Below are 112,734 nucleotides of genomic sequence, written 5' to 3'. Positions count from 1 at the left end.
CCTCGACGCGGGGTGCCGTACCAAGCGACACACCCCGAAAGGCGCGAATAGGGTGAAACATTCCTACGCTGTAGTACAGGGTGTGCTCACGGTAACGGAATGTGAGGATCCGGTGACGGGCGAGGCCGACGGTGATGCGAGGCTGCGGGCAGTGGTGGAGCTGGCGCAGGCGATGGCGGCCGCGCACTCACCGCGCGAGTCGGCGCGCGCCGCCGCCCTGGGGGCGCGTCAGGCCCTGGGCGGTTCCTTTGCGGCGATCTCCAAGTGGGAGCGCGAGCTGGGCAAGCTGCGCGTCCTGGTCAATGTCGGCGAACTCGCCGAAGGGGAGCGGGAGTTCCCCGAGGACGAGTCGTACCCGGTGCACGAGTTCCCGGAGATCGTCGGCTTTCTGCACGAGCGGTGGGCCGGCGGCGGCGAGCCCGACGCCTGGGTCGAGACCGCCGACGGGCCGTACGGCGAGGGCCGGCGCGGGCCGGGCACCGTCCGGGGCCGCTACAACCATCAGCGCGTGGCCGCGCTGCGAAGGCGCGGACGCGGCTGCTGCGTGGTCGCGCCGATCGTGCTGCACGGGCGGGCGTGGGGCGAGCTCTATGTCGCGCGGCGGATCGGGGAGCCGGTCTTCGCCCGCCCGGACGCCGACTTCGCGACCGTGCTCGCGGCCGTGGCGGCCGCCGGGATCGCCCAGACCGAGCGCCTGGCCGAGGCCCGCCGGCTCGCCTTCACCGATGCGCTGACCGGCCTGGCCAACCGCCGCGCCGTGGACATGCGCCTCGACGAGGCGCTGGAGCTGCACCGCCGGGACGGCGCGGTCGTCAGCCTGGTGGTGTGTGACCTCAACGGGCTCAAGGAGGTGAACGACTCCCGCGGCCACGCGGTCGGCGACCGGCTGCTGGAACGCTTCGGCTCGGTGCTCTCCCTCTGCGGCGCGATACTGCCCGGCGCCCTCGTGGCCCGGCTCGGCGGCGATGAGTTCTGCCTGCTCTCGGTCGGCCCGTCGGCCGAGGAAGTGGCCAAGGTGGCGGGCGAACTGTGCGTGCGCGCCGGGGAGTTGGAGCTGGGCGACGGGGTCGCGGTCGGCGTCGCCTCGACCGGCGACCCGATCGGTCCGGTACGCACCGCCCGCCGCCTCTTCCGGCTCGCGGACGCCGCGCAGTACCGCGCCAAGGCGGAGCGGTCGGGGGAGCCGGTGGTCGCCGGGCGGCACGGCGGCCCCGACGATCCGGTCGTACGGCTCGCGGACACCCCCGAGCCGCGGCAGGGTCCGGAGCGCCGCCGGTTCCGCAGATGAGGCACGACCGGGCGCGCACGCTGTGTAAGGGGTGATCCGTAAATCCACTCGTGACATCCGGCGATTCAGTCTCTAGGGTGCCTGAATATGGATATGCACACTGTGGTGCTGGGGACGGCCGGCACGACCGCACAGGACGTCATCGCGGTGGCCCGCGGCGCGGCCCGGATCGAGCTGCCCGAGGAGACGCTCGCGGCCGTCGCGGCCTCCCGCGCCTTCATCGACGACCTCGCCGCCAAGCCCGAGCCCGTCTACGGCGTCTCGACCGGCTTCGGCGCCCTCGCCGTCCGCCACATCAGCCCCGAACTGCGCGCCCAGCTCCAGCGCAACATCGTCCGCTCGCACGCGGCCGGCATGGGCCCGCGGGTCGAGCGCGAGGTCGTCCGCGCGCTGATGTTCCTGCGCCTGAAGACCCTGGCCACGGGCCGGACCGGCGTACGCCCGGTCGTCGTCGAGACGATGGCCGCGATACTCAACGCCGGCATCACCCCCGTCGTCCACGAATACGGCTCCCTCGGCTGCTCCGGCGACCTCGCCCCGCTCTCGCACTGCGCGCTGACGCTGCTGGGCGAGGGCGACGCCGAGGGCCCCGACGGCGTCGTACGGCCCGCCGGCGAGCTGCTCGCCGCGCACGGCATCGCCCCCGTCGAACTGCGCGAGAAGGAGGGCCTGGCGCTCCTCAACGGCACCGACGGCATGCTCGGCATGCTCGTGATGGCCTGCGCCGACCTCGCCCGCCTCTACACCTCCGCGGACATCACCGCCGCCCTCTCCCTGGAGGCGCTGCTCGGCACGGACAAGGTCCTCGCCCCCGAGCTGCACGCCATCCGCCCGCACCCCGGCCAGGCCGCCTCGGCCGCCAACATGCTCAAGGTGCTGGCCGGTTCGGGCTTCACCGGCCACCACCAGGACGACGCGCCGCGCGTCCAGGACGCCTACTCCATCCGCTGCGCCCCGCAGGTCGCCGGCGCCGGCCGGGACACCCTCGACCACGCCCGCCTGGTCGCCGACCGCGAGCTGGCCGCCGCCGTCGACAACCCCGTCGTCCTCCCGGACGGCCGGGTTGAGTCCAACGGCAACTTCCACGGCGCGCCCGTCGCCTACGTCCTGGACTTCCTCGCCATCGCCGCGGCCGACCTCGGCTCGATCGCGGAGCGCCGTACCGACCGCCTCCTGGACAAGAACCGCTCGCACGGCCTGCCCGCCTTCCTGGCCGGCGACCCGGGCGTCGACTCGGGCCTGATGATCGCCCAGTACACCCAGGCCGCGCTGGTCAGCGAGCTGAAGCGGCTGGCCGCGCCCGCCTCCGTGGACTCCATCCCGTCCTCCGCCATGCAGGAGGACCATGTCTCGATGGGCTGGTCGGCGGCGCGCAAGCTGCGGACCGCCATCGACAACCTGACCCGGATCGTCGCCGTCGAGATGTACGCCGCGACCCGCGCCATCGAGATGCGCGACGGGCTGACGGCGGCCCCCGCCACCCTCGCGGTGCTGGACGCCGTACGGGCGGCGGGCATCCAGGGGCCGGGCGAGGACCGTTTCCTGGCGCCCGACCTGGAGGCCGCATACGCCTTCGTGCGGTCGGGGAAGCTGGTCGGGGCCGCGGAGTCGGTCACCGGCGAGCTGGCCTGACGGAGCGTCGGGCGCCGGGCGGCGCCGCCCGGTGCCCGGACGGTGCCCGGGTCCCCGCTCAGGCGGCCGCGTCGTGTCTGCGGCGGACGGAGTAGCCGACCAGCCCCGCGCCGAGCGCGAGACAGGCGGCCCCGCCGATGGCGTACGGAGCGGTCTCGGGGCTGCCGGTGTCGGCGAGGAGGGGCGGGGCAGCGGCGGCGTCCCGGGTGACGGCGGTCGCGGCGCCGCCGTCGGCCGCCGCGCCGGGGTGGGCCGCCGAGGCCGCCCGCGGGCCGGCTCCGCCCGCCTCGCCGTTGCCCACGCCGGCCTGCGCGGACGGTACGAACCACAGGGCGAACAGCACCGAGCCCGCGGCACTGGCGGTCAGTAGCGATCGTCGTGCGGTCACCGAACGATCCTCCTTGTGGGTCCGGCGAATTGGCCGTCGCGCGTCCCGCGGCCGCCGGCCGTTGACCGCAGATGTTAGTGACCGCCGCGGGTCGCGGGGAAGTCGGGACGCGTACGTGCTTACCCTCCGTCTCATGAGCAATGGTGAGACATCACGTTTTGTGCGACTTCATGTCGAACTGGTCATGGAGGTCACCGACGCCGGCCGGCTGACCGGTGCGGCCGCCGACCACATCGGCGGCGACCCGTCGCTCCCGGACGACCAGCGCCAGCAGGCCCTGGACACGGTCCGTGAGGACCCGGCGGAGGCGCTGGCCCATCTCGTCGACCCGTTCGACCTGGTCACGGCCGTGCCGGGGACCGAGCTCGCGCACGCCTCCTGGAGCAGCGAGGAGATGACCGACTACGACCCGGACGCCGAATGGGACGCGGCGGAGTGGGATCTCGCGGACGACAGGGCCGCGGAGGCCTGACCCGCCGCCGCGGCCCCACCGACCGCAACCGACCCCCCACCGGGCGCAACCGTCCCCCAACGACCCGTCCGCCACCGATCCCTCCCCTGCCACCCCGGCCCCCGTATGACGTGATTCATACGGGGGCCTCCTCTCTGCGTGGATCCATAGCCTTTACGTCCGTTTTGAGTGGCATCCCCCACATTCCCCTTTTCTTTTCCGCGGTCGTGGAAGACGGTCGATAGGCACGGACGTACAACCGCTCGACTCATCGGATCGGGAGTTCTGCCAGGAGACCTTTCGGGAGTTCTGGATTCGGTAGCAATGGAGATGCGCGTGATAACGGACAGTAATCGTGGCAAGGGCCTGATAACCGGCGCCGCACTGCTCGGGGGTGCACTCACCCTCGCGGCGTGCGGCGCGGCGAACGGCGACGCCGGCAGCCATGCCGCGCCCAGCCCCAAGCCCAAGCACGAGAACTCCCAGCAGGTCGACGCCGCGGCTGCCCAAGAGGCCTCGCAGGCGGAGATCGAGATCGCGCCCAAGGACGGTACGGCCGACGCCGGCCTCAACAACGACGCCAAGGTCACGGTCAACGGCGGCAAGCTCACCGACGTCACGATGACCTCCGTGGCCGCCCACAAGACCGTCGCCGGCACCACGTCCGCCGACGGCTCCTCCTGGAAGCCCGACACGGCGCTGGCCGGCTCCACGACCTACAAGGTCACCGCGCATGCCGTGGACTCCAAGGGCCGCAAGGCCGTGGAGAACTCCACCTTCACCACCGTCGCCCCCACCAGCAGCTTCATCGGCACCTTCACCCCCGAGGACGGCTCGACCGTCGGCGTCGGCATGCCGGTGTCGATCAACTTCGACAAGCCGGTGGTGAACAAGGCCCGCGTGGAGTCCGCGATCAAGGTCGCCTCCAGCAGCAACCAGCAGGTCGTCGGCCACTGGTTCGGCAACAAGCGCCTGGACTTCCGCCCCCGGACGTACTGGCAGCCGAACTCCCAGGTCACCATGAAGCTCGGCCTCGACGGCGTCGAGGCCTCGCCGGGCGTCAAGGGCATCCAGAACAAGACCGTCGGCTTCACCGTCGGCCGCTCGCAGATCAGCACCGTCGACGCCAAGACCCACGAGATGACCGTGGTCCGCGACGGCCGGCCGATCGCGACCGTCCCCATCTCGGCGGGCAGCAAGGACCACCCGACCTACAACGGCAAGATGGTCATCTCCGAGAGGTTCCAGCAGACCCGGATGAACGGCTCCACCGTCGGCTTCGCCAAGAAGGACGGCAAGGGCGAGTACGACATCCCCGACGTCCCGCACGCCATGCGCCTGTCGACGTCCGGCACCTTCATCCACGGCAACTACTGGGGCAAGGGCATATTCGGCCACGCCAACACCAGCCACGGCTGCATCGGCCTGGAGGACGTCCGCGGCGCCGGCGACCCGGACACCGACGCCGCATGGTTCTTCGACAACTCGCAGCTCGGCGACGTCGTCGAGATGACGAACTCCGGCGACAAGGTCATCCAGCCGGACAACGGCCTCAACGGCTGGAACATGGACTGGTCGCAGTGGGTCGCGGGCAGCGCCCTGTCCTGACGCCCGCACCGCCACCGCGGTGACCGACCACACCGCACGCACCACCGCACGGGAGATGACCACCGCCCGGCGCCGCCGTGAACGAGGCGCGCCGGGCGGTGGTCGTGCGTACGGTGCGCGCCACGGGAATCGACACCGAGGCGTGGTGCGCCCGCCCGGCCCTCGGGGAGCGGCAGCGGGACCGCCGTCCGTACCCTGACCAGGTGACGGAGCACGGCAGAAGCGGCAGAAGCGAAAGAAACGCAGACAGGGGCCCCTCCCCGGAGGCCGATGAGCTGGTCGGCGGCGTGCTCGGCCGCGTCCGTTACGCGGCCGACGGGGCGGCGGCCGAGGACGCCATCGAGGCGGGCGCCTCGACGCTCGCCGCGGCGGCCGTCGGCTGGGACGCGGTGAGCGCGGCGGTGGTCGCGGCCGCCGCAACAGGGGCGGCGCAGTGCTGGGCGGGCGGCTGGCAGCCCGCGGACCTGGAACGTTACGTACGGCGCGAGGCGGCCGACGCGCAGTGGGCGGCGCTCGTCGTGGACGCGATAGCGGCCGAGGCGGCCCGCAACCCGGCGGCCCGGACCCCGCGCGGCACCCGCTGGGCCGACCAGCTGCGGCGGCTCGGCGCCGACGTCTGGTGGGAGTCCGACCGCGGCTACCTCGACGCCCTGGCCGGGCGCCGCCGCACCACCCGCTTCGAGACCGCCTACGACATCCTCGCGGCCCTGCGCGCCCTCGCCCGGGTCCCCCGCATCACCCCGCTGCCGACCCCCTCCGCACCGCCCGCCACGAAGGCCCGCAGCGCCGCCGCCTCCCGCGCCCTCGGACGCATCAGGGGCCTGCTGGCCAAGGCCGAGGCGACGAACTTCGCTCAGGAGGCGGAGGCGCTGTCCGCCAAGGCGCAGGAGCTGATGGCCCGGCACAGCATCGACGAGGCGCTCCTGGACGGCCCGGCCGGCACCCGGGACGGCCTGCCGGGCGGCCCGTCGGCGGTCCGGATCGGCATCGAGGGACCGTACGAACAGGCCAAGGCACTCCTCCTGGACGCCGTGGCGACCGCCAACCGCTGCCAGGCCGTCTGGGCCGCCGACATCGGCTTCTCCACCCTCGTCGGCTTCGAAGGCGACCTGGAGGCCGCCGAGTTGCTCTACACCTCCCTGCTCCTCCAGGCCACCGCCGCCATGAACCGCGCGGCCGACACCCTCCCCCGGGCGCACAAGGACCGGGGCGCCGCCCGCGGCCGCTCCCGCCGCACCCGCGACTTCCGCCAGACCTTCCTCGTCGCCTACGCGGACCGCATCCGGGGCCGCCTGACCGAGGCCACCGCCACCGCCACGGCCGCCGCCGCCGAGTCCTCCGACACCGCCCCCGACCTCCTGCCGGTCCTCGCCGCCCGCGAACTCGCGGTGGAGGAGACCACCGGCGCCCTCTTCCCGGACACCGCCCCGGTCCGGCTGCGCGGTGTACGGGACGCGGACGGCTGGCACGCCGGGCGGGCGGCCGCCGATCGGGCACGGCTGGGCGACGGCGCCTGAGGGACGTGCGTCGGGCGGCAGGCCGCCACCCGACGGCGAGCAGCGCCGGCGGGCCGCACATGCGGAGGCGGCGGGGAACCGGCCGAGGCCGGTCAGCTCTGGGCAGCAGGACGGACGACGATCTCGTTCACATCAACGGCCGCGGGCTGTTCGATGGCGAACGCGATGGCGCGGGCGATCGCCTCGGGCGGAATGGCGAGGCGGTCCCGCATCGCCGTGATCTCCGCTCTGACCCGGCTGTTCGTGGACGCCTCGGCGAAGTCGGTGGCCGTCGCACCGGGCGAGACCGCGGTCACCCGCACGGAATCGCCGGCCTCCTGACGCAGCCCCTCGCAGATGGCCCGGACCGCGAACTTCGTACCGGCGTAGACCGCCATGGTGGGGACGATGCGAAAGGCCGCCGTGGAGGCGGTGGTGACGAAGTGTCCGCCGCCCTGTGCGCGGAAGACCGGAAGAGCCGCGGCGATGCCGTGCAACACACCTTTCACATTGACGTCGACCATGTGGTCCCACTCCTCGACGCGCAGATCGTCGAGAGGCGAGATCGTGCCGACCCCGGCGTTGCCGACCAGGACGTCGAGCCGCCCGAAGCGCTCACCGGCCAGCGCGACCAGGGCGAGCAGATCGTCCCGCCGGGTCACATCGGTGCGGATCTGCACGGCCGCGCCACCCGCCTTCTCGATCCGGGCCACCAGCTCCGCCAGCCGCTGGGACCGGCGCGCGCCGAGGACGAGCCGCGCCCCGCGTTCGGCGAGCAGCAGCGCGGTCGCCTCGCCGATGCCGCTGCTGGCTCCCGTGATCGCCACCACTTTGCCCTCGATTCCGGACATGAGGACTTCCCTTCCTTGCAGTACCAGGGTCCGAGGCCCGGGGCAGCGGCTCCCGAACGAGCGCCGGGGCCGCTGTCCACCGGACGGCCGGGTGCCGACGTGACCGTATGAGGCCGTCGGCACGGTCACGACCTGCGCTCGCGTCCGAGTCTGAGGGAGCCTTAGCCTGGTATCCAGAATCTCCTTATTCTGGAACCAGAGGTGCTGCCATGGCACTACAGCCGGACCAACGCCGTCAGTTGGGTGCGTTCCTGCGCAGCCGGCGGGAGCGCCTCACCCCCGACGAGGTCGGCCTGCCGGGGACCGCCCGCCGTCGGACTCCCGGGCTCCGCCGGGAGGAACTGGCACTGCTGGCCGGGATCAGCGCCACGTGGTACACGTACCTGGAGCAGGGGCGGGAGATCCGCGCCTCCGCACAGGTGCTGACCGCCCTGGCCGAGGCGCTGCGGCTCGACCGGCACGAACGCGCTCATCTTCACCAGCTCGCCGGTCACGCCGCCACGGTCGAACCCGAGGAACGCGAGCCGCTCAAGGCCGAGGCGGCGGCCGTGCCGTTGCTGCTCCAGCCGAACCCGGCGTACATCATCGGCGGCAACTACGACGTGCTCAGTCACAACCGGGCGGCCGACGAACTGTTCCCGCGGCTCATCGACAACGAGGCGCAGCGCCCGGCCAACTTCGTCCGCTGGATGTTTCTCGAACCGGTGGCCCGGGACGTCGTGATCGACTGGGAACCCGAGGCACGCGGCCTGCTCGCCCGACTCCGCACACAGGCCGGACGCCACCCCACCGACCCGCGCTACACCCGGCTGATCGACGAGTTGAACGACGGCAGCCCGCAGGCGCGGACCTGGTGGCGCCAGTACGAGGTACAGGCTCGGCACAGCGGAAGAAAACGACTACGGCACCCGGCACGCGGACCGGTCGCCTACGCCTACACCGCATTCCACCTGGCCGAACAGCGGGAACAGACGCTGGTGGTCTATGTCGAAGGCGGTGAACGGGCCGACGCCGACCCGGCCGTGCCCGGCGGCTGAAGCCGAAGCCCGGAGACAGGACCGGACGGCGGCGGCGTCGTCGGACGGACCGGACGGCGACTTGCGACCTCCGAACGCGACCCGTCAGCGACGCAGGCGGGCGTTGAGCCGGGCGGCCTGGCGCGTCAGGTGATCGCGCTCGGCGAGGTTGGGCGCCTGGTGGGCCGCCTCGGCGTACAGCCGTGCCGCCGTCGCCGGATCGCCGTCGCGCTCGTGGAGGTACGCCGCCACCGCGGCGTGGCGGGGAACGCGTCGGCCCCCGCCCGAAGAGCCCGGGGAAGCGTCGTCCAGCTCCGCGAGCGCCGCCAGCCCGGCGCGCGGCCCGTCGGCCTCACCGACGGCCACCGCGCGGTTGAGCCGGACGACCGGACTGTCGGTCAGGCCCACGAGCTCGTCGTACCACTCCACGATCTGCACCCAGTCGGTCTCCTCGGCGGTGGGGGCGTCGGCGTGGAGCGCCGCGATGGCGGCCTGGGCCTGGAACTCGCCCAGCCGGTCGCGCGCCAGGGCCGCCTGCAGGATCGCGACGCCCTCGGCGATCGACGCGGTGTCCCACCGGCCGCGGTCCTGCTCCGCGAGCGGCACCAGGCCCCCGTCCGGCGCCGTCCGGCCGGCCCGCCGGGCGTGGTGGAGCAGCATGAGGGCGAGCAGCCCCGCCACCTCGGGATGGTCGATCGCGGCCGAGAGCTGCCGGGTGAGCCGGATGGCCTCGGCGGCGAGATCGACGTCGCCGGAGTAGCCCTCGTTGAAGACCAGATAGAGGACGCGCAGCACGGTGGCGACGTCGCCGGGCCGGTCGAACTTTCCCCGAGCTCTCGGCTTCGCTCGAGCAGGGGAGGCCCCATCTCCGGAGACGGTGCGCTTGGCCCGGCTGATGCGCTGCGCCATGGTCGCCTCGGGCACCAGGTAGGCCTGCGCGATCTGACGGGTGGTCAGCCCGCCGACGGCGCGCAGCGTGAGCGCGACCGCCGACGACGGCGTCAGCGACGGGTGGGCGCACAGGAAGTAGAGCTGGAGCGTGTCGTCCGTGGAGGGTGCGGGCCCGGGGGCCGGTTCCTCCTCCACGAGGTCCTCGCGTCGGCGGCGGGCGGTGTCCGCCCGGGTCGCGTCGAGGAACTTGCGCCAGGCCACGGTGACCAGCCAGCCCTTCGCATCCCGCGGAGGATCGGCAGGCCAGACACGGATCGCCTCGACCAGCGCGTCCTGCACCGCATCCTCGGCCGCCGCGAAGTCGGCCCCGCGGCGGACGAGGATGCCGAGCACGCTCGGCGTCAGGCTCCGGAGCAGGAGCTCGTTCACCTCGGACGTCACTCGCTCACTCCGTGATGGTGGGCTGCACGCCATAGAACGGACGCAGCTCCAGCCACTCGTGGATCGGCTTCCCGCCCGCCCCGGGGGCGGCCGACAGCTCCCCGGCCAGCTCGACGGCGCGCTCGTAGCTGTCGACGTCGATCACCATCCAGCCGGCGATCAGGTCCTTGGTCTCGGCGAACGGGCCGTCGGTGACCGGCGGCCGCCCCTCACCGTCGTACCGGACGAACGTCCCCTCGGGGGCCAGCGCCTGACCGTCGACGAACTCGCCGGTCCCCTCGAGCCGCGCCGCGAAGTCCTGCATGTACTGCACATGCGCCGAGATCTCCTCCGGCGTCCACTGGTCCATCGGCACGTCGTTGACCGCAGCCGGAGCACCGCGGTAGTGCTTGAGCAGCAGGTACTTGGCCATGGTGTTCTCCTCGGTGCTGGTGCGACCCATTGTGGTCGCCTTCACCTCGGGGACGGAGCAGGTCGCCGGTTCTCGACATCCTCGGCCGCATTATTTCCGGCTCCGGTGGACGAGCCTGCACGAGCCTCGCTGCGCCCGGGTGAGCCGCCTCGTGGTGCCCGGGCCCACGACGTGACGCGAGGGCGGGACGGCACGCGGCCGCCCCGGCCGGTCAGGCGCTGAAGGACGAGGGTAAGAGCTACGGCGCCATCGCCAAGGTCCTGGGAGTAGGCCAGGCGACTGTCTACCGGGCGCTTACCGGCCCGGCAGGTTGAGACTTCACGGCGGAGGACAGAGCGGCTGAGGCGGGCGCACAGGCGTCCATCCAGACGCCCGGTTGTACAGGTCGGTCATCTGGTCCTCCTTGATTCAGATGGGAAGGGCACCGCTGTCCCGCTCGCCGTGTGTCCGAGTGTTGCGCAGCGCCTCCGCGATCTGCTCGACGTGTGCGGCGGGGATCGAACCCAGGTGCACGAGCGGCTGACCTCTCGGCGTCACCTGCGGCCGTATCGCCGCGTAGGAGCTCTCCGGCAGGCCCAGGGCCGCGAGCGCCTCGCGCATGGCCTCGGAGGCGTTCAGGGCCGCTGTGCGACCGTCTCTCCACGTCTGTATGTCCACTACCGCACCCCGGGGTGCTTCTTGGGGTGCGCGGCCAACTCGACGTTGCAGTCCGAGACCGCGGACAGGTCCCCGTCGCCGTGCGCCGCTGTGCGTTGCTTCGCGAGCGCAGCACACACACCACAACCCGGCGCAGGTCCAAGGGGTGTACGGGGGAGGGACAGTTGAACCGGCGGGTCCGTCGTTGTGCGGGGGCTGCTCACTGGGATTTCCTCCTTTGGGTGTCGGCACCACCGATGCTTCACCCGCTGAGCAACTCGTTCTAGGACCTTTCCGGTTGGGGCAAGAATCCATCCCGGATGCCCTCGATCAGGGTTCTCATGGCATCGCCGAAGGCCGCCACCGCGGCAAACCGTTCGAAGGTGTCGAGGTAGAGCTGTACGTCCTTCGGGTCGCGGGTTGTGACCTCGGAGTGGAACGTTTCCACGATGACGAGCCGGTCGTCGTGGAGGCTGAAGCAGGTCATGGGGAAGTCGGGCATCCGGCGGTCGGACGGCACGACACCCAGCGAGACGTTGGGCAGACGGGACACGGACACGAGCCGGTCAAGCTGAAGCGCCATGACCACGGGCTCGCTGATGCGCCACCGGAGTACGTGCTCGCAGATCAGGAAGTGGAAGGACCTGCCTGGCTCGTACAGGACGGATTGCCGTTCGAGGCGGGCCGCCACGGTCTTGGCCCTGGACTCCTCCGGGAGGGCCGGAGGCAGGGAGAAGACGGAAGAGGCGTACTCGGGGGTCTGGAGGAGCCCAGGGATGAGCTGGCCCTGGAAGAGCCTGAGCGTGGTCGTGCCAGCCTCGATGGCCCGGATTGTCTTCTGGTGCTTCCACGGGCCCATGCGGCGCAGCAGGCGCCATGCGGTGGCCTCGGTGGCTTCAGCGCGGGCTGCCGCCAGGAACTCTTCTTTGACCTCCCTGCTCACACCCATGGCGGTGAGGACCAGGTCCACGTCCTGGACGGTCGGTCGCACCCTGCCGGTCTCGATCTTCGACAGCTTTCCGGCAGACATAGAAGCCCTGCGGGCCACCGCATCACCCGTGAGACCGGATGCGTCGCGGAGTGCCCGCAGGGCTCTGCCGATTGAGTCCGTGGTCAGCGGTGCCGCTCCCAGTACTGCGAGAAAGGCACAGCTGCGGCCAGCGCCTGGTCCCGGTAGCCCTGGTACTTGGCGATCTCGTCCGAGGAGACCAGCTCACCACCGATGAACGCGCCCTCAGGCGTGTAGTGCATCTGGTACACGGCTCGGTCGTCGAACAGCCAGAAGTCGTGATCCGGCAGGCCGCTCACGTCATGCTCGGCCAGATCGATGATGCCAATGGATTCGCCGGCCGCGATGTTGCCTGGATAGGCGGCCAGTTCGTACCGGAGGTAGTGGGTCAGCGGGGACCGGAGGACGTGGACACGCGAGACTTCCTTGCCCTTGTTGGTCATCGACCGCACCCAAGGATTGTCATCCCAGTCGGGGCCCATATCCCCACCCGCGAGGAATCGTTCGAGCTCCTCGCGCTCCTCTTCGACGTCGTAGACGGCGAGCGTCTCCAGTCGAAAGGCGGTCCGCTCGAACGTCTCGAAGAGTCGGCCGAACTCCTCACCGCTGAGCACGGAAGTACTCCTCCAGGACCGAGGCCGGTACCAAGACGGCCGTCTCACCTTCAGGCAGATCGAGTTGAGCCAGTCTCTCAGGGTCGGTGACGACGTACCCCTGGACCACGTAGTCCGTGCCCTCCTCGGTGCCCCACAGCGTCGGGCACGTTCCGTTCTTGCACTCCGGGTCACCGGACAGCTTCCGCAGCATCCTCGCCCCCACATGTCGGTGTACGCCTGTTAGGTTCGATGCTCCCGAGGTGGTGATGGAAGGGTCAAGAGGGTGATCTTTCCAAAACAGGAAAGGCGCGGAACTCGCTGATCCCCGGTACCTGTCAGGATTCGGCATCCCCTGAGGACGTGCCGATGCGCCTGTACGCGGAAGCGCTGCCGCGCTTCCCTGGAACACGTTCGATTTGCCCAGCGTCGATTAGGCGCAGAAAGATAGTCTTTACCTTGTTCTCCGACCCGATCCCGGTAAGGGTCCTGACCGTCCGGTTGTTGATTTCCGGGTGAGTCTCCAGGTACTGCATGATGATTTCTTCTGGTGATCCGAGACGCTCGTGGCGAATATTTACTCGAACAGAGTTATCTCGCTCCTCGATCACGGGGTCTTTCAATTTCAGCTTTTTCATCGCAGCGAACGCAGTCGCCAGACCCTCGCCAACGTCTTTGTTTGGAGGGTCGGGGAATTTATTGATCAGTCGAACGATCGCGCCGTTTCGCGAGAAGCGTTCCTTGAGGATGTTGGCCGTCGTCATGTGCGCCGGCAACCTACCTGGGCTCTCAACCTCAACGCGATTGTCGAAAATTCGCACATGTACATCGTCTGCTGTTCCGTAGTCTCGGTGGATTACAGCGTTAGTGATGATTTCGTGCAGCGTCTCGAACGGGTATGTGATCGAGGTGAGACCCTCAGGCCCGAGGACTTTGACTCCTTCGATGAGCTCGGAGGTCTTCGCTACGGCCTGCTTGATTTGCTCGTACAGCGAGCCCTCGATCGTGAGAGGATCGAACGCGAGGTTCTCGCGAGACCCTTCAGGGTCGGTGGTCTTGTAGCGATAGACCTTGATAGCGCACCTCTTCGGCAGCACCGCCTGCGGTTCGTCCGAGTACAGGAGCACGCCAGCCACTGTGGGCTTGTCGGTGACGATCATCATCTGCTTTCGAAGCCAGACCTCCGGCTCCCCTGTGGGAATGCTACTCAGCATGAAGTCGATGATCGTCAGCGAATTTGAGATAAGATCGACGGGTGCCGCGACAGTCTCCGACTCGAAGGATGTTATCCCTTTGTTGCGCCGCAGCCGCTCCATTCCGTCGGGCCCGACTGGAATGCTCTGACTGCCGCGTCGGATGTAGGCCTTGCTGTCGCTAGCGTACTTGATGTCCTTCGTTTTCTGAATGATTACATGAAGGACGAGACCGAGTTCCCCATCGCAGGTGAGGAATTCGTAGAGGAAGCCGCCACCCAGGGGGAATAGTTCATCGAAAACCTGCAGGTGGCCGTTTGCTGCCTCCATGTTCGCGAACCCGCGCCACCTGTGGTTCTTGCCCTCGGGGCCTTCGTCGATGCCGACGTATAGCTCCCCGCCATCTGCATTCGCGAAGGCTGCGATGGCCTTCGTGAGTTTCGCGGGTGCGATCTCGATAGCCTTTAGGTCGGTAAAGTGACCTTCTTCGAGCTTAAGAACCTTGAAGACCTGACTCTTGGGAATCGAGACCTTGTGGATCACTCCGGTTTCCGCCCCCTCGCTTGCCCGACCGATCTCCTCGGATGGTAGCCAGACTTACGGCTCTCGTCCTGGAGTTTGGGCAAGCGCGCGGGGCGGGCCGGCGAGCTGGCACGTGGGACCACGGCGTAGCGAACGCCGGTATGTGTACCGGCTCCCTACCTGTCTGAAGCCGGCGCCTCGGCGATGCCGATCGGGCAGGCCACGCCCGTCCCGCCGATGCCGCAGTAGCCGTTAATGTTGCGGTCCAGATACTGCTGGTGATACCCCTCGGCCGGATAGAACGGCCGGCCGTCGGCGGGGAGGATTTCGGTGGTGATGTCGCCGTAACCGGACTTCTGGAGGACGGCACGGTAGGCGTCGCGGGAGGCCTCGGCGGCCGCCTGCTGGGCGGGGGAGTGGGTGTAGACGGCGGAGCGGTACTGGGTGCCGGTGTCGTTGCCCTGGCGGAAGCCCTGGGTCGGGTCGTGCGATTCCCAGAAGAGCTTCAGGAGGTCCGTGTACGGGACGACCTCGGGGTCGTAGACGACGCGGACGGCCTCGGTGTGGCCGGTGTGGCCGCTGCAGACCTCTTCGTAGGTGGGGTTGGGGGTGTGCCCGCCCTGGTAGCCGACGAGGGTGGTCCAGACGCCTTCGGCCTGCCAGAACTTGCGCTCGGCGCCCCAGAAGCAGCCCAGGCCGAAGTCGGCGGTCTCCAGGCCCTCGGGGTACGGGCCGAGCAACGGGTTGCCGAGGACGGTGTGCCGGTCGGGGACGGTGAACTCCCGCTCCGGGCGGCCCTTGAGCGCTTCCTCGGGGGTGGGGAGGTGGTTCTTGAAGCGGGAGAACAGCATCAGGATCAGGCTCCAGAGGGCGAGGAGGGGGACGAGGAGGGGAGAGGGGACGCGGTCAATGGGGCAACGTTCGGCAACCGGCCCGCATTCCGTACGGCCGTCAGCGGCCCTCCGGCGGGAAGCCCGCCGATGTGCCGCCCAGCTGCTCCCAGCCGGCGATGGCCAGGGCGCGGTAGGCGGCGTACTCGGCTGCGGGGCTGCGGCCGTAGGACCAGGGAACGGCGCCCACATGGCCGTCGACCAGGCGAAGCTGCTCCATCGCCTCGGCGTAGCGCTCGGCGCGGACCAGGAACCAGACCAGCAGATGGCGGACGTGCGGGGCCATCGGGTGATCGGCAGGCGCCTGGCCCAGGGCGAAGTGGGCGCCCTCGATGGCCCGCTCGACCACCGCGCTCTGATAGAGGCTGCGGACCATATTGGCCTCGGGGAGGTGCTCGTACACCGCGAAGAGGGGCAGGGCCGGGAGGAGGCTGTTCGCCGGCGCCCCGGCCGCCGCGCGCTCGGCGAACGCCTCGGCGTCCTTGCGGGTGCCGTGCCACTTCTCCGACCAGTACGGGAGCGCGGCCAGATGCGCGCCCATGTGATGCGGGGCGCGCTGGGCGACCTTGGACCACAGCTCTTCGTAGTCGGCGCGGCGCTCGCCCAGGCCGCGGGCGACGGCCAGCTCCGTGATGTACGGGACGGGGCTGCCGGGCGCCAGCAGTGCCGCCTCGCGGCAGACCGTACGGGCCTCCTCCAGGATCATGCGGAAGTCCTGGGAGCCGGGGTCGCGCAGCGCCTGGAGGACCAGGAACTGGGCGTGCGTCTGCGCGCCGCCGGGGTCCTTGGGGGACTCCAGCCGCCAGGTGCGCAGCCAGATGCCGCCGGCCCGCTGCCCGCCGTCGCGCGAGGCGTCCTCGGCCCCATCCTGCGCCAGCTCGAACGCCGCCGAGCCCGCCAGCGTCTGGACCCGCTGCCACCGCAGCTCCCAGTTGTCCCCGGTGGACTTCAGCAGCTCCGCCGCCGGGCGCCAGTCGCGGGTATGCCGTATCCGGGCGAGCGCGTCGTCCAGCTCCTGATCGGGGCCGGGCAGCCGTACGTCGAGTTCGTCGAGCGGCACGAAGCCATAGCCCGCCATCGGGTCGGTGGCCACCACCAGCCCCTGCCGGGTCTGCTGTACGGCCCGCCGTCGCCGCATCCAGGGCAGGAAGACGAAACCGCCGAGGGCGGTCGCGGCGAGGAGCACGAGCAGAGCATCCATGTGGTGTGTCCCGGTCGGTGGAGGGGCTGAGAGGGGAGGGGGTGGAGCCTGGTGACGGATCGGAGTAGGCGGATCGGAGTGACGAGATCGTAGTGAGCGGGAACTGTCGTATGTATTCACTCTCCAGCGAAGCAGAAAGTTCCGGAAAGTTCCCTTGCGCGGCCGACTACGCTCGGCAGGCATGAGCGATCAGCGCGACCAGCGCCACCAGCATTTCGAAACCCTTGCCATCCACGCAGGTCAGGAGCCTGACCAGGCCACCGGCGCGGTGGTACCGCCCATCTACCAGGTCTCTACTTACAAGCAGGACGGTGTGGGCGGACTGCGCGGCGGCTACGAGTACAGCCGCAGCGCCAATCCGACCCGTACCGCCCTGGAGGAGAATCTCGCGGCCCTCGACGGCGGCCGCCGCGGCCTCGCCTTCGCCTCCGGCCTCGCCGCCGAGGACTGCCTGCTGCGCACCCTGCTGACCCCCGGCGACCATGTCGTCATCCCCAACGACGCCTACGGCGGCACCTTCCGTCTGTTCGCGAAGGTCGTCGAGCGCTGGGGCGTGGAGTGGTCGGTGGCCGACACCTCCGACCCGCAGGCCGTACGCGACGCACTGCGGCCCCGTACGAAGGCGATCTGGGTCGAGACGCCCAGCAACCCGCTGCTCGGCATCAGCGACATCGCGGCGCTGGCCGGCATCGCCCGGGAGGCGGGCGCCAAGCTCGTCGTCGACAACACCTTCGCCAGCCCCTACCTCCAGCAGCCGCTCGCCCTGGGCGCGGACGTGGTGGTCTACTCGACGACCAAGTACATGGGCGGGCACTCGGACGTCGTGGGCGGCGCGCTGGTCGTCAACGACGAGGCGCTGGGCGAGGAACTCGCCTACCACCAGAACGCGATGGGCGCGATCGCCGGGCCGTTCGACGCCTGGCTGGTGATGCGCGGCATCAAGACCCTGGCCGTACGGATGGACCGGCACAGCGCCAACGCGGCCCGCGTCGCCGAGCTGCTGGCCTCCCACAAGAAGGTCACCCGCGTCTACTACCCGGGCCTGTCCGAGCACCCCGGCCACGAGGTCGCCGCCAAGCAGATGCGGTCCTTCGGCGGGATGGTGTCCTTCCAGGTGGCGGGCGGCGAGCAGGAGGCCGTGGAGGTCTGCAACCGCGCGAAGCTGTTCACCCTGGGGGAGTCGCTGGGCGGCGTGGAGTCGCTGATCGAGCACCCGGGGCGGATGACGCACGCCTCGACGGCCGGGTCCGCGCTGGAGGTGCCGGGCGACCTCGTACGGCTGTCGGTGGGCATCGAGTCCGTCGACGATCTGCTGGCGGACCTCACGCAGGCCCTCGGCTGACCGGAGCCCGTCGGCCTTCCGGTCCTCGGACCCGTGGCGCCCGCGAACCGCTTCACGGCCGGTGAAGCGGTTCACCACCCCTCCACCGGAGGGGTGATGCGGACCGGCGGCGGCAGCCAGGGCTGATGCATGGCCCAGACCAGCAGCGCCGCCAGCGCGAGGAGCGCGAGCAGCCGGCCGGTGCGGCGCAGCAGGCGCCGCCGCGCAAGCAGCCGGCGGCCGCGGGCGGTGGCCCGTACGGCCAGATCGGGCGGTACGGGCGGATGCGGCCCGGCCAGCATCCGCCGTACCTCCGTCTCCTCGCGGTCCCGCGGACTCATGGCGCCGCCGGAACGGAGGACGGATGCGGCCGACGGCTGCACATCCGGGCGACGGCCCGCAGGCACAGGGCATGCACCCGTTCGGCGGGCAGGCCCAGTTGGGCCGCGGTCTGCTCCTCGGCCACGTCCTCGTAGAGCCGTAGCACGAGGACCAGCCGCTCCTGGGGCGAGAGCCGGTCCAGGAGGCCGCCGCGCGGCCTGCGATGCCGCCAGGCGGTGTGCGCGAAGCGGGCGGCGAGTTCCTGGCGGGCGCGGTCGTAGGGGTCCTCGCCGCGCAGCCCGTCCCAGGCCGCGTACGTCCGCGACAGCGCGCAGACCAGCAACTTCTCGGCGGCCGGAGCCGGTCGGTCGTCGGGCTCGCCGGTCAGCAGGGTGGCGGCATGCAGCAGCCGGCCCGCCGCGCCCGCCACGAACAACTCGAACTCCCGGGCGCGGCAGCGCTCCCGCGCCCACCGCCGCTCTCGCACCGCCCCTCCCGGCTGACGGACCCGCTGACCGCAGGGCCGCCTGCTGCACCGGCCGCTGCACCGGCCGTCCACCGCACGCGCCGCCTACCACAGCGGCCACCCACGGCAGCGGCCACCTACGCCGACGGCCACCTACGGCACTGGCCTCCTATGGCACGGCAGGGCGGGCGGCCGGTCAAGAGGCGCGGCAGGGGACGTCACGGCGCGGGCGCCCCGGCGTGCGTCAGGACGCGGGTCCGGCCGGCGCCAGCGACGCGGTGAGCGTGGCGAGGGAGGCGTTGAAGCGGGTGAGGAGCGCGCAGAACGCGTCCCGGTCCTCCGGCGACCAGTCCTCCGTCACCAGGGCCATCAGCGCACGGCGCGAGGCGCGCACCTCCTCCAGGCGGGCCCGGCCGCGCTCGGACAGCTGGAGCACCACGGCCCGGCCGTCCTCGGGGTGGGTGGCGCGGCTGACCAGCCCGGCGTCCACCAGGGGCGCCACCTGGCGGGTGACCGTCGACGAGTCGATGCCCATCCCGGCGGCCAGGGCCTTGACGCCCATCGGCCCCTCCTGGTCGAGGCGGTTGAGCAGCAGATAGGCGGCGCGGTCCATGGAGTTGCGCGCCTGCCCGACGCCACCCAGTCGGCTCTGTTCGGCGCGGCGGGCGAAGACGGCCACTTGGTGCTGCAGCGCGTCGAGGAGAGCGGTGTCGGGGTGGGTCGTCATGTCCGAAGAGGTGGGCATGGCCGGGAGCTCGCTTCATGGAGGTGCGTATGGATGGGAGGACAGCGTACGCGGATGCTGCCGGGACGGTACCGACCCCGTCGTTCCGATAACACCCCGTGAGGTGGCCGAGACCGTTCCGCGCCGTACGGCGGATCTCGCCATCCGGTCGAAAAGGCCCGGGACGGGCCGAACTGTAAGACTGGCGGCATGGCCGATCACACGCCTCGCACGCCCCAGGAGCCTCCCGTCGCCACGCTCCCGGACGCCGCCGCGATCGCCGGCAGCCCGGACGCCGAGGACCCGATCGCCGCGATCACCGTCGACGACGTACGCGAGGCGCACAAACTGCTCTCCGGCGTCTCCCGCGCCACTCCCCTGGAGGGCAGCCGCTATCTCTCCGGGCTGGTGGGCTCCCCCGTGCACCTCAAGTGCGAGAACCTCCAGCGCACCGGCTCCTTCAAGATCCGCGGCGCCTACGTACGGATCGCCGGGCTCTCCCCGCAGGAGCGGGCGGCCGGTGTGGTGGCGGCCAGCGCCGGCAACCACGCGCAGGGCGTGGCGCTGGCGGCGTCCCTGCTGGGGGTGCGCTCGACGGTGTTCATGCCGGCCGGGGCGCCGCTGCCGAAGGTCGCCGCGACCCGCGAGTACGGCGCCGAGGTCCGGCTGCACGGGCAGGTGGTCGACGAGACGCTGGCCGCCGCCGAGGAGTACGCGAAGGAGACCGGCGCGGTCTTCATCCACCCCTTCGACCACCGGGACATCATCGCGGGCCAGGGCACGCTCGGCCTGGAGATCCTCGAGCAGTGCCCGGAGGTGCGCACCATCGTCGTCGGGATCGGCGGCGGCGGGCTGGCCGCCGGGGTCGCGGTGGCGGTCAAGGCGCTGCGCCCGGATGTGAAGGTCATCGGCGTACAGGCGGCGGGCGCGGCCTGCTACCCGCCGTCGCTGGAGGCCGGGCACCCGGTGGCCATCGAGGCGCTGACCACGATGGCCGACGGGATCAAGGTCGGACGGCCGGGCGATGTGCCGTTCCGGATCGTCCATGAGCTGGTGGACGAGGTCCGTACGGTCTCCGAGGACGAGCTCTCCAGCGCGCTGCTGCTGTGCCTGGAGCGGGCGAAGCAGGTGGTGGAACCGGCCGGGGCGAGCCCGGTGGCGGCGCTGCTGTCCCACCCGGAGACGTTCGAGGGGCCGGTCGTCGCGGTGCTGTCCGGCGGCAACGTCGACCCGCTGCTGATGCAGCGGGTCCTGCGGCACGGCATGGCCGCCGCCGGACGCTACCTCTCGCTGCGGCTGCGGCTGACGGACCGGCCGGGCGCGCTGGCGACGCTGCTGGGTGTGCTGACGGTGGTCGACGCCAACGTCCTGGACGTGGGCCACGTACGGCTCGACCCCCGGCTCGGACTGACGGAGGTGGAGGTCGAGATCCAGCTGGAGACCAAGGGCCCGGAGCACTGCGCCGAGGTGGGCGCGGCGCTGCGCGAGGCGGGGTACTTCGTCATCGCGTAGCGGGGCCGGTCCCCGCCGGGTGAGGTGCGGCGCCGCGGAGGAACCGCGGCGCCGCAGGCATGTTCCCTCGCGTCCGACCCCTCCCGTGCGGCCTCCCGCGCGCCTACTCTCGTACGTCCATTCGCGTACGCCGCCTCCCGTACATCGGACGTACGGAACCCGAAACCCGTATCGAACCTCCACTCAACCTGTATCGCGATGTATCGCGTTTGAAGTAGCATCCCGCTGTCGGTTCGTCGGGACGTCGGTGCGCCGTGGCGACTCGCTGCGGACAAATGAGCACGGAGTAGCTGTCCGTGTGGGTAACTGCCCGCAGGGCGTACAAAGTCCGGCAACCGTAATATTCGACCTGGAACTAACCCAAGCCATGGGAGTACCCACATGCCAGGCGCCATTTACGCCGAAGGTCTGGTGAAATCATTCGGTGACGTACGGGCTCTGGACGGCGTCGATCTCGACGTACCCGAAGGAACCGTCCTGGGAATGCTCGGCCCCAACGGAGCCGGCAAAACCACCGCCGTACGGGTCCTGACGACCCTCCTCCGACCCGACCACGGCAGGGCCGAGGTCGCCGGGATCGACGTCCTCGCACACCCCGACCAGGTGCGCCGCGCCATCGGACTGTCCGGCCAGTTCGCCGCCGTGGACGAGTATCTGACCGGCCGCGAGAACCTCATGATGGTCGGGCAGCTCTACCAGATGAGCGGCCGGGACGCGAAGCGGCGGGCCGGCGAACTGCTGGAGCGCTTCAACCTCTCCGACGCCGCCGACCGCACCGCCAAGACCTACTCCGGCGGAATGCGCCGCCGCCTCGACCTCGCCGCCGCACTGGTCGTCAGCCCGCCCGTGATGTTCATGGACGAGCCGACCACCGGCCTGGACCCGCGCAACCGCCAGCAGCTGTGGGACGTCATCCAGGAGCTCGTCGCGGGCGGCACGACCCTGCTGCTCACCACGCAGTACCTGGAGGAGGCCGACCGCCTCGCGCACGACATCTGCGTCGTCGACCACGGCAAGGTCATCGCCCGTGGCACCTCCGACCAGCTCAAGGCCCGCACCGGCGGCGAACGCGTCGAGGTCGTGGTGCACGCCGCCGAGCACATCTCCGTCGCCGAGGAGGTCCTGCGCGGCTTCGGCAAGGGCGAGAGCACCGTCGAACCGCACACCCGCAAGATCACGGTTCCGGTGACCGGCGGCGCCAAGCTGCTCGCCGAGATCATCCGCGAACTGGACACCCGCGGCGTGGAGATCGACGACATCGGGCTGCGCCGCCCGACCCTCGACGATGTCTTCATCTCGCTGACCGGGCATGCCGCCGAGGCGGCGGACGGGGGCGCGGAAGGCGGCGGGGGCGGCGTCGGCGGCCGTCAGAAGAAGGGCCAGAAGAAGGGCCGCAAGGGCGCCCCGGCGGGCGAGCCGGCCGCCATAGGGGACACGGCCCGCGAGGCGGCCGACAAGGAGGGCGTGAAGTGACGACGGCGACCGAAACGGCCCCGGCCCGCGCCCCCCGCCCACGCGGCGGCGTCGGCCGGTCCGTACGCGACTCCCTGGTCGTGGCCAAGCGCAATCTCATCCGGATGATGCGCATCCCCGAGATGGTGATCTTCGGACTGATCCAGCCGATCATGTTCGTGGTGCTGTTCACCTACGTCTTCGGCGGCTCCATCAACATCCCCGGCGCCCCGGTGGGCAACGCCCAGGCATACCGTGAATTCCTGATGGCCGGCATCTTCGCGCAGACCGTCACCTTCGCCACGGCCGGCGCGGGCGCGGGCATCGCCGACGACATGCACAAGGGGCTGATCGACCGGTTCCGCTCGCTGCCGATGTCCCGTGGCGCGGTGCTCACCGGCCGCACTCTGGCCGACCTCGTGCAGACCGCGCTGACGCTCGTGGTGCTGGCGGTCGTCGCGCTGCTGATCGGCTGGCGCACACACGAGAACATCCTCTCGGTGCTGGCCGGCTTCTGCCTGCTGCTGCTCCTCGGCTACGCCTTCTCCTGGATCGGCGCGCTGATCGGCCTTTCGGTCCGTACCCCCGAGGCGGCCACCTCCGGCGGGCTGATCTGGCTCTTCCCGCTCACCTTCATCTCCAACGCCTTCGTGCCGGTCGACGGCATGCCGGCCTTCCTCCAGCACGTCGCGGAGTGGAACCCGTTCAGCGCCACCGTGGCCGCGGCCCGCGACCTGTTCGGCAACACCATCCCCGACGTCCCCACATCGGTGACCGGAGCCTGGCCGATGGAGCACCCGGTGGTGGCCTCGGTGATCTGGTCGCTGCTGATCATCGCGCTCTTCCGGACCCTGGCGGTGCGCAAGTACCGGTCGGCGACGGCCTGAGCCGGGCGGCCGGCCCTCCCGACTTCCTTTTACGGCAACGATTACGGAGAGTGATTCGTTCCCACGCTCCGTGCGGGGTGTGGAAGGTTGTGTACACACAGCGAAGCGGCCCGGAGCGCTCCTCAGGCTCCGGGCCGCTTCTTGCCCTGTGTGATGCCGGGGCTCAGCCGGAGTACGGCTTGGCCTCGAGGATCTTCACGGTTGCCTTCTTGCCGTTCGGGAGCTCGTACTCCGCGGTGTCGCCGATCTTCTTGCCGTTCACGCCCGTGCCCAGCGGGGACTGCGGGGAGTAGGTCTCGATGTCCGAGCTCGCGTACTCCCGCGAGGCCAGCAGGAACTCGAGCGTGTCGTCCGGGTCTCCGTCGAACGCGATGGTGACGACCGTGCCGGGAGCGACGACGCCGGTGGCGGCGGGAGCCTCGCCGACCTTCGCCGTCTGCAGCAGCTGGGTCAGCTGGCGGACACGAAGCTCCTGCTTGCCCTGCTCTTCCTTGGCGGCGTGATACCCGGCGTTCTCCTTGAGGTCGCCCTCCTCGCGGGCCGCCGCGATCTTTTCGGTGATCTCGGCGCGGGCGGGACCAGACAGGTGCTCCAGCTCGGCCTTGAGCTGGTCATACGCCTCCTGGGTAAGCCAGGTGACGTTTTCGCTGGTCTGGGTCACAGGTGCTCCTCGTCGGTACTGGGGATAAATCAAACGCCCTACCAGGAAGGTTTGCGCCTTCACGGGTGGGCGAAACCACGAGCCTAACAATTCCGGCACAAAACGGGGAGGGGGAAATCCACAGCGAACGCACAGCGGCGCATCGTCGCTGCTCAGAGGCGGTTACCCCGCGCGGCGCCCGGCCCCGTGCGCCGGGCATGCCGGAGGCGCGACGCGGCGGTGCGACATGCCCCTGTCAGTTGCCGCCGGCCGCCTGACAGCCGACCAGTACGGCATTGGTCGCCCGCTTGGTGGTGCGCAACGTGACCTCGGTGTTCACCTGGTCCGTGCGCTGGTCGATGGTGACGTCCTTGCGCCCCACCTCGGAGCCGTCCTCGGCCTGCGAGCGGAGCGTGCACACGCCCTTGTCGTCCTTGTCCTTGATGACCTCGAGATGCACCTTGACGGCGCTGTCGGACACCGCGTCCCAGGTGATGATCCGGCCGCTGAGGTCCTGCCCGGCGATGTACGAGGCGCCGGTCCAGCCGATCACCCCGAGCAGCGCGACGCCCAGCACCGCGCCGATGATCTTGAGCCGGCGGTCCGCGCGCTGGTCCGCGGAGCGGCCGTAGCGTCCGTCCGGGAGCCCGTCACGCACCGCCGTCATGGTCATTCCTCCTGGTACGGGGACCTGTGCGGGGCCCTTGAGTGGTGGAGCCCCGGCGGGCCTCCGGCCCGGGAGCGGGTCCAGGGAATACAGCGCCCCCCGCTTCGGTCACTATAGGAGGCATCTTCTCCAGCCTTTCACCCAGCCTTTCAATGAGGATCGAGTCTTGACTGAGCAGCTGCGATTGATGGCGGTCCATGCCCACCCCGACGACGAGTCGAGCAAGGGTGCGGCCACCATGGCCAAGTACGTGTCCGAGGGGGTGGACGTGCTGGTCGCCACCTGCACCGGTGGTGAGCGAGGCTCCATCCTCAACCCCAAGCTCCAGGGGGACCCGTACATCGAGGAGCACATCCACGAGGTGCGGAAGCAGGAAATGGACGAGGCCCGGGAGATCCTGGGCGTCAAGCAGGAGTGGCTGGGCTTCGTCGACTCCGGCCTGCCCGAGGGCGACCCCCTGCCGCCGCTGCCCGAGGGCTGCTTCGCGCTGCAGGACGTCGAGGAGGCGGCGGCGCCCCTGGTGAAGCTGATCCGCGAGTTCAAGCCGCAGGTCATCACGACCTACGACGAGAACGGCGGCTATCCGCACCCGGACCACATCATGACCCACAAGATCACGATGGTGGCCTTCGAGGCGGCCGGCGACCCGGAGAAGTACCCGGAGGCCGGTGAGCCCTGGCAGCCCCAGAAGCTCTACTACAACCAGGGCTTCAACAAGCCGCGCACCATCGCGCTCCACGAGGCACTGCTGGAGCGCGGCATGGACTCGCCGTACGGCGAGTGGCTGGAGCGCTGGAAGCAGTTCGAGCAGCGCGAGCGCACCCTGACCACCTACATCCCGTGCGCCGATTTCTTCGAGATCCGCGACAAGGCACTGATCGCGCACGCCACCCAGATCGACCCGGACGGCGGCTGGTTCCGGGTCCCGATGGACATCCAGCGCGAGGTCTGGCCGACGGAGGAGTACGAGCTCGCGAAGTCGCTCGTGGACACTTCCCTCCCCGAGGACGACCTCTTCGCAGGCATCCGCAACAATTGACCCCATGATGAGCGCGACCAGCACCCTCGCCATGACGCACTTCGTCACCCTTGCCGACAGCTTCGACAAGGACAAGGTGACCCCCGGCGTCCTCGGCTTCATCGTCTTCGCGATCATCGGCGGCGCCGTGTGGCTGCTGATGAAGTCCATGAACAAGCAGATGAAGAAGGTGGACTTCGAGGAGGCACCGGAGGAGGGCCAGGCGGCCGCCTCCGCCGCTCCGGCGGTGCCGAAGCCGAAGACCAGCTGAGGAACCTTCGGGCACACCCCGGACCGGGTGCGGTCGACGGCCGGCCGATGGGTTACGGCCGGCCGACCGGCCCGGCGGCTCGCTGATCCAAGCGGTCAGCGAGCCGTACCCAGGCGGTCGGCGAGCCGTACCTGTGCGGTCGCCGCGCCGAATCCGGGCGCGGGCTCCGCGTCGGCCGGCGGGCCGGGACCCGGAGACCGGTGCCCCGGCGTCAGTCCGCCGCGGCCGGCGTGACGGCTGTGCCCATGACCTCACGCGCGTGGCGGGGCGGGCGCCGGGCCCGCCCCCCCCCCCCCCCCCCCCCGGGCCCCCCCCCCCCCCCCCCCCCCCCCCCCCCCCCCCCCCCACGCCTGCCACCCCGTTTCCGGCTCCACGCCGCGCTCCAGCATCAGCGCGAATGCCTCGGCGCACTCCGTCAGCTTCCCGTCGCGGGCCGGGTGCCCGTCCCGTACGAGCTGCGCCAGCTCCTCCTGCGCCACGGCCGTGCCCACCACGGAGCCGCCCGGCGAGGCGAACGGCAGCAGCGTGCAGCGCAGAAAACGGGCCCAGTCCTCGCCGCGCCGGTCGCCGTAGCCGGCGAAGATCCGCGCCGCCTCGTCGGCCAGCTCCAGGGCCTGCGACGCCCGGCCGTTGCCGGCGTCGATGATCACCAGCTCCAGGCACGACCAGGCCTCGCCGTGCGGCACCGCGATCCGCTGGAAGTCCTTGCGTGCGTCCTGGAGCAGCTGCCGGGCGAAGCCGCTGTTGCGCAGCGAACCCGTCTGCGCGGCCCGAAGGTCCCGGGTGACCCGCCCCGAATGGTGCCGGGCGCACGCCAGGCCGTAGCCGTCCTGCATCCGGCTGAACATCGTGCGCGACCGCTCCAGCTGCCGCAGCGCCGCGTCCTGCTCGCCCTGCTCCTCCAGTGCCTGGCCCAGGTAGTACATCGTCCAGGCCTCGCCGCGGGCGTCCTCGTGCCGCTGGTGCAGCGACAGCGCCTGCCGCAGCTGGTCGCCGGCCGGATCCGGGTCACCGTCCACCAGCCGGGCGCGCGCCAGCTGGGTCATCGCCCAGGCCTCGCCGCGCTCGTCCTGCGTCCGCCCGTAGAGCTCCATCGCGGCGCCCAGCGCCTCCTCCGCCCGCGGCACCTCGCCCATCCGCAGATACACCTGGCCGAGCTGGAAGTGCGCCCACGCCTGGCCGTGCACGCTCTCGCTCTCCTCGTGCAGTTCCAGCGCCTCGCGGAGCATGGCGAGCGCCTCGGCGATCTGGGCCCTGTCCCGCTCCACCGCCGCCAGTGCATGCAGGGTCCAGGCCCGGTCGCCGTGCATATCGGGGGCGGACTGCATCTCCAGCGCCTCCCGCAGCTTGGCCGCGGCCTCGGTCAGATTGCCCTGCTGCTGGAGGGTGATGCCCAGGTCCCGCAGCGCACGGGCGGCGCCCGCCGGATGCTGCGCCTCGAAGTACAGGTCGACGACCGACGACAGGGTGGTGCGCGCCCTGTCCAGCTCGCCCAGCTGCCGGGCCGCGACGCCCGTACGCCACTGCACCGAACGCATCAGCAGGCCCTGGCCGACCGCCCGGGTCAGTTCGTTCAGCTCCCCCAGGCGGTAGAGGTCGCCGCGCAGCAGGCAGTAGTCGGCCAGCGCGCCCAGCAGATGCGAGACCGTCGCCTGGTCCACGTCCGGGTCGGCGTGCGCCAGCGCTGCCGTGATGAAGCTGGACTCGTCGTCCAGCCACTGCAGGGCGGCGTCCAGGGAGGTGAAGCCGTGTGATCCGAAGCGGTCGGCGCGCGTCGACGTACGGCCGTCGACCAAGCGGATGACCGAGTCGGCCAGCTCCGCATAGCCGCGGATCAGTCGCTCCTGGGCCGCGACCCGCTCCTCCGGCGCCTCCTCGGTGGCCAGCCGGTCGTACGCGAAGCGGTGCACCAGGGTGTGCAGGCGGTAGCGCTTGCCGCGTACGTGCTCTATCAGCCCGGCCTCCGCCAGCGTCGTCAACTGCCGCTCCGCCTCCGGGTTTTCCACCCCCAGCAGCGCCGCCGCGGCCGCCGCGCCCAAGGACGCCCGGCCCACCAGCGCCAGCCGGCGCAGCAGCCGCCGGGCCGTCTCCGACTGGTCGGCGTAGCGCAGCGACAGGGCCCGCTCCACCGGCGTCGCCGCGTCGTACGACGCCAGATCCGCGGCCAGCGCGGCCGGGGTGCGCGCGCCCACCGAGGAGCCCGCCACCCGCAGGGCCAGCGGCAGACCCGCGCACCGTTCCAGGATCTGCTCGATCGCCTGCGCGTCGTAGGGGCCCGCCTCGTCGGCCGTCCCGTCCGCCGCGGCCATCGCCCGCAGCAGTTCTTCGGTGCCCGCCGCGTCCAGCGGCCCCACCGGCAGCTGGTGCACCCAGGCCTGGAGGTCATCGGGAAGTTCCAGCGGCTCGCGGGAGGTGACCAGCACCAGGCTGTCGGAGCGGTCCGGCACCAGCGTGCGCACCTGCTCGGGATCCGAGGCGTCGTCCAGCAGGACCGTCACCGGAAGTCCCGCCACATGCTGGTGATAGAGCTCGGTCAGCCGCTTGACGTGCTGTTCCTGGGACGCCCGCTCGCGGAACAGCAGCTGCTCGCGGGGCGCGCCGAGCCGGTTCAGCAGATGCAGCAGGGCGTTCCGGGTCGGCAGCGGCATCTCGCCGGACGTGTCGCCGCGCAGGTCGACCACGCACGCGCCACGGAACTGATCGCGCAGCTGGTGGGTCGCCCGCACCGCCAGCGCCGTCCGCCCCGCACCCGGCTCGCCGTGCAGCACCACCACCGTCGGCTTGGTCTCCGTACTGGCGCGGGCCGCGTGCACCCACTGCGCGATCTGCGTCAGCTCGGCCCGGCGGCCCGCGAACGGCCCGTCGGGACGCGGCAGTTGGGAGAACGAATGCTCCAGTACGGAGCGCTGCCGGGCCGCTGCGCTGCGGTCCCCGCCGCGCAGCTGCGGGCCCCGGGAGGCCTGGCCGGCGGCCGTCTTGGACCGCGTGCCGCTGCCGCGGGTCGCCGCCAGCATGCGCTGCTGGTCCAGAAACGGCCGGATGCCCCGCACCTCCAGCGCCGTCAGCCACTGGAGCCGCAACTGCTCCTGGCCGCCGGGCTGTCCCCGCTTCCCCGCCTGCGCGTGCGCCGCCGGCAGATGACCCGTGGTCAGCTTCACCACCGTGGCCGCGGCGCCCGCCACCACCACGGCGGCGCCGACACCCAGCGCCGCGCCCGCGCCCGTGCCGTACGCCAGATCCGTACCGAAGGCCGCCACCGCGGCCACGGCCGTCGCCACCGCCGGAGTGCCCAGCTCCTTGCGCGACAGCCGCGTGGCCAGCGGGCGCTGCCCGGCCCCCGCCTCGTCCAGCGCCCGCACGTATGTGGTGTATTCCTCGGCCGCGGCGCCCGCGATCTCGGCCAGCGCGGCGCGCGCTCTGCCGAGCAGCGCGCTCCCGTCGAGCCGTCCGCCCGAGCGCCGCGTCTCTTCTTTCACGGCCCGCGACAAGAGCTCTTCCGCCTCCGCACGGTGCTCCTCACGCAGCACGGCCAGTGAGCCAGGCATGCGAATCCCCCTCCAGCAGTTGCAGCAGTTGCAGTGGTTCCGGTCGTTGCAGGTGGTTCGGGTTGTTCCAGTGGTCAGGGTCGTTCGGGTGGTCCGGGCCGTTCCGGTCGTTCGGCTGTCCCGAACGGTCGTTCCGGACGGCGCCGGGTCCGGCGGTGATCGTCGCCGTACGCACAGTGTTCCGCGTCCGCGCCCATTCCGGCAGGGCTGTGGATAACCGGCCTGTGGACAACTCCGGACGACAACGCGCTCCGCTCCCGGCACTCCACATCGCAGTGGGAGAGGATGGACCCATGCCGAACCGCCTGGCTCATGAGACTTCCCCGTATCTGCTCCAGCACGCCGACAACCCGGTCGACTGGTGGCCGTGGTCCCCCGACGCGTTCGAGGAAGCGAGACGGCGCGGCGTCCCGGTGCTGCTCAGCGTCGGCTACAGCTCCTGCCATTGGTGCCATGTGATGGCCCACGAGAGTTTCGAGGACGAGGCCACCGCCGCCCTGCTCAACGACCACTTCGTCGCGGTCAAGGTCGACCGCGAGGAGCGGCCGGACGTCGACGCGGTCTACATGGAGGCCGTTCAGGCCGCGACCGGCCAGGGCGGCTGGCCGATGACCGTCTTCCTCACCCCCGATGCCCAGCCCTTCTACTTCGGCACCTACTTCCCGCCCGCGCCCCGCCACGGCATGCCGTCGTTCGGGCAGGTCCTGGAGGGCGTACGCAGCGCCTGGGCCGACCGCCGCGACGAGGTCGACGAGGTCGCCGGCCGGATCGTCGCCGACCTGGCGGGCCGCTCGCTCACCGACTCGCTGCCCGCGGACCGCCGCCCGCCGCGCCCCGAGGAACTGCACGCCGCCCTGATGGGCCTGACGCGCGAATTCGACGCGGTGCACGGGGGATTCGGCGGCGCGCCCAAGTTCCCGCCGTCCATGACGCTGGAATTCCTCCTGCGCCACCACGCCCGTACGGGCTCCGCCGCCGCCCTGGAAATGGTCCAGGCGACCGGTGCGGCGATGGCCCGCGGCGGCATCTACGACCAGTTGGGCGGCGGGTTCGCCCGGTACGCGGTGGACGCCACCTGGACCGTGCCGCACTTCGAGAAGATGCTCTACGACAACGCCCTCCTCTGCCGCACCTACGCGCACCTGTGGCGCGCCACGGCCCGCGGCGGAGCCGCTGACGGAATCGGCGACCTGGCCCGCCGGATCGCCGTGGAGACCGCCGACTTCATGGTCCGCGAACTCCGCACCGACCAGGGCGGATTCGCCTCCGCGCTGGACGCGGACAGCGACGACGGCACCGGGTCCGGCAAGCACGTCGAGGGCGCCTACTACGTCTGGACGCCGGATCAGCTGCGTTCCGTACTGGGCGAGAAGGACGCGGAGTTCGCCGCCAGGTACTTCGGTGTCACGCTGGAGGGCACCTTCGAGGAGGGCGCCTCCGTCCTTCAGCTCCCCGATACCGCCGAGGGCCCGGTGGACGCCGAGCGGCTGGTCTCCGTCAAGGAGCGGCTGCTCGCGGCGCGCGCGGAGCGGCCGCGCCCCGGCCGGGACGACAAGGTCGTCGCCTCCTGGAACGGCCTGGCCATCGCCGCCCTCGCCGAGACCGGCGCCTACTTCGACCGCCCCGACCTGATCCAGGCCGCCACCGACGCCGCCGACCTCCTGGTCCGCGTCCACATGGACTGGCAGGCCCGGCTGCACCGCACCTCCAAGGACGGCACCGCGGGCGCCAACTCCGGCGTCCTGGAGGACTACGCGAACGTCGCCGAGGGGTTCCTGACGCTGGCCTCCGTCACCGGGGAGGGCGTCTGGGTGGAGTTCGCCGGCTTCTTCCTGGACACCGTCCTCGTCCAGTTCACCACCCCGGACGGCGCCCTCTACGACACCGCCGCCGACGCCGAGACGCTCATCCGCCGCCCCCAGGACCCCACCGACAACGCCACCCCGTCCGGCTGGACCGCCGCCGCCGGGGCGCTTCTCTCGTACGCGGCCCTGACCGGCAGCGCCCTGCACCGGGACGCCGCCGAACGCGCCCTGGGCATCGTCACCGCCCTCGGCGGCCGCGCCCCCCGCTTCATCGGCTGGGGCCTCGCGGTCGCCGAGGCGGCCCTGGCCGGCCCCCGCGAGGTCGCGGTCGTGGGCCCCCAGGGCGATCCCGCCACCGCAGCCCTCCACCGCGCCGCCCTGCTCGGTACGGCCCCCGGCACGGTGGTCGCGCTGGGCGCACCCGGTTCGGACGACGCCGGGGAGGTCCCGCTGCTCATGGACCGCCCCCTGGTCGACGGCCGCCCGGCGGCGTACGTCTGCCACCACTTCGCCTGCGAGCGGCCGACGACCGACCCGGACGAACTGGGGGCGCGGCTGCGGGCGTGAGGCCCCCGCCGTCCGTGCCCGGCCCGCCGCGCCCCTCCGCGCGACGCCTCCCGAGCCGCCGGGATCCACCACCCGAGGCGACTGCGAGGGCGGGTCCTAGGACCAATGACCGGTTTGACCCTGACGCGCGCGTCAAGTTCTAGCCTCGGGGCATGACGAAGCGCACATACCGTGAAGTCCGCCTGGCCGCCCGCCCCCGAGGGCCGGTCACCGATGACCTCTTCGAGATCGTGGAGGTGCCGGTGCCCGAACCCGGGCCCGGCCAGGTGCTCGTACGCAACACCCACATGGGCGTCGCCGCCGTGATGCGCACCCTGATGGACGAGTCCAGCGCCGTACCGATGCCGTCGTTCGAGATCGGGGCGCCGTTGCACGGGCCCGCGGTCGGGGAGGTGGTGGCCGCGCCCGGGAGCGAGCTCAGCCCCGGTGATCTGGTGGAACACCGTCTCGGCTGGCGCGAGTACACCCTGCTCGACGCGGCGGAGGTGCATCGCCTCGACCCGGGCTTCATGCCCGACCCGGCCGCCTACCTCTCCCAGGGGCCCACCGCCCTGATGGGCATCGCCCGCGGCGCCGAAGTGCGCCCGGGAGACACGGTGTTCGTCACCGGGGCGGCGGGCGGCGTGGGTTCGCTGGCGGGGCAGATCGCCCGGCAGTACGGTGCCGCCCGGGTCATCGGCAGTACGGGTTCGCAGGAGAAGGCCGACCGGCTGATCAAGGAGTTCGGCTACGACGCGGTGGTGATCCGCGGCGCGGGCCCCATCGAGGAGCAGCTGCGCGCGGCGGCCCCGGAGGGCATCGACGCGCTCTTCGACAACGTGGGCGGCGAACAGCTCCAGGCCGCGCTCGCGCTCGCCAACAGGGGCGCCCGGCTGGCGATCGTGGGCGCGCTGGCCACTCAGCTCTCCGCGCAGCCCCCGGTTCCGACGCCGATCGACACCTTGTCGCTGCTCGCCCGCAGCATCACCCTGCGCGGCGTCGCCCTGCACGACCACCTCGACCTGATCCCGGAGTGGAACCGGCGGTTCGCCGAGGGGCTGCGCGACGGCAGCCTCACCTTCCCGCACGCCCGTCTGCACGGTATCGAGCAGGCGCCGCGGGCGCTTCGCGAACTGACCGAGGGGCGCCATCTGGGCGCCGTCGTCGTGGAGTTGTGAGTCCGGCGGGCCGAGCGGGGCGGCGGCGGACGTCCGCCGCCGGACTGTCGGTGGGCGGCGGTAGCCTGCGAGTGTGGAGACCTTGCTGAGGTACCGATCCCTTCCGCGGGAGGCCGCGGCGCTGCGGTCCGGCGCGGACGACCCCGTCGCCGCCGCGGCGCGCACCTGCGACCGTATCGACGCCGTGGAGGCGCAGGTCCTGGCCTTTGTGCCCGAGCCGGAGCGGCGTGCCCGGCTCCTCGAGGCGGCGCGGCGGGCGGCGGCCGGTCCGCAGGACGCCGGCGGCCGGCCGCCGCTGTACGGCATACCGGTCGGCGTCAAGGACATCGTGCACGTCGACGGGCTGCCCACCCGCGCGGGGTCCGCGCTGCCGCCCGAGGCGCTGGGCGGCGTCCAGGCCACCGTCGTCGACCGGCTGCTGGCCGCCGGCGCCCTGATAGCGGGCAAGACGGTGACCGCCGAATTCGCCGTCACGGCGCCCGGCCCCACCCGCAATCCCCACAACCCGGCGCATACGCCCGGGGGTTCGAGCAGCGGCTCGGCGGCCGCGGTGGCCAGTGGGATGGTGCCGCTGGCCATCGGTACGCAGACCGTCGGCTCGATGATCCGCCCCGCCGCGTACTGCGGGGTGGTGGGCTTCAAGCCGAGTTACGGCCGGATCCCCACCGCCGGGGTGATCCCCAACGCCGTCAGCTTCGACACCCTCGGGTGCTATGCCGCCGATGTGGCGGGCGTGGCGCTCGCGGCCTCGGTGCTGTGCGACGGATGGCGGGAGGAGGGAGCGGCGCAGCGGGCCCCGGCGGGCGGGCGGCCGGTGCTCGGCATACCGGTCGGGCCCTATCTGGAGCGCGCCGACGACGAGGCCCTGCGCGCCTTCGCCGGGCAGCGGGAGGTGCTGCAGGCGGCCGGGTACGCGGTCCGCGAGGTGCCGGTGATGGACGACTTCGAGCGGATCGTCGAGCAGCTCTTCACCATGAACCGCTACGAGGTCGCCCGTGCCCACGCCGAGTGGTTCGCGCGTTTCGGGGACCGCTACCGGCCGGAGACCGTGACGGCCGTCCGGCAGGGCCAGGCCATCGGGGACGCCGACTACGAAGCGGCCCGGACCCGGCGCGCGGCGTTCCGCGATCGTCTCGCGGCGGATGCGGACGCGGCCGGAATCGACCTCTGGATCGCCCCCGCGGCCACCGGCCCCGCGCCCGCGGACCTCACCTCCACCGGAAAGTCGATCATGTGCCTCCCGTGGAGCAACGCCGGGCTGCCGTCCCTCGGCCTGCCCGCCGGGCGCGCCGCCAACGGACTCCCGCTCGGCCTTCAGCTCATCGGCGCGGCGGGCGCGGACGAGGAGCTGCTGAGGGCGGCCCCGGGCATCGAGAGCGCGCTGGCCGAGCCGGCGGGCGGCCCGGACCGGGCCCCGGCCGGGCGGCGGGAGGGGGACACCCGTGCGCATCGGTGACGCCGCGGCCGCCGCCGGGCTGACGCCGCGGGCGTTGCGGTACTACGAGCAGCAGGGGCTGGTGACGGCCCGTAGGACGCCGTCGGGCCATCGGGAGTACGACGCGGAGGACATCCGCCGGCTGCGGGCGGTACGCGAGCTGCGCGAGGCGGGGCTGACGGTCGGCGATGTGCGGGCCTTTGCGCATCTGCTGGCCACCATGCCCGCCGGTGGAGTGCCCGAGCTGATACCCAAGGACGCCGGAGCGGGGCGGTGCGCGGTCGCGGAGGTGGTGGCCCGGCGTCGGCTCGCCGATCTGGACGCCCGTATCGCGCGGCTGTCGCAGCTGCGCGGGCGGCTCGCGGCCCGGCTGGGGGAGCCGGGGCCGGACGGGGGAGAGGCCGCGCCGGGCGCCGGGGGACGGGCCGGGGCAGACAGTGGGCCGGTCTTCCGGCTCGATGCCGCCCCGGCCACCGGGGCCCGGCGCCTCAGAGCGTGAGGCCGCGCGCCAGGACGTCCATCGTCCGGTGGATCAGCGCTTCCAGATCGGCGTCCGGGCCGGCCTCGACCCAGTGCAGCAGCGCCTCCTGAAGGGCCGCCAGGATCGCCGCGCTGATGACGCGCACCTCCAGGTCGTCGACCGCGCGGCCGGAACGCTCGGCGAGCACGGCGCAGATCATCTCGGCGTCCCGTGCGGTGTTCTCCGCCGTACGGCCCCTGATGGCGGGCACTTCGCGGACCAGCCGCATGCGCTGGGCGAGCTCCGTACGGTCCGCCGCGGTGATCCCGGTCAGCGCCTCGACGGTGACCCGACGCATCGACTCGACCATCGGTTCGTCCGCCGGACGGGCCCGCAGCCCCGTCTCCAGCAGGGCGTCGAACTCGTCGGTCAGCACGATGTCTTCCTTGGTGGGGAAGTAGCGGAAGACCGTGCTGGGCGAGACGTCCGCGGCCTCGGCGATCCGGTCGACGGGGGTCGCGTCGTAGCCCTGCTCCTCGAAGAGCCGGTAGGCGGCACGGCGGATCGCCTGCCGGGTCTGCAACTTCTTCCGCTCCCGCAGTCCGGGCCTGGGCGTTCCGGGTGTCGTGGTGGCGGATGCGGAGCTACGTGCGGTGGCCATGGCCCTCATTGTCGGGCATCGGGAGTCCCGGTGGCCACGGCCGTATCCGTACCGGTGTCGTCCCCGGACGCCGGTTGCCGCCCCGGACGCCGACGGCACCCCCTGCCACCGGCCCGCTCCGCCCGCGGGTTCGGCAGGAACGTCGCCGTCAGCATCGCCGCCACCAGGGCCGCGCTACCGCACACCAGCAGGATCAGCCCCATGCCGTGCAGATAGGCGCGGTCCGCGGAGGCGGCCAGCTGGGGTGCGCCGACCCGGTCGGCGATCAGGTGGGCGGCGACGACCGAGTCCCCGGCGGCGTCGGCGGCCCGGGCGGGGAGCCCGGCGGTGTCGATCCGGTCGCCGTACGCCCCCGCGAGCAGGCTGCCGAGCAGGGCGACCCCGAGCGCACCGCCGAACTGCCGGACCGTCATCAGGAGTCCGGAGCCGCTGCCGGCACGGTCGCGCGGCAGGGCGCCCAGCGCCGCGTCCATGGCCGGGACCATGGCGAACCCGAAGCCGACGCCCGCGACGGACAGCCACAGGGCGGTGGTGCCGTAGCCGTCGTGGACGTCGGTGGTGGAGCCGAGGAAGGCGGCGCAGGCCAGCACGAGCAGGCCGCCGGTGACGACCGGGCGTGGCCCGATGCGCGCGGCGAGGGCGCCGCTGCCCTTGGCCGCGATCATCAGCCCGGCCATCATCGGCAGCATCCGCAGGCCGGTGCCGAAGGCATCGCGCCCCAGTACGGCCTGGAGGTACGGCGGCAGGATGAACATCAGGCCCGACAGCACCAGGGTGCCGAGCGCCGCGGCGACGGTGTTCCAGAGGAAGCCGCGGCCGCGCAGCAGCCCCAGATCGAGCATCGGCCGCGCCTGGCCGCGGCCGCGCAGCACCAGCCCGGTGATCAGGGCGACGGATGCGGCCAGCGCGGTCAGGACGAGCGGGTCGCCCCAGCCCCGGGCCGGGCCCTCGATGATGCCGAAGACCAGGGCGCCGAGGCCGGTGACGGTCAGGCCCGCGGAGAGGGCATCGACCTCGGGGGCGGCGGCGTCGCGGGTTTCCGGGAGCAGGAAGACGCAGGCGGCGGCGCCGATCAGGGCCAGCGGGACGTTGACGAGGAAGATCGAACCCCACCAGAAGTGGTCCAGCAGCCAGCCGCCGACCAGCGGGCCGAGGGGGAGGCCGAGGGCCGAGGCGGCGGAGATCGCGCCGACGGCGGTGGAGCGTTCGTCGGGCCCGAAGAGCGAGGGCAGTACGGACATCGCCAGCGGCATGATCAGCGCGGCGCCGATGCCCATCACGGCGCGGGCTGCGACGAGCAGTTGGGCGCTGTCGACGAGCGTGCCGAGCAGCGAGCCGGCGAGGAAGACGCCGAGGCCGCAGAGCAGCATCCGGCGGCGTCCGAAGCGGTCGCCGAGGAGTCCGGCGGGGAGCATCAGGGCGGCGAAGACGACGGTGTAGGAGTCGGCGATCCACTGCTGCTGGCCGGTGCCGGCGTCCAGTTGGGCGGTCATGGTCGGCAGCGCGACGTTGAGGATCGTCGAGTCGAAGCCGAGGACGAGCATCGCGGCGACCAACGCGCCGAGCGCCCACCAGCGACGGGGATCGGGTGGTGCGGACGGGGACGGCTCGGGCGGTACATCGGTCGGTGAGGTCATGGCACACCCCTGAAGTTGAGAGTTAGACTCAAATGAAAGTAACTCTCAAAAGGTCATCACTGTCAATAAATTCCGGTGCGGCGGTCGGGCGCGGCGGCCCGGACATGAGAAATGGCCGCGACCCGAAGGTCACGGCCATCTGCCGGGCGTCGCCTCGCGGGCGCTCGCGGTCCGCTCACGGGTGGCTGTAGGCCACCAGCGAGATCCCGACGTAGTGCACGATGAACGCCGCCAGCGTCAGCGAGTGGAAGACCTCGTGGAAGCCGAACCACCGCGGGGAGGGGTTGGGGCGCTTGATCCCGTAGATCACGCCGCCCGCGCTGTAGAGGAGGCCGCCGACGATGACCAGCACCAGCACCGCGATCCCGCCCGTACGCAGGAAGTCGGGGAGGAAGAAGACGGCGGCCCAGCCCATGGCGATGTAGCAGGGGGTGTAGAGCCAGCGCGGCGCGCCGACCCAGAAGACGCGGAAGGCGATGCCGGCCAGGGCGGCCGCCCAGACGGCCCACAGGAGCACCTGGCCGCGGGTGCCCGGGACGAGCAGCATCGTCAGTGGTGTGTACGTGCCCGCGATGATCAGGAAGATGTTGGCGTGATCGAGCCGCCGCAGGATGCCGTCCATCCGGGGGCTCCAGTTGCCGCGGTGGTACAGCGCGCTGATCCCGAAGAGCAGGCAGGCGGAGAGCGTGTAGATGGCGCAGGCCAGACGGCCGCGGGGGCTGTCGGCGAGCGCGGTGAGCAGGACGCCGGACAGGAGAACGGCGGGGAACATTCCGGCGTGCAGCCAGCCCCGGAGTCTTGGCTTGAGTGGTGCGGCCGCCGCGGAGACGGCGCCGGCCGCGGAGTTCGCGGGGGAGGCGGGGCTCTCGGCTGCGTCGTGCGCGGATGTCATGACCGCATGCTACCTACGCAACCGTAGGTTACCCCTGTGTTGAGAAGTGGTGACGGTCACGAAAGTGCCCTCTGGACAGAACTCTATCGGGGTCGGATGATCAAATGAGTGCGGTCGGCACCGGATGAGCGGTCACGAAGCATCCGGGTCGCGGCCCCCAAGGGGCAGACAAACAACAGAGAAGCGGATTTTCCCGGCAACCCCGTCGGAAATTCGTCCCCACCCTCATCTAGGAGCGATCGTGGCGCGCGACAACGCGGCTCCCACCCCCGTCCTCACCCGTCACCAGGACCTGATCTCCTGGGTCGACGAGATCGCAGCGATCACCCAGCCCGACCGGGTCGTCTGGTGCGACGGCTCGGAGGCGGAGTACGAGCGGCTGTGCGAGGAGCTCGTCGACAAGGGCACGTTCAAGAAGCTCGACCCGATCAAGCGGCCCAACTCCTACTACGCCGCCTCCGACCCCTCGGACGTGGCCCGGGTCGAGGACCGCACCTTCATCTGCTCCGAGAAGGAGGAGGACGCAGGGCCGACGAACCACTGGAAGGCCCCCGGCGAGATGCGCGAGATCTTCGCGGGTGAGAAGGGCATCTTCCGCGGCGCGATGAAGGGCCGGACGATGTACGTCGTCCCGTTCTGCATGGGCCCGCTCGGCTCCCCCCTCTCCGCGATCGGCGTGGAGATCACCGACTCCGCCTACGTCGCGGTCTCGATGCGCACCATGACGCGCATGGGGCAGCCGGTCCTCGACGAGCTCGGCGAGGACGGCTTCTTCGTCAAGGCCGTGCACACCCTCGGCGCCCCGCTGGCCGAGGGCGAGGCGGACGTCCCCTGGCCGTGCAACTCCACCAAGTACATCTCGCACTTCCCCGAGGACCGCGAGATCTGGTCGTTCGGCTCCGGCTACGGCGGCAACGCCCTGCTCGGCAAGAAGTGCTACGCGCTGCGCATCGCCTCCGTCATGGCCCGTGACGAGGGCTGGCTCGCCGAGCACATGCTCGTCCTCAAGCTGACCCCGCCGCAGGGCGAGGCCAAGTACGTCGCCGCCGCCTTCCCGAGCGCCTGCGGCAAGACCAACCTGGCCATGCTGGAGCCGACGATCCCGGGCTGGACCGTGGAGACCATCGGCGACGACATCGCCTGGATGCGGTTCGGCGAGGACGGCCGCCTCTACGCGATCAACCCCGAGGCCGGCTTCTTCGGCGTCGCGCCCGGCACCGGCGAGCACACCAACGCCAACGCCATGAAGACCCTGTGGGGCAACTCCGTCTTCACCAACGTCGCGCTCACCGACGACGGCGACGTGTGGTGGGAGGGCATGACCGAGGAGACCCCGGCGCACCTGACGGACTGGAAGGGCAACGACTGGACCCCCGAGTCCGGCGTCCCGGCCGCCCACCCCAACGCCCGCTTCACCGTCCCGGCCGCCCAGTGCCCGACCATCGCGCCCGAGTGGGAGGACCCCAAGGGCGTGCCGATCTCGGCGATCCTCTTCGGCGGCCGCCGCGCCAGCGCCGTACCGCTGGTGACGGAGTCCCGCGACTGGAACCACGGGGTCTTCCTCGGCGCGAACGTGGCGTCCGAGAAGACCGCCGCGGCCGAGGGCAAGGTCGGCGAGCTGCGCCGCGACCCGTTCGCCATGCTGCCGTTCTGCGGCTACAACATGGGCGACTACATGGGCCACTGGGTCAAGGTCGGTGCCGACAAGGACCAGGCCAAGCTGCCGAAGATCTACTACGTCAACTGGTTCCGCAAGGACGACAAGGGCCGCTTCGTGTGGCCGGGCTTCGGCGAGAACAGCCGGGTGCTCAAGTGGATCGTCGAGCGCCTGGAGGGCAAGGCCGAGGGCGTCGAGACCCCCATCGGCGTGCTGCCCACCAAGAACGCCCTGGACACCGAGGGCCTGGAGCTCGCCGACGCCGACCTCGACTTCCTGCTCACCGTCGACAAGGGCGTGTGGCGCGAGGAGGCGGCGCTGATCCCCGAGCACCTCAACACCTTCGGTGACCACACGCCGAAGGAGCTGTGGGACGAGTACCGGGCGCTGGTGCAGCGCCTCGGCTAACCGTCTATTTGAACGCCCGTCCGGGGTCCCGCACTTGGTGCGGGACCCCGGACGTTCGACGTCAGGCCGTGGCCAGGTCCCGTACCTCGGCCGCATCGTGCGCCGCCATCCGCTCCGCCGCCAGCGTCATCGCCGTGGCGTCGTCGCGGGAGGTGGCCACCGCCAGGGCGTTCCCGGCGAGGGTGTGGGCGCGCCGGTGCAGGACCGGGACACGGGAGGGCTCGCCGTCGTCGCTGGGCTCGGCGCGCAGCGGACGGCGGCCGCCGCTCAGCCGCGCCACCTGCTCGGCGATCCGGTCGGCGGCGGCCGCCAGCGCGGCACTCTCCGCGGCGTCGCCGGCCCCCACCGCCAGGGCGTGCAGCTCATCGGTGACGGTGAGCAGCGCCGTGAGCTGTCCGGCGAGCCGGATCTCCAGCTCCTCCTCGCGGGAGCGGTGCGGATAGTCCGCGGCGGCGGCCATGGTGTGGACCGACTTGGTGCGGATCGGTTCGTACATGGGGGCCTCCTGCAAGCACCTGGGACGAGCAGCCGCACATGGGCAGCCGAAATACTCCTAGGAGGCCATCCTAGCTTAGACCTTGTCTAAAGTTGTGAGTCGTACAGAAGTCGCGTCGGTTCAGTACTGCCCGTAACCGTCCAGGAAGGTTCCGATCCGGGTGACGGCGTCCGTCAGATCGTCCGCGCTGGGCAGCGTGACCAGCCGGAAGTGGTCCGGCTCCGGCCAGTTGAAGCCCGTGCCGTGCACGATCATGATCTTCTCGGCGCGCAGCAGGTCCAGCACCATCTTCCGGTCGTCCTTGACCTTGTAGACCTTCGGATCCAGCCGCGGGAAGGCGTACAGCGCGCCCTTCGGCTTGACGCAGCTGACGCCCGGGATCTGGGTGAGCAGCTCGTAGGCCGTGTCGCGCTGCTCGCGCAGCCGGCCGCCGGGCAGCACCAGATCGTTGATCGACTGGCGGCCGCCGAGGGCGGTGGCGACCGCGTGCTGGGCCGGCATATTGGCGCACAGCCGCATGTTGGCCAGGATCGTCAGGCCCTCTATGTACGAGGAGGCGTGCTCCTTGGGGCCGCAGACCGCCATCCAGCCGCTGCGGTAGCCCGCCACGCGGTAGGACTTGGACAGGCCGTTGAAGGTCAGGGTCAGCAGGTCCGGCGCGAGCGAGGCGAACGGGGTGTGGGTGGCGTCGTCGTAGAGGATCTTGTCGTAGATCTCGTCGGCGCAGACGATCAGATTGTGGCGGCGGGCGATCTCCGCTATGCCGCGCAGCAGCTCGTCGTCGTACACCGCGCCCGTGGGGTTGTTGGGGTTGATGACGACGATGGCCTTGGTGCGGTCGCTGACCTTGCGCTCGATATCGGCCAGGTCCGGCATCCAGTCCGCCTGCTCGTCGCAGCGGTAGTGCACGGCGGTGCCGCCGGAGAGCGAGACCGACGCCGTCCAGAGGGGATAGTCCGGAGCCGGTACGAGCACCTCGTCGCCGTCGTCCAGCAGCGCCTGCATCGACATCTGGATCAGCTCGGAGACGCCGTTGCCCAGATAGATGTCGTCGACCGACAGCTCGACGCCCTTGGTCTGGTAGTGCTGCATCACCGCGCGGCGGGCGGAGAGCAGGCCCTTGGCGTCGCCGTAGCCGTGCGCCGTGCCGACCGAGCGGAGGATGTCCTCCAGGATCTCGGGCGGGCACTCGAAGCCGAACGCCGCCGGGTTGCCCGTGTTGAGCTTGAGGATGCGGTGCCCCGCCGCCTCCAGCCGCATGGCCTCCTCGAGCACCGGGCCACGGATTTCGTAGCAGACGCCTGAGAGCTTGGTTGACTGGATCACCTGCATGTCCGCCACTTTACGGCCGTGTATCGGCGATCGCCGGGTGTTTTTCCCCACCTCGGTGAGCGCATGGTGTGGGGTTGCTCACCTGGGGTGAGCGACGGGCGGGCCGGCCGCCGGGCGCGGGTACCGATTTCGTCGGGCGGCGGGGTGGCGGGAGCCGCCGCGCGGCGGACGGCGCGCCGCGTTCCCCGCGCCGGGTTCACCTCCGGACGCGCCCGGGTGTCCGCCGCACCGCCCGGCCCGCCAGCACATCCGTCCGGCGTCCGTCCTCGATCACGAACCGGCCGTCGATCAGGACGTGGGGGATGCCCGTCGGCAGCGTGCGCGGGGCCTCGTACGTGGAGCCGGCCGCGACCGTGTCCGGGTCGAAGAGGACCAGGTCGGCGCGGTAGCCCTCGCGGACCAGGCCGCGGTCGGGCAGCCGGAGGCGGGCGGCGGGGCGGGAGGTCAGATGGGCGATGCACTCCTCCAGGGAGAGGACGCCCAGGTCGCGGACGTACGTGCCGAGGTACTGGGGGAAGGTGCCGTACGCGCGCGGATGCGGCTTGGCGCCCTGGAGGATGCCGTCGCTGCCGCCGGTGTGGACGCGGTGGCGCATGATCCGGCGGACGTTGTCCTCGTGGCCGACGTGCTGGAGGATCGTCGGGCCGAGGCGGTCGTCGATCAGGAGGCGGCGGGCGGTGACCCAGGGTTCCTCGCCGCGTTCGGCGGCGCTGCGGGCGAGGGTCTTGCCGACGCAGCCCGCCAGGCCCGGGTCCGAGACGCCGGAGATCTCGATGGTGTCCCACTCGATCGGCACGCCGTGGCAGCCGTCGGCGCCCTCGACCTCCATGACCTGCCGGATGCGCTCGGCCGTCGCGTCGTCCCGCAGCCGGGCCAGGATCGCTTCCGGGCCGCCCTCGCTCGCCCAGCTCGGCAGCATCGCCACGAGGGTGGTGCAGCCGGGGGTGTAGGGGTAGGTGTCGAGGGAGATGTCGGCGCCCGCGTCGAGGGCCCGGTCCAGGAGGGCCAGCAGCTCGGGGGCGCGCCCCTTGTTGACGCCGAAGTTCATGGTGGCGTGCGCCAGATGCAGCGCGCAGCCGGCCTCGCGGGTGAGGGCGACCATCTCCTCGTACGCCTGGAGGGCGCCCGCCCCGTACGAGCGGTGGTGCGGGCAGTAGTAGCCGTCGTAGCGGGCCACCACCCGGCACAGTTCGGTCAGTTCGGCGTCCGAGGCGTACATGCCGGGGGTGTAGGTCAGGCCGGAGGAGAGGCCGACGGCGCCCTGTTCCAGGCCCTCGGCGACCAGCTGCTTCATCCGGGCGAGCTCGGCGGGGCCGGCCGCGCGGTCCTCCCAGCCGAGGGCGAGCATCCGGACGGTGCCCTGCGGGATCAGGTAGGCGGCGTTGACGGCGATGCCCCGGCCGTCGAAGCCGTGGTCGAGGCGGTCGAGATAGTCGCCGACGGTGCGCCAGCTGAAGTCGATGTCCGCGCTTCCGGGCGCCCCGCCGTTCCAGCCGGTGATCTGGGCGCGGACCTCGGCGAGGGTGCGGTCGTCGACCGGCGCGTACGACAGGCCGTCCTGGCCGAGGACTTCGAGCGTGACGCCCTGGGCGGCCTTGGCCTCGTGCGCGGGGTCGCGGAGCAGCGCGAGGTCGCTGTGGGCGTGCATGTCGATGAAGCCGGGGCTGAGGGCGAGCCCGTCGGCCGCCACGACGCGGGCGGCGTCCGGGCGCGGCCCGCCGTCCGTCTCGCGGTGGATCGCGGCGATCCGGCCGCCGTCCAGGGCGACGTCGGCGCGGTAGGCCGGGCCGCCGGAACCGTCGAGGACGCGCACGTCGCGGAGGACGGTGTCCATGGCTGGGCTGCCTTTCGTGCGGTGTGCCGGGGCCGACGGCGCACGCCGCGGGGGACCGGCGCGCGCCGTCGGGGTCGGGGGGCCGCGGGTCCGTGCGGCCCGGCCGGGTCAGAAGAAGGTGCGGATGAAGTCCGTGACCGTGCCGTCCGCCTCGACCAGCGGGATCAGCTGCCATTTGTCGAAGGACGTACACGGGTGGGACAGGCCCAGGCCGACCCAGTCGCCGACCTCCAGGTCGCCGGCGTGCTCGGTCGCCACCCAGGCGTGCTGGTCGGACAGGCCGGTGACGGTGACGCCGTCGGCGCGGCGCTCGGTGCCGTCCCGGCCGGACCGTACGACCTGGGCCTGCGGCAGATCGAGGTCGTACGCCGCGTCCCGCTTGCCCGCGTTGAGGAACGCCTGCTGCGGGGTGGGGCGGGAGACGACCTGTGCCCAGAGGCGGAAGGCGGGCTGGAGGGCGCCCTCCTGCGGGATGCGGTTGAAGGGGGTGAGGCGGCGGTAGTGCGCGTCGTCGTGCGAGACATAGGCGCCCGAGCGGAGCAGTTTGAGGACCGGGGCGGACAGCGCGGGGATCTCCGCGAAGACCTCGGCGACCGCGTCGAACCAGGCGCTGCCGCCCGCGCTGACCACGATCTGGTCGAGGTCGGCGAACCGGCCCGCCTTGTCGAACTCCACGGCCAGCGCGACCAGCCGGCGCAGCCAGGCGGTCACCCGCGCGGAGTCGGCGTCCGGCACCTCGCCCTCGTAACCGGCGACGCCGACCAGGCGGAGGGTGTCCACGCCCGCGATGGCATCGGCGAGTTCCAGGCATTCGGCCTCGGTGCGGACGCCGGTACGGGCGCCCTCGCCGGCGCCCAGCTCGATGACGACGTCCACCGGGCGGGTCGCCCCGGCCTCGCGCAGCGCGATGTCCATCAGCTCGATGCCGCGCAGCGAGTCGACGTAGCAGAGGAAGCGGAAGTCGGGGTCGGCGGCCAGCTCGGCGGCGAGCCAGCGCAGCGCGGGCGCGTCCACGACCTCGTTGGCGAGGAAGATCCGCTGGATGCCGTAACTGCGGTAGACGCGGGCCTGGTGGGGGACGGCGGCGGTGATGCCCCAGGCGCCGTGCTCGAGCTGGCGGGCGAAGAGCTGCGGGGCCATGGAGGTCTTGCCGTGCGGGGCGAAGGCCAGGCCGTGCCGGGTGGCGTAGGTCTCCATCAGGGCGAGGTTGTGCTCGACCGATTCGGCGGACAGGGCGAGCACGGGGGTGGTGAAGCCGTCGGTGAAGAGGTTGCGGCGTTCGGCGGCCAGCTCCCCGACGGTGCGGCCCTCGGCGTCCGGGGGGAGCGCCTTGAAGCGGTGATCGATGCGTTCGTCGGCGAGTCCCTTGAGTCCCTGCGCGAGCCGCTCGACGGCCATGGGGCCTCCTCGAAGATCGTGTGGCATTAAGCGTTGCACTCTTTGCAACAGTCATTGCGTATATCGCTTGCAGCTGTCTAACATCCGGGCCATCACCCGGTCAATGGCGAGAAACACGGTCCGGAACACGGCGCGGACCCCGGCGGGAAACCGCCGGAACACCGGGCCGCGCAGCCACCCCCGCGAAGGAGCACAGCCGATCGTGACCAGGCCCTCGAACGCCGGCGCCACCACCGCCCCGGACGGCGCCCCCGTCCCGGACGTCGATGTCGTCTGCCTCGGCGAGTCCATGGTCACCTTCCTGCCCACCACAGCGGGACGGCTCGCCGATGTCCCCGCCTTCGAGCGCGCCATCGGCGGCGCGGAGTCCAACGTGGCGTGCGGGCTGGCCGCCGCCGGACACCGCGCGAAATGGGTCGGCCGGGTGGGCGCCGACGGATTCGGCGATCACCTCGTGGCCGCCATCGCCGCGTACGGGGTCGACACCGGCGCCGTACGACGCGACCCCGCCCGGCCCACCGGCATCTACTTCCGCACGGCGGGCGACCGCGCCACCGACGCCCACGAGGTCGCCTACTACCGGGCCGGCTCCGCCGCCTCCGCGATGGCCGTCGCGAACATGGACCTGGACGCCGTCCGCTCGGGCCGGGTACTGCATCTGTCGGGCATCACGGCGGCGCTCTCCGGTGACTGCCTCGCCCTGACGCGCGAACTGACCGTCCGGCGCACCGCCGGCCGCCCGCTCGTCTCCTTCGACGTCAACCACCGGCCCGGCCTGTGGCGCGACGCCGCCGACGTCGGCCCCGAAGTACTGCTCGACTTCGCCCGCGGCGCCGACCTCGTCTTCGTCGGCGAGGACGAGGCACGGGACGCCTGGGGCATCACCGGCGGCCCGGACGCCGTCCGCGCGGCGCTCCCCGAGCCCGCCCTGCTGATCGTCAAGCGCGGGGCCGCGGGCGCCGTCGCCTACGACCGGCACGGCACCCGGCACGCCGAACCCGCCCCGCGCGTCGAGGTCGTCGCCGCCGTCGGTGCGGGCGACGCCTTCGCCGCCGGCTTCCTCTCCGCCACCCTCCGCGGCCTGCCCGTCCGCACCCGCCTCCGCCACGGTCACCTGTGGGCCGCCGCCGCCCTCACCGTCCCCGGCGACCTCGCCGCGCCCCCCGGGCGCGCCCTCGCCGACCGCCTCGCCGGACTCGACGACACGGCCTGGGGGACACTGCACCTCGGCCCCGGCTGGACGACAGCGACGGCGGCCGTGGACCAGGAGGGTACGTACGCAGTGAACGAGCGCAGCGAGGGACAAGAAGGCACGGCACAGCGAAGCGAGGCACGCGCATGAGCCAGACCGTCGACCGAGCACTGAGCATCCTGCCGCTGCTCGCGGAGGGCCCCGCCGACCTGGGACAGGTCGCCGACCGCCTCGGCGTCCACAAGTCCACCGCCCTGCGGCTGCTGCGCACCCTCCACGAACACGGCCTCGTCCACCGCCAGCCCGACCAGCGCTACCGCCTCGGCGCCCGCCTCTTCGCGCTCGCCCAGCAGGCCGTCGAGAACCTCGACGTACGCGATATCGCCCACCCCCACCTCGTCGAACTCAACGCGAAATGCGGACACACCGTCCACCTCGCGGTCCACGAGGAGAACGAGGTCCTCTACATCGACAAGGTCGAGAGCCGCTACCCCGTCCGGATGTACTCCCGGATCGGCAAGCCCGTCGCGATCACCGTCGCCGCGGTCGCCAAGCTGCTCCTCGCCGACCTGCCCGAACCCGAGCGCCGCGCCCTCGCGGAAAGGCTCGACTACCCCCCCTACACGTCCCGTTCGACCCCCGATGCCACGGCCTTCCTCGCCGAACTGGCCAAGGTCCGCGAACAGGGATGGGCCACCGACCTCGGTGGCCACGAGGAGTCCATCAACTGCATCGGCGCCCCCATCCGCGGCGCGGACGGACGCCTGGTCGCCGCCATGTCGGTCTCCGCGCCGAACGTCGTCGTCAGCGCAGAGGAACTCCTCAAGCTGCTCCCGCTGGTGCGCCGCACGGCCGACGCCATCAGCCGGGAGTACTCCGGCACACCTCCCTCCTAGGAAGCATGAGCATGAGCGAGAAGACCGCCCTCACCCCGGCCACCCACACCACCCCGCCCGCGAAGTTCTCCCATGGCGTCAAGAAGGGCAACATCCTCCAGGTCGCCGGCCAGGTCGGCTTCCTGCCCGCCGTCGAGGGCCAGGCCCCCACGCCCGCCGGCCCCACCCTGCGCGAGCAGACCCTGCAGACCCTGGCCAACGTCCGGGCCATCCTCGAAGAGGGCGGCGCCACCTGGGACGACGCGATGATGATCCGCGTCTACCTCACCGACGTGGACCACTTCGCCGAGATGAACGCGATCTACAACGCCTACTTCGAGGAGCAGGGCCTCAAGGAGGCCCCCGCCGCCCGCACGACCGTCTACGTCGGTCTCCCCAAGGGCCTGCTCATCGAGATCGACGCCCTCGCGGTCCTGAGCTGAACCACCGCCTGTGCCCTTAGAACCCCCGCACCACCACCAGCCGCACGGCGCGGCGCCCCGTACCGACGGGTCGCCGTGCCGCGGTCCGCCCTACCTGGAAGCATCCTGCTGCCTGACATCGGAGCCCGCCCATGTTCCTCGCCGCCACGCCCGCCGCCCCGCCGTCGCCACCACCCCACACGGGCGGCCTGCTCGCCGTCATACCGGGTACCGCGGGCCTGCTGACGGTCGCCGCCCTCGGCATCGCCCTGCTCCTCGTCCTGATCATCAAGGTCCGCCTGCAGCCCTTCGTCGCGCTGCTGTCGGTCTCCATCGTCGTCGGCCTGGCCGCCGGCCTCTCCGTCACCGAACTCTTCGGCACGGTCCAGAAGTCCGACGCCGTCTCGATGCTCGAGACCGGCATGGGCGGCATCCTCGGGCATGTCGCCATCATCATCGGCCTGGGCACCATGCTCGGCGCGATTCTCGAAGTCTCCGGCGGTGCCGAGGTGTTGAGCGTCCGCCTGCTCCGCCTCTTCGGCGAGAAGCGCGCCCCGCTGGCCATGGGGATGACGGGCCTGATCTTCGGTATCCCCGTCTTCTTCGACGTCGGCATCTTCGTCCTGGCCCCGATCGTCTACGCGGCCGCCAAGCGCAGCGGCAAGTCGATCCTCCTGTACTGCATGCCGCTGCTGGCCGGTCTGTCCATGACCCATGCCTTCCTGCCGCCGCACCCCGGTCCGGTCGCCGCCGCCGGCCTGTTCAAGGTGGACCTCGGCTGGGTCATCCTCATGGGCATCATCTGCGGTGTCCCCGCCGTGCTGGCCGCCTGGGGCTACGCCGCCTGGATCGGCAAGCGCCTCTTCGTCCCCGTACCGCAGGACATGGTCGAGGCCGCCGAGGAGGCCAAGGCCGCCGTCGCCGCCGAACGGGCCGCCGGTGCCACGCCCCACGAGAAGCCGGTCCCCGTCGCCACCGTCCTCGTCATCATCGGCACCCCCCTCGTCCTCATCCTCCTGGCGACCTTCTCCTCCCTCGCCCTGGCCCCTTCCACGGGCCGCTCGGTCATCGAGTTCTTCGGCCACCCCTTCGTCGCCCTGACGATCGCCCTGCTGCTCTCGTACTACCTGCTGGGCATCCGCCGCGGCTGGTCCCGCACGTCCCTGGAGGCTGTCTCCACGGCGTCGTTGAAGCCGGTGGGCAATATTCTGCTGGTGGTCGGCGCCGGTGGCATCTTCGGCGCCGTCCTCAAGGGCAGCGGCGTCGCGACGGCGCTGTCCGAGACCTTCCACAACGTCGGCCTGCCGGTCATCGTCCTGGCCTATCTGCTGTCGCTGGTGCTGCGGGTGGCCCAGGGCTCGGCGACCGTCGCCATAGTGACGACGGCCGGCATCGTGCTGCCGCTGGTGGAGGGACAGGGGCTGTCCCAGGCCGCGCTGGCGCTGATCATCATGGCGATCTCGGCGGGGTCGATCTTCGCCTCGCACGTGAACGACGGGGGCTTCTGGATGGTCAGCCGCTACTTCGGGATCTCCGAGACGGACACCCTGAAGTCCTGGACCGTGCTGGAATCGGTGCTCTCGGTCGCCGGGTTCGCGGTGGCGGCGCTGGTGAGCCTGCTGGTCTAGGTGGTGTCCCGCCACGGAGGGCGCCCCGCCGCTGCGGGGCGCCCTCGGGTGCGGCCGGAGGGTCAGCCCTTGGCCTTGCAGTACTGGTCTTCCTTGCCGATCGCGCGATACGGGCAGTCCGCCGTCTCCAGCAGCTGGAGCACGGCGTCCTTGTTACGGGCGGTCTCCTTCGGGATCACCGAGTCCTTCGGGTAGAAGCCGCCGCCGCCCGATGAGGGATACATCTCGAAGGTGTAGGCGAAGACCTTCTGGTCGCCCCACAGCCAGTCGTCGATCGCCCCGTCGGTGATGTAGAGCTCGCTGGACTGCTCGGGCGTGTAGCCGTTGCTGGCGGCCATCTTCTTTCCGATGGCGGCGAAGGTGTCGTGGTCGTCCTGGGTCATGCCGGGGCCGGTCTCGTCGTTGGTGAAGCCGAAGGGCCACAGCACGAGTTCGCTGTAGGTGTGGAAGTCGATGGCGGCCTTGATCTGCTGCTTGCCGCCGACGATGCGGCTGTGGACGAATTTCGAGACGACCTGGACCTCGGGGGCGGAGGCGGCCGAGGGGCCGCGGTAGGTCTCGTCGGCCGGGTCGTCGGAGGAGCCGTTGCAGCAGCCCCATTTGAAGTCCCAGTTGCGGTTGAGGTCGGTGCCGACCTCGTCGCTCCCGGCGTTGGGCTGGCGGTTCTTGCGCCAGCTTTGGAACTCGCCGGTGGCGATGTCGTATTCGCCGCCGTCCGGGTTGAGATCGGGGACGATCCAGATCTCGCGGGAGTCGAGCATCTTGGTGATGCGGTCGTCCGAGCCGTACTTCCCGGTGAATTCGTTGAGGAGGTAGAGGGCCATCTCGACGGTGAGGTGTTCCCGGGCGTGCTGGTGGGCGGTGAAGAGGACCTCTGGCTCGTTCTCGTCCTTGGTGACGTTCTTGCTGAGTTTGAGGGCGAGGATGTCGCGGCCCTCGTGGGACGTGCCGATGACCTGCTTGCTGAGGATGGCCGGGTACTTGGCGACGAGGGCGTCGATCTCCTTCGTGGCCTCGGCGTAGTTGTGGTAGTTCGTGTAGCCGGTGGGGAAGTCCTTGATCCGGCCGGCGGCGGTGGGGGGAGCCGGCGGGTCGGGCAGCTTCCGCAGGGAGTAGCCGAGGCGGCGTACGAGGGCGGCCTGGGCGCGGTCCGCGGTGATGACGACGGCGCGGGCGTGGACCTCGTCGACGGAGGCGCCGGTCGCGGTCAGGGCGGTGCGCTCGGCGGGGGTGGCGGGGCCCGTCACCTCGTACTGGTGGGGGCGTTCGGCGTCCCGGGCGGTGCGGGCCGTGGGGGCGGTGGTCGGGGCGTCCTGGGCCTGCGCGGCGATCGGTGCGGCGAGCGCGAGGGAGAGGACGGCGGCGAGGACGGTGGTCCGTCCGCCGCGTATGCGTCGAAGTCGCATGCGGTCTCCTGTGGGGTGTGAGGCGAAGCGACGCCGTCAGTTTTGAGGGTTGGCATGGGCGGGTCAAGGCGTAGGACGGCCGGATGTGAGAGGCGGTGCGAAGGCGTCGAATCCGGCAACTTGCCATCGGTTTACGGAATTTCATTGCCTGGAAGCGTTCCGCGGCCAACAATGCGCACGACAAAACCGAAGGGCCGCGACGGCGACGTGACGGGCCTTCGGTACCGAAAGCTGAGAGGACCCCCACATGAATCGACCTCTCGTCGGCGCCCTGGCCACGGCCGTTCTGGGCGCCGCAGCCCTGGTCGGGAGTGCCGGCAGCGCCGGTGCCGCCACCGGCGGAACGCATCACAAGCCCAAGCCGAGGACCCACGCCGTCGACTTCGCCGGCACGGTCGCGCTGAGCAACTGCTCCGGTTCGGTCGTCAAGATGCCGACCTCGCAGGAGAACGACCCGGCCCTGGTGATGTCCAACGGACACTGCCTGGAGGGCGGAATGCCGGGCGCGGGCGAGGTCATCGTCGACCAGCCGTCCAGCCGCAGCTTCACCCTGCTCGACAAGTCGGCCGGTGATCTGGGCACGATCAAGGCCACCAAGGTGGCGTACGCGACGATGACCGACACGGACGTGTCGCTCTACGAGACGGGCTCGACGTACGCCGAGATCGAGCAGAAGTACGGCATCAAGCCGCTGGAGCTGGCCACCGAGCACCCGGCCAAGGGCGCGGGGATCAGCGTGGTCTCCGGGTACTGGAAGAAGATCTACTCCTGCAGCGTCGACGGGTTCGTGCCCCAGCTCAAGGAGGGCGACTGGACCTGGAAGGACTCGGTCCGCTACACGCCGGAGTGCAAGACCATCGGCGGGACGTCCGGGTCGCCGGTGATCGACACCACCAGCGGCAAGGTCGCGGCGATCAACAACACGGGTAACGAGGACGGCGAGAAGTGCACCGTCAACAACCCGTGCGAGGTCGACGAGAACGGCAATGTCACGGTGCACAAGGGCATCAACTACGCGCAGGAGACGTACGGGATACCGAAGTGCTTCGGGGCCGGCAACAAGCTGGACCTGAGTGCGGCGGGATGCGAGCTGCCCAAGCCGTCGGGCGCGCGCAGGTGAGGTAGCACCAGCAGGACGCCAGGTCCCGTGCATGCGGTGCACGGGACCTGGCTGTGGGGGGTGGCGCCCGGAGGCCGGCGAACCGGGCCGGTTACGGAAGCCCGTGGACGTGCCCGCCCACCTGGGTCGCGAAGGCGTTGCCGTTCGCGGCGTCCCAGTTCGTCGACCAGGTCATCGCGCCGCGCAGGCCCGGATAGGTCTTCGACGGCTTGAAGGAGCCGCAGTTGCTGCCCCGGGTGAGGCAGTCCAGGGCGGCGTTGACGACGTCCGGGGACACATATCCGCTGCCGGCCGCGCCGGCGGAGGCCGGTACGCCGATGCCGACCTGGGACGGGTCGAGGCCGCCCTCCAGCTGGATGCAGGCGAGCGAGGTCAGGAAGTCCACCGAGCCCTGGGCATAGACCTTGCCGTCGCAGCCGTTCATCGAACCGCTGTTGTAGTACTGCATGTTGACGACGGTCAGGAAGTCCTTGATGCCGAGGGCCGTCTTGAAGTACTCGTTCCCCGTTGACTGCATATCGATGGTCTGCGGGGCCATGGTCACCACGACGTCGCCGTGCGCGGCGTGCACGGCCTTGAGCGCCTGGGTCATGTACGTCGAATTGAGGCCGTTTTCGAGGTCGATGTCGACGCCGTCGAAGCCGTACTCGTCCATCAGCTTGTTGACGGAGTCGGCGAAGTTCTTGGCGGAGGCGTCGTCGTTGACGGAGACCGAGCCTTTTTCGCCGCCGACGGAGAGGACGACCGACGTGCCGGCCGCCTGCTTGGCCTTGATGTCGGCCTTGAAGTCGTCGACGGAGCCGTAGCCGACGGCCGGGTCGAGGTTGAAGGTGACGGCGCCGGGCTGCCCGGTCGCGTCGGCGAAGGAGACGGCGATGATGTCGTAGGCGTCGTCGACGTCCTTCAGTTTCTGGACGGTGGCGCCGTTGTTGAAGTTCTGCCAGTAACCGGTGACGGCGTGCCGGGGTACGGCGCCGGCGTCCGCGGCGGGGGCGGCCGCGGCGGTGCCCGCCGATATCAGGACGGCCGCGGCCAGCCCCGCCAGCAGCCTTCTCGCCAGTGTTCTCCTCGGTGTTCCTGAAGGTGCGCGAACCACGACTGCCTCCGTGTGGGGGGAGTTGAGGGGGTGGTGCCGGAACGCGCTCAGGGGCCCCTGGGCTTGCCGTACAACGTGGTCCAGACCATTGAACCTGTCAAGAGGTTTTCAAGGGTTCGCACGGAAGCGGAAGTTCCCCCCTCGGCCGTCCGGACGGTATGTGCCGTTTCCCTACGGGACCGCCGTCGCGACGAGTAGCCCAGAACGTGTTCTCTGGGGCGTATCTCGTGGATAAAGTGCTGAGCGTATGGCGCCGATGGCGCAGAGCTGTGCCGATCCGCGGTCCCGGACCCCCGGCGGCCGCTAGGAGTGGGGGAGCGACGTGCCGACCGCGATTGCAGTCACCAGCCCTGACCTCGCGCTGCCCGCCGACCCGCAGACCCCCGCCGCGGTCGTCCTCAAGGCCCCGCACCTCCAGCCGCTGGACGACGCCCTGACGGAGGCCGCCGCCGTACTGGAGCACCACGGCCATCTCGTCGTGCTCTACTCCTCCGCCTGTCCGCCCGAACACATCCGCCGGCTGCACACCCTGCGCGCCGTCCTCGAGAGCGACCGGATCGCCATCCTGCCGCTGTCCCTGCCGCCGCTGGGGGTGGCGGTGCTCGCCCGTCAGTTGCGACAGCTGTCGCGATACGACTTCAGTCCGGGCGTGCTGGCCTGCGCGGCGCGGCTGCTGGCCCACTACGTCCATGCCGGCGCCCTGCTGGGCAGCGTCAGCGGCCTGGACCGGGTCGAGGTGGATCTGCGCTCCCATATGAAGTCCTGGCTGCCCGGCGCGCATTTCGCGGTGCTGGCCAACCCGGAGCCGCGGCTGCAGCACCTGGACCGCCACAGCACCGAGGCCGGACTGCCGGCGCCCGGGTTCGCCACTCAGCTCGCGGTCGCGCGCGGACAGCTCACCGGCGAGTGGGTCACCCGGTCGCTCGCCCCGGCCTGGCAGGTGCAGGGCGCGTACGAGGAGCGGCTGCCGGCCGAGTCCGCCCGGTGGTGGGGCACCCAGAAGCTGATCGAGTTCGCGGCGTCCATCGCGGACCCCTCGGTGCTCCACCAACTGGTGTCGTCCGTACGGCGCGAGGAGTGCCGCTGGTGCGCGCTGGAACTCATCGGCGACCGCTGCGCGTTCTGCGCGACACCGGTGGCGCGCGACCGGGCCGCCGGCGGCGCGGGCCGGGAACCCGCGGCGATACCGGGGCCGCAGGGCGCCGGACGCGGCACGACGGACGCCTCCGCCGAGGCGCCGCGCCCGGCCGCGCCCCCTGCGGCCCCCGCCGTCCCGGCGCACGCCCCGGCCCCCGCGCACGCCCCCGCCGCCCCCGCCGTCCCGCCCGCCGCCCCCGCCCCTCCTCCGGCGGCCCCCCCGCCGCCCCCGTCCCCGCTGAGCCGACGCGGCCTCTCCCCGGTGGCCCCGTCCGGTGTCCCCGGCGTACGGGGCACCACCCCCGGCCAGTTGGACGTCCGCGGGCCCGGCGCGCCGAACGGCCCGGCCCCCGGCGCCCCCTGCGGCTGGGACCTCCCCGGCCATCCCGACTTCCCCGGCACCGCCCGGACGGTGGCCCACGTGCGCTGATCCGACCGCGGCCGATGCCCCGCCCCCGCCGACCGACCGTCTTCCCCGTCCCCCGATCGAGGTCCCGCCCCCATGAACTCTCGCCAGCGCCGCGGAGTGCTCCTGCTGCTCGTGTCGGCCCTCTGCGCGGTCGGCGCATTCATCGGCGTCCTGTCGGTGATCAAGAACGTCGAGTCCAAGGTCGGGCCGGAGCGGACGGCGTACCGCCTCAAGGCGGACGTCGCCGCCTATAAACCGCTGGATCCGGGGCAGTTCGAAAAGGTGAAGATGCCTCGGCGGTGGCTGCCGCCCACCGCCGTGACCGACCTCGACCGGGTCAGCGGCAAGATCGCGGTGACCCCGCTGAAGAAGGGGTCGCTGCTCCAGGACGACATGGTCGTCGACCGGCCGGCGCTGAAGGCCGGGCAGCAGGAGATCGCCATCATGATCGACGCCGCCACCGGTGTCGCCGGAAAGATCAACCCCGGTTCCCGGGTGAACATCTACGCCACCTTCGAGGGCAAGCGTCCCGAGGACGAACCGGTCTCCAAGGTCATCGTCTCCGGCGCCCAGGTCATCGACGTCGGCAAGCTCACGCCCCTGGAGCCCAAGGACCCGGGCGACACCACGGGGAGCACGACGCGCCAGGCCGGCGAGGCCGTCCCGATCACCTTCGCGCTGAACACCCAGGACGCCCAGCGGGTGGCGTACGCCGAATCCTTCGCCTCCCACGTACGGCTCGCCCTGCTCGCCCCCGGCAGCGACGCGACCGTCCCGCCCCGCGAGCGCACCTACACCCTCGACGGCGACAAGTGACCCGGAGGCACAGGTGACCATCCGCATCCTCCCCGCAGTCGGCGACCCGGACGCCGCCCGCATCGTGTCCTCGCTGCTCAGCCAGCTGCCGGACGCCGAACCCGCGCCGGTGGTCGCCGACTCCGGCGCGCTGCTCGACGCCCTGACCGCCGCCTCCGGAGGCGGCGGCCGGCCCGCCGGCCCCACCGGCGGCCGGGGACCGGCGCCCGCCGTCGAGGGGCTGCCCGAGGTCGTCCTCGTCCACGAGCGGATCGGCCCGGCCCCGGCGCTGGAGCTGATCCGCGAGGTGGCGCTGCGCTTCCCGGCCGTCGGCGTCGTCCTGATCACGACGGACGCGGGCCCTGCCCTGTTCTCCGCGGCGATGGATGCCGGCGCCCGCGGAATCGTCGGACTGCCGCTCGGCTACGAGGAGCTGGCGGCCCGGGTGCAGGCCGCGGCCCAGTGGTCGGCGGGCGTACGGGTCCACCTGGGGGGAAGCCCGGATGCGGCCCCCGGGCCGGCCGGGACGCTGGTGACGGTGACCGGCGCCAAGGGCGGCGTCGGCACGACCGTCACGGCTGTTCAACTGGCGCTGGCCGCGCGCGCCGCGGGCCGCAGCGTCGCCCTGGTGGACATGGACCTCCAGTCCGGCGACGTCGCCTCCTACCTGGACGTCCAGTTCCGCCGCTCCCTCGTCGACCTCGCCGGGATCGAGGACATCTCCGTACGGGTCCTCCAGGACGCGGTGCACGACCACCACACCGGGCTGGGCCTGCTGCTGGCCCCGGAGGAGGGCGAGCGCGGCGAGGAGGTCGACGACCGGGCCGCCCGGCAGATCGTCGCCGCGCTGCGCTCCCGCTACGAGGTGGTGGTCGTCGACTGCGGCTCGCAGATGCAGTCCGCGAACGCCGCGGCCGTCGAACTCGCCGATGTGGCGCTGCTGGTGACCACCCCGGACGTGGTCGCCGTACGGGCCGCCAAACGGCAGGTGCGGCTGTGGGACCGCCTCCAGATCCGCAAGGCGGCGGACACCACCACGCTGGTCAACCGCCTCACCCGCAGCACCGAGATCCAGCCGCCGCTGGTCGCCAAGGCCACCGGCACCCAGATGGCCCGGACGGCCGTCCCGGCCGCCTTCAAGGAGCTCCAGCCCTGCGTCGACGCGGGCCGGATGCAGGACCTGGACGCCCGCTCGACCATCAAGCAGGCGCTGTGGGCGCTGGCCGCCGAGCTGGGCCTGGTCGAATCGCCGGCCGCCCGCCACCAGGGCCGGGGCGGCCAGCGGGGGCGTACGGCGCTGACGGGGCGCAAACGCAAGGCGCTCACCACGGGGGCGGCTCCCGGACCGGGGACGGGTCCGGGTCCCGCATCGGGGTTCGCAGCCGGGGCACGGTTCGGGGCGCGGCACGGCTCCACGACGGCGGCCGGCGGGGCGGGGCCGTTCGACCCGGCCGGTCCCTACGAGGAGGGCTGAGCCGTGCGGCGCCCGCTGGGCGGCAGCGACCGTGGCCAGGTCTCCGTCGAATTCCTCGGCCTGCTCCCGCTGATCGGGCTGGTCCTCGTCCTGCTGTGGCAGTTCGTGCTGATCGGCTACACCTTCTCGCTGGCCGCCAACTCCGCCGACCGGGGCGCGCGGGCCGCCGCCGCCCTCGAGAACGGCGGCACGGGCGCCTGCCGGGCCGCCGCCGAACGCGATCTGCCCGCCTCCTGGCGCGGCGGCGCGACGACCGAGTGCCACCCCGGGGGCGGACTGTGGAAGGCGACGGTCCGGCTCGAGGTCCCGGTGCTGTTCCCCGGCGCGGCCGCCTTCCCCTGGACGGTGACCGGTTCGGCCGGCGCCGTGAAGGAGGCCCGAGGATGACGGCCGCACTCCGTACCCCCGCCCGGCCGCGCGGCCGCGACCGCGGCCAGGTGTCCATCGAATTCCTCGGCTTTCTGCCCGTGCTGCTGGCCGTCGCGCTGGCCGTGGTCCAGCTGGGCCTGGGCGCGTACGCCGTCCAGCAGGCCGGCACCGGCGCCCGCGCCGCGGCCCGTACGGCGTCCCTGGACGAAGCCGACCGCGAGGCCGACCCGGGCGCCGCGGGCCGGGCCGCGATGAGCGGCTGGATCGGCAAGGGCGCCACGATCTCGGTGGACGGCGGCCCGAGCGCGGTGCGCGCCACCGCGACCGTGCACATCCCGTCCATCATCCCCGGCGTCGACTTCGGCTCCGCCCGCCGCAGCGCCACCATGCCCACCCCCGCCCACGACACCCCGGACGCCGCGGCGGGCACGCACGAAGGAGCCGTCCCGCGATGAGCCTGAAAGCCCGGATCGTCGCCCCCGAGCCGCCCGCCGAGGCAGGCCACGACAGCCATCTGGTCGCCGTCTACCGCGCCAAGCTGCTCGAAGAGATCGACCTCGCCGAGATGTCCTCGCTGAGCGCCGCCGAGCGCCGCTCCCGCCTGGAACGCGTCCTGGGCCACATCATCAGCCGCGAGGGCCCGGTGCTGTCCACCGCCGAGCGCTCCCAGCTCATCCGCCGGGTGGTCGACGAGGCGCTCGGCCTGGGCGTCCTGGAGCCGCTCCTCGAGGACGCCTCCATCACCGAGATCATGGTCAACGGCCCGGACCAGGTGTACGTCGAGCGGTCGGGCCGGGTCGAGCTGCTGCCCGTCCGCTTCGCCTCGCACGAACAGCTGATGCAGACCATCGAGCGGATCGTCTCCACCGTCAACCGCCGCGTGGACGAGTCGAATCCGATGGTCGACGCCCGCCTGCCGTCCGGCGAGCGCGTCAACGTCATCATCCCGCCGCTCGCCCTCAACGGCGCCACCCTCACCATCCGCCGCTTCCCGCGCGCCTACACCCTCGCCGAACTCATCGGCATCGGCACCCTCGACGAGCAGATGCTGATGCTGCTGGCGGGGCTGGTGCGCGCCAAGTTCAACGTGGTGGTCTCCGGCGCCACGGGTGCGGGCAAGACCACCCTCCTCAACGCGCTCTCCGGCCTGATCCCCGACGGCGAACGCATCATCACCGTCGAGGACGCCGCCGAACTCCAGCTCCAGCAGTCCCACGTCATCCGCCTGGAATCCCGCCCCCCGAACGTCGAGGGCAAGGGCCGCATCACCATCCGCGACCTCGTACGCAACTCCCTGCGCATGCGCCCCGACCGCATCATCGTCGGCGAGGTCCGCGGCGGCGAGACCCTCGACATGCTCCAGGCGATGTCCACCGGCCACGACGGCTCGCTCGCCACCGTCCACGCCAACAGCGCCGAGGACGCCCTGATGCGGCTCCAGACCCTGGCCTCCATGTCCGACGTCAAGATCCCCTTCGAGGCCCTGCGGGACCAGATCAACAGCGCCGTCGACTGCATCGTCCAGCTCACCCGGCACGCCGACGGCTCCCGCCGGATCAGCGAGATCGCCATCCTCGACTCGCGCGGCCACGAGGACTACCGGATCGCGACCGTCTGCCGCTTCGACGCCGAGCCGATGGGCGCCGACCGCGTCGTACACGGCCGCTTCCGCTACTTCCCGCTGCCCCGCCGCGTCGCCGAACGCCTCTACATGGCCGGCGAACCCACTCTGCCCGCCTTCGGCGTGGCGGCCACCGACGACCAGCTCGCCACCCGGAAGGCCACCTCATGACCGGCGGCAACGCCCTGCCCCTGCTCACCCTCGGGGCCACCGTGCTGTGCGGAGTGCTGGCGGTCATCGGCGTCCGCGTCTACGCCGGCGGGCGCGCCCAGCGCCAGGCCATCGTCGACCGCCTCGCCGACGAGGGCGGGCTGCCCGCGGGCCGGCGCCGCCGCCGCTTCCCGTCCGTCGACCGCACCCTGCGCGCCACCCGCATCGGCCGCGGCCTCGAACTGCGGCTGGCCGCCACCGGCCTGGACCTGACCCCCGGCGAGTTCTCCGTCTACCTCCTCGCCGCGGTCATCGCGCTCTGGCTGATCGCGCAGGCCACCCTCGCCCCCTTCTTCGGCCCGATCGCCGCGCTGGTCGCCGTCTGGGCCGCCGCCGCCTTCCTCAACTGGCAACGGCAGAAGCGCATCGAGAAGTTCATCAACCAGCTCCCCGAACTCTCCCGCATCCTCGCCAACGCCACCCAGGCAGGCCTCGCCCTGCGCACGGCACTGGGCATGGCCGCCGAAGAACTGGAGGCCCCCGCGGGCGAGGAGCTGGCCAAGGTCTCCGACAAGCTCGCCGTCGGCCACTCCATCGAAGAGGCCCTCGGCGAGCTCACCGAACGCCTCCCCTCCCGCGAACTCGTCGTCCTGGTCACCACCCTGGTCCTCGCCAACCGCGCCGGCGGCACCGTCGTCGGATCCCTCCGCAACCTCACCAAGACCCTGGAGGAGCGCAAGGAGACGCGCCGCGAGGTCCGCACCCAGCTCTCCCAAGTGGTCGTCACCGCCTACGTCGTACCGCTCCTGGGCATCGGCACCCTCCTGCTGATGAACCGCATCGCCCCGGGCGCCATAGACCGCATGACCTCCACCTTCCTCGGCCAGCTGGCGGTCGTCGTCGCTTTCGTCCTCTACGCCCTCGGCTTCTTCTTCATCCGCCGCTTCGCCAAAATCGACGTCTAGAAACGGGTCTCGGGTACACCTATGGGAACGGGCATCGGAATCCTGCTGGCCCTCGCCTTCGCCCTCGCGGTCGTCGGCATCTGCTGCGGCATCGCGCTCTACCGTCGCGAGGCCAGACTGCCGCCCGACCTCGCGCTGTCCCTGGAGGTCGGCTCGACCCGTACGACGGTCGTCGGCTCGGCCGTGGACCGCATGGGCATGCGCTACGCGCCCCTCGTCCTGCGCCTGATGGGCGGCGCGCGCGTCGCGAAGGTCCGCCGCCGCATCGACCAGGCCGGCAACCCGGGCGGCCTCACCGTCGACCGCTACGCCGCCCGCCGCGCCGTCTACGGCGCCCTCGGCCTCCTCGCCGCCGCGGTGATGTTCCTCCGCGCCCAGCCCGTCCTCGGCGTCCTCATGGTCCTCTTCGCCCTCTTCTGGAACGAGGTCGGCATCTGGGCCGCGATCCGCCAGCGCAAGGACACCATCGAGCGCACCCTTCCGGACTTCCTGGACGTCCTCGCCGTCGTCGTCAGCGCGGGGCTCGGCTTCCGTCAGGCACTGGACCGGGTCGCGGAGAAGTACGAAGGCCCCTGGGCCGATGAACTGCGCATCACGCTCCGCCAGATGGACATGGGCGTCAGCCGCCGCGTGGCCTTCGACGAACTGCGCAAACGCAACGACTCCGAGCAGGTCGCCCAGTTCGTCACCGCCCTTCAGCAGGGCGAGGAGCTGGGCTCGCCCATCGTCGACACCCTCATCCAGATCGCCAACGACATGCGCCGCACCGACGCCCAGAACGCCCGCCGCCGCGCCACCCGCGCGGTCCCCAAGGCCACCATGGTGATCACCACCTTCATGGTCCCCGCCACGATGATCCTGCTGGTCGCCGGCTTCTTCCTGGGATCGGGCACCAACTTCGGCTCCTTCATGGGCGACTGAACCGTGCCACCGTCCCCGCCCGCACCCTCTCTCGCCCGGCGCCGCTGCACCGGCCTCGGCGTCCCCGCCCTCGTCCTCCTCGGCGCCGGCCTCTTCGCCCTCCTCACCACCGCCTTCGCCCACGACACCTTCCACGACTGCCACTATTTCGGCCCGTCCTTGCGGATGCACATCACCGCCTGGGCCTCCCTCGCCTGCGGCCTCGCGGCCCCCGTCCGGTACGTCGCACTGCGCGTCCGGGCCGCCCGCCACGGCCGGCCCGCGGCGTCGGCGGCAGCCTCCGCCGTGGCCCTTGCGTTCCTGCTCCTGGGCTTGCTGCCACTGCTCTTCGAGGCGGTCGCGGTGTGGTCGCTGTACGCCCCCGACCCGTCCGGCGGCCACGACTGCTCGGGCCTGTCGGGGCCCCTCGCCCGGGCGGCACCGTACGCGGCCGGATGATGACGCTACGGCTCCCGCTTTCCGTCAACGCCTTCGCAGGAGCAACGATTTATGCCACAGTGGTTGCCCCAGGCGGCCCCCTCGCACCCCGGTACGAGCGGACCGGCCGGTCCACATGGTGTCGGAGTGCCGGATGAGCCCGGAGGGGGAGCGGGGGTGGCCGAGGTGCGGTTGACTGTCCGAAACGCGCCGTTGCACCGCCCGTTCATCTTCCTCACACAGGAAGTGGTTCGGATTCCCTGTTCCGGGAACGCTGTTCCGGCGTACTTTTCACGTGTCCTGAGCGCGCACCGGCGCGCCGGCACCACGGGGGCAGACCAGCCGGACCAGAGCGGGCCGGCCGCCCATGGAGGGGAAGACGATGGCGAAGCGGTTTTTGGGGAACGACCGGGGGCAGACCTCGATCGAATACCTGGGCATCATCGCGGTGGTCGTGGCGATCGTCATCGCGATCGCCGGTACGGACATCGGCCAGTCCATCTACGACGCCATCACCTCGAAGATCTCGCAACTCACCGGCTGATTGCCACAGTGCGGCGCGGCGTACGGCGAGACGCAGGGCAGGCCTTCCCCCTCTACATCGTGGCCGTGGCGGGCCTGCTTTTCCTTGCCCTCGCCCTCTTCGCCGTGGGCCAGGCCGCCGCCACCCGCAACAGCGCGCAGACCGCCGCCGATGCCGCGGCGCTCGGCGCCGCCCAGAGCTACCGCGACGATCTGTATCGCGCGCTGCACAAGGCCGTCGAGAGCGGCGACGGCTGGGACGACCTGCTGAGGGCCCTGGGCGTCCCCACGGGCACCGCCTGCCGCAACGCCATGTGGTTCGCCGGGAAGAACGACGCCCGCGTCACCGTCTGCACCCCCGACTCCTGGCCGACATCCTTCGCGGTCCGGGTCACGACGCGGGGCACGGTCGGCGATTCGATCGTCCCGGGTACGGAGCGGACCCATGCATCGGCCGGCGCCAAGTCCGTCGTCACCCCGCGCTGCACCGTACGGCCTGCGAAGAGCGGGCAACAGCCCGGTGGCGGCGACGGCGGCAAGGCCGGTAAGAAGGAGCCCGGCAAGGGGAAGATCGAGCTGATCTGCGACGGAAAGCCCTGGACCCTCGACCCGAAGCATCTCGACCCCTTCCCCGAGCCCTCCGACTTCTTCGCCGTCCGGCTGGCCCGATGAACGGCCTCCCCGCACGACCCCGCGGAACGACCTCGCGGAACGCCCTCCCGCCGAATGAGCACCGATGAGCAGCAAAGGAATCTCGCCCATGAGCATGCGACGCACCGCGAAGCGCCATAAGGCGGCGGCCGCGATCGTGATTGCCGCCGGCTTGGCCTTCGGCGCGGTCGGCTGCGGCAGCGACGGCGGACCGACGAACGAGGCGGACAAGCCCAAGCCGCCGAAGCGTTCCCACAGTTCACCGGCGACCTCGCCGGCTGCGGACTCCACCAAGGTGATCGCGGTGCTCAAGGGCAAGAAAGGCATGGTCCTCACCCTCAACTCCGCGGTGCGCGACGCCGGCGGCTTCGTGACGGTGCAGGGCGTCCTGAAGAACACCAGCTCCGAGCCGTTCAGCGAGTCGTCGGCCTGGCGGGGCGACGAGACGGAGATGCAGCAGCACGGCAACCACCTGGGCGGGGCGACGCTGATCGACGCCAAGGAACGCAAGCGCTACTACGTCCTGCGGGACACCGAGGGGCGCCCGCTGGCGACGACCGGCATCCGGATCATCAAGCCGGCGGAGACCCTGCCGGTCTTCATGCAGTTCCCCTCGCCGCCGGCCAGCACGACCGATGTGGAATTCCAGCTGCCGACCTTCCCCTCCGCCGCCATCGAGATCACCGGGTGAGTGACCCCATGCCCACAGGTCGCACCGTCCCCAGGGCCGTAACGGCCGCCGCCTGCGCCATACTCGCCGCCGCGCTGCTGACGCCGACGGCCATGGCGGACGACCCGCCCGGCACCCACGAGGACTCCAGCCCCCCGGTCCGCATCGACCCCTCCGACCCCGACCTCCGCATGGTCCAGGGCGCCAAGCTCGCCCCCTCCAAGGTCCTCAACATCAAGTCCATCGTGGAGAGCGACGACGGGTCCGAGCGCCGCCAGGACACCAACGACAACGTGACCTTCTCGCTCCAGGCGGAGGTCCTCTTCGGCAAGGACAGCGCCAAGCTCTCGCCGGACGCGCTGTCACGGATCGACACCATCGCCGCCGAGGTCAAGAAGCAGAACGCCGCCCGCCTACGCGTCTTCGGCTTCACCGACAACCTCGGCTCGGCGGCCCACGGCCTGACCCTGTCCAAGAACCGCGCCAACGCCGTCCAGCGGGAACTGGCCGACACCCTTGGCTCGTCGGTCACGTTCGAAATCCGCGGCTACGGCGAGCAGTACCCGATCGCCGACAACGCCACCGAAACGGGCCGCCGGAAGAACCGCCGGGTCGAGGTGAGTTTTCCGCGGGCCGAGGGGTGACCGGGGCCGGGGCTCCCGGGTGGGCAACGCCCGTACCTTCGCCGAAACGCCGTCGCCGCGGGCGCCCGATGCGGCGACGAGGGGCCACACGGCCGTGGCCCGCACGAACATCGGGCCCAGTCATCCAGCGGCAACGGTGACCGGGCCGGTCAGCGCGCGGGACCGGTCGGCTCCACCGTGAGGCGAAGGCCCGCCCGTACCCCCCACTTCTCCATCGCCCCCGCCTCCGCCTCCAGGATGTGGCGGGCGCGCAGGCGCGGGCGGCCCAGTCGGCCGGGGGGCATGGTGCGGACGGCCAGCACGGTCAAGTCCCGGCTCAGATAGGCGACATCGATCGCGAACCGCATCCGGAAGGTGTGGACCCCGCTCGCCGGGGTCAGCAGCAGCGCCCCCTCGATGCCGTCGCGGCCCAACAGGCCGCGGGCGCGGGCCCGGTAGGACGCCGCGATCTCCAACGGGAGGCCGCCGCCGAGGTCGGTGCCGGTGCCCGCGGCGTGGAGCGATCCGGTGCCGTTCTGCCAACGTGCCATGCCCGTCGTTCTATCAGCCGTCGTGCGGGACGGGTAAGGGCGAGCATTGTGCGCAGCGCCGTCTAGGGTCGACGCATGTCGGTGCTGCTGATGGTTCTCGCCGCCGCCTACGGGGCCGCGGCCGGGTTGCTGATACCGCGGCCCGTCCACCGGATGGCCGTCGAGCCCGAGGAGGAGTGGCGGGCGGTCTGCCCCGGTGGGCATGCGATCGGCGGGCCGGCGCGGGGCTGGCTGGGGCGGGGGCGCTGCGCGGAGCCGGGGTGCGGGGCCTACGGGCCGGGAGCGGTGCGGACGGCGACGGTCACCGCGCTGGTCTGTACGGCACTCGCGGCGGCCACCGGGGCGCGGCCCGAGCTCGCCGTCTGGCTGGTGATGGCGCCGGTCGGCGTCGTGCTCGCGGCCGTCGACTGGCGGGTGCTGCGCCTCCCGGACGTGCTGACGCTGCCGCTCGCCGGGGCGGCGGCCGCGGCGCTGGGACTCGTCGGCGGGCTGACGGGGGAGTCCGGGGCCTGGCCGCGGGCGCTGCTGGGCGGGCTGGCGCTGGGCGGGTTCTATCTCCTGCTGTTCGCCGTCAACCGCGCGGGGATCGGCCTGGGTGACGTCAAGCTGGCGATCGGGCTGGGGATCGCCCTTGGGTGGTACGGCTGGCGCACGCTGGTCACCGGCGGCGCGGCCGGTCTGCTGGCCGGTGCCCTGTACGGAGTCGGGCTGATGTTCGCCCGGCGGGGCGGGTCGAAGGTCATGCCATTGGGGCCATTCATGATCATTGGGGCGTTCGGCGGCCTCCTCCTGGGGGCCGTCGCGGCGGCCTGAGGGGCGCCCGGCCCGACCGGGGCCGCCGGCCGGCCCGCCCGCCGCCGGGCCGAGCCACGCCGGGATACGCCGCGGTGCGCACATCACCCCCCGGTCGGGGTTATGGTGGAAACCCCCCCTCGGGCCGGTCCGTATCCCCCCCCACGGACCGGCCCGCTTTTTTGTGCCGCCGGTCGGACCCTGGCGGCACTCCGGCTTCCCGGCCCCTCACCGACGCAGTCCACGGCTCCTGCCCCGGTCCCTCACTGCAGACGGTGCTAGCCCCGCCTGGCCCAGATGTTCACGCCCTCCGTCGACGTCGCGAACCGGTCGATCTCGGCCAGTTCCGCATCCGTGAGCCCGGGGCCGTCGAGGGCCGCGACATTGGCCTCCAACTGGGTCACGCTGCTGGCGCCGATCAGCGCGGAGGTCATCCGCTCGTCGCGCAGCACCCAGCGCAGGGCGAGCTGCGCCAGCGACTGGCCGCGCCGGGCGGCGATGTCGTTGAGGCCGCGCAGGCGCCCCACGACGTCCTCGGACAGCAGATCCGGGTCCAGGGACTTGCCCTGGGAGGCGCGCGAGCCCTCGGGAATGCCGTGCAGGTACTTGTCGGTGAGCATGCCCTGCGCCAGCGGCGCGAAGGAGATGCAGCCCATGCCCTCGGCCTCGAGGGCGTCCAGCAGGCCGTCGTCCTCGGTCCAGCGGTTGATCATCGAGTACGAGGGCTGGTGGATCAGCGCCGGGACACCCATCTGGCGCAAGATGCCGGCCGCCTCGCGGGTCTGCTCGGCGCTGTAGGACGACACGCCGGCGTACAGCGCCTTGCCCTGGTGGACCGCGGACGCCAGCGCGCCCATGGTCTCCTCGAGCGGGGTGTGGGGATCGAAACGGTGCGAGTAGAAGATATCGACGTAATCGACACCCATCCGCTTCAGTGACGCATCCAACGACGAGAGGAGATATTTCCGTGAACCCCATTCGCCGTAGGGGCCGGGGTGCATGAGATATCCGGCCTTCGTGGAGAGAATCATCTCGTCGCGGTAGGGCCGGAAGTCCTGCGCGAAGATCTTCCCGAAGTTCAGCTCGGCGGACCCGGGTGGCGGGCCGTAGTTGTTGGCCAGGTCGAAGTGGGTGATGCCCAGGTCGAAGGCGCGGCGCAGGATCGCCCGCTGCGAGGTCAGGGTGCGGTCGTCCCCGAAGTTGTGCCACAGTCCGAGGGAGATGGCGGGGAGTTTCAGACCGCTGCGGCCGGTGCGCCGGTACTCCATGGAGTCGTAGCGCGAATCCACGGCGCGGTAGTCAGTTGTGCCAGTCATGCTCATCTCCCTATCACGTACTTGTGACACACCTGATTGGGCCTTCGACACACCCGAGAAGTAAAGTTGCCCACTTGAGGCGACGGGGCGAGGGCCATTTCGGCACGGAGGGGCTGGACCACATATGACGCGATCTTCCGGGGTGCGCATCCCTTATCCGCCCGCACTGCGCAATCTGGTCTACCGGCTGTACGCGCGCCGGGTGGAGGGCCGCCTCGACCACGCCCAGGTGCCCAAGCACATCGGCGTCATCCTGGACGGCAACCGACGCTGGGCGCGGGCCGACGGGCGGACCACCGAGCAGGGCCACCAGGCGGGCGCGGCCAAGATCAGCGAGCTGCTGGGATGGTGCGCGGAGACCGATGTGGAGGTCGTCACACTCTGGCTGCTGTCGACGGACAACCTCGACCGGCCCGAGTCCGAGCTGACCCCGCTGCTGGGCATCATCGAGAACACCGTGCGCGATCTGGCCGCGGACGGTCGCTGGCGGGTGCACCACGTCGGCAATCGCGATCTCCTGCCGGAGGGCACGCAGGCGGTGCTCAAGGAGGCCGAACAGGCCACCCTCGAGAACAAGGGCATCCTGGTGAATGTCGCGGTCGGCTACGGCGGCCGCCAGGAGATCGCCGACGCGGTGCGCTCGCTGCTGCTGGACCACGCCGAGCGCGGCACGTCCTTCCAGGAGCTCGCCGAGACCGTCGACATCGACCTGATCTCCGAGCACCTCTACACCCGCGGCCAGCCCGACCCGGACCTGGTGATCCGTACCAGCGGCGAGCAGCGGCTGTCGGGCTTCATGCTCTGGCAGAGCGCCCATTCGGAGTACTACTTCTGCGAGGTCTTCTGGCCGGCCTTCCGCAAGGTCGACTTCCTGCGTGCGCTGCGCGACTACGCGGCCCGCCATCGCCGTTACGGCTTCTGACGGCTCCTAGGGGACGGCCGAACAGATCCCGTAGGGGACGCACGGCCCCCCTGCGGGGCCACAACGCAGCGGGTCGGTGGGGCATTCCCGGGTGGGTTTCCCGGGTTCTCGGGGTCCCGGGTTCCCAGCGTTCCCCGATTCCCGCGTTCCCCGGTTCCGGCGTTCCCCGGTTCCGGCGTTCCCCGGTTCCGGCGTTCCCTGGTACCCGCGTCCCCGGGTTCCCCGCGTTCGCCGGGCCCCAAGTCCCGGCCCCACCCGGGCCCCAAGCCCTGCCGCCCGGGCCCGCGCCGCCCAGGCCCCCCCCGGGCCCCAGGCCCCCCCCCGGGCCCCAGGCCCCCCCCGGGCCCCAGGCCCCCCCCGGGCCCCAGGCCCCCCCCGGGCCCCAGGCCCCCTGGGCCCTCGGCCCCGGGCCCCCAGCCCTCCGCCCCCAGCCCTCCGCCCGATAGGCGAGGCGAGGCGCAGCGCGGCGTGCCGCACCGTCGCGTGTGCCCGGAGGCCGCAACCCGGCGCGTGTGCCCGGAGGCGGCAACCCGTCGCGTGTGCCCGGAGGCCGTAACCAAAGGTTCATCAACCGTGTGTCATATGCCGTGGCATGGGGGCGGGGCTTCGAGGGAATATCCCTTGCAGGTCGGCGTCCGGAACAAGACATCGGGCGCCGCATCTCAGCGGACGGCATGGGGTCGTCCGCCCGGGAGGCCCTTTGCACATCACGGACGATCGTGCGTACCGCACGGACGACGCGGAGGGCCGGAGTTCGGCCCGTGCATCGTGGCCTGAACCCGGTCCCGTCCCCCGCGACGCCGTCGCACCCCGACCTCATCCGAGGGGGTTCGTCCACCCGTGGTGAACAGCAACAAGCGCCGTGAGAACGGCCGGCGCACCTACGTCCTCGACACCAGTGTCCTTTTGGCGGATCCGGGCGCCATGTCCCGCTTCGAGGAGCACGAAGTCGTCCTTCCGGTCGTCGTCGTCACGGAGCTGGAGGCCAAGAGGCACCATCCCGAACTCGGCTACTTCGCCCGGCAGGCGCTCCGGCTGCTGGACGAGTACCGGGTCCAGTACGGAAGGCTGGACGCCCCCATCCCCATCGGCGGGCTCGGCGGCAGCCTCCGGGTCGAGCTGAACCACTCCGACCCCGGCATCCTGCCCGCCGGTTTCCGCCTCGGCGACAACGACTCCCGGATCCTCGCGGTGGCCCGCAATCTGCAGGCCGAGGGGTACGACGTCACGGTCGTCTCGAAGGACCTCCCGCTGCGTATCAAGGCGTCGTCGGTGGGTCTGCTGGCCGAGGAGTACCGCGCCGAGCTGGCGATCACCGAATCCGGCTGGACGGGCATGGCCGAACTGGCCGTCTCCGCGGACCAGGTGGACGACCTGTTCGCCGCCGAGTCCGCCGACGTACCGGGCGCCGAGGAATTTCCGGTGCATACCGGACTGGTCCTGCAGTCCGAACGCGGCCGGGCGCTCGGCCGGGTCACGGCGGACGGCGGGGTCCGACTGGTGCGCGGCGACCGGGAGGCGTTCGGGATCCACGGCCGCAGCGCCGAGCAGCGGATCGCCCTGGACCTGCTGCTGGACCCCGACGTCGGGATCGTCTCGATGGGCGGCCGGGCTGGTACGGGCAAGTCGGCGCTGGCGCTGTGCGCGGGCCTGGAGGCCGTGCTGGAGCGCCAGCAGCACCGCAAGGTGATGGTCTTCCGGCCGCTGTACGCGGTCGGCGGGCAGGAGCTGGGCTATCTGCCGGGCAGCGAGGCCGAGAAGATGAGCCCCTGGGCGCAGGCCGTCTTCGACACCCTCTCCGCGGTGACCAGCAAGGAGGTCATCGAAGAGGTGGTGGGGCGCGGCATGTTGGAGGTGCTGCCGCTCACGCACATCCGCGGACGGTCGCTGCACGACGCGTTCGTCATCGTCGACGAGGCCCAGTCCCTGGAGCGAAACGTCCTTTTGACGGTTCTGTCCCGTATCGGCGCCAACTCCCGCGTCGTCCTGACGCATGACGTCGCACAACGGGACAATCTGCGGGTCGGGCGGTACGACGGGGTGGTCGCCGTCGTCGAGAAGCTGAAGGGGCATCCGCTCTTCGCCCACATCACCCTCAACCGCTCCGAGCGGTCGCCGATCGCCGCACTGGTGACCGAAATGCTGGAGGACGGCAGGATCTGACCCGATGTGAACCACCGCGCCGCCCGGGAGAAGCGAAGGAGCTTAGCCGGGCGGCGTGCGTGTGCGCGGGGATATCCGAAAATACTGGGGCGTAAACGAGGTGTGAGCTTTCACACCCGGCCGGGAATTGATTCGCGGCGCCCCGTTCGGGCAGAGTCTGGGTCCTGTCAGGCCCCGCATACGGCACCACCAGCATCCTCAGAGGTGCGGAACAACCGAACTTCATAGCGAGTCGCCGTATGCCGCCCGAGCACCACGCGGACCCCCGAGGGGGACGTACCGGGCCAGTGCCTCCCGTGACCAGCCGGTCCCGCCCGCTCAACTGGGTCCGGAACAAGGGGAGACCAGCGCCAGGGGCACGATTGCGTCCGCGAGGTCACCTATGCGGGCGATGCTGGAAGGAAAACGTGTGAGCCGGATCTCGGTCCGGGGATTCGCCGTGGCATCCGCCACCGCGGTCACCACCGTCGGCGCCGTCGTCGGCGTCGCCGCAGGGCAGCCCGCCTCGGTCAACGCCGAAGCAACCGCCGCCGATGCGACGATCGCAGACATCCCCGCGGGCGCACAGGCCCAGGTGCAGACGGCTTCCCTGACGCAGCAGGCGGACGACGCATCCACCCAGGCGGACGCGGCAGCCCTGAAGTCGGCGCAGGAGGCCGCCCGTAAGGCAGCCGCGGAGACCGCGCAGTCCAAGAAGGACGCGGCGGACGAGGCAAAGGCGAAGAAGGACGCCGAGGCGCGCAAGAAGAAGGAGCTGGCAGCGTCCCGCTCCGCGGAGCGCGACGTCAGCGACCTGCTCGGCAAGAGCTCGTACACCGTCGCCGAGACGCAGTCGCTCGCACGCAGCATGATGGCCAGCGACCAGTTCCAGTGCTTCAGCAACATAGTGGACCACGAGTCCGGCTGGAACTATCGCGCCACCAACGCCTCCTCCGGTGCATACGGACTGGTCCAGGCCCTGCCGGGCTCGAAGATGTCGTCGGCCGGTTCCGACTGGCAGACCAACCCGGCGACCCAGATCAAGTGGGGCCTGAACTACATGAACGACCGCTACGGCAGCCCCTGCGGTGCCTGGTCGTTCTGGCAGGCCAACAGCTGGTACTAGGCCGTACCGGCAGCCACCGGTCATCCCGGCGGCGCTCAGTACTCACGAAACCCCCGACTGCGTCCGCGTCGGGGGTTTCGCTTATCCGCGTCGACCGGCCTTCCTGTCCCCTCGACGCCGGCGCGCCCCGGCACAGGTAACGTCGTGCCGTCAGATGTGGCGTAGGGGAGGGGAAGAGGAAGCGACATGTCCAGATTGCCTCAGTGGGTCGGCGGCCTCGGCGCCGGTCTGACACGGCTCGCCCAGCGGCTCGAGGAGCAGCGCCGCCGGGCGGAGGCCGCGGCGGCGGAGGGCGACCCGGAAGAGCTGAGGCGTGCCGAGTACACGCCCGACGGCGTCCCCGCACGGCCCTCCTACGCACCGGACGCCGAGCCGGTGATGGTCGGCGTCGGCTCGGCCGGACCGCTCGGCGCCACCCGTACCGCCGCCCCCGACGTCCCGGGCGCGGTCGACGGCGTGCCGAGGGCGGACGGCGCGTCCGCCGGCCTCCCGCCCGACTCCGTCCCCGCGCCGCCCTCCTACGCGCCCGCCGTCGCGGCCCGTCCGGATCCCGTCGCGGCGGTGCCGTGGGGCGTCCGCGTCGCGGCCGAGGTCGGCTGGCGGCTGCTCGTCCTGGCCGGGACGCTGTGGGTGCTGGCGCAGATCATCACCTCCATCGAACTGGTCGTGCTGTCCTTCACCGCGGCCCTGCTGATCACCGCGCTCCTCCAGCCCACCGTGGCGTGGCTGCGCAACCGCGGGCTGGCGCGCGGGCTGGCCACGGCGCTCACCTTCATCGGCGGCTTCGTCGTCATGGGCCTGGTCGGCTGGTTCGTGGTCTGGCAGGTCCAGGACAACATCGACTCGGTGTCCAGCCGCATCCAGGAGGGCATCACCGAGCTCAAGGGCTGGCTGCTGAAGAGCCCGTTCCATGTGACCGAGAGTCAGATCAACCACATCGCCAAGAATCTGCAGGACGCGATCGGCGCCAACACCGAGGCGATCACCTCGGCCGGCCTGGAGGGCGTCACCGTCATCCTCGAGGTGTTCACCGGCATCCTGCTGGCGATGTTCACCACGCTGTTCCTGCTCTACGACGGCCGCCGTATCTGGACCTGGGTGCTCAAGCTCGTACCGGGCGCGGCCCGCGAGGGCGTGGCGGGTGCCGGGCCGCGGGCCTGGCGGACGCTGACGGCCTACGTCCGCGGCACGGTGATAGTCGCCCTGATCGACGCGATATTCATCGGCACCGGCCTGTGGATCCTGGACGTCCCGCTGGCCGTCCCGCTCGCCGTCTTCATCTTCCTGTTCGCCTTCATCCCGCTGGTCGGCGCGGTGATCTCCGGCGCGCTGGCCTGCCTGATCGCGCTGGTCACGCAGAGCGTGTTCACGGCCCTGATCGTGCTGGCGATCGTCCTGGCCGTCAATCAGCTCGAGGGCCATGTCCTGCAGCCGTTCATCCTGGGCCGCGCGGTACGGGTCCACCCGCTCGCCGTGATCCTCTCGGTGGCCTGCGGCAGCCTGGTCGCGGGCATCGGCGGCGCGGTGGTCGCCGTCCCCCTGGTGGCCGTCACCAACGCGGTCGTCGGCTACCTCCGCGCGTACTCCAAGGAGCAGGCGCTACGGATGATGCCGGCGCCGCACGGGGCGACCGCGCTCGGGGCGGCGCCCGCGAAGAGCCGCGCGGGGGCCGACGAGTAGGGCGGCACCCCGACGCACGGAGCCCCGCAACAACGCACGGAACCCCGCAGAGGAATCTGCGGGGTTCCGACGTTGTGGGGGGTGCCGGGGGATTACTCCGCCAGCGCCTCCTCGGCGTCCAGCGTGGCGCCCACGGCCTGCAGGACGGAGGCGATCTTGACGGCCTCCTGGATCGTCTCGCGGTCCACGCCGGCCTTGCGGAGCACCTGCTCGTGCGAGTCCAGGCACATGCCGCAGCCGTTGATGGCCGAGACGGCCAGCGACCACAGCTCGAAGTCGACCTTCTCCACGCCCGGGTTGCCGATGACGTTCATCCGCAGACCGGCACGGAGGTTGCCGTACTCCGGGTCCGACAGCAGGTGCCGGGTGCGGTAGAAGACGTTGTTCATCGCCATGACGGCGGCGGCGGACTTGGCCGCCGTGTACGCCTCGGCGGAGAGCTTCGCCTTCGCCTCGGGCTCCAGCTCGCGCAGCACCTTCGGCGACCGCGAGGCGATCGCGCAGGCCAGCACCGTGCCCCACAGCTGCTGCTGCGGCAGGTCGCTGTTGCCGATGACCGAACCGAGGTTCAGCTTCAGGTCCTTGGCGTAGTCCGGTACGGCGGACTTGAGCTCATCGAGAGCCATGTCGGATCAGCCTTCCGTTCAGAGGTCAGTTCACTCGCCGGAGAGGAGCGCGACCGGGTCGAGGGTGTCCTCGCCCTTCGACCAGTTGCAGGGGCACAGCTCGTCGGTCTGCAGGGCGTCCAGGACCCGCAGGACCTCCTTGGGGTTACGGCCGACGGAGCCGGCGGTCACCATCGTGAACTGGATCTCGTTGTTCTGGTCGACGATGAAGACGGCGCGCTGCGCGAAGCCGTCCTCGCCCTCGATGCCCAGGTCGCGCATGAGCTCGTGCTTGGAGTCGGCGAGCATCGGGAAGGGCAGGTCGGTCAGGTCCGGGTGGTCCTTGCGCCAGGCGTGGTGCACGAACTCGGAGTCACCGGAGAAGCCGAGGATCTGCGCGTCGCGGTCGGCGAACTCCTCGTTCAGCTTGCCGAAGGCGGCGATCTCGGTGGGGCACACGAAGGTGAAGTCCTTGGGCCACGCGAAGACGATCTTCCACTTGCCCTCGTAGGTCTTGTGGTTGATCTGCTCGAACTCCTTGCCGGACTCGAGCGAGACGCAGGCGGTCAGGTCGAACTCGGGGAACTTGTCACCAACAGTGAGCACGCGCTCTCCTTGCAGCGGGGGAAAAGCCAACGCCAACTGCCCCTTTTGGGGGTCTGGGCGGCTTTCCTTGGGGCTTGGACGGGTCACACAGTGCCACAGGAGCCATTGATCAGGGAAATAGCTAGACTGGTTGATGTTGATCGGAGGTGGTTATCAGTGGCTTCACCGGCGAGCGGCGGCGGCCGGCCCCGCCAGCCCAGCCTGGCCCAGCTGCGGGCGTTCGCGGCGGTGGCCGAGCATCTGCATTTCCGCGAGGCGGCCGCCGAGATCGGCATGAGCCAGCCCGCCCTGTCCGGCGCGGTCTCCGCGCTGGAGGAGGCGCTCGGCGTGCAGCTTCTGGAGCGTACGACGCGCAGGGTGCTGCTCTCGCCCGCGGGGGAGCGGGTCGCGGCCCGCGCCCGGACGGTCCTGGAGGCCGTCGGCGACCTGATGGAGGAGGCCGAGGCGGCCCGCGCCCCCTTCACCGGCGTCCTGCGCCTGGGCGTCATCCCCACCGTCGCCCCCTACCTCCTGCCGACGGTCCTGCGGCTCACCCACGGCTCGTACCCGGACCTCGACCTCCAGGTGCACGAGGAACAGACCGCCTCGCTGCTCGAAGGCCTCACCCAGGGCCGCCTCGACCTGCTTCTCCTCGCCGTCCCCCTGGGCGTCCCCAACGTCACCGAACTCCCCCTCTTCGACGAGGACTTCGTCCTGGTCGCCCCCAAGGAGCACTGGCTGGGCGGGCGCGCCGACATACCGCGGGGCGCGCTGAAGGAACTCGATCTGCTGCTGCTGGACGAGGGGCACTGCCTGCGCGACCAGGCGCTGGACATCTGCCGCGAGGCGGGCCGCGAGGAGGGCGCCCCGGTGACCACGAGCGCGGCCGGGCTGTCGACGCTGGTCCAGCTGGTGGCCGGCGGACTCGGGGTGACGCTGCTGCCGCGTACGGCGCTACGGGTGGAGACGGCCCGCAACGACCTGCTGACGACCGGCTATTTCGCGGACCCGCAGCCGTCGCGGCGGATCGCCCTCGTCATGCGGACGGGCACGGCCCGCCAGGCGGAATTCGAGGAGTTCGCGGGGGCGTTGCGGGAGGCGATGCGGTTGTTGCCGGTGCGCGTTGTGGAGGGGTGAGGGGTGGTCGGCCCTGCCTCCATGAGGAGACGCACGAGGTCGGTGAGTACGCACGCATGAGCCCCATCCGCCAACGGCGTCACGCAGATCTCCCCCGCCACCACCTCGCACCGCGCCCCCGGCACCCGTTCCCTCGGCCGACCGACGTCGTCCGGCAGGGTCGGGGTGGTGCGGGGGCGCATCCGAGTCCTTTGCGCTATGCGGCGGCCGGGCGGTCATAGGTCAGGAACGCCGCGCCGCTCTTGAGGACACTGTGGGCGGTCAGCTCCCAGCTGCGGGGGTCGAATGCGGTGGTGGGGGAGAAGAGGGGGATGCCGCTTCCTATGGTCAACGGGCCCTGCTTGATGAGGAGTTGGTCGATCTCCTGGTAGAGGGCGCCGGCCAGGGTGCTGCCGCCCAGGAGCCAGATGTCCTTGCCGGGCTCCTGCTTCAGTTCCCGCACCCGCGCGGCCGGGTCGGTGGCGACGAGTTCCACGGCCGGGTCCGGGCTTTCCGTCAGGGTGCGGGAGAAGACCAGGTGGCGCAGGTGGGGGTAGCAGTCGGTGAAGCCGGCCCGGAGGCCGATGTCGTAGGACTTGCGGCCTTCGAGGACGGTGTCGAAGCGGGTGCCTTCGGCGGTGATGCCGAGAGCCGCGCGGGCCTGGGCGGGGAGGATTTCGGGGAGTTCGGTGGTGAGGTGCTCGAGGTAGTCCCCGGGGATCGGCCAGAAGCCGTCGGGGCCGGTGGGGTCCGCGCCGTCGGGGCCGGCGATGAAGCCGTCGAGGGTGGCGGCGATGCAGTAGACGAGCTTGCGCACGGGGCTGCTCCTAGAGGAGGGAAAGGCCTGGCGCACCATGATCGCCCAGGCGCCGCTCGCTCCGGCACCGCGCCCGCTACTCCGTCCGCAGGCCCTCCGGCCGCATCAGCCGCCAAAGGAGCGGCAGGGAAAGGGCCGTGACGCCCAGGATGACGGTGGCGGCGGTGCCCGTGAGGGTGAGGACGGCGAGCCAGTCCGGTTGCAGGGGGCGGCCGGCCATGTGGAGGAGAAGGGCGCCCAGGGAGAGGCCGCAGGTGAGGGCCAGGGCGAGGCCGAGGACGACGGGGAGGGCGGTCCCCCACAGGACGGAGCGGCCGAGGACGGCGCGGGGGGTGCCGAGGGCGTCGAGGTGGGACAGGAGGCGGGCGCGGTCGTGGAGTTGTTCCAGGGTGGTGAGCAGCAGGCCGCAGCCGATCAGGAGGAGGACGGCGACGGCGCCGGCGGTCAGGCCGCGGCCGGTCAGGCCCAGGATGTCGTCGCCGGCGTCCCCGGCGTCGTCGTAGTCGGCGGGCAGCACGCCGATGCGGGGATCGATGCGGGCGGCGGCGTTGCGTACGTGGTCGAGGGCGTCGGGGCGGGCCGGGTCGAGGAACAGCAGCGCGCTGACGGTGGGACGGCGCAGCAGGGTGGCGTCCAGGGCACCGGGCGTGGCGAACAGGCCGGCTTCGGTGAACCAGGGCGGGGCGGAGTGGCGGGCGGCGACGTGCCGGGCGGTGGCCGGGACCGTCCAGGCGGCGGGGCGGCGGTGTTCGGTGCGGCTGCCGACCGGATCGAGGAGCAGCCGTTGCCCCGGGCGCGGGACCAAGCGGTTCTCGTCCTCGACGAGGAAGGCGTCGCCGTCGGAGCAGGAGGCGATGCGGGCCAGTTCGCGGAGGGTGGCGCAGTCGGCGACGGTCAGCGGGTACGGCTCGGGGTCGGGGTCCTGGGCGGCGGGGCCGTGCGGGTCGTCGCGCACCGGCTCGGCCGGGCCCGCGTACGACGTGATCAGGCCATGGGTGGTGCGGACGCCGTCGGCCGCGGACAGCCTGGCGTACATCCTGGGGGCGCGGTCGGCGGGCACCGCGCCGTCGCCGGCCGCGGCGACCGTCCACCGGGTGTGGACGAGTTGCGCCGGGTCCTGGATGCCGACGCCGTTCAGCAGCAGCTGTACGGCGAGGGCGCCGGCCACCGCGACGGTGATCCCGCTGACCGAGCGGGCGGCGGTGGTCCCGGTCAACTCCAGTCGGCGTACGGCCAAATGCCAGGACTGGCTGCCGCGTCCGGAGCGGCCCAGCCGGGCCACCGCGGCGTCCAGCAGCCAGGGCAGCAGCGCCGCGACGCCCAGGAGGAGGAGCGAGGTGCCGAGGATCGTCTGGATGGTGGCGGCGTCGCCGGAGGAGAGCCCGCCGATCGCCTGCGGCAGCAGGAGCGCCACCCCGGCGGCCGGCAGCAGCGGCCGCCACCACAGCCGGCGGCGCAGCGGCGGCGCCGTGCGGGTCACGCCCAGCGGTTCGACGGTGACCCGGCGCATGGTGAAGAGCGTGACGCCGACCGCGCAGGCGGGGACGGCCAGGGCGATGAAGGCCGTCAGCGCGGCGTCCGGTGTCACGTCGGAGGGGAAGACGCCACGGCCGGAGAGGGTGAGGGCGGAGAGCGGGTGGCGGGCGGCGAGGAAGAACACGGCGCCGGTGAGCAGGCCGAGCAGGGCGCCGGCCAGCGCCTCGCCCGCGGCGATCCGGCGGGTGGTGGCCCGGTCGGCGCCGACCAGGCGGAGCGCGGCCAGCCGCCGGTCGCGGCGCTCCCCGCCGAACCGCACCGCGGTCGCGATGAAGACGGCGACCGGCGCGAGCAGGGCGACGCAGCCCACGACGATGGCCAGGACGACCAGGGGACTGGCCCGGAACGCGCCGCCCCGCTGTCCGAAGCCGGTGATCCGGTCGGTGTCCTGGCCGGGCCCGCGCAGCGCGTCGCTGCCCTCGTAGAAGAGGAGTTCGCCGGGGTGGGTCAGGCCCGCGTCGGCGATCCGGTCGGTGATCCGCAGATGCGGGAAGCGCTCCTTGAGGAGCGCGCCGTCGGGGGAGGCCAGCAGGTCGGCGAGGGCGGGGGAGACGGCCATCTCGCCGGGGCCGGGTATCCGGGACAGGCCCGGCGGTACGGGGGCGTGCGGGCCCTCCGCCCGGACGGCCATGCCGTGGACCGGCGCATCGCGGTAGGCGCTGTTCATCCCGGAGATCAGCAGGGTGCGGTCCGTGGGGCCGGACCCTTCGGCCGCGGGCACCACGGAGCGTGCCCAGTCGCGGGCGAGGGCGGCGTTCATGGCGTCGGGAATGGCGGCCGCGAGCAGCAGGACGGCCACGCCCAGGCCGACGCCGAGCGCCGTCAGGGCCGTACGGAGGAAGCCCTTGCGGCCGCCGGTGACGGCGAACCGGGCGCCCATCGCCAGGTCGCGGCACCAGCGGACGGCCGCCGGCCCCCGGGCCCGGTTCGGCGTCGGTCCCTGGGTCGGCATGGGTGTCGGCACGTTCACTCCGTCCGCAGCCCGTCGGGCCGCATCATCCGCCACAGCGGCGGCAGGCTGAGCAGCGTAACGAAAAGGATCACCGCGCCGCCGATGCCGGCCATCCCCGCGACCACCAGCCAGTCCACGACCACCCTGCTGTCGATCATCGTGAGCAGCAGCGCCCCCAGCGCCAGGCCGCAGCCGAGCGCCAGGCCCAGCCCCAGGACGACCGGGATGGCCGTCGCCCACAGGACCGACCAGCCCAGGGTGGTGCGGCGGGTGCCGTAGGCGTCGAGGGTGGACAGCAGCCGGCGGCGCTCGTGGAGCTGCTCGACGGTGGAGATGACCAGGCCCGCGCCGATCAGCAGCAGGGTGAGGACGGAGCCGATGAAGATGCCGGTGCGGACGCTGGAGAGCTGCTGGTCATGGGGGTTGTGGAGGAAGGAGACCTCGCGCAGGGTCGGGTCGGTGCGAGCCGCGGTGTTGCGGAGGTGCTCGAGGGCGTCCGGGGTGGCGCGGTCGAAGTCGACGGTGAGCTCCGAGGTGGGGTCCTGGAGCCGGGTGGCGCCGAGCGCGGCGGGCGTGATCAGCACGTCGTACCGGATCGCGGCGGGGCCGGGGCCGTCCGTGGTGGCGGCGAGGCGGGCGGGGCGGGCCGTCGTGGGGATCTTCCAGGGGCGCGGGGCCGGTGCCGGGGCTTCGCCGGCGATCGGCGGGTCGAGGTCGAGGTGCGCCCCGGGGGCCAGGGGCGGCCTGCCCGCTCCCTTGCCCTGGGCGCCCACCACGAAGACATCGCCGTCGCGGCAGGAGGGCAGGTGGGCCAGCCGCCGAAGCTCGGGGCAGCTCGCGACGCCCAGGGTCGCGCCCCCGGAGGCGTCGTCGCCGTGCCGGGGCAGCCGGCCGACCCACGCGTGGAGGGCGCCGCGCACGGCGGTCGCCCCGGGCGTGGCCCGCAGCGCGCCGAGCGCCCGCCGGGTGCCCGGCCAGTCCTGCCCGACGGTCCAGTAGCCGACCTTCGGGAGCCGGCTGGACTTCGCGTACGCATCGGCGTAACCGGCCTGCATCCCGGTCATGAGCATATGGACCGCGATGGCACCGGCCACCGCGACGGTGATGCCGCTGACCGCGCGGGTGGCCGGGCCGCTGCTCAGCTGGAGGCGGCGGACGGCCAGCTGCCAGGGCACCGGCCCGCCGCGCAGCCGCCCGACGACCGTGTCGACCAGCCAGGGCAGCAGCGCCGTCACCCCGAACAGCAGCAGCATCGAACCGGTCGCGAGGAGCGCCGTGTTGAGCGTGGATTCGGTCCAGCGCCCCGACCACGACAGCGGCAGCAGCAGCACGGCGCCGAGGGCGGGCAGCGCCAGCCGCCACGGCAGCCGGCGGCGCAGCGGCGGGCGGTTACGGACGACGCCGAGCGGTTCGACGGTGATGCCGCGCTGCGCGATCAGCGCCACCAGGACCGAGGCCATCGGGACGAGCACGGCGATCGCCGCAGCGGCGGGCGCGCCGGGCGCCACGTCCGCGGGGAAGACATTGACGTCCCACAGGGTGATCGGCGACGCGAACCGGCGGCCGCCCAGGAACAGCGCGGCGCCCCCGGCCAGTCCCAGCAGCGCGCCGAACAGCGCCTCGCCGGAGGCGATCCGGCGGGTGGTGCGGACATCGGCGCCGACCAGGCGGAGCGCGGCCAGCCGCTGCTCGCGGCGCTCGTTGCCGAACCGCAGGGACGTACCGATGAGGACCATCACCGGCGTCATCAGCGCCACACACGTCATGATCACGAGCAGGACGACGGGCGCCCGCATCGGCGGCGACTCCCAGGCCTTGCCGAAGTGGTCGATGCGGTAGCCGGCGCCCTCGCGCAGGGCGACGGGCCGGGCGACATAGGTGAGTTCCTGCGGGCCGAGCAGGCCCGTGTCGCCGATGACACCGGCCACGCGGTAGTCCAGCCGCTCGCGCAGCAGCTTCCCCTCGGGGGAGTCCAGCAGCTCCTTGAGGGCGGGCGAGACCAGCATCCGGCCGGGGCCGGGCAGCCGGCGGACGCCCGGCGGTACGGGCGGATGCGCGCCGTCGGGCAGGACCAGGCGCCCGCGGATCTGCGCGCCGTGGAAGACGGTGTCCGCGGAGGCGTAGCGGAGGGTGTGGTCGGAGGCCTTCGGCGGGTGCTCCTGGCCGAGGTTCTCGCGGGCCTTCTCGCGGCCGTGCCAGGCGCCGGTCAGGGACGGTACGGACGCGCCGAGCAGCAGCACGGCCACGCCCAGGGCGACGCCGAGCGCCGTCAGGGCCGTACGGATCCAGCCCTCGCGTCCGCCGCCGGCCGCGAACCGCATCCCCATCGCCAGGTCACGGGCCCATGTGCCGACGGCCGGGCCCCGAGCCCGGACAGCGGGGCCGGTACGGGCCCCGCTCATCTGCACGGACGGTTCATCTCAGGCCCGCCAGCATGTCCTTCACCTTGCCGTCGCGGACGACGATCTCGCGGTCGGAGTAGGCGGCGACCCGGGACTCGTGGGTGACCAGCACGACCGCGGCGCTGGTGTCGCGGGCGGCATCGGTCAGCAGGGTCAGCACGCGTTCGCCGTTGAGGGAGTCCAGGGCGCCGGTCGGCTCGTCGGCGAAGACGACCCGCGGGCGGGTGGCGAGCGCGCGGGCGACCGCGATCCGCTGCCCCTGGCCGCCGGATATCTCACCGGGCCGCTTGCCGCGTACGGCCTCCACCTCCAGCCGCTCCAGCCATGCGAGGGCCTGCCGTTCGGCCTCCTTGCGTTTGGTGCCGTTCAGCCGCAGCGGCAGCGCGACATTCTCCAGGGCGGTCAACTCCGGTACCAGCTGGCCGAATTGGAAGACGAAGCCGAAGTCGGAGCGGCGCAGGGCGCTGCGCTGGGCGTCGCTGAGGCGGGTCAGGTCGTGCGGGCCGTAGCGGACGGTGCCGGAGTCCGGGGCGACGATCCCGGCGAGGCAGTGCAGCAGCGTGGACTTGCCGGAGCCGGAGGGGCCCATGACGGCGACCACCTCGCCCGGGTGGATGGAGAACTCCACGCCGTCCAGCGCGGGCGTCGCCCCGTACGCCTTGTGCAGCGCCGTGGCCGAGAGCAGGGATCCCTCCGGCGTCATGCCCGGACCGCCTCGGCCAGCCGGTCCAGCCGGGCGGCGGTCAGCTCCAGCCAGCGCAGATCGGCTTCGAGGTGGAACAGGGCATGGTCGCAGATCAGCTGGTCGGCGAGGTCGCCGCCGCGCTTGCGCTCGGTCAGTCCGCGCATCAGCCGCAGATGCTCGGCGCGCTGGGTGTCCAGCAGCTCGGCGGCGTTGCGTTCGGTCAGCAGCGCCAGGACGACCTTGGTGTAGAGCGTGGACTGGAGGTAGGGCTCGGGCTTCTCGGGGCGGGCCAGCCACTGGACGACATCCGTGACACCGGCGTCGGTGATCGCGTACCGCTTGCGCTCGGGACCCGCGCCGGCCTCCACGGCGTCCACCTCGACCAGGCCGTTCTTCAGCAGCCGGGACATCGTGGAGTAGACCTGGCCGTAGTGCAGCGGCCGGTCGTGCCCGAAGTGTTCGTCGAAGGCCCGCTTGAGGTCGTAGCCATGGCGGGGACCGGACTCCAGCAGGCCCAGCAGCGTATGACCGATTGACATGCCGACCACCTTACGTCGTGGGTGTATCGCTCGTGTATACGCGGGTTGTATAGGCCGGACGGCCGCTCCGGGTCCGGTGGCTGCCGGGCCCGGAGCGCCGCCCGTCGCCCCCGCCGCTCACTCCGTCCGCAGCCCGTCCGGCCGCATCATCCGCCACAGCGGCGGCAGGCTGAGGGCGGTCACCAGCAGGACGAGCGCCGCCCCGGTCGCGGCCGGCGGCCACACCACCGACCAGGCGATGCCGCCCTTGCCCGCCATCCGCAGCAGGACGACGCCGAGCCCGACGCCGCCCACCACCGACAGGGCGAGCCCCAGCGCCACCGGGACGGCGGTCCCCCACAGCACCGACCAGCCGAGCGTGCCGCGCCTGGTTCCGAACGCCACCAGCACGGAGAGCAGCCGGCGCCGCTCGCGCAGCTGCTCCAGGGTGGAGACCAGCATGCTGGCGGCGATCAGCGCCAGCGTCGCGGTGGAGGCGACCAGCAGGCCGGTCCGCACGCTCGCGTACTGCTTGTCGCTGGAGGTGTTCTGCAGGGAGTAGGCGTCCATCGCGGGATCGATGCGGGCCGCGGTGTTGCGCGCGTACTCCTCGGCGTCGGGGGTGCGCGGGTCGACTTGGACCATGGCGCGGGCCATGGGGGCGTCGAGGGTGGCGGTGTCCAGGGCGCCGGGGGTGGCGAAGATGCCGAAGCTCAGCCGGCCCATGGGGTCCTTGCGGGAGGGGACGATGCGGGTCGACTTCGGGACGGTCCACAGGCGCGGCGCGCCGGCCGGCTTGTCGGTCCTCGGGTCCCGGTTGAGCAGGACCCGGGCGCCGGGCCGCGCCGTCCTGGCCAGATACGCGTCGTCCACCGTGCCGCTGCCGTCCCGGACGACGAAGACGTCGCCGTCGGTGCAGGAGCCGGTGTGCGCCAGTTCGCGCAGGGTGGCGCAGTCGCCGACGGTGATTTCGGTGCTCGGGACGGAGTCCTCGCCCTTGCGCTGCGGGCCGGGCCGGGAGGCCGAGCTGTGGACGGAGGCGATCACGCCGCGCACGCCCTTGGTCGCGCGGAACTCGGCGATCATCTTCCGGGTCGTGGCGATGTCCTTCGTCGGCAGCGAGACGTCCAGCTGCGCCCGGGCCGAGTCCTGCCCCGTCACCTTCGTGTAGTCGTCCTGGACGGCGGCGAAGAACAGCTGGAGCGCGATGGCCCCGGTGACCGCGACGGTGATGCCGCTGACCGCGCGGGCCGCCGCACCGCTGCTCAACTGCAGGCGCCGGGTGGCCAGTTGCCAGGGCACCGGGCCGCCCCGGAAGCGGGCGACGACCGCCTCGACCAGCCACGGCAGCAGGACGGTGGTGCCGACGAGGAACAGCACCGCGCCGCCCGCGATCCAGGTCGTGTGCGGCACCCTGCCGTCGGGCAGTGGCCGTCCGCTGAGCAGCAGCAGCGCCACCCCCGCGACCGGCAGCGGCAGCCGCCACCACAGCCGGCGCCGCCGCCCCGTGCTGTTCCGTACGACACCCAGCGGCTCGATGGTGACCCCGCGCAGCGCGACGAGGGTGACCGCGACGGCCAGCACCGGTACGGCCGCCAGCACCAGCGCCGCCAGCGCCGGGACCGGCGTCACATCGGCCGGGAAGGCGCTGATGTCCCAGATGGCGACGTGGGCGATCAGCTGCCGCCCGACCAGGAACAGCACCCCGCCCAGCAGCAGCCCGCACAACGCGCCGAACAGCGCCTCGCCGGCGGCCATCCGGCGGGTCATCCGGACGTCCGCGCCGACCAGCCGCAGCGCCGCAAGCCGCCGGTCGCGCCGCTCACCGCCGAACCGCACCGCGGTGGCGATGAAGATCGCCACCGGCATCAGCAGCACCACGCACGCCACGATGATCAGGATGGTGAGGGTGGGGGACAGCGGCCGGTCCTCGATCACCTGGCCGAAGTCGGTGATGCGCAGGGCGTCGCTGCCGACGGAAAGGGGCCAGTGACCCGCGTAGTACCTCAGGTCACCGGGCCCGACCAGGCCGGACTCGCCTATCGTGCCGACGATCCGGAACGGCAGCCGCTCCCGCAGCAGCTTCGCGTCCTCCGACGCCAGCAGATCCTTCAGCGCGGGGGAGACGACCATCTCGCCCTGCCGCGGCAGCGCGGCGACGCCGGGCGGCCTGGGCGCGTCGGGGCCGTCGGGGTGCAGCAGCATGCCGCCGATGCGGTCGGTGCGGAAGACGGTCTCGTTGTTGGCGAAGACCAGCGTCCGGGCGGTCGGCGCGGCGTCCCCCATGCCCGCCGGCATCAGGGCCTGCGAGCGCTGCTGCCGGTGTTCCATGATGTGCGGGACGGACGCGGCGCCGAGCAGCAGCACCACTCCCAGTCCGACGCCGAGGGCCGTCAGGGCCGTACGGATCCAGCCCTCGCGCCCGCCGCCCGCCGCGAAGCGGATGCCCATGGCGAGGTCGCGGGCCCAGGAGGCGCGGTGCCCGGTGTTCTGCCCGCTCATACCGCGGCCGCCACTTCCCGTGCCACGCCGTCCCGCACCACGACCTCGCGGTCGGAGTAGGCGGCGACCCGGGACTCGTGGGTGACCAGCACGACCGCGGCGTCGGTGTCCCGCGCCGCAGCGGTCAGCAGCGTCATCACCCGTTCGCCGTTGAGGGAGTCCAGGGCGCCGGTCGGCTCGTCGGCGAAGAGGACCCGCGGCCGGGGGGCCAGCGCGCGGGCGACCGCGACCCGCTGGCCCTGCCCGCCGGAGACCTCGCCGGGCCGCTTGCCCGCGACCTCGGCCACCTCCAGCCGCTCCAGCCACTCCCGCGACCGCGCCTCGGCCTCCTTGCGCCTGACGCCGGTCAGCCGCAGCGGCAGCGCGACGTTCTCCACACAGGTCAACTCCGGTACCAGCTGGCCGAATTGGAAGACGAAGCCGAAGTCGGCGCGGCGCAGGGCGCTGCGGTCGGCGTCGCTCATGGCGGTGAGGTCGCGCCCGCCGTAGCGGATGGTGCCCGAGTCGGGGCCGACGATCCCGGCGAGGCAGTGCAGCAGCGTGGACTTGCCCGAGCCGGAGGGGCCCATGACGGCGACCACCTCACCGGGGCGGAGGGAGAAGTCGGCGCCGTCCAGTGCGGGCGTGGATCCGTACGCCTTGTGCAGCGCATGCGCTTCGAGCAGGAAACCGGCTGGGGTCATGCGCGGGCCTCCGTGAGTGCGGGCAGGGGGTGTCCATTGGGCATGCCGCGCACTCTACATGAGGTGTATACCTGCAATGTATAGACAGTTTCCGGACGGTCGGACGGCCGGACGGGCCGCCGGGTCAGGCGTCGTCGGACGCCTCCGGCGGCGGCGCGGCCCCCTTGGGCGGCCGCCCCCGCCGCGGAATCGCCGCCGCCCCCCGCGGCAGCCGCCCCGCCTCCGTCAACGCCTTGCGGAGCAGGAACTCGATCTGCGCATTGGCGCTGCGCAGCTCGTCGTTCGCCCACCGCGCGAGCGCGTCATGGACCAGCGGGTCGAGCCGCAGCAGCACCTGCTTGCGCTGCTGCGGCCGTCGCGCGGGGGTCCGCTCGCCCTCGGCGCCGGAGCCCTCGGGGGTGTCGGCGCTCACTGGTAGAGCGAGCCCGCGTTCAGGACGGGCTGGGCGGCCCGGTCGCCGCACAGCACCACCATCAGATTGCTCACCATGGCCGCCTTCCGCTCCTCGTCCAGCTCGACGATGCCCTGCTCGTTGATCCGGGCCAGCGCCGACTCGACCATGCCGACCGCGCCCTCGACGATCTGCTGGCGGGCCGCGACGACCGCGCCGGCCTGCTGCCGCTGGAGCATCGCGGAGGCGATCTCGGGCGCGTAGGCGAGGTGGCTGAAGCGGGTCTCGATGATCTGCACGCCCGCCGCCTGCACCCGGGCGGTCAGCTCCAGGGCGAGCTTCTCGGTGATCTCCTCGGCGTTGCCGCGCAGCGACAGGCCGTTCTCGTCGTGCGCGTCATAGGGGTACTCGATCGCGATGTGCCGGACCGCCGCATCGGTCTGGGTGGACACGAACTCCAGGAAGTCGTCCACCTCGAACAGCGCCTGCGCGGTGTCCTCGACCTTCCATACGACGATGGCGGCCAGCTCGATGGGATTGCCGTAGGCGTCGTTGACCTTCAGTACGGCGGTCTCGTGGTTGCGCACCCGGGTGGAGATCTTGCTGGCGGAGGTCAGCGGGTTGACCCAGCGCAGGCCGTCGGTGCGGATCGTGCCGACGTACCGCCCGAAGAGCTGGATGACCCGGGCCTCGCCGGGCGCGACCATCTTCACGCCGGTCATGAAGAAGAAGGAGCCGATCAGCAGCAGCGCGCCGACGATCGCGAACGGCGCGGTCAGCGCGCGGTTGTCGCCGGAGCTGAGGGCGCCGCCGACGCTGATGACGGCGATACCCAGCGCGACCCCGAGGACGGTCAGCAGCAGGGCGAGGCCGCCGGCGATGCTGTGCGCCGAGGTCTCGCGGACCTGTGGTTCGGGCATCTGGGGCGCGTCGATGGCCGGATCGGCGGCCGTCAGGTCGGACTGAGCGGACATAGGGGTCCCCCGTTTCTCCGGTGCGATGCGTGATGTCCGCCGCACCAGGTGATTTCGCTGGTCTAGCAAAGTGATAGCACTTTAGCGCGCTGGCCTGCCAGGGTCCAGCGCGATGGCCGAAACCCCCTCCCCGGTTCCCGCACTTCCCGTGCTGTTTGTCACGTCAGGAAAAGCCGTGATCGATGAGTATCTGTTGACAGCTGCGGTGTTAGCTTCAACAGCTGAATGACCTGGGGGCGGAACCGACTGGAGTTGCGGAGCGATGGGCCGAGCTGACGAGCGGCGGGCGCGGCAGGGGAACGCCCGCCGGGCCAAGCAGAAACAGACAAAGCCGAAACAGGACAAGAGCTTCATACGCCGGCTCTTCAGCTGGAAGAAGATCCTCGGGGCCGTGCTCGGAGTGATCCTCCTGGGCATGCTCGCCTTCGTCGGCCTGTACCTGTACGTCGACATCCCCGCCAAGGGCAACGACGAGGCCAGGAAGCAGAGCAACGTCTTCGAGTACGCCGACGGCTCGACCATGGCCCGCGACGGCAAGGTCAACCGCGAGGTGGTGCCGATCAGCAAGGTGCCCGAAAAGGTCCAGCACGCCTTCGTCGCCGCCGAGAACAAGACCTTCTACAAGGACTCCGGCGTCGACCTCATGGGCACCGCGCGCGGCATCCTCAACACCCTGCTCGGCCACGGCAAGCAGGGCGGCTCGACCATCACCCAGCAGTACGTGAAGAACTACTACCTGAGCTCGGAGCAGACGGTCAGCCGCAAGCTCCAGGAAATCGTCATCGCGCTCAAGGTGGACAACAAGTTCAGCAAGGAAGACGTCCTCGCGGGCTACATGAACACCTCCTACTACGGCCGCGGCGCCTCCGGCATCCAGGCCGCCGCCAAGGCGTACTACGGCGTGGACTCCGAGGATCTCTCCGTCTCCCAGGGCGCCTACCTCGCCTCGCTGCTCCAGGCTCCGAGCCAGTACGACTGGTCGACCGCGACCCCGACCGGCCGGACGCTGGTCAAGAAGCGCTGGGCCTACACCCTCGACAACATGGTCGAGATGCACTGGCTCTCGCCGGAGGAGCGGGCCAAGCAGCGTTTCCAGAGGCCCCACGACCCCAAGCCGCTGCCCGGCGTGAGCGGCCAGAAGAGCTACTTCATCGCAGAGGCCAAGCGGGAACTCTTCGCCCAGGGCGTCGACGAGAAGGAATTCGAGGCCGGCGGCTGGACCGTCCGGCTCGGCATCGACCGCAAGAAGCAGCGGGCGCTGGAGCAGGCCGTCAAGCGCAAGCTCACCGCCGACCTCGACGAGAAGAGGCGCAAGGTCGACGCGGACGCCCAACTCGGCGCCGCCTCGGTGGACCCCAAGACCGGCCACATCGTCGCGATGTACGGCGGCGCGGGATACCCGAAGCACTACCGGAACAACGCCACGCGCGAGGACTACCAGGCCGCCTCCACCTTCAAGCCGCTGATCCTCGCCTCCGCGATGGAGCACGACGCCACCACCCAGGACAAGGTGCCGATCAACCCGAACACGATCTACGACGGCCGCAACCGCCGTCCGGTCGTGGGCGGCACCAAGCCCTTCGCGCCGCCCAACGAGGACGAGCACACCTACGGGAAGATCAGCGTCCAGACGGCGACCAACAACTCCGTCAACGCCGTCTTCGCGCAGATGGGCGCCGACGTCGGGCTGGACAAGGTCAAGGAAACCGCCGTCAAGCTGGGCATGAACGGCAAGAACATGGACGTCCAGCCCGCCATGACGCTGGGCACCATGGGCGCCAGCCCGCTGCAGATGGCCGGGGTGTACGCCACCCTCGACAACCACGGCAAGAAGGTCACCCCGACCCTCGTCACCGGCATCACGCACGGCGAGGAGAAGATCGCGGTGCGCGACCCGATCGGCGGACCGGTCATTTCGCGGGCGACGGCCGACACCATCACCTCCGTGCTGACCGGCGTGGTCAACGACGGCACCGCCTCGGAGGCCGTGAAGACCACCGCCTACGACGCGGCGGGCAAGACCGGCACCTCCGACGACGACAAGTCGGCCTGGTTCGTGGGTTACACCCCCAACCTGGTCACCGCCGTCGGCATGTTCGGCGAGGACCTCAAGGCGGGCAGCGCCCAGGTCTCCCTCAAGGGGACCGGAGGCGGCGGCCGGGTCAACGGCGGCGGCTACCCGGCGAAGGTGTGGGCGGCCTACACCCAGGCCGCGATGAGCGGCCGCACCGACGTCGGGTTCGACCTGCAGACGCAGTACGGCGCGGGGGTGGCACCGACCCCCACCCCGACCCCGAGCAACACCCCCTCGTCGACGCCCACGCCGACGCCCACGCCGAGCGACACCCCCTCGCACAGCCCCACGCCGAGTGGGACCCCGACGCCGACCGGCCGCCCGACGGGCCGGCCCACCGACCCGACCCCGAGCGGCTCCGGCTTCCCGGACGGCGGCACCACCGGTGGTGCCACCGGCGGGACCGGCGGCACCGGCGGCCACGGCAACGGCAACGGACCCGGCGGCACCGGTACCGACAACACCGACAGCCTGACCGGCTTCAACTGACACCCGGCCCGTACACGGCACGGCGCCCGGAGCATCACCGCTCCGGGCGCCGTGCCGTTTCGCCGTTTCGCGCGGTGCGCCTCAGCCCCCGTTGACCTTCTTGGCGATCCGGTCGCCCAGGTTCTTGTCGATGGTGCGCCAGTACTGCAGCGCCCGGTCCAGCACGGGACGGCTGACGCCGTTCAGCAGATGGCCCGAGACGTTGCCGACCAGCCGGTCGCGGGCCGCGTCGTCCAGGACCTCGCGGACCATCGTGCCCGGCTGGCCCCAGTCGTCGTCGTCGCTGCGCAGCGTGTAGGCCGTCCGCACCATCTCGCCGCTGCTCTCCCAGCCCGCCGGCTCGCCATAGGCCGCGATGTCGGCCGCCGGGCCGCCGTACGAGTTCGGCGCGTACGGCCGGGCCGCCGTCGAAGGCTCGAAGCGCATCGGGCCGTCCTTCGCGTACGAGTGGGCCGGCACATGCGGGCGGTTGGGCGGCAGCTGCGCATAGTTCGGGCCGATGCGGTACCGGTGGGTGTCCGGGTAGGAGAACAGCCGGCCCAGCAGCATCTTGTCCGGCGACGGGCCGATGCCCGGCACCATGTTGGACGGCTCGAACGCCGCCTGCTCGATGTGGACGAAGAAATCGTCCGGGTTCCTGTCGAGCGTCATCCGCCCGACCTCGATCAGCGGGTAGTCGCCGTGCGGCCACACCTTGGTCAGGTCGAACGGGTTGAAGCGGTAGTCCGGGGCGTCCTCGAACGGCATGACCTGCACATACAGCGTCCACGACGGGGCGTTGCCGGACGCGATGGCCGCGTGCAGATCGCGGCGGTGCAGATCGGCGTCCTCGCCGGCGATCCGGTCCGCGTCCTCCTGGGTGAGGAAGTCGATGCCCTGGTCGGTCTTGAAGTGGTACTTGATCCAGAACTTCTGGCCGCCGGCGTTGACCCACATGTAGGTGTGCGAGCCGTAGCCGTTCATATGGCGGTAGCTCTTGGGGATGCCGCGGTCGCCCATCAGCCAGGTGACCTGGTGGGCCGACTCCGGCGACAGCGTCCAGAAGTCCCACTGCATGTCGTTGTCGCGCAGCCCGCTGTCCGGGCGGCGCTTCTGCGAACGGATGAAGTCCTGGAACTTGATCGTGTCACGGACGAAGAAGACCGGCGTGTTGTTGCCCACCAGGTCGTAATTGCCGACCTCGGTATAGAATTTCAGGGCGAAGCCGCGCGGGTCGCGCCAGGTGTCCGGGGAGCCCTGCTCACCCGCGACCGTCGAGAAGCGGGCCAGCATCTGGGTCCGCTTGCCGGGCTGGAAGAGGTCCGCCTTGGTGAACTGGCTGACGTCGTTGGTGACCTCGAAGAAGCCGTACGCGCCGCTGCCCTTGGCGTGCACCACCCGCTCGGGAACCCGTTCGCGGTTGAACTGGGCCATCTTCTCGATCAGGTAGTGGTCCTGGAGCAGGATGGGGCCGTCCGCCCCCACGGTCAGCGAGTGCTCGTCGCTCTCGACCGGAATACCGGCGTTGTTCGTGGTCCACGGAACATTCTGCTCGGTGCTGGTCATGGAGGAATGCCTCCCGTTCGATGACTGGGACGGGGGTGGTGGGGGCAATCAGTCCCTTTTGTCCACCTCAGCAGTCAACGCCCTCCGACGCCCTGTCGGCAAGAGTTGGACCCCGTCCGGTCTCGGACGGGGTCCAGCATGTGGGACAAATGGCCGTACGCGGTCCACCCCGGGCCTCGGGTCAGGCGCGCGCCCCCGACGGCATCGACAGCTCGAACCAGACCACCTTGCCCATGCTCAGCCGCGTCGCGCCCCACCGCCGCGCCATCCGGTTGACCAGATACAGTCCCCGCCCGCCCTCGTCGGACGGCCGGGCCTGCCGCAGCCGCGGCAGCTGCGGAACGTCGTCACCCACCTCGCAGCGCAGCACATCGGTCCGCAGCAGCCGCAGCGTGATCGGCCGCTCCGCATACCGCACCGCATTGGTGACCACCTCGCTGACCAGCAGTTCCACCTGGTCGGTCAGCTCCTCCAGCCCCCAGCGTGCCAGCGCCCGCCGGGCCAGCCGGCGGGCCTGCCCGGCCGTCTGCGCCTTCGGGTCCAGATACCAGTACGCGACATCGCTCGGCGCTATCCCGTCGAACCGGGCGGCCAGCAGCGCGATGTCGTCGTCGCGGTCGCCGGGCCCCAGCATGTCCAGCACCTCGTCGCACAGCGGCTCCAGGGGCGGCGGATTGGGACCCGTCAGCCGGGCCGTCTCCGTCAGCCGCTCCCGCAGCTGCTCGATGCCCGTCCACACGTCCCGGATGCGCGACTCCACCAGACCGTCGGTGTACAGCACCAGCGTCGCGCCCGCCGGCGCATCCAGCTCCACCGCCTCGAAATCCACCCCGCCGACACCGATCGGCGCACCCGGAGGCACCCGCAGCACCTCCGCGCGCCCGCCCCGGTGCAGCATCACCGGCGGCGGATGCCCCGCGTTCGCGATGATGATGCGGTGCGCGACCGGGTCGTAGACCGCGTACATGCACGTCGCCATCCGGTCCGAGCCCAGCCGCTGCGCCTGCTCGTCGAGGTGGTGCAGCACCTCCTGCGGCGGCAGATCCAGCCCCGCCAGCGTCTGCGCCGTCGTCCGCAGCTGCCCCATGATCGCCGCCGACGTCATCGAATGCCCCATGACATCGCCGACCACCAGCGCCACCCGGCTGCCCGGCAGCGGAATCGCGTCGTACCAGTCACCGCCGACCCGCGCCGTCTCCGCGGCCGGCAGATAGCGGCTGGCCAGCCGCACCCCGGTCGGCTGCGGCAGCGAGTCCGGCAGCATCGTGCGCTGCAGCGCATCGGCGATGTACGCCTCGCGCCCGTACAGCACCGCCTTGTCCACGCCCAGCGCCGTATGCGTCGCCAGCTGCGCCGCCACCAGCAGATCGTCCGGCTCGAACGCCGGCCGGTCCGGGCGCCGCAGGAACACCGCCGCCCCGATCACCCGCCGACGGCCCCGCAGCGGCGCCAGGATCACCCGGTGGCCGCCCGGCAGCCGGGTGTCCGGCCCCAGCAGCTCCGGCAGCGCCGTACGCGCCGCCTGCGCCTCCCCGAACAGCGGCCGCACACCCCGCAGCACCTCCGCCAGCGGGCCACCCGGACGCACCTCGGCCAGCTCCGCCGCGCTGCCGCCCATCGCCGGCCCCAGATCGGGCTGCGCGGGCAGCATCGGCAGCCGGGTGCCGTTCGTGTCCGGCTCCTCCGGAATACGGTCCGTACGCCGCAGCCGCAGCACCACCGGCCCCGTCGGCCGCTCATCGCCCACCGGCAGCGGATCCCGCAGATACACCAGGATCGCGTCGGCGAACGTCGGCACCGTCGCCCGGCACAGCCCCAGCACGATCTCGTCCAGGTCTATGCCGCGCGCGATCCGCCGCGTCGCCGCTCCGATGAACCGCAGCCGGTCGCCGCCCGCCTGACGGGCCGCCGCCACCTCACCGCTCTCCCCCGGATGCCCGGAACGGGCCGGGGGAGCGGGCGGCGGGCCCGCCGGCGGCGGCACCTGCGCCCGCGCGGCCTCCTCGGCCCCCGGGTACGCCGCCTCGCCGGAGAAGCCACCCTCGCGCTGCCGGCCGATGCCCTCGCCTCCGGGGCGCGCCTCCTGCCCCGCACGCGGGTCCTCGCCCGGCTCGGGCGCCTCGGCGCGGCCCACCGCGCCCGCTCCCGACGCCTGCACGGCTCGGGCCGCGGTTCGTTCCTCCGGCACGCCGGCCGGCCGCCCGGCCACGGGCATCGCCACCTCCCTGTACGAATCCGGGTACGCATCGCCGTACGGATCCCCGTACGAGCCGGACGCACCCCGCGCCGCGGCGTGACCGGCCGCGTGGTCACTCACATGATGGCCGGTCGGCTGACCGGCCGTGTGCTCCGCGGCATGGCACTCCGCCTCGCCCGCCGCATCCCGCTCCGCCGCACCGTGATCCGCGACCGGCTCGTCCTGCGCGCCACCGCGCACATCACCACCACCCATGCCGACGCCCGTCCAGGGACCGCTACCGATGTTCATGCCGATGTCGTCACCGCCACGCACCGCGAAGCCGGTGCCGGGAACGGGCGCGAACCCGGCCGCGGTGGGCTGCTGCAGGGCGCTGCGCGGATCGGGGACCGCGCCGAGCGGCGCCGTCCCGGCCGCCCCCGGGAAAGGGGGCGCCGAGGGCGCGGCGGTCGAGGCCGACCGCCGCGATTCGTGGGAGGTGGGGTGCTCCGTCACGCGTGGGATTCCATCCGTCCGGGGCTGCATACCTGATACCTGACACGCCGCCTATCGGGCGCGTCAGACGCGTCGCAGGTGCAGAAAGAGCTGGATCTCGGGGGGCACGTCCGTACTCGCCGGGGCATACGCATACGAGTCCTCCTCGACGACCTCGAAACCCGCGTCGCGCACGACCCGGCGCAGGTCGTCCCGCAGGTATCCCGATACCCGGACCGAGGTGCCCAGGAACGGAATCGTGAAGTCGTCCACATCCGCTTCGACCATCGACAGGGCCAACAACCCGTCAGGTCGTAGGAGATCATGCAGCAGGCCCAGTGCGTAAGGGATTTCGGCACGCGGCAGCATCAGAAGCGAGAAAAAGGCGGCAATTCCGTCGAAGGAACCCGGGCCGCCGAGCCGGCCGCCGCGTAGATCGGCGATGTCCAGCCGGTGGAATTCCGCACCCGGGGCGTTGTCCCGGGCCAGTTTGATCATCGAGGGGGAGAGGTCGATGCCCACGACGCGATGCCCGGCATCCGACAACTGACGGGCCGTCGGAAGTCCCGTACCGCATCCCACATCCAGGATGCGCGAGCCCGCGGGCAGTGACCCGGCAAGCCAGTCACCCGTCGCGACCTGGCCCTCCTTGTGCGGAAAGGCATCGTCGTACAGGTCACCGATCACGTCGAACGCCTCGGCCTGCCCTGCCCGGTCAAGTGCTAACCGGTTCAGGCCCTCATATGCGTCGTAGCTTCTCGCGCTCACGACCTCGCCCCTCCTGCGACCGCGGTCAAGTTCGTTTTCCCGTTCTGGAGTTGCGCCTGTGCAGTCTTGCGGAGGACGATCCTACGGTTGAAGACCCCCGCCGCAGCAAGGGGGCTCGGTCCGGCTTCTCGCCCCGCGAGAAAAGGCCGTGCCCTTAGGCGCGTCTTTCCACGGTTCGCCCGGTTCACTCGCCCCACTTCCCTTTACGCGCTCACGTCCGCAAACGGTCCGCCGGACGGTCCCAGTTCTCCGGAAGCGAGGGAACCCCCCAGCCCGGATCGGGCCGCCAATTCTCCCAGCCGTCGGCGAACGGCCTGCCCCACGCCCCGATCTGCGCGATCGCGGCCCGCCCGGCGGAACGGACCTCGTCCGCCTGCGCCGAGGTCATCAGCCCGTCCCGCTGCGCCTGCGCGAACTCGTCCTCGTCCCGCCACTCCCAGTGCCGGTCCGGAAAGACGCAGATGTCGAGAAAATGATCCAGCGAGTCAATACCGCCCGACCAACGACGACGCGGCTCCTCCAAATTGACGTACCAGTTCTTGAACTGCCAGCCGCGCTCCCAGAACAGCCACACCGACCAGGGATCGCCCGGCCGCGCCAGCTTCAGCACACCCGTACCGAACCACTGGTCGAAGGCGGTGCGCCGCGCCTTCGTGTAGCGGGTCGCCAGCGGCTCGCGGTGCACCGGCGTGCCATCGGCCAGCACCGGCTTGACGACGGTGGTGGCCGGCGCCATCCACACCGCGAGCAGGTCATCGGTGTCCTCGACAACGGTCACCGGACGCGCGATATGGAACCGGCCGGGGTCGGCGTTGTCCCGATAGCGCCACAGAATGTGCTCCCCGCGCGCCCACCGGGTCCGGTCCGTCGCGCGAGGAGTCTCGCCTTCCCTCGTCTCCACCATGTCCGCTGTCATGACCAGAGCTTAGGACCCAGCCGTTACGCGCGCCGTGACCTGAGCCGCACCGAACGTTACGGATGGGTCATGACGGCGGACCGGAGGTGGCGTTACCGGCGGTGACGCCACCGGCGGTGCGGACCGAGGACCGGGCGCCGTCTCACGGATGCGTCATCCGCAGCACGTCCAACGCCGCATCCAGCTGTTCCTCACTCAACAGCCCCCGCTCGACATACCCCTCCTCGATCACGACCTGACGAATCGTCTTCCGTTCGGCCAGCGACTTCTTCGCGACCTTCGCCGCCTCCTCGTACCCGATGTACTTGTTCAACGGCGTGACAACGGACGGCGACGACTCCGCATACTCCCGAGCCCGCTCCACATTCGCCGTGATTCCGTCCACCGTCCGGTCCGCGAGCAGCCGCGCCACATTCGCCAGCAACCGCACCGACTCCAGTACGTTCCGGGCAATCACCGGAAGCATCACATTGAGTTCGAAATTTCCGGCCGCGCCCGCCGCCGCCACCGTCGCGTCATTTCCGGTGACCTGCGCCGCAACCATCAAAACCGCCTCCGGAATGACGGGATTGACCTTCCCCGGCATGATCGACGACCCCGGCTGCAGATCCGGCAGCACGATCTCCGCCAGCCCGGTCCGCGGCCCCGACGCCATCCACCGCAGATCATTGGCAATCTTCGTCAGCCCGACACCGATGGTGCGCAGCTGACCGCTCGTCTCGACAATGCCGTCCCGCGCCCCCTGCGCCTCGAAGTGATTACGCGCCTCCGTCAACGGCAGCCCCGTGGCCAGCGCCACCTCGGCGATCACCGCGGCCGAGAATCCCGGCGGCGTGTTGATCCCCGTCCCCACGGCCGTCCCGCCCAGCGGCAATTCCGCCAGCCGCGGCAACGACGCCTCCAGCCGCTCGATCCCGTACCGGACCTGGGCCGCATACCCCTCGAATTCCTGCCCCAGCGTCACCGGCGTCGCATCCATCAAATGCGTCCGCCCCGACTTCACCACCCCGGCGAACTCGATCGCCTTACGCTCCAGCGACACCGCCAGATGCTCCAGCGCCGGAACGAGATCACGGATGACGGCCGCCGTCGCCGCGATATGGATCGACGACGGAAACACATCGTTCGACGACTGACTGGCATTGACGTGGTCATTGGGGTGCACCGCGCGTCCCAGCCGCTCGCTCGCCAGCGTCGCAATGACCTCGTTGGCGTTCATGTTGGACGACGTCCCCGAGCCGGTCTGGAACACATCGATGGGGAAATGCGCGTCCCAGCGCCCCTCCGCCACCTCCGCGGCCGCCTCCTGAACGGCCACCGAGGTCTCCTTCTCGAGCACCCCCAGCTCCGCATTGACCTTCGCCGCCGCGGCCTTGATCCGCGCCAGCGCCTCGATGTGCGCCCGCTCCAGCCGCTGCCCCGAAATCGGGAAGTTCTCCACCGCCCGCTGCGTCTGCGCCCGCCATTTCGCGCGCGCGGGCACGCGGACCTCGCCCATGGAGTCGTGCTCGATACGGAAGCCTCCGGAGGCGCCGGGATCGCCGGGAACGGTGTGGTTGCCGGGGCCGCTGCCGAAATCGCTGTTCTCGCTCATATCTGTTTCAGTACCCGGGCCCGCCGATCTGTTCCCGGATACGGAAATTCGCTCACCCGACGGGGCGCGGACGGCCGAGGGCCCGGCTCCAGGAGCCGGGCCCTCGCGTCGCCGGTCAGGGGTGACGCCGAGGCGTCACCGCCTCCTGTAGAAGTGGTTCACGAGAGGACGGGGGCGGGTGCCGCTCGCCTTGTTCGAACATTTTGGCGATCGCGAGGGGGCGGCGGACCGCCGCTTTTCTCCTACCGACCACTGTGGCCCCATCAACTTCTCCGGCCGCGTCAACTTCTGCGCCGCACCGGTCACTTCAGCGCAGCGGAGCCACCTGGAAGCGGGCCGCTCCGACGTCCAGCGGCCCGGTGATGTGCTGGCCGCACGCGATGTAGTCGCCCCGCTCGCCCTCGACGCTGACGATCCACTTCGCCTTGGCGCCGCAGGACTTGCCCGTACGGCCCTCCGGCGCACCGCACAGGGCCGCCACGTACCGGAAGGTCTGGGTGAGCTGCGCGGGAGCCTTCCTGCCGACGAACCGGTCGTGCACCGGATGCCCGGCCTGGAGGACGCGGCCCTCGATCGCCTTGACGGGCTTGCCGTCCACCTCGCCCATGGGCACGATCCGGGCGATCTCGACGGCAAGCCGGACGATGCCGTCACCCGTCGAGGCGTAGAGGGCGACGGTGTGTTCCGCGGCCTCCTCGCCGAGCTGCCAGCACCCCCTGTTGAGGGCGTAGACGATCTCCGGGGCCATGCCCTCCCGCCACCCCGCGCAGGGGCGGCCCGCCGGATCGTCCGGCGGGAGTTCGGTGAGCTTGCCGAGGCTGAACTGCAACACGTCGATACGGTCTCTCTGTCCGGGGGCGGGGGAGCCGGGCGCCTGAAGGGCGCCGGACGGAATCCGTCATCCTAAGTCCCTGAGCCCGGGTGAAGTTCCTTACGCGCAAGACGAGTTGGATCGGCCGGCGATCACGCACACCCGAAGCCCCGACGACGAACGGCCATCACCGTTTGCTGCGGGTGATGGCCGTTCGTCCTGCGGTCGGTGCGGAGGGTCAGTTGCCCTGCCGTACCGGAATGCTGGTGAACGTCGGTGTCGGGGCCGGGTCCTGGAAGAAGTCGTTGCCCTTGTCGTCGACGACGATGAAGGCGGGGAAGTCCTCGACCTCGATCCGCCAGACGGCCTCCATGCCGAGCTCCTCGTACTCCAGGACCTCGACCTTCTTGATGCAATCCTGGGCCAGGCGGGCGGCCGGGCCGCCGATGGAACCCAGGTAGAAGCCGCCGTGCGTACCGCAGGCGTCGGTGACCTGCTGGGAGCGGTTGCCCTTGGCCAGCATGATCTTGGAACCGCCGGCCGCCTGGAACTGCTCGACGTACGCGTCCATGCGCCCCGCCGTCGTCGGACCGAACGACCCGGAGGCGTAACCCTCGGGGGTCTTCGCCGGGCCCGCGTAGTACACCGGGTGGTTCTTGAGGTACTCCGGCATCTCCTCGCCGGCGTCCAGCCGCTCCTTGATCTTCGCGTGCGCGATGTCGCGGGCGACGACCAGCGTGCCGGTGAGCGAGAGCCGGGTCTTGACGGGGTGCTTGGTCAGCTCGGCCAGCATCTCGTCCATCGGCCGGTCGAGGTCGATGCGGACGGCGTCCAGATCCGGGCCCGCGCCCTCGGTCAGCTGCTCCTCCGTGGTCTCCGGGAGGAAGCGCGCCGGGTCGGTCTCCAGCTGCTCCAGGAAGACGCCCTCGGCGGTGATCTTGGCTACGGCCTGGCGGTCCGCCGAGCAGGACACGGCGATCGCCACCGGGCAGGAGGCCCCGTGCCGCGGCAGCCGCACCACCCGTACGTCGTGGCAGAAGTACTTGCCGCCGAACTGTGCGCCGATGCCGATCTTCTGCGTCAGCTCGAAGACCTTGTCCTCCAGCTCCTTGTCGCGGAAGCCGTGGCCGGTCGGGGAGCCCTCGGTGGGGAGTTCGTCCAGGTAGTGCGCGGAGGCGTACTTGGCGGTCTTGAGCGCGTACTCGGCGCTCGTACCGCCGACGACGATCGCGAGGTGGTACGGCGGGCAGGCGGCCGTACCGAGCGAACGGATCTTCTGCTCCAGGAACTTCATCATGGAGGCCTCGTTGAGGACCGCCTTGGTCTCCTGGAAGAGGAAGGACTTGTTGGCCGAGCCGCCGCCCTTGGCCATGAACAGGAACTTGTACGCGTCCCCGTCATTCGCGTACAGCTCGATCTGCGCGGGCAGATTCGACCCGGTGTTCTTCTCGTCCCACATGGTCAGCGGGGCCATCTGCGAATAGCGCAGATTGAGCTCGGTGTACGCATCGTAGATGCCGCGCGAGAGGGCCTCTTCGTCGCGCCCCTGCGTCAGCACGTTCTGCCCGCGCTTGCCCATCACGATCGCCGTGCCGGTGTCCTGGCACATCGGCAGCACGCCCGCGGCCGCGATGTTGGCGTTCTTGAGGAGGTCGAGCGCGACGAAGCGGTCGTTGGCGCTGGCCTCGGGGTCGTCCAGGATCTTGCGGAGCTGGGCGAGGTGGGCCGGGCGCAGATAGTGCGAAATGTCGTGCATCGCCTCGGCGGCCAGCTTGCGCAGCGCCTCCGGCTCGACCTTGAGGAACGTCCGGCCGTCGGCCTCGAAGGTGCTCACACCCTCCGAAGTGACCAGGCGGTAGGGCGTGTTGTCCTCACCGGTGGGCAGTAGGTCGGTGTAGGCGAATTCCGGCATTTGGGGATGCTTCCTTACTCGGAGGGGTGTGGCTGGCGTCTACGGCAGCCCCTCAACAGCGTAGAACCCCGACGAACCGGCGAGGCTGTGAGGTAGGGCTCACCGCCGGGATCGTTGGGAATCGGGGGGTGCCGGGGTTGGGGGCGCCGCACAGATGCGGCGCATTCGCCGGGGGCTAGTCGCGATCTATCGCGTTTCGCTACGCTGGGGTGGTGGACGCTGCAGACAACGGGGGACGACCGGGCCCCGAGACCCCGCCCGGAACGCTTCAGAAGCAGGAAGACCAGCGCGACCGGCAGGCGGTGAGCCTGACCAAGCCGGTGGCGGAGGCGGAGATGCGCGCGTCCGACGCGGACCGCGACCGGGTCGCCGAGATCCTGCGCGAGGCGCTGGCGCAGGGCCGGCTGGATGCCGAGGAGCACGCCGAGCGGATCGACGCGGTCTACCGCGCCAAGACCATGGGCGAGCTGGAGCCCGTCGTACGGGATCTGCCCGCGGCGGAGGGCGGCAGCCGTACCCGGTCCGCACCGGGGGAGTATGCGTACCGGCCCGCCGCCTCGATGCCGGACCAGAACTTGGTGGCGATCTTCAGCGCGTCCGTGCGGAAGGGGCGCTGGCAGGTCCCGGCGCGGATCAACGCCGTTGCGATCTTCGGAAGCGTGGAGATCGATCTGACCGAGGCGGTGTTCCCGCAGCAGCAGGTGCAGATCAATGTCACCTCGATCTTCGGGAGTGTGGACATCCGGGTGCCGGAGAACGTCACGCTGCGCGGCAGCGGTTCCGGCGTGCTGGGGGCCTTCGAGATCGAGATGCACGAGGCGGAGGACGCGAACGCCCCGCAGGTGCAGATCAACGGCTATGCGGTACTGGGCAGCGTGGACGCCCGGCCCAAGCGCGGCGCCTGGATCCGCGATCTGCGCAGTCGGCTGAGTGCGGACCGGCACGAGCGACGCGAGCGCCTGCGCGAGGACCGGCAGCACCGGCTGGACGAGCGGCTCGACCGGCATGCCCGGTTGCTCGAGGAGCGCCACGAGCGGCATGAGCGGCGGCGGTTCGAGCGCCGGGAGCGGCGGGACCGGTTCCGTAAGGGGCTCGGCGACTGAGTGGGCGGTGGCCCTGCGGATGCGGCGGTGGCGCGGGGTGGCGCGGGGCCCGACGTCGTTTTTCGGGTTTCCGATTTTCTGGTTTCCGCACGATCGCCACGGTGTGCATAAGAGTGCGTACAGCGGGTAGGGCTGGTGCATCGTCTCTCGTACGGCTGCGGGGTGCGAAAAGCCGTGCGCAGCGAGGCGGGCAAGGGTGATTTCTTCGCCGAAGCCGTCGTCAGGAGTAGACCGTGCTGCTACCGCATCAGCCCCTGCAGGATGCCGTTGTCGTTCCGTCCCAGCGAGTGCCCGCTGCTCGCGACGAGGCCGGCCCCTGGCATTCGGAGGCGGTGTGCCGCCGGGATGAAGCCGGGCTGTTCTTCGCCCCGTCGAAAGAGCCGACCGCCGCGCGGCTGGCCAGGGAGGAAGCCGCCAAGCGGGTCTGTGCCCGCTGTCCCGTCATGGTGGAGTGCCGCGAACATGCGCTGCTCCAGCCGGAGCCGTACGGCGTCTGGGGTGGGTTGACGGCCGCCGAGCGCCGGGTCGTTCTGGCCCGCCGCCGGCGCCGGGAGACCGAACTCCAGCGCGCCGCCCGGATGCCTGCGGCGGGCTGAGCCCCGGCCGGCCATGCGCCGGTGCATCATCCCCGTACGTGCGTGATGTCCCCGCGTCCGTACGCGCTTCGCCCCCGCCCGGAGATCTCCCGGCGGGGGCGAAGCGCGTACGGACGCCGGAGCACTTCACCGCAATCGGCAACGGCTCCGGCCCCGGTCCGCCACGTGGCGGGGTGCTAGCTGGGTCTCTGGAAGTCCGCCGGAGTACCTCACCGCAACCGGCTACGGCTCCGGCCCCGGTCCGCCACGTGGCGGGGTGCTAGCTGGGCTTCTGGAAGTCCGCCGGAGTACCTCACCGCAACCGGCTACGGCTCCGGCCCCGGTCCACCACGCCGCGGGGCGCTAGCTGGGCTTCTGGAAGTCCGCCGGAGCACTTCACCGCAACCGGCAACGGCTCCGGCCCCGGTCCACCACGCCGCGGGGCGCTAGCTGGGCCTCTCGAAGTCCACCGAGCTGTAAGCCCGCAGCTTCGACAGGCGGTGCTGGGAGTCGATCTGGCGGATCGTGCCGGACTTGGAGCGCATCACCAGCGACTGGGTGTAGGCGGTCTCGGCGCGGTAGCGCACGCCGCGCAGCAGTTCGCCGTCGGTGATGCCGGTGGCGACGAAGAAGACGTTGTCGCTGCGGACCAGGTCGTCGATCTGGAGCACCTTGTCGAGGTCGTGCCCGGCGTCCAGCGCGCGCTGCCGCTCCTCGTCGTCCTTGGGCCACAGCTTGGCCTGCAGCGTGCCGCCCAGGCACTTCATGGCGCAGGCCGTGATGATGCCCTCGGGCGTGCCGCCGATGCCCAGCAGCAGGTCCACGCCGGTGCCCTCGCGGGCCGCCATGATCGCGCCGGCGACATCGCCGTCGGAGATGAACTTGATCCGGGCGCCGGCCTCGCGGACCTCCTTGACCAGGCCGTCGTGGCGGGGCCGGTCCAGGATGACGACGGTGACGTCCTCGACCGCGGACTTCTTCGCCTTGGCGATCCGCTTGATGTTCACCGCCACCGGGGCCGTGATGTCGACGAAGTCCGCCGCCTCCGGGCCGGTGGCGAGCTTGTCCATGTAGAAGACCGCGGACGGGTCGAACATCGAGCCGCGCTCGGCGACCGCCATCACGGAGACGGCGTTGGCCATGCCCTTGGCGGTCAGGGTCGTGCCGTCCACCGGGTCCACGGCCACGTCGCACTCCGGGCCGGTCCCGTCTCCGACGCGCTCGCCGTTGTAGAGCATCGGGGCGTGGTCCTTCTCGCCCTCCCCGATGACCACGACGCCGTTCATCGACACGGTGTGGATCAGGGCGCGCATGGCCTTGACCGCCGCACCGTCCGCGCCGTTCTTGTCGCCTCGGCCCACCCAGCGGCCCGATGCCATGGCACCGGCCTCGGTGACCCGCACCAGTTCCAGGGCGAGGTTGCGGTCCGGGGCCTCGGGGCTGACCTCGAGTTGGGACGGGAGATGATGCTCGGTCATCGAGCGCACCTTTCTGTACGGCGACGGCCGTGAAGGATGAGGGTGATACGACTTTATCCGTACGTCGCCAAAATGAGCAGTGGGCCCTTCGCATGAGCGGCGTCAAGGATGGCCGAAACCCGACGTCGGTGCAGGTGGCGGCCATGACCGGGGGGCCTGTCGGGAGCGCCGCGGCCATGAGGGACGATAGAGGCGTGGCAGGTATGCGAGGCAGGCAAACGGTGCGGGACATGGTCCTGTCGCTGGCGGTGATCGGCGTCGTGGTTGCGGCGGTTTATCTCTTCATTCCGCACGACGACAGCCGGAGCGCCGAGAACCAGGCGGTCAAAACGGTCGACTACCGGGTCGAGGTCGCGACCGCCCGGCGGGCCGCGCCGTACCCGGTCGCCGCACCGCAGGGCCTGCCGAAGACCTGGCGCGCCACCTCGGTCTCGTACAAGGCGAGCGACGACGGCAAGGGCGGCGCCTGGCACCTGGGCATGCTGGACCCGGAGCAGCAGTACGCGGCCATCGAGCAGAGCGACGCGCCGGCGAAGAAGTTCATCCGCGAGGTCACGCTCGGCGCGACCAAGGTCGAGGGCAAGCAGGCCGTCGGCAGCAAGAAGTGGGACCGCTACAGCGGCGACACCTACCGGGCACTGGTGCGTCGGGAGGCCGGAGTGACCACGGTGATCACGGGGACGGCGCCGTACGGCCGGCTCGCGGATCTGGCCGCGGCCCTGGTGGCGAAGAAGGGCTGAAAGGCCGGAGAGGTCCGAGAGGGCCGAGAGGCCTGAGAAGACCGAGAGGCCAGGGCGTGCGCCCGGCCCTCGCCTTCCGGCCCGGGACGGCACAAGGCCGCCGCATCCCTCCGGATGCGGCGGCCTCTTTGCGTCGTACGGGGTGCGTTACAAGAACGCGCGACGGGCTCAGACCGTGGCGACAGCCTCGTCGAAGGCCAGGCGCGGGGAGCGCGGGAAGAAGGCGTCGGGGCCCGGCTTGCCGACGTTGATGACCAGGAAGGACTTCTGCGTGCCGTCGCCGAAGAACTCCTTGTCGATGCCGGTGAAGTCGAAGCCGGTCATCGGGCCGGCGGCCAGGCCGGCGGCGCGTATGCCGAGGATGAGGTAGCCGGCCTGGAGGGTGGCGTTCTGGGTGCCCGCGACCTCGCGGACCGCGGCCTCGGCGAAGAAGGTGTCCTTGATGCCCGGGGCGTGCGGGAAGAGGTGCGGCAGCTTCTCGTGGAAGTCCAGGTCGACGGAGAGGACCAGGGTCAGCGGCGCGGAGAGCGTCTTCGGGCCGTTGGCACCCATGGCGTGGTTGACCAGGCGCTGCCGGGCCTCCTCGGAACGGACCAGGGTCAGGCGCAGCGGCGACTGGTTGAACGCGGTCGGGGCGTACTTGACCAGGTCGTAGATCGCCTGGACCTGCTCGTCGGTGACCGGCTCGTCCGTGAACGTGTTGGCGGTCTGGGCCTCGCGGAACAGGAGGTCCTGAGCGGCGGCGTCAAGGGCGAGAGACATAAGGGGCACCTCGTTGAGTCGGCTGGGTTTCAGGTCTGCGGAAACCACTGTAAAGCGGATAGGTTAAGTTTCAACTAACACGTGATGGATTGTGAGCGGGTTCACATGGTGCCATCTCCGGTGGCCGGGTGATCAGGGTTCCCCGCACCCCGCACCCCGCTCCCTGCACTGCCCCGATCTGCGCTGCGCGCCTACGCATCCCCCGGCGACTCCGCCAGCGCCGCGTCCAGCCGCGCCCGCGCCCCCTCGAGCCAGTGGCGGCAGACCTTCGCCAGCTCCTCGCCGCGCTCCCACAGCGCCAGCGACTCCTCGAGCGTCGTGCCGCCCGCCTCCAGGTTGCGGACGACCTCGATCAGCTCGTCCCGCGCCTGCTCGTACCCGAGCACGGACTCCACCTGGGGCTCCGTCCCGGCCTCCGCGCCCTCTGCGGCGCCCGTCCCGCCGTCCACCGCGCCGTCCGTCGTCGTCTTCGCCTTTGCCATGTCTTCCTCGTCTCCCACCCTATGAGTCCGTGTCCGCGGCGGCGGCGACGTCGTCCGGGACGTCGGCCACCCGCACCCTGAATTCGCCCTCCGCCACCCGGGCGCGCAAGGCATCGTCCGCGCGCACCTCCTGCGGCGAGCGCACCGCCGTCCCGTCCGCCTTCTGCAGCACCGCATAGCCGCGCTCCAGCGTCGCCTTGGGGGAGAGCGCGACCACCCGTGCCAGGGTGTGCGCCAGCTCCGAGTCGGCGCGGTCCAGCAGATGCCCCAGCGTCCGCCGTCCGCGCTCCAGCAGCGCGGTGATCTGCTCCTCGCGCTCCTCGACCATGCGCTGCGGCCGCTGCATCGACGGCCGGTGCAGCGCCGCCGCCAGCCCCCGCTCCTCCCGTTCCAGGAAACCGCTCACCGCGCGCAGCGCCCGCTCCCGCAGCTGCCGCACCCGGGCCAGCTCCTCGCCCACGTCCGGTACGACCTTCTTCGCCGCGTCCGTGGGTGTCGACGCCCGCAGATCGGCGACCAGATCCAGCAGCGGGGTGTCCGGCTCATGGCCGATCGCGGAGACGACGGGGGTGCGGGCCGCGCCCACCGCGCGCACCAGCTGCTCGTCGGAGAACGGCAGCAGATCCTCCACGCTGCCGCCACCGCGCGCCACGATGATCACGTCCACCTCGGGCAGCGCATCCAGCTCCTGCACCGCCTCGATCACCTTCGGCACCGCATGCACGCCCTGCACCGGCACATTGCGCACCTCGAAGCGGACGGCCGGCCAGCGGTGCCGGGCGTTCTCCAGGACGTCGCGCTCGGCGGCGCTGGCCCGGCCGCAGACCAGCCCGATCAGCTGCGGCAGGAACGGCAGCGGCTTCTTGCGGTCACCCGCGAACAGCCCCTCCGCCGTCAGCGACTTCTTCAACTGCTCCAGCCGGGCCAGGAGTTCACCGACCCCGACCGGCCGGATCTCGGCGGCCCGCAGCGACAGCTGGCCGCGCGGGGCGTACCACTCCGGTTTCGCGTGCACCACCACCCGGGCGCCCTCGCTGATCACGTCGGCCACCTTGTCGAAGACCTGGCGGTAACACGTCACGCTCAGCGAGATGTCGTACGAGGGGTCGCGCAGCGTCAGGAACACCACGCCCGCGCCGGGCCGCCGCGAGAGCTGGGTGATCTGACCCTCGACCCAGACGGCGCCGAGGCGGTCCACCCACCCGCCGATGAGCCGGGACACCTCGCCGACCGGGATCGGCGTTTCCGCAGACGTTGAGACAGCCATACGAGCGAGAGTAGCGGCGGCCACTGACAGTGCCGGTCCCGCGGCGGTCAGTCCCGCGCCGCCCGGCCGCGCGCCCGGCCCCCGTACTGCACCGCCAGCACCACCAGCCCCACCGCCAGCCAGGCCGCGCCCACGGTCCGCGCCGCCGCCGACGCCTCGGCGATCACCGCGACCACCACCGCCAGCCCCAGCAACGGCACCACCACATGCCGCGGCACGCTCGGCACCCCGGACCGCCCGCGGAAGCAGAACCAGCCGATCACCGAGGCGTGCAGCAGCGCGAACGCGGTCAGCGCGCCCACGTTCACGATCGACGACAGCTGGTCGAGCCCGTCGCCCCGGCGCGCCGCCCACACCGCCGCCACCAGCGTCACCAGGGCCGCCCCCAGCAGCGCCCGGCGCGGCACGCCGCTGCCCGCGTCCACCTTCGACAGCGCCCCCGGCAGCCGCCGGTCCCGCGCCATCGCGAACAGCAGCCGGCCCGCCGCGGCCTGCCCCGCCAGCGCCGCGAACGCCGCACCGACGGCCTTGCTCACCGCCACCAGGTCGTGCAGCCAGCCGCCGACCGCCGCATCGACCGTCGCGTAGAAGGCGGCGCCCTGCTCACCGGGCTCCGCCGCCAGCTCGGCCGCCGTCATCGGGGCGAGCAGCGCCGCCAGATACGTCTGCACGGCGAAGAGCACACCGGCCACCACCAGACACGTGATCACCGCCCGCGCCACCCGCGTCGTCCCTCCGGACGCCTCCTCCGCGAACGACGCGATCGCATCGAAGCCCAGATAGGACAGCACCGCCACCGACACCGCCGACAGCACCGCATGGACCGAGAAGCCGCCCTCCCCGGTCAGAGGCGCCGCCCAGCCGCGCTGCGCCCCGTGCGCCACCAGCTCCGCGACGGCCGCCACCACGAACACCGCCAGCACCGCGATCTCCAGCGCCAGCACCGCGAACCCGACGACGGCCGCGACCCGCACCCCCCACAGATTCAGCAGCGTCGTGACGGCCACCGCGAGCGCCGTCCACACCCACTGGTGCACCGACGGCACCAGCGCGTGCATCGCGATCCCGGAGAAGAGATACGCCACCGCCGGGATCAGCAGATAGTCCAGCATCGCCATCCACCCGGCGACGAACCCCGCCCCCTCGCCCAGCCCCACCCGGGCATACGTATAGACCGACCCGGCCTGCGGCGCCACCCGCACCATCTGCGCGTACGAGTACGCCGTGAAGGCCATCGCGACCGTGGCGACGACATAGACGAGGGTGATCGCGCCGTGCGAAGCGGCCTGGAGCGTGCCGAAGATCCCGACCGGCGCCATCGGGGCGATGAACAGCAGTCCGTAGACGACCAGATCCCGGAACGTCAGCGTCCGCCGCAGCGATCCGGGCTCCCCGCCGGTGCTCGCGCCCGCCTCGTCGCCCGTTCCCGCGCCGATCGTGCCCGGCATCCGACCTCCTTGGTACGCCCTCCGACAGTCTGGGCCACCAGCGCGATCGATCGGCCTCGGGGCACGGCCTACGATGGACGGCATGACTTCCACGCCCGGCCAGCAGTCCGCCCGCAAGGTCCTCCTCGCCGCCCCCCGTGGCTACTGCGCAGGCGTGGACCGCGCCGTGATCGCCGTCGAGAAGGCCCTCGAGCAGTACGGCGCGCCCGTCTACGTACGCCACGAGATCGTGCACAACAAGTACGTCGTCAAGACCCTCGAGAAGAAGGGCGCAATCTTCGTCGACGAGACGGAGGAGGTGCCCGAGGGCAACATCGTCATCTTCTCCGCGCACGGCGTCGCCCCCGTCGTCCACGAAGAGGCCAAGCGCGGCAAGCTCGCCACCATCGACGCCACCTGCCCGCTGGTCACCAAGGTCCACAAGGAAGCCGTCCGGTTCGCCAACGAGGACTACGACATCCTCCTGATCGGCCACGAGGGCCATGAGGAAGTCATCGGCACCAGCGGCGAGGCGCCCGAGCACATCACCCTCGTCGACGGCCCCGCAGACGTCGGGAACGTCGAGGTCCGCGACCCCGACAAGGTCGTCTGGCTCTCCCAGACCACCCTCTCCGTCGACGAGACCATGGAGACCGTCGACGCCCTCAAGGGCCGCTTCCCCAACCTCCTCTCGCCGCCCAGCGACGACATCTGCTACGCCACCCAGAACCGCCAGATCGCCGTCAAGCAGATGGGCGCCGAGGCCGACCTCGTCATCGTCGTCGGCTCCAAGAACTCCTCGAACTCCGTCCGCCTGGTCGAGGTGGCCCTGGGCGCGGGCGCCCGCGACGCCCACCTGGTCGACTACGCCGAGGAGATCGACGAGGCCTGGCTCGAAGGCGTCGGCACGGTCGGCGTCACCTCCGGCGCCTCCGTCCCCGACATCCTCGTCCACGGCGTCCTGGACTGGCTCGCCGCGCGCGGCTACGAGGACGTCGAGACCGTCACGGCCGCCGAGGAGTCCATCACCTTCTCGCTGCCCAAGGAGCTCCGCCGCGATCTGCGCGCCGAGGCGAGGGCGGCCACCGAAGGCTGAGCGCGGCCCGGGACCCGCCCAGGGACTCGCCGGACGCCGTCCCACAGGATCCGGTAAGCGATTCAAGGGGTGAGCGGCCGCCCGCGCGCCTAGCCTTTTCCCATGAGGGTCTTCGGTGTGGACATCGGCGGATCGGGCATCAAAGGTGCCCCGGTGGATCTCGAACGCGGCGATCTCGCCGACGAGCGCTACAAGGTACTGACCCCGCACCCGGCCACCCCGGAGGCGGTCGCCGACTGCGTCAAGCAGGTCGTGGACCACTTCGGCTGGTCGGGCCCGGTCGGCGCCACCTTCCCCGGAGTGGTCACCGGCGGTACGACCCGTACCGCCGCCAATGTCGACAAGGGCTGGATCGGCCTCGACGCCGCCGGCCTGCTCAGCGGACGGCTGGGCGAGAGCACCCCCGTCACGCTGCTCAACGACGCGGACGCCGCCGGTCTGGCCGAGATGCAGTACGGCGCGGGCCGCGGCCGCACCGGCACGGTCATCGTGCTCACCCTCGGCACGGGCATCGGCAGCGCCGTCTTCACCGGCGGCCGCCTCGTGCCCAACACCGAGCTCGGCCACCTGGAACTGCACGGCCACGACGCCGAGAAGCGCGCCTCGACCAAGGTCAAGGAGGACGAGGAGCTGAGCTGGCAGCGCTGGGCGCACCGGGTCCAGAAATACCTCGCCCATGTGGAGATGCTGTTCTCGCCCGAGCTGTTCGTGATCGGCGGCGGGGTCAGCCGCAAGGCGGAGAAGTTCCTGCCGCTGATCGAGGGCATCAGGGCCGAGATCGTGCCGGCCCAGCTTCAGAACGATGCGGGGATCGTGGGCGCCGCGATGGCCGCCCATGCCGGTCGGGCTGCTGCGCCACCTCGCGCGGACGGTGGCCCTTCCCCCGCCCCACCGGCCCGCCCGGTTGTGGACTCACCGGTCGGCTGGCCCGACGCTGCGCGATGAGCATCGCCTTACGGAACAGCGCCACGAGCGCGCAGATCAGGGTGCCCGCGTAGAGCCAGGGCGCATTCAGTGCGAGGATCGTGAAGAGGCCCATCAGCATCCCGCCGAACCCGTCCGGCCCGCGCTGGATCGGCAGCGCCCCCAGCGCGAACGCGATCGGCAGGACGACCGGCGCGGCGATCAGGTCGTACGGCCGCACCCACAGCGACGCGCACGTGCTGACCAGCACGAAGAACACGCCGTACGGGACCTGTGCGGCGCCGAGCAGCAGCCGGTCCAGGAACGCGAAGACGACCAGCGCGAGGGTGGCGAGCAGCCAGCAGCCGAGGCCGGTGAGCATCGGACGCGGCATCCGGCGCAGCAGTTTGGCCAGTGGGGCGGGGGGTGGTGGCCGCCGGGGCCGGGCGCGGTACACGGTCGCGGTTTCGCCGCCGAGCGGTACCGCGGCCTCCGCCGGACGCGGCAGCCGGGCATCGGGACCCGCCGCGGCGGCCCGGCCGCTTCGTGACGGACTGTGCTGGTGCCTGCGCGCTTCGTGTTGCTCCACTCGCCAACGGTAGGCCGCTAAGTGGGATTAATTGCTCGCAGGACACGCGCTTTGGGCGAGCCGGGCGGTCTGTTCGGTGGACGGGCGGGATGTCCCGGTCCCGGCCGGGCGGCCACCGCCCGTCCGCCCGTCCCCCGCCCCGTAGACTGGTGGATCGGCCCTCCCGGGACCCGGTCCCGGAACGGCTGCCCACCCCATCACCTCCCCTTCGGAAGTCGAGTCGCCACCGTGTCGCTCACGATCGGAATCGTCGGTCTGCCGAATGTCGGCAAGTCGACCATGTTCAACGCCCTGACCAAGAACGACGTGCTGGCGGCCAACTACCCGTTCGCCACCATCGAGCCGAACGTCGGTGTCGTCGGCGTCCCCGACCCCCGCCTGGCCAAGCTCGCCGAGATCTTCGACTCGCAGAAGATCCTCCCGGCCACCGTCGACTTCGTCGACATCGCGGGGATCGTCCGCGGCGCCTCCGAGGGTGAGGGCCTGGGCAACAAGTTCCTCGCGAACATCCGCGAGTCCGACGCGATCTGCCAGGTCATCCGCGCCTTCAAGGACGAGAACGTCGTCCACGTCGACGGCAAGGTCTCGCCCAAGGACGACATCGAGACCATCAACACCGAGCTGATCCTGGCCGACCTCCAGACCATCGAGAAGGTCCTGCCGCGTCTCCAGAAGGAGTCGCGGATCAAGAAGGACGTGGCGCCGAAGGTCAAGGCCGTCGAGGAGGCCAAGGCCATCCTGGAGAAGGGCGACACCCTCTTCTCCCAGGGCATCGTCCAGGGCTCGGGCCGGGAGGAACTCCTCCACGACCTCCACCTGCTCACCACCAAGCCCTTCCTCTACGTCTTCAACGTCGACGAGGACGAGCTGACCGACGACGACTTCAAGAACGAGCAGCGCGCCCTGGTCGCCCCCGCCGAGGCGATCTTCCTCAACGCCAAGCTCGAGGCCGACCTCGCCGAGCTCGACGAGGACGAGGCCCTCGAACTCCTCCAGACCGTCGGCCAGGAAGAGCCCGGCCTCGCCACCCTCGCCCACGTCGGCTTCAACACCCTCGGCCTGCAGACCTACCTGACGGCTGGCCCCAAGGAAACCCGCGCCTGGACCATCAAGCAGGGCGCCACCGCCCCCGAGGCCGCCGGAGTCATCCACACCGACTTCCAAAAGGGCTTCATCAAGGCCGAGGTCATCTCTTTCGCCGACCTGGTCGAAACCGGCTCGGTCGCCGAGGCCCGCGCAGCGGGCAAGGCCCGCATGGAGGGCAAGGAGTATGTGATGCAGGACGGGGATGTGGTGGAGTTCCGGTTCAACGTGTAGCGGGCGTCGAAACGCCACGTCGCTGATCTGGCAAACGTACAGGTCAGAAGGGGTCCGACTCTTCGGAGTCGGGCCCCTGGTTTTTCCCGTGCCGGGGTGGTGCTGGGATGCCGGTTAGGCCCCCGTGCTGGATCGCGGGCGGATTTCCGCGAGAGGGCGTGCGGCCTCGGGCGGTGCCGGTCGCCGGTACTGAGGGGGGCGAGGCCGAGCTGTTTGGCTGGTAGCGGGAGCGGTCGGATCAGGCGATGGTCCGGTGACACAAGCGCGCGGTCGCCCATGCAAGCATCGTCCGGTCGACCCCTTCGGCCACACCGCCTGGATAGATCTCGGTCGCCATGACAGCCCGCCACGGCGTTTGAGTTCGTTCGTCTCCCGGTCCCCTCCTCCCGCCCTTGCCCAGGTCTCGGGGCAGGAAGGGCTCCCCCGGCCGCGGTGTGTGGTGAGGGGAGCCCCGGAGAGCCGACCGCCTACTGGATCAGCTCCCGTCGTCGTCCTCGTCCGTTGCGCGAGGTGCGGCGGGCCGGTGCGGGCTGTGCGAGGTGTCCCAGAGGTGCGGAGGTGTCATGTCGTCCTCGCTCGTCTCCCACCAGCCTTGGTTTTGTTCGCCCGCGCCGCTCTCCGCCGCTCCCCGCCTGACCGTGCCTGCGCCCGCGTCGGTATCCGGGTCCGCGGCCTCGTCGCTGAACGGCGAGCCCTCGGGGGCTGGGAAGCCCGCCGACCAGGGCCCCGTGGTGCCCCCTTCGCCCGAAGGGCCACCCTCCGTCCCCTCGCCCCCGCCCTCGTCGGGTGCCGGCAGAAGGGTCCGCCTGATCTCCTCGGCGGCCTCGTCCAGCCCGGCCGCTTCCAGACTCCGCACCACGCGGTGCACGAACACCGTGTACTCGTCCATGTCCGGCTTCAGGCCCACCGCCGCCAGCAACAGGAGCAGCCGATCCGAAACCCCTACCTCCTCCTCGCGTTCGAACGCCCCTCCTCCCTGGCCGTGTCCGTCCCAGAGCGGGCCCCCGACGGTCGCTTCGCTCCGTGCGCCCATAGACGGGACGAGCAGGTGGCGGAAGAGCTCGGGCACCTCCTCGTCGTTGGCCGCCGCCGCGATCTGGGCGAGCGGGCCGATCATGTCGACCGCCTTCTCGATTTCGTTCTCGTGACGGGACAGCCACCACACCACCGCGCTGCCCGCGCTCTTGAGCACGTCATCACCGAGGTAGCGCCGCTTGTTGCGCTCGTGCTGACGCTCGTACTCCCAGATCTCCTCGTCCTTGCGAAGGTCTTTCAACTTCCGCAGGCGCTCGCGGTCGGCGGGGGCGAGGGTCAGCGTCACATCGGCCGCCAGGGCCCTCACCCGTCCGCTCAGGTCCGGGACCGGGATGCCCAGCTCCCCCTCCAGGAGATACCGCGCGAAGCTCGCCCTGCCGGGCTCTTCGCGGCGGACGACCTCCAGGGCCCGGCTGACGATCGAGGAGACGGCGAGGGTCGGGGAGGCGCCATTGGACCGTTCGGCGTGGTCGAGGGCCGGCCTCCACCACACGGTGGCGGAGAAGAGGAAGTCGTAGCCTTCTGCTGCGCTCGGCAGTGCCGCGTCGACCACCCGCGTCTCCTGGTACGGCTGCTCCGCCGGCGCCGCGGGTGGCTCAGGCTCCCCGGGCTCGTACGGGTCGGCTGATGCGCGGCCACCGCTGAGGACCGTCAGCACGAGCAGCAGGGAGCCAGAGGCCGTGACCATGGACATGAAGCCCCACAGCCATGCTGACCAGTGCAGGAGGTTTCCGAGAGCAGCCGGTGCGAGGCCGCAGAGAGCGACGAACAGCAGGCTGTGAAAGCGGTGATTCATCGTGCCTCTTCCGTGGTCCGTGGTCCGGCGCCCGCACGTTCCGTACTCTCCGTGCGGGCGTACTGCGCGTGGTCGATGTGCTGCCAGAAGAGGGCGGCGACGGCCGTCGCCCGGGAGGGGCGGCGCACGGTCCCCGCCCAGTCGCAGGCGATGGCGTAGAGGCGGTGGAGAGCGGCCGCGCGGCCGCGCGTCGCACCGACCATCACGCCCAGCGCCATCTCCCGCGTGCTGTCGCCCGCCGCGGCGGTCAGCCAACTGCTCACCAGCGGCTTCCAGAGCTCCGTCGGCGGTTGGGAGAAAACCGTCTCCCAGCCCAGGAACAGGTCCGGCCACTGCGGCGGGTCCGGTGCCCGGTCGCTCCTCAACAGCTCCGTGAGCAGCCTGAGATGGGGCTCCGCCCCGCGCGGCTCCCGACGTGTCCAGTCCCGTAGGCGGTTGATCAGCGGCCGGTAGAGCCGACGGTCGCGACCGCCGAGTTCGAGAAGGGCCTCCCGGGCTTCGCGCGCCGCCTCCCCTTTCCGTACGGCGAGGTAGTGGAGCCGCAC

General features: G+C 71.5%; 101 protein-coding genes and 1 pseudogene (1 of these 102 only partly in view). 48 read left to right on the top strand and 54 right to left on the bottom strand.

The features are described 5' to 3' along the window. Positions 1-172: 172 nt before the first annotated feature. Positions 173-1,288, top strand: coding sequence for a diguanylate cyclase domain-containing protein (locus ACIGWZ_RS12685; protein ID WP_400064419.1), 1,116 nt, complete (start codon positions 173-175; stop codon positions 1,286-1,288). A gap of 87 nt (positions 1,289-1,375) precedes the next feature. After that, positions 1,376-2,920: a histidine ammonia-lyase gene (gene hutH / locus ACIGWZ_RS12680; protein ID WP_400063641.1), complete on the top strand. Its 1,545-nt coding sequence runs from the start codon at positions 1,376-1,378 to the stop codon at positions 2,918-2,920. Between the two features lie 58 nt (positions 2,921-2,978). Here the strand turns inward: hutH and ACIGWZ_RS12675 are convergent, their stop codons facing one another. After that, the gene (locus tag ACIGWZ_RS12675) at positions 2,979-3,308 is read right to left on the bottom strand and encodes a hypothetical protein (protein ID WP_400063639.1); all 330 of its coding nucleotides are present in this window, start codon (positions 3,306-3,308) and stop codon (positions 2,979-2,981) included. 133 nt (positions 3,309-3,441) lie between these two features. On the opposite strand from ACIGWZ_RS12675, the gene ACIGWZ_RS12670 reads away from it, so the two are divergent. The 3 genes from ACIGWZ_RS12670 to ACIGWZ_RS12660 all read left to right on the top strand — a co-directional run bounded on the left by ACIGWZ_RS12670 (position 3,442) and on the right by ACIGWZ_RS12660 (position 6,884). Beyond that, positions 3,442-3,780, top strand: a complete 339-nt coding sequence (locus ACIGWZ_RS12670) for a hypothetical protein (RefSeq protein WP_400063638.1) — start codon at positions 3,442-3,444, stop codon at positions 3,778-3,780. Positions 3,781-4,098: 318 nt separating this feature from the next. Beyond that, positions 4,099-5,367 (top strand): Ig-like domain-containing protein, encoded by a 1,269-nt coding sequence (locus ACIGWZ_RS12665; protein WP_400064417.1) that lies wholly within the window; start codon positions 4,099-4,101, stop codon positions 5,365-5,367. 287 nt (positions 5,368-5,654) lie between these two features. Beyond that, positions 5,655-6,884, top strand: coding sequence for a DUF2786 domain-containing protein (locus tag ACIGWZ_RS12660; protein ID WP_400064415.1), 1,230 nt, complete (start codon positions 5,655-5,657; stop codon positions 6,882-6,884). Positions 6,885-6,976: 92 nt separating this feature from the next. On the opposite strand, the gene ACIGWZ_RS12655 is transcribed toward ACIGWZ_RS12660, so the two are convergent. Next, entirely contained in the window at positions 6,977-7,714 is a 738-nt protein-coding gene (locus ACIGWZ_RS12655; protein ID WP_400063636.1) for an SDR family oxidoreductase, read from the bottom strand. A 209-nt stretch (positions 7,715-7,923) separates the two neighbouring features. Here ACIGWZ_RS12655 and ACIGWZ_RS12650 point away from each other — a divergent pair, with 209 nt between their 5' ends. Next, a complete protein-coding gene (locus ACIGWZ_RS12650) occupies positions 7,924-8,751 on the top strand; it encodes a helix-turn-helix transcriptional regulator (protein ID WP_400063634.1) in 828 nt (275 codons plus the stop codon). 84 nt (positions 8,752-8,835) lie between these two features. Here the strand turns inward: ACIGWZ_RS12650 and ACIGWZ_RS12645 are convergent, their stop codons facing one another. From ACIGWZ_RS12645 to ACIGWZ_RS12605, 9 genes are all read right to left on the bottom strand, one after another. After that, entirely contained in the window at positions 8,836-10,050 is a 1,215-nt protein-coding gene (locus tag ACIGWZ_RS12645) for an RNA polymerase sigma factor (protein WP_400064413.1), read from the bottom strand. A 16-nt stretch (positions 10,051-10,066) separates the two neighbouring features. Continuing rightward, complete coding sequence (locus ACIGWZ_RS12640; protein ID WP_400064411.1) at positions 10,067-10,474, bottom strand: YciI family protein; 408 nt, start codon at positions 10,472-10,474, stop codon at positions 10,067-10,069. A gap of 408 nt (positions 10,475-10,882) precedes the next feature. After that, complete coding sequence (locus ACIGWZ_RS12635; protein ID WP_400063632.1) at positions 10,883-11,131, bottom strand: hypothetical protein; 249 nt, start codon at positions 11,129-11,131, stop codon at positions 10,883-10,885. Between the two features lie 262 nt (positions 11,132-11,393). Then, on the bottom strand, positions 11,394-12,200 hold the full coding sequence (locus ACIGWZ_RS12630) for a helix-turn-helix domain-containing protein (RefSeq protein WP_400064409.1): 807 nt from the start codon (positions 12,198-12,200) through the stop codon (positions 11,394-11,396). A 23-nt stretch (positions 12,201-12,223) separates the two neighbouring features. Next, positions 12,224-12,733, bottom strand: a complete 510-nt coding sequence (locus ACIGWZ_RS12625; RefSeq protein WP_400063630.1) for a DUF6879 family protein — start codon at positions 12,731-12,733, stop codon at positions 12,224-12,226. Then, positions 12,720-12,926: a hypothetical protein gene (locus ACIGWZ_RS12620; RefSeq protein WP_400063628.1), complete on the bottom strand. Its 207-nt coding sequence runs from the start codon at positions 12,924-12,926 to the stop codon at positions 12,720-12,722. The genes ACIGWZ_RS12625 and ACIGWZ_RS12620 overlap by 14 nt, the downstream gene beginning before the upstream one ends. Positions 12,927-13,050: 124 nt before the next feature. After that, a complete protein-coding gene (locus ACIGWZ_RS12615) occupies positions 13,051-14,448 on the bottom strand; it encodes an ATP-binding protein (protein WP_400063626.1) in 1,398 nt (465 codons plus the stop codon). A gap of 155 nt (positions 14,449-14,603) precedes the next feature. Beyond that, complete coding sequence (gene msrA, locus ACIGWZ_RS12610) at positions 14,604-15,278, bottom strand: peptide-methionine (S)-S-oxide reductase MsrA (protein WP_400063624.1); 675 nt, start codon at positions 15,276-15,278, stop codon at positions 14,604-14,606. Positions 15,279-15,378: 100 nt separating this feature from the next. Continuing rightward, positions 15,379-16,518, bottom strand: a complete 1,140-nt coding sequence (locus ACIGWZ_RS12605) for a hypothetical protein (RefSeq protein ID WP_400063622.1) — start codon at positions 16,516-16,518, stop codon at positions 15,379-15,381. 181 nt (positions 16,519-16,699) lie between these two features. Between ACIGWZ_RS12605 and ACIGWZ_RS12600 the strand changes: the two genes are divergently transcribed. Then, on the top strand, positions 16,700-17,860 hold the full coding sequence (locus ACIGWZ_RS12600; RefSeq protein WP_400063620.1) for a cystathionine gamma-synthase: 1,161 nt from the start codon (positions 16,700-16,702) through the stop codon (positions 17,858-17,860). A 71-nt stretch (positions 17,861-17,931) separates the two neighbouring features. On the opposite strand, the gene ACIGWZ_RS12595 is transcribed toward ACIGWZ_RS12600, so the two are convergent. From ACIGWZ_RS12595 to ACIGWZ_RS12585, 3 genes are all read right to left on the bottom strand, one after another. Beyond that, complete coding sequence (locus ACIGWZ_RS12595; protein ID WP_400063617.1) at positions 17,932-18,180, bottom strand: hypothetical protein; 249 nt, start codon at positions 18,178-18,180, stop codon at positions 17,932-17,934. Further along, positions 18,177-18,647 (bottom strand): sigma factor-like helix-turn-helix DNA-binding protein, encoded by a 471-nt coding sequence (locus ACIGWZ_RS12590; protein ID WP_400063615.1) that lies wholly within the window; start codon positions 18,645-18,647, stop codon positions 18,177-18,179. The genes ACIGWZ_RS12595 and ACIGWZ_RS12590 overlap by 4 nt, the downstream gene beginning before the upstream one ends. A 223-nt stretch (positions 18,648-18,870) precedes the next feature. After that, complete coding sequence (locus ACIGWZ_RS12585; protein WP_400063613.1) at positions 18,871-19,371, bottom strand: MarR family winged helix-turn-helix transcriptional regulator; 501 nt, start codon at positions 19,369-19,371, stop codon at positions 18,871-18,873. Positions 19,372-19,560: 189 nt separating this feature from the next. On the opposite strand from ACIGWZ_RS12585, the gene ilvA reads away from it, so the two are divergent. The 3 genes from ilvA (at position 19,561) to ACIGWZ_RS12570 (ending at position 23,201) form a co-directional block, all read left to right on the top strand. Further along, positions 19,561-20,862, top strand: coding sequence for a threonine ammonia-lyase (gene ilvA, locus ACIGWZ_RS12580; protein WP_400063611.1), 1,302 nt, complete (start codon positions 19,561-19,563; stop codon positions 20,860-20,862). Between the two features lie 381 nt (positions 20,863-21,243). Continuing rightward, positions 21,244-22,335, top strand: a complete 1,092-nt coding sequence (locus tag ACIGWZ_RS12575; RefSeq protein ID WP_400063608.1) for an ATP-binding cassette domain-containing protein — start codon at positions 21,244-21,246, stop codon at positions 22,333-22,335. Further along, positions 22,332-23,201 (top strand): ABC transporter permease, encoded by an 870-nt coding sequence (locus tag ACIGWZ_RS12570; protein ID WP_400063606.1) that lies wholly within the window; start codon positions 22,332-22,334, stop codon positions 23,199-23,201. Before ACIGWZ_RS12575 ends, ACIGWZ_RS12570 begins: the two co-directional genes overlap by 4 nt. Positions 23,202-23,364: 163 nt before the next feature. On the opposite strand, the gene greA is transcribed toward ACIGWZ_RS12570, so the two are convergent. Together greA and ACIGWZ_RS12560 are read right to left on the bottom strand one after the other, a co-directional pair. Continuing rightward, entirely contained in the window at positions 23,365-23,862 is a 498-nt protein-coding gene (gene greA / locus ACIGWZ_RS12565) for a transcription elongation factor GreA (RefSeq protein ID WP_400063604.1), read from the bottom strand. A 235-nt stretch (positions 23,863-24,097) separates the two neighbouring features. Beyond that, entirely contained in the window at positions 24,098-24,508 is a 411-nt protein-coding gene (locus ACIGWZ_RS12560) for a DUF4307 domain-containing protein (RefSeq protein WP_400063602.1), read from the bottom strand. Between the two features lie 166 nt (positions 24,509-24,674). On the opposite strand from ACIGWZ_RS12560, the gene mca reads away from it, so the two are divergent. Then, complete coding sequence (gene mca, locus ACIGWZ_RS12555; protein WP_400063601.1) at positions 24,675-25,547, top strand: mycothiol conjugate amidase Mca; 873 nt, start codon at positions 24,675-24,677, stop codon at positions 25,545-25,547. Positions 25,548-25,551: 4 nt separating this feature from the next. Then, entirely contained in the window at positions 25,552-25,797 is a 246-nt protein-coding gene (locus tag ACIGWZ_RS12550) for a hypothetical protein (protein ID WP_400063599.1), read from the top strand. Positions 25,798-26,048: 251 nt separating this feature from the next. On the opposite strand, the gene ACIGWZ_RS12545 is transcribed toward ACIGWZ_RS12550, so the two are convergent. Then, positions 26,049-29,342 carry a tetratricopeptide repeat protein gene (locus ACIGWZ_RS12545; protein ID WP_400063597.1) on the bottom strand — a complete coding sequence of 1,098 codons (3,294 nt, stop codon included), beginning with the start codon at positions 29,340-29,342 and terminating at the stop codon, positions 26,049-26,051. A 293-nt stretch (positions 29,343-29,635) separates the two neighbouring features. On the opposite strand from ACIGWZ_RS12545, the gene ACIGWZ_RS12540 reads away from it, so the two are divergent. The 4 genes from ACIGWZ_RS12540 (at position 29,636) to ACIGWZ_RS12525 (ending at position 34,805) form a co-directional block, all read left to right on the top strand. Further along, entirely contained in the window at positions 29,636-31,714 is a 2,079-nt protein-coding gene (locus ACIGWZ_RS12540; protein ID WP_400063595.1) for a thioredoxin domain-containing protein, read from the top strand. A 152-nt stretch (positions 31,715-31,866) separates the two neighbouring features. Continuing rightward, positions 31,867-32,871 (top strand): zinc-binding dehydrogenase, encoded by a 1,005-nt coding sequence (locus ACIGWZ_RS12535; RefSeq protein WP_400063593.1) that lies wholly within the window; start codon positions 31,867-31,869, stop codon positions 32,869-32,871. Positions 32,872-32,944: 73 nt separating this feature from the next. Then, the gene (locus ACIGWZ_RS12530; RefSeq protein ID WP_400063592.1) at positions 32,945-34,327 is read left to right on the top strand and encodes an amidase; all 1,383 of its coding nucleotides are present in this window, start codon (positions 32,945-32,947) and stop codon (positions 34,325-34,327) included. Next, positions 34,314-34,805: a MerR family transcriptional regulator gene (locus tag ACIGWZ_RS12525; protein WP_400063591.1), complete on the top strand. Its 492-nt coding sequence runs from the start codon at positions 34,314-34,316 to the stop codon at positions 34,803-34,805. Before ACIGWZ_RS12530 ends, ACIGWZ_RS12525 begins: the two co-directional genes overlap by 14 nt. Here ACIGWZ_RS12525 and ACIGWZ_RS12520 read toward each other — a convergent pair. The 3 genes from ACIGWZ_RS12520 to ACIGWZ_RS12510 form a co-directional block, all read right to left on the bottom strand. Next, positions 34,795-35,436 (bottom strand): TetR/AcrR family transcriptional regulator, encoded by a 642-nt coding sequence (locus tag ACIGWZ_RS12520; RefSeq protein ID WP_400063590.1) that lies wholly within the window; start codon positions 35,434-35,436, stop codon positions 34,795-34,797. The two genes, ACIGWZ_RS12525 and ACIGWZ_RS12520, sit on opposite strands and share 11 nt — an antisense overlap. Beyond that, positions 35,433-37,064, bottom strand: coding sequence for an MFS transporter (locus ACIGWZ_RS12515; protein ID WP_400063588.1), 1,632 nt, complete (start codon positions 37,062-37,064; stop codon positions 35,433-35,435). The genes ACIGWZ_RS12520 and ACIGWZ_RS12515 overlap by 4 nt, the downstream gene beginning before the upstream one ends. Before the next feature lie 175 nt (positions 37,065-37,239). Then, on the bottom strand, positions 37,240-37,956 hold the full coding sequence (locus ACIGWZ_RS12510) for a hemolysin III family protein (RefSeq protein WP_400063587.1): 717 nt from the start codon (positions 37,954-37,956) through the stop codon (positions 37,240-37,242). A gap of 241 nt (positions 37,957-38,197) precedes the next feature. Here ACIGWZ_RS12510 and ACIGWZ_RS12505 point away from each other — a divergent pair, with 241 nt between their 5' ends. Next, complete coding sequence (locus tag ACIGWZ_RS12505; RefSeq protein ID WP_400063586.1) at positions 38,198-40,021, top strand: phosphoenolpyruvate carboxykinase (GTP); 1,824 nt, start codon at positions 38,198-38,200, stop codon at positions 40,019-40,021. Between the two features lie 61 nt (positions 40,022-40,082). Here the strand turns inward: ACIGWZ_RS12505 and ACIGWZ_RS12500 are convergent, their stop codons facing one another. The 4 genes from ACIGWZ_RS12500 to ACIGWZ_RS12485 form a co-directional block, all read right to left on the bottom strand. Next, the gene (locus ACIGWZ_RS12500; RefSeq protein ID WP_400063585.1) at positions 40,083-40,517 is read right to left on the bottom strand and encodes a hypothetical protein; all 435 of its coding nucleotides are present in this window, start codon (positions 40,515-40,517) and stop codon (positions 40,083-40,085) included. Positions 40,518-40,637: 120 nt separating this feature from the next. Next, on the bottom strand, positions 40,638-41,849 hold the full coding sequence (locus ACIGWZ_RS12495; protein ID WP_400063583.1) for a pyridoxal phosphate-dependent aminotransferase: 1,212 nt from the start codon (positions 41,847-41,849) through the stop codon (positions 40,638-40,640). A 196-nt stretch (positions 41,850-42,045) separates the two neighbouring features. Beyond that, a complete protein-coding gene (locus tag ACIGWZ_RS12490; protein WP_400063581.1) occupies positions 42,046-43,683 on the bottom strand; it encodes an amidohydrolase family protein in 1,638 nt (545 codons plus the stop codon). 108 nt (positions 43,684-43,791) lie between these two features. After that, positions 43,792-45,081 carry an amino acid deaminase gene (locus ACIGWZ_RS12485; RefSeq protein WP_400063579.1) on the bottom strand — a complete coding sequence of 430 codons (1,290 nt, stop codon included), beginning with the start codon at positions 45,079-45,081 and terminating at the stop codon, positions 43,792-43,794. Between the two features lie 202 nt (positions 45,082-45,283). Here ACIGWZ_RS12485 and ACIGWZ_RS12480 point away from each other — a divergent pair, with 202 nt between their 5' ends. The 4 genes from ACIGWZ_RS12480 (at position 45,284) to ACIGWZ_RS12465 (ending at position 49,198) form a co-directional block, all read left to right on the top strand. Beyond that, positions 45,284-46,423 carry a sugar kinase gene (locus tag ACIGWZ_RS12480; protein ID WP_400063577.1) on the top strand — a complete coding sequence of 380 codons (1,140 nt, stop codon included), beginning with the start codon at positions 45,284-45,286 and terminating at the stop codon, positions 46,421-46,423. Continuing rightward, a complete protein-coding gene (locus ACIGWZ_RS12475; RefSeq protein ID WP_400063575.1) occupies positions 46,420-47,169 on the top strand; it encodes an IclR family transcriptional regulator in 750 nt (249 codons plus the stop codon). The genes ACIGWZ_RS12480 and ACIGWZ_RS12475 overlap by 4 nt, the downstream gene beginning before the upstream one ends. An 11-nt stretch (positions 47,170-47,180) precedes the next feature. After that, a complete protein-coding gene (locus tag ACIGWZ_RS12470) occupies positions 47,181-47,591 on the top strand; it encodes a RidA family protein (protein ID WP_400063573.1) in 411 nt (136 codons plus the stop codon). Between the two features lie 131 nt (positions 47,592-47,722). Continuing rightward, on the top strand, positions 47,723-49,198 hold the full coding sequence (locus tag ACIGWZ_RS12465) for a GntP family permease (RefSeq protein ID WP_400063571.1): 1,476 nt from the start codon (positions 47,723-47,725) through the stop codon (positions 49,196-49,198). A 62-nt stretch (positions 49,199-49,260) separates the two neighbouring features. On the opposite strand, the gene ACIGWZ_RS12460 is transcribed toward ACIGWZ_RS12465, so the two are convergent. Further along, positions 49,261-50,604 (bottom strand): M14 family metallopeptidase, encoded by a 1,344-nt coding sequence (locus ACIGWZ_RS12460; RefSeq protein ID WP_400063569.1) that lies wholly within the window; start codon positions 50,602-50,604, stop codon positions 49,261-49,263. A 247-nt stretch (positions 50,605-50,851) separates the two neighbouring features. Here ACIGWZ_RS12460 and ACIGWZ_RS12455 point away from each other — a divergent pair, with 247 nt between their 5' ends. Further along, the gene (locus ACIGWZ_RS12455; RefSeq protein ID WP_400063567.1) at positions 50,852-51,724 is read left to right on the top strand and encodes a serine protease; all 873 of its coding nucleotides are present in this window, start codon (positions 50,852-50,854) and stop codon (positions 51,722-51,724) included. A gap of 91 nt (positions 51,725-51,815) precedes the next feature. Here the strand turns inward: ACIGWZ_RS12455 and ACIGWZ_RS12450 are convergent, their stop codons facing one another. Continuing rightward, positions 51,816-52,820 (bottom strand): chitinase, encoded by a 1,005-nt coding sequence (locus tag ACIGWZ_RS12450; protein WP_400063566.1) that lies wholly within the window; start codon positions 52,818-52,820, stop codon positions 51,816-51,818. A gap of 322 nt (positions 52,821-53,142) precedes the next feature. Here ACIGWZ_RS12450 and ACIGWZ_RS12445 point away from each other — a divergent pair, with 322 nt between their 5' ends. The 13 genes from ACIGWZ_RS12445 (at position 53,143) to ACIGWZ_RS12385 (ending at position 63,565) form a co-directional block, all read left to right on the top strand. Further along, positions 53,143-54,387, top strand: coding sequence for a hypothetical protein (locus ACIGWZ_RS12445; RefSeq protein ID WP_400063565.1), 1,245 nt, complete (start codon positions 53,143-53,145; stop codon positions 54,385-54,387). 72 nt (positions 54,388-54,459) lie between these two features. Continuing rightward, on the top strand, positions 54,460-55,182 hold the full coding sequence (cpaB, locus tag ACIGWZ_RS12440) for a Flp pilus assembly protein CpaB (protein WP_400063563.1): 723 nt from the start codon (positions 54,460-54,462) through the stop codon (positions 55,180-55,182). A 13-nt stretch (positions 55,183-55,195) separates the two neighbouring features. Further along, entirely contained in the window at positions 55,196-56,635 is a 1,440-nt protein-coding gene (locus tag ACIGWZ_RS12435) for a CpaE family protein (RefSeq protein ID WP_400063561.1), read from the top strand. Between the two features lie 3 nt (positions 56,636-56,638). Then, positions 56,639-57,022, top strand: a complete 384-nt coding sequence (locus ACIGWZ_RS12430) for a TadE/TadG family type IV pilus assembly protein (RefSeq protein ID WP_400063559.1) — start codon at positions 56,639-56,641, stop codon at positions 57,020-57,022. Then, on the top strand, positions 57,019-57,459 hold the full coding sequence (locus ACIGWZ_RS12425; RefSeq protein ID WP_400063557.1) for a TadE/TadG family type IV pilus assembly protein: 441 nt from the start codon (positions 57,019-57,021) through the stop codon (positions 57,457-57,459). Before ACIGWZ_RS12430 ends, ACIGWZ_RS12425 begins: the two co-directional genes overlap by 4 nt. Continuing rightward, positions 57,456-58,796 carry a CpaF family protein gene (locus ACIGWZ_RS12420; protein ID WP_400063556.1) on the top strand — a complete coding sequence of 447 codons (1,341 nt, stop codon included), beginning with the start codon at positions 57,456-57,458 and terminating at the stop codon, positions 58,794-58,796. Before ACIGWZ_RS12425 ends, ACIGWZ_RS12420 begins: the two co-directional genes overlap by 4 nt. Continuing rightward, a complete protein-coding gene (locus ACIGWZ_RS12415; protein WP_400063554.1) occupies positions 58,793-59,740 on the top strand; it encodes a type II secretion system F family protein in 948 nt (315 codons plus the stop codon). Before ACIGWZ_RS12420 ends, ACIGWZ_RS12415 begins: the two co-directional genes overlap by 4 nt. A 21-nt stretch (positions 59,741-59,761) precedes the next feature. Then, positions 59,762-60,661 (top strand): DUF5936 domain-containing protein, encoded by a 900-nt coding sequence (locus ACIGWZ_RS12410; protein ID WP_400063552.1) that lies wholly within the window; start codon positions 59,762-59,764, stop codon positions 60,659-60,661. A 3-nt stretch (positions 60,662-60,664) separates the two neighbouring features. Continuing rightward, entirely contained in the window at positions 60,665-61,099 is a 435-nt protein-coding gene (locus tag ACIGWZ_RS12405; RefSeq protein ID WP_400063550.1) for a hypothetical protein, read from the top strand. Between the two features lie 361 nt (positions 61,100-61,460). Beyond that, complete coding sequence (locus tag ACIGWZ_RS12400; RefSeq protein WP_046930826.1) at positions 61,461-61,622, top strand: Flp family type IVb pilin; 162 nt, start codon at positions 61,461-61,463, stop codon at positions 61,620-61,622. A gap of 8 nt (positions 61,623-61,630) precedes the next feature. Continuing rightward, on the top strand, positions 61,631-62,272 hold the full coding sequence (locus ACIGWZ_RS12395; RefSeq protein WP_400063548.1) for a pilus assembly protein TadG-related protein: 642 nt from the start codon (positions 61,631-61,633) through the stop codon (positions 62,270-62,272). An 88-nt stretch (positions 62,273-62,360) separates the two neighbouring features. Then, positions 62,361-62,942: a hypothetical protein gene (locus tag ACIGWZ_RS12390; RefSeq protein ID WP_400063546.1), complete on the top strand. Its 582-nt coding sequence runs from the start codon at positions 62,361-62,363 to the stop codon at positions 62,940-62,942. 8 nt (positions 62,943-62,950) lie between these two features. Then, on the top strand, positions 62,951-63,565 hold the full coding sequence (locus ACIGWZ_RS12385) for an OmpA family protein (RefSeq protein WP_400063544.1): 615 nt from the start codon (positions 62,951-62,953) through the stop codon (positions 63,563-63,565). Positions 63,566-63,714: 149 nt separating this feature from the next. Here ACIGWZ_RS12385 and ACIGWZ_RS12380 read toward each other — a convergent pair whose 3' ends face one another. Next, positions 63,715-64,095, bottom strand: a complete 381-nt coding sequence (locus ACIGWZ_RS12380) for a DUF192 domain-containing protein (protein WP_400063542.1) — start codon at positions 64,093-64,095, stop codon at positions 63,715-63,717. A 75-nt stretch (positions 64,096-64,170) separates the two neighbouring features. Between ACIGWZ_RS12380 and ACIGWZ_RS12375 the strand changes: the two genes are divergently transcribed. After that, positions 64,171-64,908 carry a prepilin peptidase gene (locus ACIGWZ_RS12375; protein ID WP_400063540.1) on the top strand — a complete coding sequence of 246 codons (738 nt, stop codon included), beginning with the start codon at positions 64,171-64,173 and terminating at the stop codon, positions 64,906-64,908. Between the two features lie 257 nt (positions 64,909-65,165). Here the strand turns inward: ACIGWZ_RS12375 and mgrA are convergent, their stop codons facing one another. After that, the gene (mgrA, locus tag ACIGWZ_RS12370; RefSeq protein WP_400063538.1) at positions 65,166-66,203 is read right to left on the bottom strand and encodes an L-glyceraldehyde 3-phosphate reductase; all 1,038 of its coding nucleotides are present in this window, start codon (positions 66,201-66,203) and stop codon (positions 65,166-65,168) included. Between the two features lie 124 nt (positions 66,204-66,327). Here mgrA and ACIGWZ_RS12365 point away from each other — a divergent pair, with 124 nt between their 5' ends. The 4 genes from ACIGWZ_RS12365 (at position 66,328) to ACIGWZ_RS12350 (ending at position 72,073) form a co-directional block, all read left to right on the top strand. Further along, complete coding sequence (locus ACIGWZ_RS12365) at positions 66,328-67,125, top strand: isoprenyl transferase (protein ID WP_400063537.1); 798 nt, start codon at positions 66,328-66,330, stop codon at positions 67,123-67,125. An 840-nt stretch (positions 67,126-67,965) separates the two neighbouring features. After that, positions 67,966-69,288, top strand: coding sequence for a PhoH family protein (locus tag ACIGWZ_RS12360; RefSeq protein ID WP_400063535.1), 1,323 nt, complete (start codon positions 67,966-67,968; stop codon positions 69,286-69,288). Between the two features lie 409 nt (positions 69,289-69,697). After that, positions 69,698-70,393 (top strand): transglycosylase SLT domain-containing protein, encoded by a 696-nt coding sequence (locus tag ACIGWZ_RS12355; protein ID WP_400063533.1) that lies wholly within the window; start codon positions 69,698-69,700, stop codon positions 70,391-70,393. A gap of 186 nt (positions 70,394-70,579) precedes the next feature. Next, positions 70,580-72,073: an AI-2E family transporter gene (locus tag ACIGWZ_RS12350; RefSeq protein WP_400063531.1), complete on the top strand. Its 1,494-nt coding sequence runs from the start codon at positions 70,580-70,582 to the stop codon at positions 72,071-72,073. Between the two features lie 92 nt (positions 72,074-72,165). Here ACIGWZ_RS12350 and ACIGWZ_RS12345 read toward each other — a convergent pair whose 3' ends face one another. Both ACIGWZ_RS12345 and ACIGWZ_RS12340 read right to left on the bottom strand, forming a co-directional pair. Next, complete coding sequence (locus ACIGWZ_RS12345; RefSeq protein ID WP_400063529.1) at positions 72,166-72,699, bottom strand: alkyl hydroperoxide reductase; 534 nt, start codon at positions 72,697-72,699, stop codon at positions 72,166-72,168. A 30-nt stretch (positions 72,700-72,729) separates the two neighbouring features. Next, positions 72,730-73,284: a peroxiredoxin gene (locus tag ACIGWZ_RS12340; protein ID WP_400063527.1), complete on the bottom strand. Its 555-nt coding sequence runs from the start codon at positions 73,282-73,284 to the stop codon at positions 72,730-72,732. 156 nt (positions 73,285-73,440) lie between these two features. Here ACIGWZ_RS12340 and ACIGWZ_RS12335 point away from each other — a divergent pair, with 156 nt between their 5' ends. Then, entirely contained in the window at positions 73,441-74,400 is a 960-nt protein-coding gene (locus ACIGWZ_RS12335) for a LysR substrate-binding domain-containing protein (RefSeq protein WP_400063525.1), read from the top strand. A gap of 196 nt (positions 74,401-74,596) precedes the next feature. Here the strand turns inward: ACIGWZ_RS12335 and ACIGWZ_RS12330 are convergent, their stop codons facing one another. The 9 genes from ACIGWZ_RS12330 to ACIGWZ_RS12290 form a co-directional block, all read right to left on the bottom strand. Beyond that, positions 74,597-75,196, bottom strand: coding sequence for a dihydrofolate reductase family protein (locus ACIGWZ_RS12330; protein ID WP_400063523.1), 600 nt, complete (start codon positions 75,194-75,196; stop codon positions 74,597-74,599). A gap of 76 nt (positions 75,197-75,272) precedes the next feature. Continuing rightward, on the bottom strand, positions 75,273-77,696 hold the full coding sequence (locus tag ACIGWZ_RS12325; protein WP_400063521.1) for an FtsX-like permease family protein: 2,424 nt from the start codon (positions 77,694-77,696) through the stop codon (positions 75,273-75,275). Between the two features lie 2 nt (positions 77,697-77,698). After that, complete coding sequence (locus ACIGWZ_RS12320) at positions 77,699-80,086, bottom strand: FtsX-like permease family protein (protein ID WP_400063519.1); 2,388 nt, start codon at positions 80,084-80,086, stop codon at positions 77,699-77,701. 13 nt (positions 80,087-80,099) lie between these two features. Further along, on the bottom strand, positions 80,100-80,789 hold the full coding sequence (locus ACIGWZ_RS12315) for an ABC transporter ATP-binding protein (protein ID WP_400063518.1): 690 nt from the start codon (positions 80,787-80,789) through the stop codon (positions 80,100-80,102). Beyond that, positions 80,786-81,310 carry a PadR family transcriptional regulator gene (locus ACIGWZ_RS12310; RefSeq protein WP_400063516.1) on the bottom strand — a complete coding sequence of 175 codons (525 nt, stop codon included), beginning with the start codon at positions 81,308-81,310 and terminating at the stop codon, positions 80,786-80,788. The genes ACIGWZ_RS12315 and ACIGWZ_RS12310 overlap by 4 nt, the downstream gene beginning before the upstream one ends. A 117-nt stretch (positions 81,311-81,427) precedes the next feature. Further along, entirely contained in the window at positions 81,428-83,791 is a 2,364-nt protein-coding gene (locus tag ACIGWZ_RS12305; RefSeq protein ID WP_400063514.1) for an ABC transporter permease, read from the bottom strand. Beyond that, positions 83,788-84,474: an ABC transporter ATP-binding protein gene (locus ACIGWZ_RS12300; RefSeq protein ID WP_400063512.1), complete on the bottom strand. Its 687-nt coding sequence runs from the start codon at positions 84,472-84,474 to the stop codon at positions 83,788-83,790. The genes ACIGWZ_RS12305 and ACIGWZ_RS12300 overlap by 4 nt, the downstream gene beginning before the upstream one ends. Before the next feature lie 124 nt (positions 84,475-84,598). Beyond that, complete coding sequence (locus ACIGWZ_RS12295) at positions 84,599-84,886, bottom strand: hypothetical protein (RefSeq protein ID WP_400063510.1); 288 nt, start codon at positions 84,884-84,886, stop codon at positions 84,599-84,601. Next, a complete protein-coding gene (locus ACIGWZ_RS12290; protein ID WP_400063508.1) occupies positions 84,883-85,839 on the bottom strand; it encodes an SPFH domain-containing protein in 957 nt (318 codons plus the stop codon). The genes ACIGWZ_RS12295 and ACIGWZ_RS12290 overlap by 4 nt, the downstream gene beginning before the upstream one ends. Positions 85,840-86,101: 262 nt before the next feature. Here ACIGWZ_RS12290 and ACIGWZ_RS12285 point away from each other — a divergent pair, with 262 nt between their 5' ends. Further along, positions 86,102-88,402, top strand: coding sequence for a transglycosylase domain-containing protein (locus ACIGWZ_RS12285; protein ID WP_400063506.1), 2,301 nt, complete (start codon positions 86,102-86,104; stop codon positions 88,400-88,402). Positions 88,403-88,483: 81 nt separating this feature from the next. Here ACIGWZ_RS12285 and ACIGWZ_RS12280 read toward each other — a convergent pair whose 3' ends face one another. The 7 genes from ACIGWZ_RS12280 to ACIGWZ_RS12250 all read right to left on the bottom strand — a co-directional run bounded on the left by ACIGWZ_RS12280 (position 88,484) and on the right by ACIGWZ_RS12250 (position 98,619). Beyond that, the gene (locus ACIGWZ_RS12280; RefSeq protein ID WP_400063504.1) at positions 88,484-89,947 is read right to left on the bottom strand and encodes a catalase; all 1,464 of its coding nucleotides are present in this window, start codon (positions 89,945-89,947) and stop codon (positions 88,484-88,486) included. A 181-nt stretch (positions 89,948-90,128) separates the two neighbouring features. Next, positions 90,129-92,639, bottom strand: a complete 2,511-nt coding sequence (locus tag ACIGWZ_RS12275; protein WP_400063502.1) for a SpoIIE family protein phosphatase — start codon at positions 92,637-92,639, stop codon at positions 90,129-90,131. A gap of 63 nt (positions 92,640-92,702) precedes the next feature. Further along, entirely contained in the window at positions 92,703-93,386 is a 684-nt protein-coding gene (locus ACIGWZ_RS12270; RefSeq protein WP_400063500.1) for a class I SAM-dependent DNA methyltransferase, read from the bottom strand. 211 nt (positions 93,387-93,597) lie between these two features. Then, a complete protein-coding gene (locus ACIGWZ_RS12265) occupies positions 93,598-94,302 on the bottom strand; it encodes a DUF402 domain-containing protein (protein ID WP_400063498.1) in 705 nt (234 codons plus the stop codon). Between the two features lie 142 nt (positions 94,303-94,444). Beyond that, complete coding sequence (locus ACIGWZ_RS12260; RefSeq protein WP_400063496.1) at positions 94,445-95,896, bottom strand: class II fumarate hydratase; 1,452 nt, start codon at positions 95,894-95,896, stop codon at positions 94,445-94,447. Between the two features lie 307 nt (positions 95,897-96,203). Beyond that, on the bottom strand, positions 96,204-96,728 hold the full coding sequence (locus ACIGWZ_RS12255; protein ID WP_400063494.1) for a hypothetical protein: 525 nt from the start codon (positions 96,726-96,728) through the stop codon (positions 96,204-96,206). Positions 96,729-96,945: 217 nt separating this feature from the next. After that, the gene (locus ACIGWZ_RS12250; RefSeq protein WP_400063492.1) at positions 96,946-98,619 is read right to left on the bottom strand and encodes a fumarate hydratase; all 1,674 of its coding nucleotides are present in this window, start codon (positions 98,617-98,619) and stop codon (positions 96,946-96,948) included. Between the two features lie 335 nt (positions 98,620-98,954). Here ACIGWZ_RS12250 and ACIGWZ_RS12245 point away from each other — a divergent pair, with 335 nt between their 5' ends. Both ACIGWZ_RS12245 and ACIGWZ_RS12240 read left to right on the top strand, forming a co-directional pair. Continuing rightward, positions 98,955-99,722 (top strand): DUF1707 domain-containing protein, encoded by a 768-nt coding sequence (locus ACIGWZ_RS12245; protein ID WP_400064407.1) that lies wholly within the window; start codon positions 98,955-98,957, stop codon positions 99,720-99,722. Positions 99,723-99,955: 233 nt separating this feature from the next. After that, entirely contained in the window at positions 99,956-100,318 is a 363-nt protein-coding gene (locus ACIGWZ_RS12240; RefSeq protein WP_400063491.1) for a WhiB family transcriptional regulator, read from the top strand. Positions 100,319-100,743: 425 nt separating this feature from the next. Here ACIGWZ_RS12240 and glpX read toward each other — a convergent pair whose 3' ends face one another. After that, positions 100,744-101,775, bottom strand: coding sequence for a class II fructose-bisphosphatase (glpX, locus tag ACIGWZ_RS12235; RefSeq protein ID WP_033266154.1), 1,032 nt, complete (start codon positions 101,773-101,775; stop codon positions 100,744-100,746). Positions 101,776-101,978: 203 nt separating this feature from the next. Between glpX and ACIGWZ_RS12230 the strand changes: the two genes are divergently transcribed. Further along, on the top strand, positions 101,979-102,515 hold the full coding sequence (locus ACIGWZ_RS12230) for a DUF4245 domain-containing protein (protein WP_400064405.1): 537 nt from the start codon (positions 101,979-101,981) through the stop codon (positions 102,513-102,515). 168 nt (positions 102,516-102,683) lie between these two features. On the opposite strand, the gene ACIGWZ_RS12225 is transcribed toward ACIGWZ_RS12230, so the two are convergent. The 4 genes from ACIGWZ_RS12225 to ACIGWZ_RS12210 all read right to left on the bottom strand — a co-directional run bounded on the left by ACIGWZ_RS12225 (position 102,684) and on the right by ACIGWZ_RS12210 (position 106,474). Beyond that, entirely contained in the window at positions 102,684-103,277 is a 594-nt protein-coding gene (locus tag ACIGWZ_RS12225; RefSeq protein WP_400063488.1) for a malonic semialdehyde reductase, read from the bottom strand. A 191-nt stretch (positions 103,278-103,468) separates the two neighbouring features. Beyond that, a complete protein-coding gene (locus ACIGWZ_RS12220) occupies positions 103,469-103,759 on the bottom strand; it encodes an exodeoxyribonuclease VII small subunit (RefSeq protein WP_400063486.1) in 291 nt (96 codons plus the stop codon). A 19-nt stretch (positions 103,760-103,778) separates the two neighbouring features. After that, entirely contained in the window at positions 103,779-105,026 is a 1,248-nt protein-coding gene (gene xseA, locus ACIGWZ_RS12215; protein WP_400063483.1) for an exodeoxyribonuclease VII large subunit, read from the bottom strand. A 47-nt stretch (positions 105,027-105,073) separates the two neighbouring features. Further along, on the bottom strand, positions 105,074-106,474 hold the full coding sequence (locus tag ACIGWZ_RS12210) for an APC family permease (protein ID WP_400063481.1): 1,401 nt from the start codon (positions 106,472-106,474) through the stop codon (positions 105,074-105,076). A gap of 73 nt (positions 106,475-106,547) precedes the next feature. Here ACIGWZ_RS12210 and ACIGWZ_RS12205 point away from each other — a divergent pair, with 73 nt between their 5' ends. Continuing rightward, positions 106,548-107,549 (top strand): 4-hydroxy-3-methylbut-2-enyl diphosphate reductase, encoded by a 1,002-nt coding sequence (locus ACIGWZ_RS12205; protein WP_400063479.1) that lies wholly within the window; start codon positions 106,548-106,550, stop codon positions 107,547-107,549. Positions 107,550-107,651: 102 nt separating this feature from the next. Continuing rightward, positions 107,652-108,494, top strand: coding sequence for a polyphosphate--glucose phosphotransferase (gene ppgK, locus ACIGWZ_RS12200; protein WP_400063477.1), 843 nt, complete (start codon positions 107,652-107,654; stop codon positions 108,492-108,494). Between the two features lie 61 nt (positions 108,495-108,555). Here the strand turns inward: ppgK and ACIGWZ_RS12195 are convergent. Next, positions 108,556-108,834 (bottom strand): annotated as a pseudogene (locus ACIGWZ_RS12195) (DUF6542 domain-containing protein); the annotation flags it as partial. 435 nt (positions 108,835-109,269) lie between these two features. Here ACIGWZ_RS12195 and ychF point away from each other — a divergent pair. Then, a complete protein-coding gene (gene ychF, locus ACIGWZ_RS12190; RefSeq protein ID WP_400063475.1) occupies positions 109,270-110,358 on the top strand; it encodes a redox-regulated ATPase YchF in 1,089 nt (362 codons plus the stop codon). A gap of 475 nt (positions 110,359-110,833) precedes the next feature. Here ychF and ACIGWZ_RS12185 read toward each other — a convergent pair whose 3' ends face one another. Further along, a complete protein-coding gene (locus tag ACIGWZ_RS12185; protein ID WP_400063473.1) occupies positions 110,834-112,189 on the bottom strand; it encodes a hypothetical protein in 1,356 nt (451 codons plus the stop codon). Further along, positions 112,186-112,734 carry the end of a hypothetical protein gene (locus tag ACIGWZ_RS12180; protein WP_400063471.1) on the bottom strand. 1,443 nt of this gene lie beyond the right edge of the window, so only the last 549 of its 1,992 coding nucleotides appear in the window; its start codon lies beyond the right edge, outside the window; it ends in the stop codon at positions 112,186-112,188. Before ACIGWZ_RS12180 ends, ACIGWZ_RS12185 begins: the two co-directional genes overlap by 4 nt.

Origin of the sequence: Streptomyces sp. NPDC053427, assembly GCF_044544985.1 — a bacterium.
Lineage (GTDB): Bacteria > Actinomycetota > Actinomycetes > Streptomycetales > Streptomycetaceae > Streptomyces.
This window is presented reverse-complemented; position numbering and strand designations above follow the sequence as displayed.

Excerpts from the sequence above, each read along its gene's own strand:
- ACIGWZ_RS12560 (WP_400063602.1), bottom strand. The coding sequence starts at position 24,508 with ATGACGGCGGTGCGTGACGGGCTCCCGGACGGACGCTACGGCCGCTCC.
- ACIGWZ_RS12485 (WP_400063579.1), bottom strand. The coding sequence starts at position 45,081 with ATGGCCGTCGAGCGGCTCGCGCAGGGACTCAAGGGACTCGCCGACGAA.
- ACIGWZ_RS12535 (WP_400063593.1), top strand. The coding sequence starts at position 31,867 with ATGACGAAGCGCACATACCGTGAAGTCCGCCTGGCCGCCCGCCCCCGA.
- ACIGWZ_RS12420 (WP_400063556.1), top strand. The coding sequence starts at position 57,456 with ATGAGCCTGAAAGCCCGGATCGTCGCCCCCGAGCCGCCCGCCGAGGCA.
- ACIGWZ_RS12265 (WP_400063498.1), bottom strand. The coding sequence starts at position 94,302 with ATGACAGCGGACATGGTGGAGACGAGGGAAGGCGAGACTCCTCGCGCG.
- ACIGWZ_RS12470 (WP_400063573.1), top strand. The coding sequence starts at position 47,181 with ATGAGCGAGAAGACCGCCCTCACCCCGGCCACCCACACCACCCCGCCC.
- ACIGWZ_RS12620 (WP_400063628.1), bottom strand. The coding sequence starts at position 12,926 with ATGCTGCGGAAGCTGTCCGGTGACCCGGAGTGCAAGAACGGAACGTGC.
- ACIGWZ_RS12650 (WP_400063634.1), top strand. The coding sequence starts at position 7,924 with ATGGCACTACAGCCGGACCAACGCCGTCAGTTGGGTGCGTTCCTGCGC.
- ACIGWZ_RS12425 (WP_400063557.1), top strand. The coding sequence starts at position 57,019 with ATGACGGCCGCACTCCGTACCCCCGCCCGGCCGCGCGGCCGCGACCGC.
- ACIGWZ_RS12310 (WP_400063516.1), bottom strand. The coding sequence starts at position 81,310 with ATGTCAATCGGTCATACGCTGCTGGGCCTGCTGGAGTCCGGTCCCCGC.
- xseA (WP_400063483.1), bottom strand. The coding sequence starts at position 105,026 with ATGGCTGTCTCAACGTCTGCGGAAACGCCGATCCCGGTCGGCGAGGTG.
- ACIGWZ_RS12250 (WP_400063492.1), bottom strand. The coding sequence starts at position 98,619 with ATGCCGGAATTCGCCTACACCGACCTACTGCCCACCGGTGAGGACAAC.
- ACIGWZ_RS12305 (WP_400063514.1), bottom strand. The coding sequence starts at position 83,791 with ATGAGCGGGCAGAACACCGGGCACCGCGCCTCCTGGGCCCGCGACCTC.
- ACIGWZ_RS12550 (WP_400063599.1), top strand. The coding sequence starts at position 25,552 with ATGATGAGCGCGACCAGCACCCTCGCCATGACGCACTTCGTCACCCTT.
- ACIGWZ_RS12300 (WP_400063512.1), bottom strand. The coding sequence starts at position 84,474 with ATGACCCCAGCCGGTTTCCTGCTCGAAGCGCATGCGCTGCACAAGGCG.
- glpX (WP_033266154.1), bottom strand. The coding sequence starts at position 101,775 with ATGACCGAGCATCATCTCCCGTCCCAACTCGAGGTCAGCCCCGAGGCC.
- ACIGWZ_RS12575 (WP_400063608.1), top strand. The coding sequence starts at position 21,244 with ATGCCAGGCGCCATTTACGCCGAAGGTCTGGTGAAATCATTCGGTGAC.
- ACIGWZ_RS12640 (WP_400064411.1), bottom strand. The coding sequence starts at position 10,474 with ATGGCCAAGTACCTGCTGCTCAAGCACTACCGCGGTGCTCCGGCTGCG.
- ACIGWZ_RS12415 (WP_400063554.1), top strand. The coding sequence starts at position 58,793 with ATGACCGGCGGCAACGCCCTGCCCCTGCTCACCCTCGGGGCCACCGTG.
- ACIGWZ_RS12600 (WP_400063620.1), top strand. The coding sequence starts at position 16,700 with ATGAGCGATCAGCGCGACCAGCGCCACCAGCATTTCGAAACCCTTGCC.
- ACIGWZ_RS12285 (WP_400063506.1), top strand. The coding sequence starts at position 86,102 with ATGGGCCGAGCTGACGAGCGGCGGGCGCGGCAGGGGAACGCCCGCCGG.
- ACIGWZ_RS12380 (WP_400063542.1), bottom strand. The coding sequence starts at position 64,095 with ATGGCACGTTGGCAGAACGGCACCGGATCGCTCCACGCCGCGGGCACC.
- ACIGWZ_RS12545 (WP_400063597.1), bottom strand. The coding sequence starts at position 29,342 with ATGCCTGGCTCACTGGCCGTGCTGCGTGAGGAGCACCGTGCGGAGGCG.
- ACIGWZ_RS12230 (WP_400064405.1), top strand. The coding sequence starts at position 101,979 with ATGCGAGGCAGGCAAACGGTGCGGGACATGGTCCTGTCGCTGGCGGTG.
- ACIGWZ_RS12585 (WP_400063613.1), bottom strand. The coding sequence starts at position 19,371 with ATGCCCACCTCTTCGGACATGACGACCCACCCCGACACCGCTCTCCTC.
- ACIGWZ_RS12365 (WP_400063537.1), top strand. The coding sequence starts at position 66,328 with ATGACGCGATCTTCCGGGGTGCGCATCCCTTATCCGCCCGCACTGCGC.
- ACIGWZ_RS12210 (WP_400063481.1), bottom strand. The coding sequence starts at position 106,474 with ATGCCGGGCACGATCGGCGCGGGAACGGGCGACGAGGCGGGCGCGAGC.
- ACIGWZ_RS12280 (WP_400063504.1), bottom strand. The coding sequence starts at position 89,947 with ATGACCAGCACCGAGCAGAATGTTCCGTGGACCACGAACAACGCCGGT.
- ACIGWZ_RS12655 (WP_400063636.1), bottom strand. The coding sequence starts at position 7,714 with ATGTCCGGAATCGAGGGCAAAGTGGTGGCGATCACGGGAGCCAGCAGC.
- ACIGWZ_RS12685 (WP_400064419.1), top strand. The coding sequence starts at position 173 with ATGGCGGCCGCGCACTCACCGCGCGAGTCGGCGCGCGCCGCCGCCCTG.
- hutH (WP_400063641.1), top strand. The coding sequence starts at position 1,376 with ATGGATATGCACACTGTGGTGCTGGGGACGGCCGGCACGACCGCACAG.
- ACIGWZ_RS12540 (WP_400063595.1), top strand. The coding sequence starts at position 29,636 with ATGCCGAACCGCCTGGCTCATGAGACTTCCCCGTATCTGCTCCAGCAC.
- ACIGWZ_RS12500 (WP_400063585.1), bottom strand. The coding sequence starts at position 40,517 with ATGTACGAACCGATCCGCACCAAGTCGGTCCACACCATGGCCGCCGCC.
- ACIGWZ_RS12205 (WP_400063479.1), top strand. The coding sequence starts at position 106,548 with ATGGACGGCATGACTTCCACGCCCGGCCAGCAGTCCGCCCGCAAGGTC.
- ACIGWZ_RS12520 (WP_400063590.1), bottom strand. The coding sequence starts at position 35,436 with ATGAGGGCCATGGCCACCGCACGTAGCTCCGCATCCGCCACCACGACA.
- cpaB (WP_400063563.1), top strand. The coding sequence starts at position 54,460 with ATGAACTCTCGCCAGCGCCGCGGAGTGCTCCTGCTGCTCGTGTCGGCC.
- ACIGWZ_RS12495 (WP_400063583.1), bottom strand. The coding sequence starts at position 41,849 with ATGCAGGTGATCCAGTCAACCAAGCTCTCAGGCGTCTGCTACGAAATC.
- ACIGWZ_RS12220 (WP_400063486.1), bottom strand. The coding sequence starts at position 103,759 with ATGGCAAAGGCGAAGACGACGACGGACGGCGCGGTGGACGGCGGGACG.
- ACIGWZ_RS12315 (WP_400063518.1), bottom strand. The coding sequence starts at position 80,789 with ATGACGCCGGAGGGATCCCTGCTCTCGGCCACGGCGCTGCACAAGGCG.
- ACIGWZ_RS12375 (WP_400063540.1), top strand. The coding sequence starts at position 64,171 with ATGTCGGTGCTGCTGATGGTTCTCGCCGCCGCCTACGGGGCCGCGGCC.
- mgrA (WP_400063538.1), bottom strand. The coding sequence starts at position 66,203 with ATGACTGGCACAACTGACTACCGCGCCGTGGATTCGCGCTACGACTCC.
- ppgK (WP_400063477.1), top strand. The coding sequence starts at position 107,652 with ATGAGGGTCTTCGGTGTGGACATCGGCGGATCGGGCATCAAAGGTGCC.
- ACIGWZ_RS12390 (WP_400063546.1), top strand. The coding sequence starts at position 62,361 with ATGAGCATGCGACGCACCGCGAAGCGCCATAAGGCGGCGGCCGCGATC.
- ACIGWZ_RS12455 (WP_400063567.1), top strand. The coding sequence starts at position 50,852 with ATGAATCGACCTCTCGTCGGCGCCCTGGCCACGGCCGTTCTGGGCGCC.
- ACIGWZ_RS12670 (WP_400063638.1), top strand. The coding sequence starts at position 3,442 with ATGAGCAATGGTGAGACATCACGTTTTGTGCGACTTCATGTCGAACTG.
- ACIGWZ_RS12475 (WP_400063575.1), top strand. The coding sequence starts at position 46,420 with ATGAGCCAGACCGTCGACCGAGCACTGAGCATCCTGCCGCTGCTCGCG.
- ACIGWZ_RS12460 (WP_400063569.1), bottom strand. The coding sequence starts at position 50,604 with ATGCGACTTCGACGCATACGCGGCGGACGGACCACCGTCCTCGCCGCC.
- ACIGWZ_RS12400 (WP_046930826.1), top strand. The coding sequence starts at position 61,461 with ATGGCGAAGCGGTTTTTGGGGAACGACCGGGGGCAGACCTCGATCGAA.
- ACIGWZ_RS12515 (WP_400063588.1), bottom strand. The coding sequence starts at position 37,064 with ATGACCTCACCGACCGATGTACCGCCCGAGCCGTCCCCGTCCGCACCA.
- ACIGWZ_RS12385 (WP_400063544.1), top strand. The coding sequence starts at position 62,951 with ATGCCCACAGGTCGCACCGTCCCCAGGGCCGTAACGGCCGCCGCCTGC.
- ACIGWZ_RS12290 (WP_400063508.1), bottom strand. The coding sequence starts at position 85,839 with ATGTCCGCTCAGTCCGACCTGACGGCCGCCGATCCGGCCATCGACGCG.
- ACIGWZ_RS12410 (WP_400063552.1), top strand. The coding sequence starts at position 59,762 with ATGGGAACGGGCATCGGAATCCTGCTGGCCCTCGCCTTCGCCCTCGCG.
- ACIGWZ_RS12345 (WP_400063529.1), bottom strand. The coding sequence starts at position 72,699 with ATGGCTCTCGATGAGCTCAAGTCCGCCGTACCGGACTACGCCAAGGAC.
- ACIGWZ_RS12465 (WP_400063571.1), top strand. The coding sequence starts at position 47,723 with ATGTTCCTCGCCGCCACGCCCGCCGCCCCGCCGTCGCCACCACCCCAC.
- ACIGWZ_RS12320 (WP_400063519.1), bottom strand. The coding sequence starts at position 80,086 with ATGAGCGGGGCCCGTACCGGCCCCGCTGTCCGGGCTCGGGGCCCGGCC.
- ACIGWZ_RS12185 (WP_400063473.1), bottom strand. The coding sequence starts at position 112,189 with ATGAATCACCGCTTTCACAGCCTGCTGTTCGTCGCTCTCTGCGGCCTC.
- ilvA (WP_400063611.1), top strand. The coding sequence starts at position 19,561 with ATGGCCGATCACACGCCTCGCACGCCCCAGGAGCCTCCCGTCGCCACG.
- ACIGWZ_RS12225 (WP_400063488.1), bottom strand. The coding sequence starts at position 103,277 with ATGTCTCTCGCCCTTGACGCCGCCGCTCAGGACCTCCTGTTCCGCGAG.
- msrA (WP_400063624.1), bottom strand. The coding sequence starts at position 15,278 with ATGCTGTTCTCCCGCTTCAAGAACCACCTCCCCACCCCCGAGGAAGCG.
- ACIGWZ_RS12245 (WP_400064407.1), top strand. The coding sequence starts at position 98,955 with ATGCGCGCGTCCGACGCGGACCGCGACCGGGTCGCCGAGATCCTGCGC.
- ACIGWZ_RS12350 (WP_400063531.1), top strand. The coding sequence starts at position 70,580 with ATGTCCAGATTGCCTCAGTGGGTCGGCGGCCTCGGCGCCGGTCTGACA.
- ACIGWZ_RS12260 (WP_400063496.1), bottom strand. The coding sequence starts at position 95,896 with ATGAGCGAGAACAGCGATTTCGGCAGCGGCCCCGGCAACCACACCGTT.
- ACIGWZ_RS12605 (WP_400063622.1), bottom strand. The coding sequence starts at position 16,518 with ATGGATGCTCTGCTCGTGCTCCTCGCCGCGACCGCCCTCGGCGGTTTC.
- ACIGWZ_RS12510 (WP_400063587.1), bottom strand. The coding sequence starts at position 37,956 with ATGACATCCGCGCACGACGCAGCCGAGAGCCCCGCCTCCCCCGCGAAC.
- ACIGWZ_RS12490 (WP_400063581.1), bottom strand. The coding sequence starts at position 43,683 with ATGGACACCGTCCTCCGCGACGTGCGCGTCCTCGACGGTTCCGGCGGC.
- ACIGWZ_RS12595 (WP_400063617.1), bottom strand. The coding sequence starts at position 18,180 with ATGAGTCCGCGGGACCGCGAGGAGACGGAGGTACGGCGGATGCTGGCC.